A 115,343-nucleotide genomic window follows, 5' to 3' on the forward strand; every position below is an offset into this window, starting at 1 on the left:
GATGGCAGCGGTGTATCAAAGGTATGTACGAGACTACGGAAACGTCAGCGGCACCACACGGGTCAGCGGCGCGACATGTAGATGTCGAGCGCCTTGTGCAGCAGCTTGTTCAGCGGGAAGTCCCACTCGCCGACGTACTCGACGGCCTCGCCGCCGGTGCCCACCTTGAACTGGATGAGCCCGAAGAGGTGGTCGGTCTCGTCGAGCGAGTCCGAGATGCCGCGCAGGTCGTAGACCGTCGCGCCCATCGCGTAGGCGTCGCGCAGCATCCGCCACTGCATCGCGTTCGAGGGCCGGACCTCGCGGCCGATGTTGTCGGAGGCGCCGTAGGAGTACCAGACGTGGCCGCCGACGACGAGCATCGTGGCCGCGGAGAGGTTCACACCGTCGTGACGCGCGAAGTAGAGCCGCATGCGGTTGGGGTCCTCGGTGTTGAGGACGGTCCACATGCGCTGGAAGTACGAGAGCGGGCGCGGCCGGAAGTGGTCACGGACGGCCGTGATCTCGTACAGCCGCTGCCACTCGGCCAGGTCCTCGTAGCCGCCCTGGACGACCTCGACGCCGGCCTTCTCGGCCTTCTTGATGTTGCGGCGCCACAGCTGGTTGAAGCCCTTGAGGACGTCGTCGAGCGAGCGGTTCGCGAGCGGGACCTGGAAGACGTAGCGGGGCTGCACGTCACCGAAGCCGGCGCCGCCGTCCTCGCCCTGCTGCCAGCCCATCTTCCGCAGCCGGTCCGCCACTTCGAAGGCACGCGGCTCGACGTGGGTGGCCTGGACGTCCTTGAGGCGCTTGACGTCGGGGTCCTGGATGCCGGACTTGATGGCGGCCGAGTCCCAGCGGCGGATGACGACCGGCGGGCCCATCTTCACCGAGAAGGCGCCCTGCTGCTTGAGGTGCGCCAGCATCGGCTGGAGCCACTCGTCGAGGTTGGGCGCGTACCAGTTGATGACCGGGCCCTCGGGCAGATAGGCGAGGTAGCGCTTGATCTTCGGCAGCTGGCGGTAGAGCACCAGGCCCGCGCCGACGAGCTGGCCGTCCTTGTCGAACCAGCCGAGGTTCTCCGAGCGCCATTCTGTCTTCACATCAGCCCACGCCGGGACCTGGCAGTGGCTCGCCGAAGGCTGGCTCTGGATGAATGCCAGATGCTGCTCACGGCTGATGGTCCTCAGGGTCAGGCTCATGCGGGGCGCTCCTCGGCAGGTGTGTCCCCATCGGTCAGGGGCTCCGGCTCTCGCGCCGAAGCCTACTGTGACCGGGGAGCGCCCCGGATGGGCATGTGGGCCCTGACGTGCCGCCGGTCAGCCCGCGACGCCGCCGAAGAGGCCGCCCTGGGCCATGCCGAGGTAGAAGCCGAGCCCCGACGCGCCGAGTCCGACGATCAGTGCGAAGCGCTCGCGCGTCGTCACGGAGATGAACTGGCCGTAGGCGCCGGTCAGGATGCCGATCAGGCCCGCCCAGGAGCTCAGCAGGTGCAGGTCGTGGAACTGCGCGGTGACGAAGGAGAGGATGCCCAGGACCAGGGTCACTCCGACCAGGGTGTCCTGGAGCGGATGGGGTTTGCCGTCGGTGGCGAAGAGGGAGTGGCCCGGGTCGGGTCGCATTGCCTGTGCCATGGAGCACCTCCTGGCGTGCCTGCCGGACGGCGGCGCATCGTAGCGCCGCCGACATCCGATGTGTACAGATTGCGGCCCCTCACCAGTGAATTTCAACCGGAGGGCGATGTCCGGGTACGCTGTACGGTCTGCACCGGTGTCTGCCCTGGTCCGTCTGGATCCCGACCGTGTCCCTCGTTCGCCGAGGGGGACTGTCAGAGGTGGCGGATACCGTTGTTCACGCATCACGACCCTCCTGCCACGGAACGACCGTGGCCGCTGAGTCCAAAGGAGGTGGGTTCCACATGCGTCACTACGAGGTGATGGTCATCCTCGACCCCGATCTCGAGGAGCGCGCTGTCTCCCCGCTGATCGAGAACTTCCTCTCCGTCGTCCGTGAGGGCAACGGAAAGGTCGAGAAGGTCGACACCTGGGGCCGTCGTCGTCTCGCCTACGAGATCAAGAAGAAGCCCGAGGGCATCTACTCGGTCATCGACCTGCAGGCCGAGCCTGCGGTCGTCAAGGAGCTCGACCGACAGCTCAACCTGAACGAGTCGGTCCTCCGGACCAAGGTCCTCCGTCCCGAGACCCACTGAGCTTCTAGCTCAGTGGTCATCGGGTCCGAGTAGCAGCAAAGCAGCCAGAAGCAATCCCGCCGAGAGGTTCCCCCATGGCAGGCGAGACCGTCATCACGGTCGTCGGCAATCTTGTCGACGACCCCGAGCTGCGCTTCACCCCGTCCGGTGCGGCGGTCGCGAAGTTCCGTATCGCGTCCACCCCCCGCACCTTCGACCGTCAGACCAACGAGTGGAAGGACGGCGAAAGCCTCTTCCTCACCTGCTCGGTCTGGCGTCAGGCGGCGGAGAACGTCGCCGAGTCGCTTCAGCGAGGCATGCGCGTCGTCGTGCAGGGCCGGCTGAAGCAGCGGTCCTACGACGACCGTGAGGGCGTCAAGCGCACGGTCTACGAGCTGGATGTCGAGGAAGTCGGCCCCAGCCTCAAGAACGCCACGGCCAAGGTCACCAAGACCACCGGTCGAGGCGGCCAGGGCGGTTACGGCGGCGGTGGCGGCCAGCAGGGCGGCGGAGGCAGCTGGGGTGGGAACTCCGGCGGTGGCCAGCAGGGTGGTGGCGGTGCTCCCGCCGACGACCCGTGGGCGACCGGCGGTCCCTCCACTTCCGGCTCTTCCGGCGGCCAGCAGGGCGGCGGAGGCGGCTGGGGTGGAAACTCCGGCGGCGGCTACTCGGACGAGCCTCCCTTCTAGGGCACGCCCTGGAAGCAGCTCGTACCCCCACTTCTTGATCACACAGGAGAAACACCATGGCGAAGCCGCCTGTGCGCAAGCCTAAGAAGAAGGTCTGCGCGTTCTGCAAGGACAAGACCGCGTACGTGGACTACAAGGACACGAACATGCTGCGGAAGTTCATTTCCGACCGCGGCAAGATCCGTGCCCGCCGCGTGACCGGCAACTGCACGCAGCACCAGCGTGACGTCGCCACGGCCGTCAAGAACAGCCGTGAGATGGCGCTGCTGCCCTACACGTCCACCGCGCGATAAGGGAAGGGTGACCGAAAAATGAAGATCATCCTCACCCACGAGGTGTCTGGCCTCGGTGCCGCCGGCGACGTCGTCGACGTCAAGGACGGTTACGCTCGCAACTACCTGGTCCCGCGCGGTTTCGCGATCCGCTGGACCAAGGGTGGCGAGAAGGACGTGGCGCAGATCCGCCGCGCCCGCAAGATCCACGAGATCGCGACCATCGAGCAGGCCAACGAGATCAAGGCCAAGCTCGAGGGCACGAAGGTGCGCCTGGCCGTTCGCTCCGGCGACGCCGGCCGCCTCTTCGGCTCCGTGACCCCGGCCGACATCGCCTCGGCGATCAAGTCCGCGGGTGGCCCCGACGTCGACAAGCGTCGCGTCGAGCTCGGCTCGCCGATCAAGACCCTGGGCTCGCACCAGGTGTCCGTGCGTCTGCACCCCGAGGTTGCCGCGAAGCTCGGCGTCGAGGTCGTCGCCGCGTAACGCTGCCCTTGGCAGTCTGCGCTCAGCAGTGAGGAAGGGCCGCACCCCTCGGGGTGCGGCCCTTCCGCTGTTTCACGTGAAACACGACGGTTCGCGTCGAACGGTCATCGGGTGGCGCCGGTGACGATCCAACGACCGGAGCGGGACCGCAGCCAGAGCGTCGCCATTCGCACCGACATCATCAGCGTCATCGCCCACCAGAGCGCCGTCAGCCCGCCGCCGAGCGTCGGGATCATCAGGGCGACCGGGGCGAAGACGGCCAGGGTCAGCAGCATGGCCCAGGCCAGATAGGGTCCGTCCCCCGCACCCATCAGGACGCCGTCGAGGACGAAGACGACTCCGGAGATCGGCTGGGAGATCGCGACCACGAGCAGCGCGGGAAGCAGGGTGTCCTGCACCGCGGTGTCACTGGTGAACAGCGGGATGAACAACGGGCGGGCGACGATGATGAGAGCACCGAGCACCACACCGGAGACCACGCCCCACTGGATCATGCGGCGGCAGACCTGACGGGCGCCCTCGGCGTCGTTTGCCCCGAGATAGCGACCGATGATGGCCTGGCCCGCGATGGCGATCGCGTCGAGGGCGAAGGCCGTCAGGCTCCACAGGGAGAGGATGATCTGGTGGGCGGCGACTTCCGCGTCGCCGAGCCGGGCGGCGACGGCTGTGGCGATCAGCAGGACCGCACGCAGCGACAGCGTGCGGACGAGAAGCGGGAGGCCGGCCTGAGCGGAGGCGCGGATGCCGGCCGCGTCGGGCCGGAGGGAGGCACCATGACGGCGGGCACCGCGGACGACCACGACGAGGTAGACGGCGGCCATGCCGCACTGGGCGATTACCGTGCCCCAGGCGGAGCCCGCGATACCGAGATCGGCCCCGTAGACCAGGGTGACGTTGAGCACGGCGTTCGCCGTGAAACCGCCGATGGCCACGTAGAGCGGTGTACGGGTGTCCTGGAGGCCGCGCAGGACGCCGGTGGCGGCCAGGACCACCAGCATCGCGGGGATCCCGAGGCTGGAGATCCGGAGGTACGTGATGGCGTAGGGGGCCGCGGTGTCGGAGGCCCCGAAGAGGTCGATGAGCCACGGTGCGGCGGGCACGGTCACCGCGACGACGGCGGCGCCGAGGAGGAGGGCGAGCCAGATGCCGTCCATGCCCTGGCGGATGGCGGCCTGAAGCTCTCCGGCTCCGACCCGGCGGGCGACGGCCGCGGTGGTGGCATAGGCGAGGAACACGAAGACGCTGACGGCGGTGGTCAGCAGCGCCGCGGCGATCGCGAGACCCGCGAGTTGCGGTGTGCCGAGGTGGCCGACGACGGCGCTGTCGACCATGAGGAAGAGTGGCTCGGCGACCAGAGCACCGAAGGCCGGCAGGGCGAGGGAGACGATCTCGCGGTCATGCTGTCGGCGGATGGCCTTGGAGGTCGCGGGGGCCTGGGTCATGGGCTCAATCTAATCTTCCACAGGTAAGAGATGCAATGGCTTAGTAATCCTTACTTGCAGAGCCGGAGAGGCTTCGGGTGTGGGTCGTTTGTTCTGATCTTGGTCCGGTGGGAAAAGTTTTTCTCCCCCACAGCCCGTGGATCAGGAAAGGCCAGGTCAGATGGGTGAGCTTGGGTGTCCTATGAGTTTGTCCACATGGCTGTCCCCCGCTGCGTGCACAGGTTCCGGGGAGTTCTCCACAGCATCTGGGCCTTCACCCACAGGGCCTGTGGATAACCAGATTGGCTGACGCCTCTCCCGGGCCTACCGTGGACCGGCGCCCGACGCGCCAGAAGCGGTCGCGAAGCCACTCTTTGATCAAGGCCGTGGCGTAGGAAAGAGTGGCGAGGCGAGGTCCGCGGAGCGGACGGGAGGAGGTGGCTTGGTGAGCGTTACCGAGCCCTTGGACGACCCCTGGGCCGACAGCGGACCGAGCGACCGGCTGCCCGCCCGTCAGCGCGGTGAAGGACGTGGCCGCGGCAGAGGGCGCGACGACCAGCACGAGCGGGGTGGCGACGGTCCCTGGGACGGTGGCCTCTCCGGCTTCGAGCGCGTTCCCCCGCAGGACCTCGACGCCGAGCAGTCGGTCCTCGGCGGCATGCTGCTCTCCAAGGACGCCATCGCGGACGTCGTGGAGATCATCAAGGGCAACGACTTCTACAAGCCCGCCCACGAGACCGTCTACGCCGCGATTCTCGACCTCTACGCGAAGGGCGAGCCGGCCGACCCCATCACGGTCGGCGCCGAGCTCACCAAGCGCGGCGAGATCACCCGAGTCGGCGGCGCCTCCTATCTGCACACCCTGGTCCAGTCCGTCCCGACCGCGGCCAACGCCTCGTACTACGCCGAGATCGTCCACGAGCGCGCCGTCCTGCGCCGCCTCGTGGAGGCCGGCACCAAGATCACGCAGATGGGATACGCGGCCGACGGAGACGTCGACGAGATCGTGAACTCGGCGCAGGCCGAGATCTACGCGGTCACCGAGCAGCGCACCACCGAGGACTATCTGCCGCTCGGCGACATCATGGAGGGGGCGCTCGACGAGATCGAGGCGATCGGCTCCCGCAGCGGCGAGATGACCGGCGTGCCCACCGGCTTCAGCGACCTCGACTCGCTCACCAACGGCCTGCACCCCGGCCAGATGATCATCATCGCCGCCCGTCCCGCCATGGGTAAGTCGACGCTCGCCCTGGACTTCGCCCGGGCCGCGTCCATCAAGCACAACCTGCCCAGTGTCATCTTCTCGCTCGAAATGGGACGCAACGAGATCGCGATGCGTCTGCTCTCGGCCGAGGCCCGGGTCGCGCTGCACCACATGCGCTCCGGCACGATGACCGACGAGGACTGGACCCGCCTCGCGCGCCGGATGCCGGACGTCTCGCAGGCCCCGCTCTACATCGACGACTCCCCGAACCTGTCGATGATGGAGATCAGGGCGAAGTGCCGCCGGCTGAAGCAGCGGAACGGCCTCAAGCTCGTCATCATCGACTATCTGCAGCTCATGCAGTCGGGTGGCTCGAAGCGGCAGGAGAGCCGTCAGCAAGAGGTCTCCGACATGTCGCGAAACCTGAAGCTCCTCGCCAAGGAGCTCGAGCTGCCCGTGATCGCGCTCTCCCAGCTGAACCGTGGTCCCGAACAGCGCACCGACAAGAAGCCGATGGTCTCCGACCTGCGTGAGTCCGGCTCGATCGAGCAGGACGCCGACATGGTGATCCTGCTCCACCGCGAGGACGCGTACGAGAAGGAGTCCCCCCGCGCGGGCGAGGCCGACATCATCGTGGGCAAGCACCGTAACGGCCCGACGGCCACCATCACCGTGGCCTTCCAGGGCCACTACTCCCGCTTCGTGGACATGGCCCAGACCTGACGCCTCGCCGCGCGAAACCGGGGAGCGTCGTGCGGGGTGATCGCGTTGGATGGGCCCATGACGACATCTTTCGAAGCTTTGTTGCCCGGTACCGAGCGGGCTCTGTCGCATCGGGTCGCGGTCGCCCAGTCCGAGGGACGGGCGCCGTCCTTCGTGGGGGCGGTGGTGCGGGACGGAGCGCTGGTCTGGAGCGGTTCACGCAGCTGCGTGGACGGGCACGCGCCGGACGACGACACGCAGTTCAGGATCGGCTCCCTCACCAAGGTGTTCACCGCTGTGCTGGTGATGCGGCTGAGGGATGAGGGGCTCCTCGGTCTTGACGATCCGCTGGAGCGACACCTCAAGGGCACCGGCGCCGGTGAGGTGACGATCGCTCAACTCCTGGGGCACAGCGGTGGGCTCGCCGCCGAGACGCCCGGTCCGTGGTGGGAGCGTTCGCCCGCCGCGCTGCGGCCGGAGCTCTCGGACGTCCTGGGGGAGCGGCCGTTCCTCCAGTCCCCTGGGCGGCGCCACCACTACTCCAACCCCGGCTACACGCTGCTCGGCTCGCTGGTCGAGGCGGTGCGGGGGGTGTCCTGGGAGGAGGCGCTGCGGCGCGAGATCCTGGAGCCGCTGGGGATGGGTCGTACGACCGTCGAGCCGGTCGCCCCGCACGCGGGCGGCTGGGCGGTGCACCCCTGGGCCGATGTGATGCTGCCGGAGCCGACCGAGTCCCTGGGGCTGATGGCGCCGGCGGGGGTGCTCTGGTCGACGGCGGCGGACCTCGCCCGGTTCGCCGCGTTCCTGGCGGCGGGTGACGAGCGGGTGCTCGCGTCGACCTCTGTGGAGGAGATGAGGGCGCCGGCTGCTCCGGCCGGTGAGGGGGACTGGGAGGGGAGCTACGGACTGGGACTCCAGCTGCTGCGCAAGGACGGCCGGACCCTGATCGGGCACACCGGTTCCCTCCCCGGCTTCGTCGCCGCCCTGTGGGTGAGCGTGGAGGACGGGCTCGCGGCGATCGCCCTCGCCAATGTCACCTCAGGGCCGCCGGCGGCCCTTGTGGCCGCCGATCTCGTGCGGATCGTGGCGGAGGCGGAGCCGCGGTTCCCGGAGCCGTGGCGCCCGCTTCCGGAGGCCGAGGTCGACGAGGAACTCCTCGCCCTGACGGGGCCCTGGTACTGGGGGACGTACGCCTACGGGCTCCGGCTCGGCCCCGAGCGGGGAGTGGTGCTCGAACCCCTGCGGGGAGCCGGGCGGCGGGCCCGCTTCCGGGCGCTCCCCGACGGCGGGTGGGTCGGGCTGAACGGTTATTACGCGGGGGAGACGCTTCGGGCGGTCAGGCGTGCCGACGGCAGCGTCAGTCACCTCGATCTGGGCTCCTTCGTCTTCACCCGGGAGCCGTACGCGCCGGAGGACGTCGTGCCCGGTGGGGTGGACGAGGCAGGGTGGCGCGGCCTCTGAGCCGTCTGCGGTGTTTCACGTGAAACGGCGCGCCGGGACCTGTGTCCTGGCGCGCAGCCGTCCCGCTCCGCCTCAGAGGCTCTTCTTGAAGCCCACGTGGGAGGCCTCGAAGCCGAGGCGCTCGTAGAAACGGTGGGCGTCGGTGCGCGTGACGTCGGAGGTCAGCTGGACGAGCCGGCAGCCCTGGCGTCCGGACTCCTCGACGGCCCACTCGATGAGCTGTGTGCCCAGGCCGCCGCCCCGCTCATCGGCGTGGACGCGGACGCCCTCGATGATCGAGCGAGTGGCCCCCCGGCGGGAGAGCCCGGGGATGACCGTCAGCTGGAGGGTGCCGACGACCTTGCCCGCGCGGACGGCCACGACGAGGTGCTGGTGAGGGTCGCCCGCCAGGCGCTCGTAGGCGGTGAGGTACGGGCCGAGGTCGTCCGGGGACTCGCGCTGGGCGCCCAGGGGGTCGTCCGCGAGCATCGCGACGATGGCTTCGAGGTCCGCCGCTGTGGCGGCGCGTATCTCAAGATCGCTCATGGCCCGCAGCGTACGCGGACCGCTCGCGGATCCGCTCACGCCTCCCGGCCCCGCGTCACGCGGGAACGCCCACGCCCTCGACGACCTGGACCAGCGGGGCCAGCTCCGGGTTCTTCGCCGCCTCGTCCAGGGCCTCACGCAGCGCGCTGTCGTTGGTGGGACGGGCCTCTTCGAGGAGCTTCAGACCGTCCTCGGTGACATCGGTGTAGATGCCGCGCCGGTCGGTGGCGCAGAGGTACCGGGTGAGCAGCCCGCGGTCCTCGAGCCGGGTGACGAGCCGGGTGGTGGCGCTCTGGCTGAGCACGACCGCGTCGGCGACCTGCTTCATCTGGAGGTGACCGCCGGGGCCGCTGTGCTGGCGGCTGAGGACGTCGAGGAGCGAGTACTCCCGCACGCTCAGACCGTGACGGCTCTCCAGGGCGCGCTCGATGTGGGCCTCGATCCTGCCGTGCAGCAGGGAGAGCGCGCACCAGCGCTGGGAGAGTGCGGTGAGTGCGGGGTCCGTCGCGGTCATGGTCGGTCTCTCCTCGGTCTCTCCTGCACCGGAGTGGCTCTCGCCCCAGGGTAGACGATGCGACGCAATAATGCGCGTGTGCAAGTAATTCCGCTGGGTGGGGCTATCCGGCGGCCACGGTCAGGGGAGCGAAGCGGCGGCGCCAGTCACCCGGGAGGTCGGGGAGGGAGCGGACCATCACCGCGTTGGAGGTGATCGGGTGGACGCCGTTCTCCTTGAACCAGCTCAGCAGGGCCGTGTGGCGAACGTCGATGTCCGTGCGCAGCGGCCGGTCGGTGGCGGCCGCCAGGGAGGCGATCAGCGCCTGGGCCGTGGCGGTGTCCCGGGCGATGAGCGGCCCGACGACATGGGTGTCCATGTTGGGCCAGGCCGCGGCGAAGCCCGTGATCTCTCCGTCCTCCTCCGCGACCCGCAGGAGGTCGGCGAACGCGGGGAGTCGCGTGATGATGTGGGTGCGGTCGAGGCCGAAGACCTCGTGGTCCAGGCGCAGGATCGCCTGGAGGTCCTCCGCCGTCGCCGGGCGCACCGGCACGGCCGGGGCCGGCGTGGTGAAGGTGAACTGTCCGAGCACCATCTCCGCCCGGCTCGTCTGGGTGAAGCCCAGCTGCTCGTACAGGGGCTGCCCGTTCGCCGTGGCGTGCAGGGTCAGCGGCGTCTCCCCGGCGTCCGCGACGACGTGTTCCATGAGCCGGCGCCCTACTCCTCGGCGGGCGTACCGCTCGGCGACGAGCACCATGCCGATCGCGGCGAGCTCCGGGCCGTACGGCGTGACCACCGAACAGGCGATCAGCCCGGCGCCGGAAGGGTCGTCGATGCCGTAGCCCGTACCGGCGGTGAGCAGCAGTCCCCACTTGTGTTCCTCGCGATGCCAGCCCCGGTTCTCGGCGAGGTCGGCACAGGCGGGGAGGTCGTCCGCGGTGAGGTGCCGGATGGGGAGCTGCGCGAGGGCGGAGGAGGAGATCGGCATGCTGTCAGGCTGTCCGAACCGGTGATCTTCCGTCCACCCCTTTACCGGATCCGGGTCGATGTGCGAGGGGGCGTTGCTTCCGCCCCGCGGCATGAGGACGATGTTTCACGTGAAACCCCGTAGACAGCGACTGCACCTCTTCGACCTCGACGGCACCTTGATCCGGGGGTCGGCCGCCGCGGTGGAGATCTCCCACCAGCTGGGGCTCGGCGAGGAGATCGCCGCGCTGGAGGAGGGCTTCCTGCGGGGGCTCACACCGGACGAGTTCGCCGTCAGGGCCCGCGACCTCTGGGCCGCCCTCACCGAGGAGCAGGTGGCGGCCGCCTTCGAAGGGGCTCCCTGGCTGGCGGGCATCCGTGAGGTCTGGGCCGACCTCCGCGCCCGGGGCGACCGCTGCGCGGTCATCTCCCTCTCCCCCGACTTCTTCGTCGAGCGGCTGCTCGACTGGGGTGCCGACGCCGCGCACGGTTCGCGCTGGCCCGCCGTCCCCTTCACCGAGCCGATCCACCGGCCCGACATCCTCGACGCACAGGCGAAGGTGCGCATCGCGGGGCGACTCTGCGCGGAGTTCGGGGTGGATCCGGCCGACTGCGTCGCCTACGGGGACTCCATGTCCGACGCGGCTCTGTTCGCGATCGTGCCGGAGACCGTGGCCGTGAACGCGGATCACCATCTCGCCGGGCTCGCGCGCCACAGCTATACGGGCGGCGATCTGCGCGAGGCCTACGCACTGGTCGAGAACAGCGCAGCCTAGCCAGAAACCCTGTCCTTTGGACCCAGAACACCGCTTTCCCTCCGCAACGCCGGAGCAAGGGGCATGCTGCGATCGAGGAAGCCGTCCAGCGTGAGGCGATGCAGATGATGGATGCTCCGACCACCACGAAGGCAGCGGAGGACGCGGACGAGCCCCGAATATCCACTGAGCCCTCCACCGACGCGGTGCTCGTGCGCCGCACCCTGGCGGAGATCGCCCCGGTGGCCGACCGGGTGACCTCGTACTTCTACTCCCTGCTCTTCATCCGCAACCCCGAGCTGCGCGAGATGTTCCCCGCGGCCATGGACACCCAGCGGGACCGGCTCCTGAAGGCCCTCCTCACCGCGGCGGAGCATCTGGACGACACCCCGACCCTCACCGCGTACCTGCAGAACCTCGGCCGAGGGCACCGCAAGTACGGCACCCGGTCCGCCCACTACCCGGCCGTGGGCGAGGCGCTCATCGGGGCGCTCGTGCAGTACGCGACGACGAGCTGGGACGAGGAGACCGAGGCGGCCTGGGTCCGTACGTACACGACGATCTCCCAGATCATGATCGACGCGGCGGCGGCGGACGAGGAGTCGGCGCCCGCCTGGTGGCATGCCGAGGTGGTCTCCCACGAGCTGCGCACGTCCGACATCGCCGTCGTCACGCTCCGGCCCGACCAGCCGTATCCCTTCCTCGCGGGGCAGTACACGACGCTGGAGACCCCGTGGTGGCCACGGATCTGGCGCCACTACTCCTTCGCGTCGGCGCCCCGCCCCGACGGGCTGCTCTCCCTCCACGTCAAGGCGGTCCCGGCCGGCTGGGTGTCCAACGCGCTGGTCCACAGGGCACGCCCCGGGGACGTGCTGCGGCTGGGCCCGCCGGCCGGCTCCATGACGGTCGACCACGCCACCGACACCGGCCTGCTCTGTGTGGGCGGCGGCACCGGGATCGCGCCGATCAAGGCCCTCGTGGAGGACGTGGCGGAACATGGCGACCGGCGGCCGGTCGACGTCTTCTACGGGGCGCGCAGCAATCACGACCTCTACGACATCGACACGATGATGCGGCTCCAGCGGACCTTTCCCTGGCTCTCCGTCCACCCGGTCACGGAGGAACAGGGGCGACTTCCGGAGGCCGTCTGCCGCTACGGCCCCTGGAGCGAGCGCGACGCCTATCTCTCGGGTCCGCTCGGCATGGTCCGTCGCGGGGTGGACGCGCTCCGGGGAGCGGGGATCCCCGTGGAGCGCATCCGTCATGACTTCCTCGCGGAGCTAGCTCCCGCGGAGGCTTCCGATCACCCGAGGTCGGGGGCGTGCATCGCGCGGACTCCCTCGATGTTGCCGTCGAGGTAGTGGCGCAGGGAGAGCGGTACCAGGTGCACGGCGGCGATGCCGACCCGGCTGAAGGGCACCCGGACGATCTCGTACTCGCCGAGCGGTTCCTCGATCTCGGGGCCGTGGCGCAGCGAGGGGTCCATGGAGTCGAGCCGGCACACGAAGAAGTGCTGGACCTTCACCCCGGAGACCCCGCCGTCCACGATGTGCTCGACGGTGTCGACGAAGCAGGGCACCACGTCGGTGATCTTGGCGCCGAGCTCCTCGTGGACCTCGCGGTGCAGGGCTTCGACGACGGTGGTGTCGGAGGGTTCCACGCCGCCGCCGGGCGTGACCCAGTAGGGATCCATCCCCGGCTTGGTGCGCTTGATGAGGATGAGGTCGTCCCCGTCGAGCAGGATGGCGCGTGCGGTGCGTTTGATCACGGGCCGTTCGTTCATGGGAAGAAAATGGCCCGTCCACGGTGTCCTGAAACTCACCAGGCCCCTGCGGCCCGCAGCAGTTCCTCGTGCGCCCGGGCGATCGGCGACAGGGCGAGCGTCCCCGTACGCACGACCAGGAAGTAGGTCCGCAGCGGAGGGACCGGCGGGTCGAGCAGCGCCACGAGCCGGCCCTGCTCCAGCGCTTCCTCACAGAGATAGCGGGGCAGGACGGCGAGCCCGGCGCCGGAGGCGGCGGAGTCCCGTACCGCGCGCAGATCGGGGGCGATCACAGTGGCGGCGACCGTCGGCTCGGAGTCGAAGACGCTCGCCCAGTAGCGGGCGACGAACGGAAGTGACTCGTGCACCTCGACCACGGGCAGCTGTTCGAGAACCTCCGCGCCCTTGCCGAGGAGCACCTCGGGGGAGAGCCGGTCCGCCCAGCGCGGCGCCGCGACCAGGACGTACTCCTCGTCGCAGAGGGGGGTGGAGACGAGCAGGCCGCCCCGGGGCCGGGCGGTGGCGACGGCCAGATCGTGATGGCCCGCGGCGAGGCCGTCGAGGATCTCCTCCGTGTTCCCGAGGAACGACGCCCGTACGGCGAGTCCCTGGCCGACGAGGGGGGTGAGGGCGGGCAGCACACGGAAGGCGGTGAACTCAGGGGGCCCCGCGACATGGAGGGTACGGACGCCGGACTCCTCGTCGAGTCCGGTCCCGGCGATCTCGACGAGGGCGTCCAGATGCGGGGCGGCCCGGTGCGCCAGTTCGTCGCCGATGGTCGTCGGGGTGACTCCGCGGGCCCGCCGGAGGAAGAGCGGCCGCCCGAGCTGTCGTTCGAGGGTACGGATCTGGCTGGTGACGGCCGGCTGGGAGAGGCCGAGCAGCGCGGCCGCGCGGGTGAAGGAGCCGGCCCGGTGGACCGTGACGAACGTGCGCAACAGGGCGAGGTCCATCTCCGTCCCCTCCCGGCCGTGCGGCCGTTCGACTCAGGCGGTCGGCTGACTACGCCTCAGGAACGTCCAACTATAAATAAGTCGATAGGTCTCTGTCGCTACCGTGATTGGACACTGACGCTCAGTCAACTAGCCTTGCTCAGGCGGTCTCCGCGCGTGGACCGAGGCGTTCCGAGCCACGAGGGGGGAGGCTCGGAGCGCCCGCTCCGCGTACCCGCGGCCGGTCTCAGCCGACGGCTCCGGCCTCGTCGAGGGCGCGCAGCACATCGGCGATCAGGTCCTCCGGATCCTCGGCGCCGACCGAGAACCGGATGAAGCCCTCCGCGACCGCGTCCCCGCCCCAGCGCCCGCGCCGCTCCGCCGTGGAGCGCACGCCGCCGAAGCTGGTGGCGTCGTCCACGAGCCGGAGCTCTTCGAGGAAGCGGTCGGCCCGCTTCTGGTCCGCGAGCTCGAAGGAGACCACGGACCCGAAGCGGCGCATCTGCTGGGCGGCGACCGCGTGCGAGGGATCCCCGGGCAGTCCCGGGTAGCGCAGCCCGGTCACGTCCGCGCGCTCGGCGAGCGTCCGGGCGAGCGCGAGGGCGGTGGCGCACTGGCGGTCGATCCGCAGGTGGAGCGTGGCGAGCGAACGGTGGGCGAGCCAGGCCTCCATGGGACCGGGGATGGCTCCGACGACCTTGCGCCAGCGCCGCACCTCCGCCGCCCGCTCGGGATCGCGACAGCTGACATGACCGAGCAGGATGTCGCCGTGCCCGGTCATGCCCTTGGTGTCGCTGGCGACCGAGAAGTCCGCGCCCAGTTCGAGGGGACGCTGGCCGAGCGGGGTGGCGAGGGTGTTGTCGACGGCCACGAGTGCCCCCGCGGCATGCGCCTCGCGCACCAGGCGGCGGATGTCGCAGACGTCGAGACCGGGGTTGGACGGGGTCTCGATCCAGAGGAGCCGGGCCCCGTCGAGCACGGCGAGCTGGCCGTCGCCGCCGGTCGGCGCGGTGCGGACCTCGATGCCGTACGCCCGCAGCTGCTCGTGCAGCAGGGGCAGGGCCTGGTAGCCGTCGGTGGGCAGCACCACCGCGTCGCCCGCCTTCAGCTGTGAGAGCAGGACGGCGGAGATCGCGGCCATGCCGGAGGCGAAGACCAGCGTCTCGACCCCCTCCTCCCCCGGGGCCTCCAGCTCGCCGATGGCCCGCTCCAGATGGGTCCAGGTGGGGTTCTCGTCGCGGCCGTAGGTGTACGGGCCGGTCGGCTCGCCGGGGAGATGGAAGTGCGCGGCGAAGACCGGCCCCGGCAGCGTCGGCTCGTACTTCACGGGTTCGGGAAGCCCCGCCCGCACGGCGCGCGTGCCGTCGCCGTATTCCTGGTCGGTCACGGTGTCCGCTCCTCGTGTTCAAGGCGTACAGCCGCGAGGGCTCTCTCGCTCGCGGCTTCCTGCGTCGTCATGGCCGTCGCTCAGTCGCTGTCGGGGAGGATGACGTTCAGCGCCCAGGAGACGACGGAGATGATCAGACCGCCCAGAACGGCGGTCCAGAAGCCCTCGACGTGGAAGCTGAGGTCGAACTGCTCGGCGAGCCAGGACGTGAGGAGCAGCATCAGGGCGTTGACCACGAGGGTGATCAGGCCGAGCGTGAGGATGAAGAGGGGGAGCGTCAGCAGGCTGACGACCGGCTTGACCAGGAAGTTCACCAGGCCGAAGACCAGGGCGACGAGAATGAGGGTCAGGGCCTTCTTGCCGGTGCTCTCACCGGTCAGGGTGATGTCCTGGAGCAGCCAGATGGCGACTCCCAGGGCGCCCGCGTTGGCGAGTGTCTTGACTACGAAATTCATCATGTGTCTGATCGTGGCAGACACGATCGGGCCGAGGGCAGGGGCGACGGGCGATGAAGGCATTCCGACTGGACGAACTGGAGGCGGAGCGTGCCGCGAACAAGGGCGCGTACCTCCAGTTCCTGCGGGAGCGGAACATGTCGGTGGGCCTGTACGCGCTGGACGCCGGGGAACTCGACCCCCAGCAGCCCCATCGTCAGGACGAGGTCTACTTCGTCGTGAGCGGCCGGGCGGCGATCACGGTCGGGACCGAGACGACCCAGGTGGCGCGCGGCAGCGTGGTCTACGTTCCGGCCGGGGTGGAGCACAAGTTCCACCACATCAGCGAGGACCTGCGGGTGATGGTGGTCTTCTCCCCGCCGGAGAGCTGAGGTCCGGAGAGCTGCGGTCCGAGCGCTGAGGTCCGGCAGGCCCGGGGCGACCGAGGGTCGGGAGCCCTGAGCCCCTAGGGGGCGGATCAGGGGAGAGCGGGGGCCGCAGCGTCCCCGTGGGCCCCTCCCGGCCCCTAGCCTTGAGGGTGTTCGGCGCGGAGTGTGCGGAACGGGACTTCGGGAGCGAGGTAGGACCATGGCCGTGCAGCAGATTCTCGCGGGGATGCCCTGGTGGGTGAAGTGGATCGCCATACCGGCGCTCGCCCTGCTCGTCTTCGGCGGGCTGATCACCAGCGTCCTCGCCTTCGTGGTCGGACTGCTCTTCAAGGTGCTGCTCTTCGTGGCGCTCGTCGCCGGACTGATCTACGTCGTACGGAAGTTCAGCTCCTCCGGCCGCTCGCGTGAGGACTGGTAGCACGAGCTACTCATCGGTATGAGGGCGACGGAGGGTATTAGCCCGGCCGGGGGAACGCGCTGGTCGAACCGGGGCATCGGCCCGGGGGCTGCCACTAGAGTGGAATCTCTCCGCCGCGATGGGGACTACAGGCGTAGACCTCCGTGCTGACCAGCGGTTTCCCAGGCCCGGCGGGCGCGCGGGGGCGGCCCCCGCGGGCGGGTGCAGTGCATCCGTCGTCACGCCTGGGGGTGACCTTTGGCCACGGCTTCGCAGACGGCTGCGCCTACCCTGATCGGCTCGGTGCAGCGAGCGCTGAGACTTCTGGAGGCCGTTTCCTCCCACGAGGGCGGCGCGCCGGCCAAGCAACTCGCCCGTGAGACGGGCCTCCCGCTGCCCACCACGTACCACCTGCTCCGGACCCTGACGCACGAGGGCTATCTACGCCGTGAGAAGGGCGTGTTCGTGCTGGGTGACGCCGCCGTCCGACTGGCCGGCGGCGGAGCCGTGCAGAATCGTCGCATCAAGATCGAGGACTCCCTTGCCCGTTGGCGGGACGAGATCGGTGTGCCGGTGTACTTCGCCCTCTATCGGGAGGGGGAGATCGAACTCGTCGCCGTCGCCGACACCCCCGCCGCTCCCGCCGTGGAGGAATGGGCCGACTTTCGTCAGACCGCTCACGCCCATGCGATCGGTCAGTGTCTGCTGAGTCAACTCGATCCGAAATCCCGTCAAGACCACCTCGACCGACATCCGGTGGAAGCCATCACTCCGTTCACGGTGCGTAACCACCGTGTCCTTTTGGAGCGTTTGGACGGTTTGGGGCGAATGGAGCCCCTGGTGGAGCGTCAGGAATATGCGCTCGGCACGATCTGTGCCGCGATCCCCATCACTGCGGGCTCCGCAGCTGCCGCAATGGCCATTTCTCTCCCCCTTCACCAGGAAGAACGGTTGCTCCCAGCAGTCGAGCGACTACGCACGGAGATCGGAAGGCTCTTCAGCTCCCTCGCGTTCTCTATCAGTATCTGAAAAATCACTCCTTGTGATCTGCTAGCGCTTACAGCACGATTGCGTCAAGAGGGCCACGGGGGATCATTCCTGGCCGTTTCGGTCACAGCTTTCAGCAGCGGTGTTCACACAACTGCTTCATCTACTGCGGGGTACACGATGCGAGAGTCCGTTCAGGCCGAAGTCCTGATGAGCTTCCTCGTCTCCGAGGAGCTCTCCTTCAGGATCCCGGTCGAACTGCGATATGAGACCCGGGATCCCTACGCGGTGCGGATGACCTTCCACCTTCCCGGAGACGCCCCCGTGACCTGGGCGTTCGGCAGAGAACTGCTGCTCGACGGGATCAACCGGCCGAGCGGGGACGGCGATGTGCACATCGCCCCGACGGAGCCCGAGGGGCTCTCGGACGTCTCCATCCGACTCCAGGTCGGCGGCGACCGCGCCCTGTTCCGGGCGAGCGCCCCGCCGCTGGTCGCCTTCCTCGACCGCACGGACAAGCTGGTCCCGCTCGGTCAGGAACGGACACTCGGCGACTTCGAGGACAACCTGGAGGCCGCGCTCGGCCGGATCCTGGCCGAGGAGAGCGCGGGACCGGCCGCCTGAACCGGCACCCGTCCCCGCGTAGGCCTCACCCGGCACGGCTGATACGCCTCACTTGGCCCGGCGGCGTCGTCCGCCCCGTACCGCCGCCGCGGGCCGCGGCGCACCCGAGGCCGGCCGGTCCGCCGACACCACCAGGGCCGCGAGCGCCGTGGTGAGCGGCACGGAGGCGACCAGGCCGATCGATCCCACCAGGGTCCGCACGATCTCCTCGGCGACCAGCTCGCTGTTGGCGACCGTCCCCATGCTGCTCTGCGCGATCGAGAAGAGCAGCAGCAGCGGGAGGGCCGCGCCCGCGTAGGCGAGCACCAGCGTGTTCACGACCGAGGCGATGTGGTCGCGGCCGATCCGGATGGCGGCCCGGTACAGCGCGCGCGGACCCATGTTCGGATCGGCCTGGCGCAGCTCCCAGACCGCCGAGGTCTGCGTGACCGTCACGTCGTCGAGGACACCGAGCGAACCGATGATGATCCCGGCCAGGAGCAGGCCGGACATGTCGATGTTCGGATACAGGCCGTGGATCAGGCCGGTGTTGTCGTCGGTGTTGCCGCTCAGCGAGGCCCAGCCGATGAACAGCGAGCCGAGCAGTCCGATCAGCAGCAGGGAGATCAGCGTCCCGAGCACGGCGACCGAGGTGCGGGCCGAGACGCCGTGGCACATGTAGAGCGCGATCAGCATGATCGCGCTCGACCCGACCACCGCCACGACCAGCGGGTTCGACCCCTGCAGGATCGCCGGCAGGATGAAGAACGTCAGGACGAGGAAGCTCGCGACAAGGGCGATGAGCGCCATCACCCCCCGCATCCGCCCGACGAGCACGACCGCGAGGGCGAAGATCCCGGCGAGCACCGCGAGCGGGACCTTCCGGTTCACATCGGTCACCGAGTACTGCAGGTCGCGCGGGGCGTCCGGGGCGTACGCCACCACCACGCCCTGCCCCTGGTGCAGTTGGCGGGGCGCGTCCGGCTGCACGATCTCCGTGAACGTGCGCCCCTTCTCCGGGCCGCTGGTCACCTCGATGGTCGCCTTCTCGCACTGCCCCTGCTGGGCCTCCACGGCCTCGCGCCCCTCCGGGGTGGAGGTGTCGCCGGTCGGCGGGACCTGGGCGGCGTTCACGTCGCTGCAGTTCACCTGCTCGACGGCGACGACCCTCCCCTGCTCGGTCTGCCGGTCGAAGCCGACCCCGGTGCGCTCGTGCGCCGGCGTTCCGCCTGGCCACAGCCACACGAGCCCCACCACGACGGCGGTGGCGAAGGGGATCAGAACGGCGGCGATGACCTTGCGCAAGTGCCGGGACACCGGGGCGGCGGGGCCGTGGCTGTGGCTGTGGCCGTGCCCCTGGCCGTGCCCGTGGGAGGGGCCGGGACCGTGGTCGTGGCCGTGCGGCTCGGGAGTCTGCTCGGGGGAAGTCACCGACCGATCATCGCAAGAACGGCGGGGGCCCACTGTTCAGCACGCCAGGATTGACGCTAGCGTGGTGGCACCTTTGCACACGCGGGAGCTCGGAGCACCGGGCTGAGAGGGCGCTGATCACCGTACGCGCGTACGGGAAGAGGCTGCGCCGACCGCCGAACCTGTTACCGGGTAATGCCGGCGTAGGGAGATCGGTCTCATGACCATTCAGGACGCACGCACGCCTGCCTCCGACCAGGACGGCACCTCTGTCGACGGCGAGCGCACGCCGGGCTGGCACAAGGGGTACGTCCAGGGCTCGCGCCCCGACCTCCGGGTGCCGGTCCGTCAGGTACACCTCACCAACGGCAAGGACGTCACGCTGTACGACACGTCCGGCCCGTACACCGACCCCACCGTCGACACCGACGTACGACGGGGCCTCCCGCCGCTGCGCGAGAACTGGATCATCGGGCGTGGCGACACCGAGGAGTACGCGGGCCGCCCGGTCCGCCCCGAGGACGACGGCATCAAGCACACCTCGCCGCGCGGGGGCGGGCTCAAGAACCTGGACGCCGTCTTCCCCGGCCGTCCGAGGCTGCCGCGCCGGGGCCGCGACGGCCAGGCCGTGACGCAGCTCGCGTACGCCCGACGGGGCGAGGTCACCCCGGAGATGGAGTACGTGGCGATCCGGGAGAACGTCTCCCCTGAGGTCGTCCGGGAGGAGATCGCCGCAGGTCGCGCGGTGCTCCCGGCGAACGTCAACCACCCGGAGATCGAGCCGATGATCATCGGCAAGCGGTTCCTGGTGAAGGTCAACGCCAACATCGGCAACTCCGCCGTCACCTCCTCCATCGAGGAGGAGGTGGAGAAGATGACCTGGGCGACCAAGTGGGGCGCCGACACGGTCATGGACCTGTCCACCGGCCGCAACATCCACACCACCCGTGAATGGGTGCTGCGCAACTCCCCCGTGCCGATCGGCACCGTGCCGCTCTACCAGGCCCTGGAGAAGGTCGACGGCCGGGCCGAGGACCTGACCTGGGAGATCTACAAGGACACGGTCATCGAGCAGGCCGAGCAGGGCGTGGACTACATGACCGTGCACGCCGGCGTGCTCCTGCCGTACGTGCCGCTCACCGCGCGCCGCAAGACCGGCATCGTCTCGCGCGGCGGCTCGATCATGGCCGCCTGGTGTCTCGCGCACCACAAGGAGAACTTCCTCTACACGAACTTCGAGGAGCTCTGCGAGATCCTGGCGGCGTACGACGTCACGTACTCGCTCGGCGACGGACTGCGCCCCGGATCGATCGCCGACGCCAACGACGAGGCGCAGTTCGCGGAGCTGCGGACGCTCGGCGAGCTGAACACGATCGCCAAGCGGCACAACGTGCAGACGATGATCGAGGGCCCCGGGCACGTCCCGATGCACAAGATCAAGGAGAACATCGACCTCCAGCAGGAGATCTGCGAGGAGGCGCCGTTCTACACGCTCGGCCCGCTGACGACGGACGTGGCGCCCGCCTACGACCACATCACCTCCGGCATCGGTGCGGCGATGATCGCCTGGTGGGGCACGGCGATGCTCTGCTACGTGACGCCCAAGGAGCACCTGGGCCTGCCGAACAGGGACGACGTGAAGACGGGTGTCATCACGTACAAGATCGCGGCCCACGCGGCGGACCTCGCGAAGGGGCACCCGGGCGCGCAGGAGTGGGACGACGCGCTCTCGGACGCGCGGTTCGAGTTCCGCTGGGAGGACCAGTTCAACCTGGCGCTCGACCCGGTCACCGCGCGGGAGTTCCACGACGAGACGCTGCCGGCGGAGCCCGCGAAGACCGCGCACTTCTGCTCGATGTGCGGTCCGAAGTTCTGCTCGATGAAGATCTCGCAGGACATCCGCCGTGAGCACGGCGGTACGCAGCAGGAGATCGAGGCCGGCATGGCGGAGAAGTCCAAGGAGTTCGCCGCGAGCGGTAACCGCGTGTACCTGCCGCTGGCGGACTGACCGCCCGCGGCACACGCACCGGCCCGCGACCCCGGGGGAGTCGCGGGCCGGTGGCGCGTCAGGGGTGCGGCGGTCCCTGCGGGCCGACGGGTGGACCGAGGGGTGGCTCGGTGGGTGCTGGGCCGGGTGGCCCGCCGGGTGGTGGGGCGGTGGCGGCGAGGACGTCGCGGAGGAACGGGAGGATGCCGCGTTCGAGAAGGGCGCGGCGCCAGGCCTCCCGGGCGCGGGACAGTTCGTCGTCCGGTGCGGCGCCCGTGCTCACCGGGCTGTTGCGCAGCGCCGTCATCAGGAGCCCGGCGCCCGCGCAGAGCAGTCCGGCGGCGGCCAGGACGCCGAAGACCAGGCCCGCCGTCAGCAGCGTCGCCCCGAACACCAGGGTGGGGGCGAGGGCCTTGAGGACCGCGCCGACCAGCAGGAAGATGACGGCGGCCGACCCGGCGAGGACGGGCACCAGGACGGTGAAGATCGCGACGACCCCCGCGCCGGGGCCGGGACGGTCGGCGGGGACGGGTGCGCGGGCCCCGAGGGCGGCGCGGTGTTCCTCGCGGACCTTCACGAAGTGGTCGTACTCGCTCGCCGCCGCGCTGGTGACCAGCGCCGTCGCGTTCAGCGTCAGGGCGCGCAGCTGGGCGAGCGTGAGCCGGGTCCCGGCTCCGGTGAGGTCCGGGCGTGCGTGGGCGGTGCTCAGTGCGTCGTCGAGGATCCGCTCGTACTCGGCGCGGTCCTCGGTCAGCAGGTGCGGAGCCACGTTCATGTGCATCCCCCGATGCTCCGTAGGCCCGGATCAGCCGTGGGACACGGTGGGTCGGGCGGAAACGGAGGAGAGCCTGCTACGGATGGACCCGATGGTATTGCGGGGGTGCCACGCGCTGACAGGGTGTTTCCGGAAATCGCCTTCCCCGGATGCGCAGGGTTATGCCTCAGCGGTCCAGGGGGAGTTGGACGACCAGCAGCTTTCCGGCCATGGTCACTCCGCCGTCCATGGCGATGGCCAGACCGTCCGCGTACACGTGCGGACCGTCGACGACCGGGCCGGCGTCGCTCTCGCCGTCCTCCGCGCCGACCTGGCCGAGGAGGTACGGGATCGGGCTGTGGCCGTGGACGATCCGGCGGCCGCCGTAGGTGGAGAGCAGCTCCTGGACGGCCTGCGGGCCGCCTTCGTCGCGGAAGGCGAAGCGCTTGGTGAACTTGCGGAAGACGTCCCAGACCTCGTCGGCGTCGTTGCGGTTGATGATCTCGTGGACCGTGTCGTTGACGTCCTCGATGGTCTCGCCGTATTCGAGGTACGCGGTGGTGTCGGAGTGCAGGAGGAGGTGGTCGTCCTCGCGCACCACGGCGTCGAGCCGGGACATCCACTGGAGGTGGACGTCCTGGAGCCGGTCCATGTCGTGCTTCTGGCCGCCGTTGAGCAGCCAGGCGGCCTGGAAGGTGGCCGTGCCGGCCCCGGAGTTCACCGGCGTGTCGCCGAAGCGCTTGGCGCCGATGAGCAGCAGCTCGTGGTTGCCCATGAGGGCCTTGCAGTAGCCGCCGGCGGCGGCGGCCTCGGCGGAGAGCCGCATGACGAGGTCGATGACGCCGATGCCGTCGGGGCCGCGGTCGGTGAAGTCGCCGAGGAACCACAGACGGGCGTTGCCCGCGGCCCAGCCGCCGTTCTCGTCGATGAGGCCCTGGGCGCGCAGGGCGGCGACGAGTTCGTCGAGGTAGCCGTGGACGTCACCGACGACGAAGAGCGGGCCGGGTCCCTCGCCGTTCGCGAGGACGGGCTCGCCGGCGGGGGCGGACTCGGGGGCGACCGGGACCTGGACGGTGTCGCCGCGGTTGATGACCGGGAGGTCGCGCTCGGTCGGCGTGTAGCCCTCGGGCATCGCCTCGTCGGGGAAGGCGTTGCCGGGGTGGCCGGTGGCGACGGAGACGATGGAGGAACCGGCCGGGGCCTCGTACGCCGGGGCGGGACGGCGTCCCAGATGGAGGGTCGGCTCGGCGGGCATGGGCGCGGGAGGGGCCGTCGGCGGCGCGGGCGCTGTCGTCGGGGCGGCGGGCGGGCTCGCCGGGCGGACGGCCTCGGTCGACGCGGGCGCGGCGGGGGGCGGCGGCGGTGCGGGCGCGCTGCCGGTCGGCGCGGGTGCCTGCTGCGGCTCCGCGGATGTCGGATCGGTGGCGTGGCCCTGTACGGGCACCCGGGCGTACGGCGGTACGCGGAAGTCACGCAATGTCGCCGTGCGCACCACGGGCTCCTGCCCGGCCCCCTGAGTCATGGACCCCTCCACCACCGTCGCGATGCCCTGCACATCGCGGACCGGCCTGGTCGGGGTGGTCCGCGGTGTCGTGCGCCCATCATAGGAATGAGGGTCCTCCTGTGTGACGCACCAGGGGTGGTGAATCCGGGTCCACTCCGGGTTCACCGGTTGTTTCGCCCGAATTGAGTGGGTCGAGTCCAGGGTTGAGGCCGGTGGGGTGGCCGGTTTCGCCGCCCCTGCCCACGGGCAGGGGCGGGGACGGCGGATCCGAGGGCGGGAAATTCAGTCTTTCGCGGGTGAGCGCGGATGGCTGACCGTCGTGCGGGGTGAACGGCGCTGCGAGGAGGTCCGGACGATGAGTTCGGTCGGTATCACCTGCTCGACCGGGCCGTCGGCGTCGGTCCCCTCGATGGCGTCGATGAGGAGTTGGACGACGGCCGTGCCGATGCGGCGCGGCTTGAGCGAGAGGGTCGTGATGGGCGGTTCGGTGGTGGCGTAGACGGTCGACTCGCTGCAGCAGACCAGCAGCAGGTCGTCCGGGACGCGCAGTCCGTAGCGGCGCGCGGCCGCGAGGAGGTCGGTTCCGTTGGGGTCGAAGAGGCCGTAGACGGCGTCGGGCCGGTCCGGTCGGGCGAGCAGCCGGTCGGCCGCGACGGCGCCCGCGCACGGGTCGTGCGCCGGATAGGCCTCGTAGACGGGGTCCTGGCCCACCCGCTCGCACCAGTTGAGGTAGGCGGTGGTGGACAGGCGGGTGTAGGTGTCGGTGGTCGTTCCGGTGAGGAGGCCGATGCGGCGGGCGCCTGCGTCGGCGAGGTGGTCGAGGAGGTCGAGGACGGCGGCTTCGTGGTCGTTGTCGACCCAGGCGGTGACCGGAAGGGTGCCGGCGGGGCGTCCGTCGGAGACGACGGGCAGGCCCTGGCGGACCAGTTCGGTGACGACCGGGTCGTGGTCGGAGGGGTCGATGACGACGGTGCCGTCGAGGGCGACGTTCGACCAGACGTCATGGCGGGAGGTGGCGGGGAGGATGACCAGGGCGTAGCCCCGGGCGAGCGCGGCCGATGTGGCTGCCCTGGCCATCTCCGCGAAGTACGCGAATTCGGTGAAGGTGAAAGGTTCATCCCCGTACGTGGTCACGGTCAGGCCGATGAGTCCCGACTTCCCGGTGCGGAGCGTGCGGGCCGCCGCGGACGGGCGGTAGCCCAGCCGGTCGGCGACCTCGCGCACGTGCCGGCGGGTGGCGTCGGGGAGTCGGCCCTTGCCGTTGAGCGCGTCGGAGACTGTCGTGATGGAGACCCCGGCGGCGGCGGCCACGTCCCGGATGCCCGCCCGGCCCTGCCGGCTTCCCCGGGTCTGTGCCCGGCTCACCTGGTGCTTCCCTGCTGCTGTCATGGCGAGCCGATAGTAGGGCGACGAGGGGCGGTGGAGTCGGTCGCATATGCAGGCGTTGACAGGCACGTTTCTGCATGGTCGATATGGGTCAACTGGCTTGGAATGCAAGGTAGTTGAGGTCTTTTCCATGGGACCTGTGGTTGTCGAACGGCGTAGGCCTGGCGTGGTGGCGAGGTCTCGAAGAGGTCTCAACTCACCTCTACGGGGGATGCGCGCCACGGCGCTCGCCACCAGCGCGCGCCACCCCGGTGCGCGCTCCCCCCTCTCCGGGCCGCACCGGGAGCCGTGTCCCTCCTGTTGTCCGCAGCCCATTCGCAGCGGAGGCGAATCCTCTTAAGGTGAGAAGCATTGGCGGTACGGACGGTCGAGGAGGCCACACAGTGAGCGAGACCAGCGGGACGAGTACGGGCGGCCCGAAGCTGCGCGCCGAGCTGGACGGCGTCCCCACCTACAAGCCGGGCAGGCCGGCGGCCGCGGGCGGCCCCGTCGCCTTCAAGCTGTCCTCCAACGAGAACCCGTACCCGCCGCTGCCGGGGGTCATGGAGAGCACGCTGGCCGCGGCCTCGAACTTCAACCGCTACCCCGACATGGCCTGCACGGGGCTGACGGAGGAGCTGGCCGACCGTTTCGGCGTGCCGGTCTCGCACCTGGCCACGGGCACCGGCTCGGTCGGCGTCGCCCAGTCGCTGCTCCAGGCGACCTCGGGCCCCGGCGACGAGGTCATCTACGCCTGGCGCTCCTTCGAGGCGTACCCGATCATCACGCAGATCAGCGGGGCCACCTCGGTGCAGGTGCCGCTGACCGAGGGCGAGGTGCACGACCTGGACGCGATGGCCGGGGCGATCACCGACCGGACGCGGCTGATCTTCGTCTGCAACCCGAACAACCCCACGGGCACGGCGGTGCGCCGGGCCGAGCTGGAGCGCTTCCTCGACCGGGTGCCCTCCGACGTCCTCGTGGTGATCGACGAGGCGTACCGCGAGTTCGTGCGTGACACCGAGATCCCCGACGGCATCGAGCTGTACCGCGACCGCCCGAACGTGGCCGTGCTGAGGACGTTCTCCAAGGCGTACGGCCTGGCGGGGCTGCGGGTCGGTTTCGCGGTCGCCCATGAGCCGGTGGCGGCGGCGCTGCGCAAGACGGCGGTGCCGTTCGGGGTGAGCCAGCTGGCGCAGGACGCCGCGGTGGCCTCGCTGCGGGCCGAGGACGAGCTGCTCGGCCGGGTCGGCTCGCTGGTGGCCGAGCGCGAGCGGGTCCACGCGGGGCTCGTGGCCCAGGGCTGGACCGTGCCGGACACCCAGGCGAACTTCGTCTGGCTGCGGCTCGGCGAGCGGACGACGGACTTCGCGGCGGAGTGCGAGCGGCACGGCGTGATGGTCCGGCCGTTCGCGGGCGAGGGCGTGCGCGTCACGATCGGTGAGACCGAGGCGAACGACCTCTTCCTGAAGGCGGCGGAGGGCTTCCGTCAGGGCAGCTGACCTCCTCTCCGTCCGGCCCCCGTGAGCGCTGCGCTCGCGGGGGCTTTCGCGTGGGTACGTCCCGATCTTCACGGTGGCCGGATCCTGAGGGACCCCGGTTGACGATACGGATTTCGTATGAGCCATAATAGCTTGTGAATGTGAACGCGTTCACAAGCGTCTCCGGTTCCTCCCGTTATGGGTGGGATCAACGGGGCGAACTGCCGATGTGATCGCGGCGATGTAAGGAGAGAACGACGTGGACCTCGCTCTGGCGCCAGAGACGTTGGCGCGCTGGCAGTTCGGCATCACCACCGTCTACCACTTCCTCTTCGTCCCCCTGACGATCTCCCTCGCCGCGCTCACCGCCGGGCTGCAGACGGCCTGGGTGCGGACCGAGAACGAGAAGTACCTCAAGGCGACGAAGTTCTGGGGCAAGCTCTTCCTGATCAACATCGCCATGGGTGTCGTCACCGGCATCGTGCAGGAGTTCCAGTTCGGCATGAACTGGTCCGACTACTCCCGGTTCGTCGGGGACATCTTCGGCGCACCGCTCGCCTTCGAGGCGCTCATCGCCTTCTTCTTCGAGTCGACCTTCATCGGTCTGTGGATCTTCGGCTGGGACAAGCTGCCGAAGCGCATCCACCTCGCCTGCATATGGATGGTGTCCATCGGCACCATCCTCTCCGCGTACTTCATCCTCGCGGCCAACTCCTGGATGCAGCACCCGGTCGGCTACCGCATCAACGAGGAGCGCGGCCGGGCGGAGCTCACCGACTTCTGGCAGGTGCTCACCCAGAACACCGCCCTCACCCAGTTCTTCCACACCATGACGGCGGCCTTCCTGGTCGGCGGCGCGTTCATGGTCGGCATCTCCGCCTTCCACCTGGCGCGCAAGAAGCACATCACGGTGATGCGGACCTCGCTGCGGGTCGGCCTGATCACTCTGATCATCGCCGGACTCGGCACCGCCATCAGCGGCGACCTGCTCGGCAAGGTCATGTTCAAGCAGCAGCCCATGAAGATGGCCGCCGCCGAGGCGCTCTGGGACGGCGAGGCGCCCGCGCCCTTCTCGATCTTCGCCTACGGCGACGTCGACAAGGGCCACAACAAGGTCGCCATCGAGGTCCCCGGCCTGCTGTCCTTCCTGGCGAACGACGACTTCAGCTCGTACGTCCCGGGCATCAACGACATCAACAAGGCCGAGCAGGAGAAGTTCGGCCCCGGCGACTACCGGCCCAACATCCCCGTCGCCTACTGGGGCTTCCGCTGGATGATCGGCTTCGGGATGGCCTCCCTGACCATCGGGATGCTCGGTCTCTGGCTGACCAGGAAGAAGTTCCTGCTGGCGCCGGGCCTGAGGACCGGTGAGGACGAGGTGCCGAACCTGGTCCTGTTCAAGCGGAAGGCACTCAGCCCCCGCCTGACCACGTGGTACTGGATCATCGCCCTCTGGACCATGGCCTTCCCGCTCATCGCCAACTCCTGGGGCTGGATCTTCACCGAGATGGGCCGTCAGCCCTGGGTCGTCTACGGCGTGCTGCGCACCCGGGACGCGGTCTCGCCCGGCACGACGACGGGCGAGGTGCTCACCTCGATGATCGTCTTCACGGCTCTCTACGCCGTCCTCGCCGTCATCGAGGTCAAGCTCCTCGTGAAGTACATCAAGGCGGGACCGCCGGAGCTGACCGAGGACGACCTCAACCCGCCCACCAAGATCGGCGGGGACTCGCGAGACCCCGACCGCCCCATGGCCTTCTCGTACTGAGGCTGAGGAGATCGAGGCATGGAACTCCACGACGTCTGGTTCGTACTCATCGCCGTCCTCTGGATCGGCTACTTCTTCCTCGAAGGCTTCGACTTCGGGGTCGGCGTCCTGACCAAGCTGCTCGCCCGTGACCGGGCCGAGAAGCGGGTCCTCATCAACACCATCGGCCCCGTCTGGGACGGCAACGAGGTGTGGCTGCTCACCGCCGGCGGCGCGACCTTCGCCGCGTTCCCCGAGTGGTATGCCACGCTCTTCTCCGGCTTCTACCTGCCGCTGCTGATCATCCTGGTCTGTCTGATCATCCGGGGCGTCGCCTTCGAGTACCGCGTGAAGCGGCCCGAGGAGAACTGGCAGCGCAACTGGGAACGGGCCATCTTCTGGACGTCGCTGATCCCCGCGTTCCTCTGGGGCGTGGCCTTCGGCAACATCGTCAGGGGCGTGAAGATCGACGCGGACATGGAGTACGTCGGCGGCTTCTTCGAGCTGCTCAACCCGTACGCACTTCTCGGCGGCCTGGTCACACTGACCCTCTTCACCTTCCACGGCGCGGTCTTCGTCTCGCTCAAGACGGTCGGTGACATCCGGGTCCGGGCACGGGCGCTCGCGCTCAAGCTGGGCCTGGTCACGGCGGTGCTCGCGCTGGGCTTCCTGATCTGGACCCAGATCCACACCGGGGACAGCTGGAGCCTCGCGGCGATGCTGGTCGCCGTCGTGGCCCTGGTCGGCGCGATCGGCGCGATCAAGGCGGGCCGCGAGGGCTGGTCGTTCGCGCTCTCGGGCGTGACCATCGCCGCCGCCGTGGCGATGCTCTTCCTCGCGCTCTTCCCGGACGTCATGCCGTCCTCGCTCGACCCCGCGTGGAGCCTTACCGTGACGAACGCGTCGTCGAGCCCGTACACGCTCAAGATCATGACCTGGTGCGCGGCGATCGCGACCCCGCTGGTGCTGCTCTACCAGAGCTGGACCTACTGGGTGTTCCGCAAGCGGATCGGTACGCAGCACATCGCCGACGCCCACTAGTCAGGCCCACGAGCCGGCCCTTCCCAGGGGAGCATGTTTCACGTGAAACCGATCGATCCGCGCCTGCTCCGGTACGCCAGGGCCACCCGAGTCTTCCTGATCGCGGTGGTGGTCCTCGGCCTGGTCGGGGCGGTGCTGGTCATCGCCCAGGCCATGCTCATCGCCGAGATCGTGGTGGGGGCCTTCCAGAAGGGGCAGTCGGTCTCCGAGCTGACCGGCGCCCTGCTGCTGCTCGTGGGGGTCGCGGCGGCACGGGCCCTGGTCTCCTGGCTGACCGAACTCGCCGCCCACCGGGCGAGCGCGGCGGTTAAGTCCGAACTCCGTGGCCGGCTCCTCGTCCGGGCGGCCGCGCTCGGGCCGGGCTGGCTGAGCGGGCAGAAGGCCGGTTCGCTGATCGCCCTCGCGACGCGGGGCGTGGACGCCCTCGACGACTACTTCGCCCGCTATCTGCCGCAGCTGGGCCTCGCGGTGGTCGTGCCGGTGGCGGTCCTGGCCCGGATCGTCACCGAGGACTGGGTCTCGGCGGCGATCATCGTCGTCACCCTGCCGCTCATCCCGGTCTTCATGATCCTCATCGGCTGGTACACCCAGGCCCGGATGGACCGGCAGTGGAAGCTGCTCTCCCGGCTCTCCGGTCATTTCCTGGACGTGGTGGCCGGGCTTCCGACCCTCAAGATCTTCGGCCGGGCCAAGGCGCAGGCCGAGTCGATCCGCGCGATCACCTCGGAGTACCGGCAGGCGACGATGCGGACGCTGCGGATCGCGTTCCTCTCCTCCTTCGCCCTGGAACTCCTCGCGACCCTGTCGGTCGCGCTCGTCGCCGTGACCATCGGCATGCGGCTCGTCCACGGCGAACTCGATCTGTACGTCGGGCTCGTCATCCTGATCCTGGCACCCGAGGCGTATCTGCCGCTGCGGCAGGTGGGGGCGCAGTTCCACGCGGCGGCGGAGGGGCTCGCCGCGGCGGAGGAGATCTTCGAGGTGCTGGAGCAGCCGGTACGGGGGGCCGGTGGGGGTGGCGCGTCCGGCGCCGGTGGCGTCGCCGGTGCGGGGGGTGGCGTGCCGGGCTCCGTCCGGTTGGAGCTGGACCGGGTGACGGTGCGTCACGCCGGGCGGGCCGAGCCCTCGCTCGACGCGGCGACGCTGACGGTCGAGCCCGGCGAGACGGTGGCCCTGGTCGGCCCGAGCGGGGTCGGGAAGTCGACGCTGCTCGATGTCGTGCTGGGGTTCGCCGTGCCCGAGGAGGGCGGCTCCGTGCGGGTCGGCGGCGAGGACCTCGCGGCGCTCGACCTGGAGGAGTGGCGGTCGCGGATCGCCTGGGTGCCGCAGCGGCCGTACCTCTTCGCGGGGACGGTCGCCGAGAACGTCCGTCTGGCGCGCCCGGACGCCTCCGACGAGGCGGTACGGGAGGCGCTGCGGGACGCCGGTGCGGACGGGTTCGTCGCGGGGCTCCCGCGGGGGCTCGACACGGTGCTCGGGGAGGACGGAGCAGGGCTCTCGGCGGGGCAGCGGCAGCGGCTCGCGCTGGCACGGGCGTTCCTGGCGGACCGGCCGCTGCTGCTGCTCGACGAGCCGACGGCGGCGCTGGACGGGGCGACGGAGGCGGGTGTGGTGGACGCGGTTCGGCGCCTCGCGGCGGGGCGGACCGTGCTGTTGGTCGTGCACCGGCCTGCGCTGTTGGCTGTCGCGGACCGGGTGGTGGCGCTGTCGCCGGCCGCCGGCGGGGCGCAGGGCGTGGGCGAGGTCCTGCCGGGTGACGGTGCCGGTGTGGTGGACCCGGCTGGGGTGGGCCGGGGTGCGGTGGGCGTCGGGTTCGACGCCGGTGCGGGGTTGTGCCCACCCGTTCCGCCCTTTGCGGAACAGATGCCCACAACCGAGGTGGATGGGGGTGCGGGGGCCGGGGGGTCCGGCGCGACCGGGGCAGTGGAGCTGGGGGCGGGGGGGCCCGCACGCGGGGCCGGCGCCGGGGTGGAGGTGCCCGCACGCGGGGTGCCTGTGGCTGAGGGGCTTCGGCGGGTTCGGGGGATGGTGGGGGAGTTCAGGGGGCGGATGGGGCTCGCCCTGTTGTTGGGGAGTCTGGCGCTCGGGTCGGCCGTGGGGCTCATGGCCGTCTCCGGGTGGCTCATCTCGCGGGCCTCCGAACAGCCGCCCGTGCTCCATCTCATGGTGGCCGTCACCGCCACGCGCGCCTTCGGGATCGGGCGGGCCGTCTTCCGGTACGCCGAGCGGCTCGTCTCGCACGACGCCGTGCTCCGGATGCTCGCCGAACTCCGGGTCTCCGTCTACCGGCGCCTGGAGCGGATCGCCCCGGCCGGGCTGCGCCGCACCCGCCGCGGGGACCTGCTCGCCCGGCTCGTCCAGGACGTCGACGCGCTCCAGGACTACTGGCTCCGCTGGCTGCTCCCCGCGGGCGCCGCGCTCGTCGTGGGGGTCGCGTCCGCCGGGTTCACCGCCTGGCTGCTGCCCGAGGCCGGTGCCGTCCTCGCCGTGGGCCTCCTGGTCGCGGGCGTCCTCGTCCCGATGGCCGGCGGGGCCCTCGCCCGCCGGGCCGAACGGCGGCTCGCCCCCGCGCGCGGCGCCCTCGCGACCGCCGTGGCCGACCTGCTCCGCGGCTGCGCCGAACTGACGGTGGCCGGAGCCCTGCGGAGCCGTATCGAGCGGGCGCGGGCCGCCGACCGCACCCTCACCGACATCGCCTCCCGGCAGGCCGCCGCCACGGCGCTCGGGGCCGGGCTCTCCGCCCTGGTCTGCGGGCTCACCGTCGTGGCCGCCGCGCTCGTCGGCGTCCAGGCCGTACGCGACGGGCGCCTCGACGGAGTGGCCCTCGCCGTGGTCGTGCTGACCCCGCTCGCCGCCTTCGAGGCCGTCACCGGGCTGCCGCTCGCCGTGCAGTACCGCCAGCGCGTCCGGCACAGTGCCGAGCGGGTCTTCGAGGTGCTCGACGCTCCCGTACCCGTACACGAGCCGGTTCAGCCCCGTACTCCCCCGGCGGGCCCGTTCCCGCTGGAGCTGGGCGGTCTTTCCGCCCGGTACCCGGGCCAGGAGCGGGCGGCGCTCGCGGACTTCCGGCTCACCCTGGAGGCCGGACGCCGGGTCGCCGTCGTCGGCACCTCCGGCTCCGGCAAGACCACGCTCGCCCAGGTGCTGCTGCGGTTCCTGGACGTGGAGGACGGCACGTACCTGCTCGGCGGGGTGCCTGCCGGCGAACTCGACGGGGACGCGGTCCGGCGGCTCGTCGGCCTCTGCGCCCAGGACGCCCACCTCTTCGACAGCTCCGTCCGGGAGAACCTGCGGCTCGCCCGCACCGGGGCGGGCGACGACGAGCTGCGCGAGGCGCTGCGCAGGGCGCGGCTGCTCGACTGGGTGGACGAGCTGCCGGACGGTCTCGACACCCTCGTCGGCGAGCACGGCTCCCAGCTCTCCGGCGGCCAGCGGCAGCGCCTGGCACTCGCCCGGGCCCTGCTCGCCGACTTCCCCGTCCTCGTCCTCGACGAGCCGGCCGAGCACCTGGACCTGGCCACCGCCGACGCGCTCACCGACGATCTGCTGCGGGCCACCGAGGGACGGACCACCGTCCTCATCACCCATCGGCTGCACGGGCTCGACGCGGTCGACGAGGTCCTGGTCCTGGAGGAGGGCCGGACCGTGCAGCGCGGACCGTACGCGGAGCTCGCCGAAGCGGACGGGCCGCTGCGCCGGATGCTGGCGCGGGAGCGGGCGACCGACCTGCTCGCCGTCGGAGGGGGACGCCGGCCGGCACCTCCGGGCGGCCGACTTTTCTCGGCAAATAGGACTTACTAGGCTCAAGCCCATGACCGCCGCAGCGTCCGACGCCTCGGACCCCCTGGAAGCCGCCACGCAGGCCACCCGCAGCCTCCAGGGGCTGTCCACCGAGCTCACCGCCCGCGTACCGCAGCTCCTGGAGGCCATGCGTTCGGTCGGCACCGGGCTCGAACTCCACTCCACGCTGGACCGCATCTGCGAGACCGCCGCCGAACTCGCCGACGCGCGCTACGCCGCGATCGGCGTCGTCGACGAGGAGGGCAAGGGCCTGTCCGAGTTCGTCACCTTCGGCGTCGGCGAGGACGTGGCCCGCCGGATCGGGCGCCGTCCCGACGGCCACGCGGGGCTGCTCGGCGCGCTGATCCGGGACCCCCGGACGATCCGTCTCACCGATCTGTCCACCGATCCGCGCTCGGCGGGGTTCCCGGCCGGGCATCCCCCGATGGCCAGCTTCCTCGGCGTCCCCATCCGGGTCCAGGGCGAGATCTTCGGCAATCTGTACCTCGCGGAGAAGCGCGGCGGCGGCGCGTTCAACGACTACGACGAGCACATGGTCCGGGTCCTCGCCACCGAGGCCGGCATCGCCATCGGCAACGCCCGCCTGTACGAGGCGGCCCGGCAGCGGGAGCGGTGGATCGACGGCTCGGTCGCGGTCACCACCGCGCTGCTCTCCGGCGGGGACGCGGACGACGCCCTCACGGTCGTCGCCGAGCAGGCCCGCCGCCTCGCCGCCGCGGACGCGGGGATCGTGCTGCTGCCCGCCGAGGACGGCGGTCTCGAGATCGTCGCCGTCTCCTCGCCCCGGTCCACGAAGTCGCTCGGCGTGGTGATCCCGCCCGAGAGCGCCGTGGTGCGGCGGCTCCTGGCGGGCGAGGCGGTCTTCGTGGCGGACGCGTCGGCGGACCCGCGCATGATCAGCCGGCTGACCTCCTCGTACGGGCCGAGCATGATGCTGCCGCTGCAGAGCGGCGGCCGGGTGCTCGGCGCGCTCGTCACGCCCCGGCTGCGGGGGGCCCGACCGTTCACGGAGACGGAGCGGACGCTCGCCACCCAGTTCGCCTCGCAGGCGGCGCTCGCCCTGATGATGGCCGAGGCGCAGCGGGACCGGGAACGCCTCGCTGTGTACGAGGACCGCGACCGGATCGCCCGTGACCTGCACGATCTGGTGATCCAGCGGCTCTTCGCCACCGGCATGATGCTGGAGAGCGCCCAGCGCGGGTCGGTCGTGCCGGCCGTGCGGGACGGTGTCGGCAAGGCGGTGGACGAGCTCGACGTGACCATCCAGGAGATCCGTACGGCGATCTTCGCGCTCCAGCAGGGACCCACCGAGGCCCCGTCGGGGCTGCGGACCCGTGTCCTGCGGGAGATCAACATGGCCGCGGTGCCGCTCGGCTTCAAGCCCGCGCACCGCTTCCTCGGCGCGATCGACTCGACGGTCGGCGAGCTCACCGGCAAGAACCTCATCGCCGCCCTGCGAGAGGCGCTCTCCAACGCGTTCCGGCACGCGGAGGCGAGCCGGATCGAGGTGGTCGTCGACGCCGGCGTCACCCTGCCCGACGGCTCCGCCGGAGTACGGCTCTCGGTCGCGGACGACGGCATCGGCCTCCCGGCGGGCGGCCGCCGCAGCGGTCTGCGCAACCTGGCGCGGCGGGCCGAGTCGCTGGGCGGCGCGAGCTGGTGCGGACCGGGTGTCGGGGAGGACGGCGGCGGTACGACGGTGGTCTGGGAGGCCCCCCTCTAGGGCCTGCCAGGCGCTCTCGGCCTAGGACGTGGCCTGTTCCACCTCGGTGATCAGGCGCTCGATGACGACGGCGACGCCGTCCTCGTTGTTGCCGGCGGTACGGCCGGAGGCGGCGCTGATCACGTCCGGGTGGGCGTTGCCCATCGCGTACGAGCGGCCGGCCCAGCTCAGCATCTCGATGTCGTTCGGCATGTCGCCGAAGGCGACCACCTCGTCGGCCGTGATGCCGCGTTCCGCGCAGCACAGGGCCAGGGTGGAGGCCTTGGAGACGCCGAGCGCGCTGATCTCGATGAGGGCGGTGGGGCTCGACCGGGTGAACGAGGCCCGCTCCCCCGCGGCCGCGCGGGCCGTCGCGAGGAACACGTCGGGGTCGAGCTCCGGGTGCTGGGCGAGCAGCTTGAGCACCGGGGCCGCGGCGCCGGGCGTCTCCTCGTAGAGGAGCTTCTCCGCGGTGGCCACGGTCGCCCCCGGGTCGAGGAAGAACGGCGGGTACAGCGGCTCGTAGTGGATGCCGGTGGTGAGCTCGACCGCGAAGGAGGTCCCGGGCGCGGCGGCGCGCAGGGCCCGGACGACGTCGAGGGCGATCGGCCGCTCCAGCGGGTGCACGTCGAGGAAGGTGCCCCCCGCGTGGAGGTCGACGACGGCGGCGCCGTTGGCGCAGATCGCGAGGCCGTGGCCGTGGACGTGGTCGCGGACGACATCCATCCAGCGGGCCGGGCGGCCGGTGACGAAGAAGACCTCGATCCCGGCCCGCTCGGCCGCGGCGAGGGCGGCGACCGTGCGCTCGGATACGGACTTGTCGTCGCGCAGCAGCGTGCCGTCGAGGTCGGTGGCGATCAGCCGGGGCGCCGGGGCGGGAGTGCGCGGGGCACGAGGAGAGGTCACCGCACCATTCTTCCGTACCGGGCGCACGGGCGTGCGGGGAGCCGCACATATGAGTGGCCCGAGGTCGTCGACCCTGCGGCCGGGGAGCCGGGGCCCCGCGTCTACGGTTACGGCCCGACATGGCCGTAAACATCCGTTCGTTTTATGTGCTGCGGGGGAATGTCCCTGGGAGCTGATGGCGTCTCAGGGGGGCGGAACATGGGCTCGGGTCGGCGAAGCGACGCGTGTGACTCCTGCGTTGCGCCGTACGGGAGGTGGGTGCCGCGTCTCGGCATAACCCTCTGCCCGGGGTGCGAGGAGGCCGGGGCGGCGCATGGCACCCGGGACCCGGTCCTCGTGGGTGACGTCCTGGCCGGTCTGGTCGACGCCGCCGCGTTCGCGGTCGATCCCGGCGACGCCGTACCGGAAGCGCGCTCCGGGGCGTTCGTGTCCGTGGCCCGCTCCCTGGGGCACGTACCGGAGCCGCGTGCCGGGGGGCTCCTGCCGGACACGGCCGGTGCCGGACACGGGGCCTGCGAGCGGTGCGGGGCACGGGTCGAGTGGCGTCGTACGGCGTGGGGGCACCGGGTCATGATCGAGCCCGGCGCGCTGAGGGCCGGTGTCGTCCCCGCGGGCGCCCGCTGGCGCGTCGCCGGGGACGGGACCGTCGTCGATCCGGGTTCCGTCCCGCCGTCCGAGGCCTGCCGGGTCGGTCACGTCGAGGTCTGCGCGGCGCGGCCGGAGCCGGTCGGCTTCCCCGTCCTGTCGGCCCTGTGGCGGGGGCACGCGCGCCGGGTCGCCGTGGGCGCCGAGCCGCGCGGCTGAAAAGCGGAGACGGCACCGAGGACCGGTGTCCTCGATGCCGTGCTCGTTCTGGAAGGGTGCTCCGGGCACCCTCGTCCCGCGTCTCCGGGTGACGCCGTCTCGCCGAGCGTCGTGTCGTCGAGTGCTGTGTCGTCGAGTGCTGTGGCGTCGAGGTGGGTGTCAGCCCCAGATCATGTCGTCCGTGCCGGGAGCGCTGACGACGACGGACTCCGTGGAGTCGCCGGCCAGGGCGATCGCCGGGGTCAGGAGCGCGAGGGCCGTGAGGAGAACCGCGGCCCAGCGGTGGGCGGGACGAAAGCGCAGCAACGGATGAATCCCTTCCGAAGTCGGTGAGTCGTTCTTTCTGTGAGACAGAGCTTCGCCAGACAGAAAGACCTTCGGAAGAGGAATCCGGTGGACGGAACGGGCCCTGGACCGAAGCGGTCAGCGGGCCGCGTCTCAGGGTTCAGGGCTCAGCCACAGCCCGTCGAGCCCGTACGGGGCGAGCAAGGGCGCCTCGGAGCGCCCGACCCGCCATCCCGGCAGCGGACCGATCGCGTCCACCGCGCGTCCGCACAGTCTCGCCGCCGTCTCCTCCGCGTCCTTGAGGCGCTCGGTCAGCAGGTAGACGCCCACCGTCACCCCCTGCCCGGGACGGGGGTGGATGACCACATGTTCCACGCGGTCGTCGGGATGCGCCAGCGCGCGAAGGAGATCCGCGAGGTTCTGAGGGATACACAAGTCCACCTTCCTGTTGAGGAGTTCGGTGTGAACGAGATACACGCTCGCATTTTCCCAAAAGGGCGAACACGGGAGAAGAGCACCAGAAGTCCCATTCCGGCAATGGCCGGTACAGTCCACCTCCCCACCTGTAGAAATCCAGCCACACGTGTGATGATGGAGCGTCTTTACGACAGCTCCGGGGGGGGAGACGTTCCGTGCTGAAGTCGCTTGGCCTCGATGCCATTGCCGAGGCCGTCTACCGGGGCCTTCTCGCACAGCCGCGTGACGGTGTGGCGGACCTCGCCGAGCGCCTGGGGCTCACGACCGAGCAGGTGCGCGGCGCCCTCGACACCCTGAGCGAACTGGCGCTGCTGAGACCCTCGTACGACCGTGAGGGCGAACTGTGGCCCGTGTCGCCCGAGGTCGGCCTCCAGATGCTGATGGCACGCCAGCAAGCGGAACTCGCGGCGCATCAGAAACAGTTGGAGGACTCACGGGCCGCCGCGGCCCGGTTGATCGCGGAGTTCGCGGAGGCGCGGCCGGCCGACACCCGCTCGCACAGCGAGCGTCTGACCGGGATCGACCAGATCCGCGACCGGCTGGCGGCACTCACCCGGGAGACCCGGGAGGAGGTGATGACCTTCGCCCCCGACGGGCCCCAGCGGCCCGAGCACATCGAGGCCGCGAAGCCGCTCAACAAGGAGCTCCTGGAGCGCGGCGTCCGGATGCGGACGGTCTACCTCAACAGCGCGAGCAACAGCCCGCACACCCTCCAGTACGTGAGCTGGCTGTCCAAGCTGGGCGGGGAGGTGCGCACCGTGCCGACGCTGCCGACCCGGATGATCGTCGTCGACCGCAAGGCCGCCGTCATCCCCGTGAACAGCGACAACAGCTCCGAGGGCGCCCTCGTGCTGACCGGGCACGGCACGCTGACCGCGCTGTGCGCGCTGTTCGACAGCGTCTGGAGCGGGGCCCGGCCGCTGAACGAGGAGAGCAAGGCCGACGACCAGGGGCTGACCGACCAGCAGGCCATGGTGGTGGTCCTGCTGGCCGAAGGCCACACCGACGAGACCATCGCCAAGCGGCTCGGGGTGTCGCCGCGCACCGCGCGACGACTGGCCTCGGAGCTGATGACCCGGCTCGGGGCGCGGAGCCGGTTCGAGGCGGGCGTCCGCGCCGTGCAGAACGGCTGGCTCTCCGAGCAGCGCTGACCGCGCCCCACCAGGCCGTCCGGCACGGCCGGTTCTCCGAACAGTGCTGTCCCTCGTCCTTCAGGCCGTCCCGTAGCGGGGCGGTCTTCTCGGCGTACCCCGGCGTCGCCGCCGTGAGCCCTGCTCCCCGATGTCCCCTTCTGTCCAGGACCCCAATGGGCCACCGGACTGGTCTTCCGTCCCGTCCTCCGATCCAGAAGATTGGCCCCGGACAGCCGGTTCGGACCGGAACAGAGCGGACGGGGAGTCGACATGGTGCGTGCCGGGATCTTCGTCCGGAACCAGCTCGCCCTGCTGGGCACCCGCCATCTGCTCGACGCGGAGGACGACATCCAGGTCGCGTTCGCGACGGGCACGCCCTTCGCGGTGGCGGCCGGCACGGTCGACTGCCTCGTCCTCGACCTGGGCCTGCTCGACGAGCTGCCCGAGCCGCCGCGAGGCACGGCCGGGTTGCCCGCCGCCCGTACGGTCCTGCTGACCGCCGACGGCCGGGACGCGGTCCCGGACCGGGTGGGTGAGACGCACCCGTACGACGGCGCGCCCCTGCTGCTCGTGGACGCCGTCCGGCGGGTGGCCGGGCCCGGACCGGCTCCGGCCGGCGCCGGGACCGTCGCCCGGCAGGGGGTCGCCACCCTCTCCCCGCGGGAGCGGGAGGTGCTCCGGCATCTCGTCGAGGGCTGCACCCACGACCAGGCGGCCCGGCGGATCGGCATCAGCCAGCACACGGTCGACACGTACGTGAAGCGCATCCGCTCCAAGCTCGGCGCGCACAACAAGGCGCAGCTGGTCCGCGCCGCGCTGACCGCCCCGCGCGCTCCGTACGTACACACCTGAGACCCGTGAATCCCGTGAATCCCGTGAATCCCGAGTCGTCCGTGAATCCCGAGTCCCCGTTACTCACGGCGCATTCCGCGCCCATCGATTTCCCGAGCTCATCGCACGTACCGAGCATTCCGACAACGACAGCAGGTGAAGACATGACGTCCGAGGAAAACGGCACCCATCTCGTGGTCCGCAATCACGAACTGCGGTACTCGCTGTGGCCCGCCGACCGTGAGCTGCCGGCCGGCTGGGAGCCGGACGGGTTCCGCGGTGACCGGCAGCAGTGCCTCGACCACATCGAGCAGGTGTGGACGGACATGCGGCCGCTCAGCGCCCGGTCCCCGGAGCCCGCGGGGGCCCCGGGCTGAAGCCCGCGTCCGACGGGTGGCTCCGGGTGTGGGCGGTGAAGGTCAGCGGCCCGCCGCCGATCACGGCCACCGCGGCCGCCCGGCCCGCACCCGCGTCCAGGTCGGCCAGGACGAAGTCCTCGGCCGGCCGGGCGGCGGGACCCCCCAGGAACAGCACCCTCGGGTCCTCCTCAGGGGCCGAGACCCCGATCTCCGACAGCGGTACCCGCAGTCCCAGACCCGTCGCCTTGAGCACGGCCTCCTTCCGGGTCCACATCCGGTGGAAGCCGCTCGTGGTGGCGTGGGCGGGGGTGCGGGGCTCCGCCGGTCCGATGACGTGGGGGAGCAGTTCCGCGGGGGACACCGACGTGCTGATCTCCTCCACGTCGATGCCGACCGCACCGGCCCGGGTGACGGCGACCGCCACCCGGTCGCCCGAGTGCGAGACCGACACCTGGAGCCCGGTGCCCGGCAGTTCGGGCTTGCCGTGGTTCCGGTCGCAGTCGGGGCAGTGGGCGACCACGTCGACGCGTCGTGGCGGCAGGCCGAGATAGCCGGCCGCGACGGTGCGCAGCAGGGCCCGGCCCGCGATGAACCGCCCGCGGTCCTCCGCCCTGCGCAGCAGCGGGACCCGCTCCTGCTCGGCCGCGTCGAGCAGGGTCAGGCAGTCGTCGGTGACCGTGGCCGGATCGGTCCACCAGATGTGGCAGTCGGCCGGACCGAGCACCGGGACGGCCGGGGGCGCGTCAAGCAGCACGGGCTCTCCCCGAGGTCGAGGGCAGGGCCCGGGTGATGCGCTCCACCATGGAGCCGAACGAGGCGTCGACCGCCAGGTCGCTGCTGCTCAACTCGACCCCGAAGGCGTCGGCCGCCCTCGCGGTGACCTGCACCGCCAGGAGGGAGCGGCCGCCGACGGCGAAGAAGTCCGTGGCGTCCTCGACGCGGTCCATGGCGAGCGCCCCGCACCAGATGTCCGCGAGGCGGCCCCGTACGGCGTCGGGCCCGAGGTCGTCTCTCACCGCTGCGCCTTCCACATGGCCGCCTTCCACTGTGTCCTCCACTGCCGGGACGGAGGAATACCCCGCCTACCGGTCGGCCTCCCATGGTCACGGCAGGACGGCCTGAACACACGCCCCCGAAAGCCGTGACACCTGTTCGGGGGACAGCGCGGTGTCCATCCCGTGGACGGAATTGCACGGCCCCGGCATTGACCGGATCCGTCCAGGCCGACGTTATTGCCCGACCTCTCCGAGCCCCTCTAACGTCACGGTCGAGATCGAATGTCAGGGCCTCTCCTCACTAGGAATTCTCATGGCTATAACCCCCTTCAAGACCTGTCCCCTTTCCGATCACCACGGTCTGGTGATCGAGAGCGCTGACCTCCCCCTCGCCGAACTCCCGCACGCCGAGATAGCCGAACTCTTCAAGGAGCACGGCACGCTGATGTTCCGCGGATTCGGGGCCGGCGCCGACGATTTCCGCGCTCTCGTCCAGAAGTTCTCGTCGAAGCTCTTCTTCCACCAGAACCCCAACCGCGAGACGATTTCCGACGACGGCGCCGTGCTGCTCGTCGACGCGCACCGGAATCCCATTCCGGCGCACTCCGAGATGAGCTACTGCCCCCTGCACCCGGGCCTCCAGTGGTTCTACTGCGTGCGGCCGGCCGACGAGGACGGCGAGACGACGGTCTACGACGGCGTCGAGGCGTACAAGCGGCTCGCCCCGGAGACCCGCGACCTGTTCGACAAGCTCCGGCTGACCTGGCGCCTGCCGTTCCCGACCGCCCCCGAGCACCAGGAGCGCGTGTTCGGCACCGCCGACCGTGCCGAACTCGAAGCGCTCTTCGCCACGTTCGACGACTTCGAGTACGACTTCGACGACGCCGGGAACCTCAACTGGAAGTGGACCGTCTCCGCGGTCCCGCAGGCGCCCTACGTCGACGCGCCCACCCTCTGCAACAGCTACCTGGGCTCCGGCGCGCTCGTGTCCTTCGAGGACGGGTCGACCATCCCGCAGCACGTCCGCTGGGACGCGCTCGACGCCACCGAGCAGGTGCGGGTCGACCTCCAGTGGGAGGCCGGAGACATCGTCATGATCGACAACAAGCGCGTGATGCACGGCCGGCGCGGCTTCGAGGACCCCGACCGCAAGGTCGCGGCGATGCTCTCGACGCCCAACTTCTGACCCCGCCCCGCTGCCCGTCGACCGCCGCCACCGTCGACCTCCCCCCGTCGCCCGTCGACCGCCGCCCTCGCCGCCCGTCGACCTCCCCCCGTCGCCCGTCGACCGCCGCTCCCGGCCGCCCGTCGACCTCTCCCTCGTCGACCGCCGCTCCCGTCGCCCGTCGACCGCCGCCCTCACAGTTTGGATGCGACTCCATGACCCACGCCGTCGGCCTGCCCGCGCTCAGCGCTCCGACCGCTCCGCTGTCGTCCTTCTACGAGAACGCCCTGCACGCCATGGAGCTCGGCGACCCGGCCCTCTACGGGCTCATGGACGACGAGCTCCGCCGGCAGCACGAGACCCTCGCCCTGGTCGCCTCGTGCAGCCCGGTGACGCCCGCGGCGCTGCTCGCCGAGGGCAGCTTCTTCGCCAACGTCACGGCCGAGGGCTACCCGGGCCGCAGGTTCCACGCCGGCTGCGTGAACGTCGACAAGGTCGAGCGGCTCGCGGTCGAGCGCGCCAAGCAGGCCTTCGGCGCCCGTTACGCCAACGTCCAGCCCCACTCGGCGAGCACCGCCAACCAGGTCGTGATGAACGCGCTCCTGAAGCCCGGCGACCCGATCCTGGGCCTCGACCTGGACGCGGGCGGCCACCTCAGCCACGGCGCCTCGGTCAACATCTCGGGCCGCATCTTCGACGCGCACAGCTACGGCCTCGGCCCCGACGGCCTCATCGACTACGCGGAGGTCAGGGCCCAGGCGCTGCGGCACCGGCCGCGCCTCATCGTGGCGGGCACCACCGCCTACCCCCGTACGCTCGACTGGGCCGCGTTCCGCGCCATCGCCGACGAGGTGGGCGCGTACCTGCTCGCCGACATCACCCACATCGCCGGTCTCGTGGTGGCCGGGCTGCACCCGTCGCCGCTGGCCCACGCCCATGTGGTGACCACCTGCACGCACAAGCAGCTCTACGGCCCGCGCGGCGGCCTGATCCTGCTCGGCGACTCCGCCGAGACCGTGCTGCCCACCGGCCGTACGCTCCGGCAGACCCTGCAGAGCGGCCTCTTCCCGCTGATCCAGGGCGCGCCGGTGGTGAACAGCATCGCCGCCAAGGCCTACGCCCTGGGAGCGGCGACCACCCCGGAGTTCACCGCCAGGATCCACCGGGTGCGCGACCTCGCGGCCGCGCTCGCCGAGCAGCTCGTGGGCCGCGGTGTGCGGGTCATCTCCGGCGGCACCGACAACCACATCGTCGTGGCCGACGTCCTCACGTCGTACGGCGTCACGGGCGTCAACGCCGAGAAGGCCCTCGAACAGTGCGGCATCCTCGTCAACAAGAACCGGATCGTCGGCGACGCCCACTCCGCCATGGTGACGTCCGGCGTGCGGTTCGGCAGCAACAGCATGGCGGCGCGCGGCTTCGAGCTCGCCGACGTCGCGGAGGTCGCGGACCTCGTCCACGAGGTGCTGACCGCCACGGAGAACACCGCGAACACCACGTACGCGCTCGACCCCGCCCTGCAGGCACGTGTCCAGGAGCGGATCCGCTCCATCTGCCACCGCCGGCCCGTCGCCGGCTACTGACCGCGACGTCCTCGCGGGCCGGCGCCCCCATGACGCCGGCCCGCCCCGCGGTACGCCCCCACCCGTCCGGGCTCCAGAACTCCACGCCGATGCGAGAACGGTCTATGTACGCACACACCACTGTCGTTGATGTCATCCGCCGCAATGTCTCCGAGCGCGGCGCCGCCCTGAGCTACGAGTTCCTCGCCGACGCCGGCGGCGTCGACACCGAGCTCAGCATGCTCGAGATCGACAGGCGTGCGCGGGCCATAGCCGTCACGCTCCTGGAGCGTGCCAAACCGGGTGCGCGGGTCATGCTGCTGTATCCGCCGGGCGAGCACTTCGTCGTGGGATTCGTGGCCACGCTGTACGCCGGCATGGTCGCCGTCCCCGTGTACCCGCCGGACCCGATGCGGATCGCCCGTACGCTGCCCCGGCTGCGCGCGGTCGTCGCCGGTTCCCGGGCCGAGATCGTGCTCTCGGACAGCCTCGTGCAGGCCTTCACCCACGAGCTGTTCGAGCAGCAGGCGCCCGAGGTGGCGCGGCTGCCGTGGGTGATCACCGAGGACGCGATGCGGGAGGGCGCCGACGAGTGGCGCCGCCCCGACCTGCGGCCGGACTCGATCGCCCTGCTCCAGTACACGTCCGGCTCCACCGGCACCCCGCGCGGTGTCGTGGTGACGCACGGGAACCTGCTGTCCAACGGTTCCGCGATCGCCGCCGGCTTCGGCATCACCGAGGGCGACGTCGTCGCCTCGTGGCTGCCCTTCTACCACGACATGGGTCTGCTGGGCGGCGTGCTGCAGCCGATGCTCTCCGGCCTCTCCAACGTCCTGATGTCCCCGCTGGAGTTCATGCGCCGGCCCATGCGCTGGCTGGAGGCCATCTCCTCCCGTGGCGCGACCGTCAGCGGCGGCCCGAACTTCGCCTTCGACCTCTGCGTCAACAAGTCCACCCCCGCCGAGCGGGAGGCCCTCGACCTGTCGTCGTGGCGGGTCGCGTTCTGCGGCGCCGAGCCGGTGCGCCACCGCACCCTGGAGCGCTTCGCCGAGGCGTTCGCCCCCAGCGGCTTCGACAGGTCCGCGCTGCTGCCCTGCTACGGCCTCGCCGAGGCCACCCTGTTCGTGGCCGGCAGCGGCCGCGGCAACGGCGCCCACACCACCCGTCTCGACCGCGCGGCCCTGGAGCAGGGCCGCGCCGAACCGCGTGCCGACGGTGACCTCCTGGTCTCCTCCGGCGTCGTGGCGGAGAACCATGAACTCGCCGTCGTCGACCCGGAGACCGGCGCGCGCGTCGCTCCCGGCGCGGTGGGCGAGCTCTGGGTGCGGGGCACCTCCGTCGCCGCCGGCTACTGGGAGGACGAGGCCGCGACCGAAGCGGCCTTCGGCGCCCGGCTCGCCGACGACGAGCGGCCCTACCTGCGCACCGGCGACCTCGGTTTCGTCCTGGACGGCCAGATCCACGTCACCGGCCGCCTCAAGGAGATGATGGTCGTCCGCGGCCGCAACCTCTACGCGCACGACCTGGAGGAGACCGCCGTCGCGGCGTCCCCGTGGGCCCGGCCGGGCTGCGGCGCGGCGTTCTCGGTGGAGACCGAGGACGGCGAGGAGTGCGTCGTCCTCCACGAGGTCGCGGTCGACACCCCCGAGGACGAACTGCCCCGGATCGCCGACGCGATCGCCGCGGCCGTCCAGCACGAGCACGGCATCGCCCTGGCCGACGTGGTCCTGCTCGCCGCCCGCAGCCTCGCGAAGACCTCCAGCGGCAAGATCCAGCGTCTCGCCGGCCGGACGGCGTACACCGCCGGTCAGGTCGAGGGCGAGTTGTACCGCCGCTCCGCGTCCGCCCCGGCACGCGGCGAGAAGCGGCAGCTCGTCCTGCCGACGCGCGCCGAACTCCTCGCGCTCCCCCGTGCGGAGCGCGTCGACGTCATCGAGCGCGCCCTGAGCATGGTCGGCCGGGGTGAGGGCGACGCGCCCGCCACCATGGTCGCCGAGCTCGACCTCGACTCCCTCGCCGCGGTCGACCTCGCCTTCCGGATCGAGGAGCAGCTCGGGGTCGTCACCGACCCGGGCCTGCTGCTCCAGCCGACGACCCTGCGCGAGGTGGCCACGGCCGTCGAGGAGCGGGCGCACACCGCCCCCGAGGAGCAGGTGCGGCAGGAGCCCGACCGACGCGGCGGCGCCGTGCCGCTGTCGGCCGGGCAGCAGTCGCTGCTGTTCATGCGGGACCTCGAAGGCCCGGACTGCCTGCAGAACGTGTCGGTCGCCGTCCGGCTGCACGAGCCGGTCGACACCGAGGTGCTGGCCGCGGCCGTCCGCCACATCGGCGCCCGCCACCCCGTCCTGACCGCTCGCTTCGGCACCGACGGCAGCCGGCGGACGCAGCTGATCGACCCCGCCGTCCCGTTCGAGCTGGACGTCGTCGACCTGTCGGGCGAGGCGGAGCCGGTGCTCCGGGCCCGGGTCGACGCGTGCGCCCTCGCCCCCTTCGCCGTCGAGGACGGCGACGTCGCCCGCGCGAAGCTGTTCACCGGCTGCGGCGCGCCGGTCCTGGTCCTCGCGCAGCACCACGCCATCACGGACTTCTGGTCGGTGGTGGTCCTGCTCGACGAACTGACCTCCGTCTACGGCGACCTGCTGCACGAGCGCGCCCCCGAACTCCCGGCGGCCGTCGGCTACGAGGAGTTCGTACGCTGGCAGCAGGACTACGAGCGCTCCCCGCAGTGGCAGGCCGACGAGCGGTACTGGCTCGACCTGCTGTCCGGTGACGTCCAGGCGCCGACGCTTCCGGTGCGGGAGCGCCCGCGGCCGGAGAAGGGCATCGCGAGCCACCGGGTGACCGTGGACGCCGAACTGCTCGCCGAGCTGGAGCGGGTCGCGGGCGACAGCGGCACGACGGTGTTCTCCGTCCTGATGGCGGCGTTCGAGGTCCTCGTCGCCGCGCACAGCGGCGCCCGGGACTTCGTCGTCGGCGCCACCACGGCCGGCCGCCCGCAGGCGCGTTTCCGCAACACCCTCGGCTACTTCGTCAACACCATCCCGGTACGCGCAGAGCCCGGCGCCCACCGGAGCGTCACGGAGCTGATCCGCAGCACCGGAGAGCAGCTGCGGCAGTCCCTCGGCCACCAGCACTTCCCGGTCAGCCGGCTCGTCGAGCTGCTGCGCGCCCGGGGCAACACCTCGGCCGCCATCAACACGGCGGTCGTCTTCGAGCGGCCGCACAACGCGATCGCCGACGACGTCACCTCGGTCCTCTTCGGCGCGGGCCGCGACAGCGCGGTCCTCGGCGACCTCACCCTCGCCCCGTTCCCGGCCGGTGAACTGGCCACCCAGTTCGACATCACCCTGCACGCCGTGCCCGCCGACGGCGGCCTCCTCGCGCACATGCTGGTCCGCGCGGACCGCTTCGACGAGTCCCTCGCCACCTCGCTGGGCGAGCAGTTCCTGGAGCTGCTCGGGCAGATCGTCACCCACGGCGACTCCCCGGTCTCGGCGCTGCGCCTCGCCGGTGCGACCGAGTCCCTCACCCGCGCCGACGTCCCCGCCCGCACCCTGCCCGGCGTCACCTCCGTGCACGAGCTGTTCGAGGCGACGGCCGACCGCACCCCGGACGCCGTCGCCCTCACGGCCGGCTCCGTCGAGCTGACGTACGCCCAGGTGGAACGCGCGGCGAACCGCCTCGCGCACCGGCTGCGGCAGGACGGGCTCGGACCCGAGGACACCGTCGGTCTCTGCCTGGAGCGCTCCTCCGAGCTGATCGTCGCGATGCTCGCGGTGATGAAGTCCGGGGCCGCGTTCGTGCCCCTGGACCCGACGCTGCCGCAGAGCCGTCTCGCCGACATGGTCGGCGACGCGCGCTGCGCGCGGATCCTCTGCCACGGCGCGACCGCGGACCTCGCGGGCTCCCTGGGCACCGCGATCCGCGTCGACGAGGAGCCCGGCGCGGACCTCCCCGAGGACCGTCCCGCGCTCGCCGTCGGCGGCGACAACCTGGCGTACGTCATCTTCACCTCCGGCTCGACCGGACGCCCCAAGGGCGTGCAGATCGAGCACCGGTCGCTGGTGAGCTACCTGCTGTCCTTCCTCGACGCCTTCGACGTCGTGGAGGGCGACCGGGTGCTGCAGTTCGCGCCGCTCACCTTCGACCCCTGCCTGGAGGAGATCTTCTCCGCCTGGACCCGGGGCGCGAGCCTGGTGCTGCGCGACGAGTCGGTGCTCGGCTCCCCGGAGCGCTTCTGGGCCTGGTGCGAGGAGCAGCGGCTCACGCTGGTCGACATCCCCACGGCCTTCTTCCACGTGCTCGTCACCGCCCTGGAGGCCGGGGCGCGGGTGCCGTCGGCGCTGCGCTCGATCCTCATCGGCGGCGAGGCGGCGCACCCCGACAAGCTCGCCCAGTGGTTCGCTGCCGACCGCGGCCACGTCGAGCTGTACAACCGCTGGGGCACCACCGAGACCACGGTGTGCTCGACCGTCGCCCACCTCGGCCCGGAGTCGGGCCAGGTCTCCCGCGCCCGGGACGTGTCCATCGGCGCCGACATGACCGACGCGGTCATCCACGTCCTCGACGCCGAGCTGCGGCCCGTCGCGGACGGCGTCGTGGGGGAGGCGTACATCGGTGGCGTGGGCGTCGGACGCGGCTACGCGTCGGCGCCCCGCAAGACCGCCGAGCGGTTCGTCCCCGACCCGTTCGCGACCGAGCCGGGCCGGCGCCTGTACGCCACCGGCGACCTGGTGCGCCGGTCCGCCGACGGCGAGCTGCGCTACGTCGGCCGCGCCGACCAGCAGGTGAAGGTACGCGGCTACCGCATCGAACTCGGTGAGGTCGACGTGGCGCTGCGGCGCCACCCGGAGGTCGCCGAGGCGGCGGTGGTCGCCACCCGGGGCACGGGCGAGACGGAGCTGATCGCCGCCGTCACCGGCGAGGGCGTCGGCGTCGACGGTCTGCGCGACTGGCTGAACCGCGAGCTGCCCAGCTACATGGTCCCCAGCCGTCTGCTGGTCCTGGACGCGATCCCGCTCACCTCGAACGGCAAGGTGGACGCGCACGCGCTGCGCGAGCTCGCCCTCGACGCGTCCCGCTCGGCCGGGGCGGCGGACATGTCGCCCCTGGAGAGCAGGCTCGCGGCGATCTGGTGCGAGGTGCTCGAAGTCGCCGGGGTCGGTCCCGACGAGGACTTCTTCGCGCTCGGCGGGCACTCGCTGCGCGCCGCCGACCTCAACACCCGGGTCCGCAGGGAGTTCGGCGTCCGGCCGCCGCTGCGGATGTTCTTCGAGTCGGTGACCGTCCGCGCCCAGGCGGCGCGGATCGCGGAACTCGCGGAGACGGCCGCCGAGGAGACGAACGCCGGAGAGACGGCGGTCGAGGAGACGAACGCCGGAGAGACGGCCGTCGAGAAGACGTACGCCGGAGAGACGGGCGCCGGAGAGACGGGCGCCGCCCCGGAGTCCGCCGCGGCCGCCGTCGGCGGGCCGGCCCTGTCGCTGGGACAGCGCCGCCTCTGGTTCCTGGAGAAGTTCGCCCCCGGCTCCCGCGCCTACGTCGTGCCCGGCGTGCTGCGGCTGTACGGGGAGCTGGACCCGGCCGTCCTGCGCGGCGCGCTCGACGCGATCGTCGAGCGGCACCCCGCGCTGCGCACCGGCTTCACCGACGAGGGCGGCCGTCCCGTGCCCTTCGTGCACACCGGTCTCCCCTGCCCCTTCGAGGTCATCGACCGGACCGCCGTCCCGGCCGCGCAGCGCGAGGCGGAGCTCGCCGCCCTCGTCGGCGACCACGTCCGGCAGCTCTTCCGGCTGGACGAGCCGCCGCTGATGCGCGCCGCCCTGGTGGAGTTCGGGCCCGACGAGCACGCCCTGCTCCTGGCCTTCCACCACATCGTCTCCGACGGCCGTTCCATGGAGATCATCGCCGGGGAGCTGGCCGAGCTGTACGCCCACGGCACGGGCGCCGGTCACGGCGAACCGCCCGCCGTCGTGCACGAGTACGCCCGCTGGGCGGCCGACGAGACGGCCCGGCTGGAGTCGGCCGAGGGCCGGCGCGGCCTGGAGTTCTGGACCGGGCACCTCGGTGGAGCGCCGCTCGCCCTCGACCTTCCCTTCGACCGGCCCCGGCCGGCCGTGCAGACCTTCGACGGCTCGCGGGTGCCGCTGACGCTGAGCCAGGCCGACTCGGACCTGCTGCGCTCCCTCGCCCGGGAGCAGGGTGCGACCGTCTTCATGACGCTCGCCGCGTGCATGTCCTCCACCCTGTCCCGGCTGACCGGGCAGGAGCGGGTGGTGGTCGGCGTGCCCGACGCCAACCGCACGGGCGACGGCACCTACGACGACGTCGTCGGCTTCTTCGTGAACACCGTCCCGCTCTGCTTCGAGGTGCCGGCCGGCGCCACCGGCCGCGACCTCGTCGACCGTGCCAGGGCCACCACCCTGGAGACGATGCCGTACCAGTGGGTCCCGTTCTCCGCGATCGTGGAGGCGACCGGCCAGGACCGCGACCCGAGCCGCAGCCCGCTCTTCCAGGCCATCCTCGACGTCCGCAACGGCGCGCTGCCCACGCCGGCCCTGCCCGGTCTGCGGGTCGAGACGGCTCCGCTGTACACCGGCACCGCCAAGACCGACCTGACCTTCGAGATCACCGACGACGGCGGCCCGCTGACGGGCTGGCTGGAGTTCAACACCGACCTGTTCCGGCCCGGGACCGCGCAGCTCATCGCCCGCCTGTTCGGCGAGACGGCCCGCGCGATGGCGCAGCGGCCGGACGAGCGGGTCGCGACCCCCGCGGCGGTCGCGTCCCTGGACCGCTGGCCGGCCGAGCCGGGTGACGGGCAGCAGCCCGACACCTTCTGGGCGCAGTTCGAGCGGATCGCGGACAGCCGCGCCGACGCGGTCGCCCTCGAAGGCCCCGACAGCGCGCTGACCTACGGCGAGCTGCGGACCCGGGTGGACCGGGTCGCCGGGGTGATCGCGCGGCGGTTCGCCGTGCGCCCCGGGGACGTCGTCGCCGTGTCGGTCGAGCCGTCCGTCGAGGCCGTCGTCGCCGTCCTGGCGGCGCAGCGCTGCGGAGCGGCGTACCTGCCGATCGACCCCGCCTACCCGGCCGAGCGCAAGGAGTTCATGCTGGCCGACTCGGGGGCGCGCGGTCTGGTGACCCGCGACCTCGTCGAGGAGGCGCTGAGCGATGCCCTGACCGAGGGGTCCGCCGAGGAGGCCCTGACCGGGGCCCTGGCCGACGCGCCCGCCGAGGCCGTGGCCCTGCCGGAGGCCGACCCGGACGCGCCCGCCTACCTGCTGTACACCTCGGGCTCCACCGGCCGCCCCAAGGGCGTGCTCGTCTCCCATCGCGCGCTCGCCAACCTCACGGCGTACCAGGCGCGTGTCTTCGGGATCGACGCCGACGCCCGCATGCTGCAGTTCGCGAGCCTGAGCTTCGACGCCTCCGTCTGGGAGATCTTCTCCACGCTCGCCGCGGGCGGCACCCTGGTCGTCGCCGGCCGTGAGCACGCCCTGGTCGGCGAGGCGCTCGCCGACGTCCTCGCCGAGCGCGCCGTCAGCGTGTGCCTGCTGCCGCCGTCGGTCATCGCGTCCCTGCCCGTCCGTGAACTGCCGCGGCTCACGACCCTGGTGTCGGGCGGCGAGGCCTGCCGCGCCGAGCTGGTCGAGCGGTGGCAGCCGGGCCGGCGCTTCGTCAACGCGTACGGCCCCACCGAGTGCACCGTCGTCATCACCGCGGCCGCCTGCGAGCCGGGACGCCCCGCGTCGCTGGGCGCGGTGCTGCCGGGCGGGACGGCGTACGTCCTGGACGCGGAGCTGCGGCCGGTGGTCACCGGCGCGGTCGGCGAGCTGTACGTCGGCGGCGCGGGCCTGGCCCTCGGCTACCACGGCCGGCCCGGGCTGACCGCCGGGCACTTCCTGCCCGACCCGTTCTCCGCCGTCCCCGGCGCCCGGATGTACCGCACCGGTGACCTCGTACGGCTGCGGGCCGACGGGACCCTGGACTACTGCGGCCGGCACGACAGCCAGATCAAGCTGCGCGGCTACCGCATCGAGCCGGCCGAGGTCGAGTCGGTGCTGCTGGCCCTGACCGGTGTGACGCAGGCCGTCGTGCGGGGCGTCGACGGGGTGCTCGTCGCCCATGTCGAGGCCACCGACCCGGAGCTGACCCCGCGGGCGCTGGCGAAGCTGTGCGCGGCCGAGCTGCCGCCGCACCTGGTCCCGGCCGCGTTCGTGGTCCGCGGTGAACTGCCGCGGCTGCCCGGCGGCAAGATCGACCCGGCCCGCCTCGGGCGCCCCGGCCGCGCCGACTTCGCGCTCGCCGAGTTCGCCGCCCTGGAGACGGAGACCGAGCGGACCGTCGGCCGGGTCTGGGCCCAGGTCCTCGACGTCGACATGGTCGGCGCGGGCGACGACTTCTTCACCATCGGCGGCCACTCCCTCCTCGCGACCGTGATCACCTCGCAGGTGAGCGAGGAACTCGGCCGCGAGGTCCCGCTGCGGGCCCTGTTCGAGGCGCCCGTGCTCCGGGACTACGCCGCCCTGTGCGACGCGGCGGCCGTCCGGGACACCTCCGGCGGGATCGCCGCCCACGCCGCCGGCGGGAGCGACGCCCCGCTGTCGGTGATGCAGGAACGCCTCTGGCTCCTTGAGGAGATCGAGAACGGCTCCGGCGAGAACACCTCCACCGGGCGCTACCACCTGGCCGGCGCGATCCGGCTCACCGGCGAGCTCGACGAGGCCGCCCTCCAGCGGGCCGTCACCCGACTGGTGGACCGCCACACCACGCTCCGCACGGTCGTCGCCCACCGGGACGGCGAGCTGACGCAGGCCGTCCTGGACAGCGCCGACGTCGTCCTGACGCGCACCGAACTGGCCGGCGCGACCGCAGAGGAGCGCGCCTCCGAGGCCCGCGCCCTGGTGGCACGCGAGGCGGCGGAGCCGATGGACCTGGCCGGCGGCCCGCTGCTGCGGGTCCGGCTGCTCCAGCTCGGGCACGACGACGCGGTGCTCGTCCTGACCCTCCACCACATCGTGGGCGACGGCTGGTCGATGGAGATCCTCAAGCGGGACCTGACGCACTTCTACGCCGAGGAGACCGGCCACGAGCCGAGCTCCCCGCTGCCCCCGCTCGCGGTCACCTACGAGCAGTTCTCCCGCTGGCAGCGCCACCAGCTCGACTCGGGCGCCCTCGACGCGTCCGTCGCGTACTGGTGCGAGCAGCTCGACGCCCTGCCCTCGCTCAGCCTGCCGGTCACCCGCGGCGGCGCCGAGCCCGCGGCCGACCGGGGCCACCGGACCACGGCGACCGTCACGCCGGAGCTGCGCGAGGCGATGGAGCGGCTCGCCGTCCAGTCCGGGGCGACCCTGTTCATGGTGCTCGCGGCGACCCTCCAGATCACCCTGGGACGGCTGGCCGGGCAGCGCGACTTCGCGATCGGCGTGCCCATCGCGGGCCGCCGGCACCGCGAGGTCGAGGACCTCATCGGTTTCTTCATCAACTCGCTGGTGCTGCGCGCCGACCTCTCGGGCGACCCCACCTTCGACGAGCTGCTCCAGCGGGTCCGCAGCCGCACGCTCGACGCGTACGAGCACCAGGACGTGCCGTTCGAGACGCTCGTCGGCAAGCTCGCCCCCGAGCGCGACCTGAACACCACCCCGCTGTTCCAGGTCTATCTGAACCTGCTCAACATCCCGCCGCGCCAGGGCGACCTGCCGGGCCTCGCCGTCGACACCTTCGCCGTTCCCGACCTGGGCGCGAAGTTCGACCTGACCTTCTACGTCGACCCCGCGCAGCCGGGTCTCTCGCTCGACCTGATGTACGCCGCCGACCGCTTCGACCGGGCGACGGTGGACGAGCTGCTCGCCCAGTGGATCCGGGTCATCGAGCAGGCGGTCACCGACAGCGGCAGCCCCATCGACTCGCTGCGCCTCGACACGCCGCTGGCGCGCCGTGCGCTGCCCAACCCGGCCGCCCCGCTGGACACCACCTGGTACGGGTCGGTGGTCGAGCAGTTCGAGCGGCGGGCCGCCCGTGAACCGCACCGGATCGCCCTCACCGAGCCCGGCCAGGAGCTCACCTACGGCGAGCTGGCCTGGGCGACGGCGGCCATGTCGGGCCTGCTGAACCAGCAGGGCATCGCCAAGGGCGACGTGGTCGCCATCTACGGCGAGCGCAGTGCCTCGCTGGTCTGGGCGATCCTGTCCGTGCTGCGCGCCGGCGCCTCGTTCGCCATCCTCGATCCGAGCTACCCGGCGGACCGCATCGCCGACTGCCTCGCGGTGGCCCGCCCGAGCGCCTTCCTCCAGCTGGAGGGCGCCGGCGCCGTGCCGCTCGCCGTGGACACCGCGCTCCAGGGAGCGTCGCTGCGCTGCCGCTTCGAACTGCCGTCGACCCTGGCGGACGCCCGGCACCTGGTGCCGCGGGGGGCGGAGCCGGCCGAGGCCGTCCCGGTGGGCCCGGAGGACTGCGCGTACATCGCGTTCACCTCGGGCTCCACCGGCAAGCCGAAGGGCATCAGGGGCGCGCACGGGTCCCTCACCCACTTCGTGCCCTGGATGGTGGAGACCTTCGGGCTCCGGGAGACCGACCGCTACAGCCTGCTCTCCGGCATCAGCCACGACCCGCTGCACCGCGAGGTGTTCACGCCGCTGGTCACGGGCGCCACGATCTGCGTGCCCGACCGGCTCGACGTCGAGACCCCGGGCCGGCTCGCGCAGTGGTTCCGCACCGCGCAGGTGTCCGTCAGCCACATGACGCCTCCGATGGCGCGGCTCTTCGACCAGCTGTCGGTCGCTCCGGGCACCCTGCCGCTCCTGGAGCGGGTGTTCTTCCTCGGCGACACGCTGACCAGCCGTGACGTGCGGGCCATCACCCGCATGGCGGGCTCGGCGACCTGCGTCAACCTGTACGGCTCGACCGAGACGCAGCGCGCGGTCGGCTACCACGTGGTGCCCGCGGCCCACGGTGTCGCCGACACCGACCCGGGTGTCACGTACCCGCTCGGCCGGGGCATGAAGGACGTCCAGCTCCTCGTCCTCAACGAGGCGGGGCACCAGGCCGGCGTCGGGGAGCCCGGCGAGATCGTCATCCGCTCCCCGCACATCTCGCTCGGCTACGCCCACGACGAGGCGCTCACCGCGGCCAGGTTCGTGCGCAGCCCGTTCGGGGACACCGACGGCGACCGCATGTACCGCACCGGCGACCTCGGCCGCCATCTGCCCGACGGCTGTGTCGTCCCGCTCGGCCGCGCCGACACCCAGGTCAAGATCCGCGGCTACCGCGTCGAGACCGACGAGGTGCAGCACGTGATCTGCGCCGCGCCGGACGTCCAGGACGCCCTGGTCATGGCCCGCGCCGACGCGAGCGGAGAGAACGCGCTGGTCGCGTACGTGGTGTCGAGGCCCGGCACCAGGGCCGTCGGCAACGACGTGAAGGCCTTCGTCCGCAAGCGGCTGCCGGACTACATGGTCCCGGCGTTCGTCGTCGCCCTCGACGCCTTCCCGCTGACCCCCAACCGCAAGATCGACCGCGCCGCGCTGCCCGAGCCGTCCTCGGTGACCGGCGGCCACGAGGAAGGACCGCGCACGCCGCTGACCCCCACCGAGGAACTGGTGGCCGGCCTGTGGCAGGACGTGCTCGGCGCGCCCCGGGTGGGCCCCGAGGACAACTTCTTCAACCTCGGCGGACACTCCCTGATGGCCACCCAGGTCGTGTCGCGGATCCGCCGGGTGTTCGGCTGCGAGATCGCGCTGCGCACGCTGTTCGAGAAGCAGACCGTACGGGACCTCGCCGCGCACATCGACGGCGTCGCCCACGGCGCCAGCGAGACCGCGCCGGTCGTCCCCCTGCCCCGCACCGGCCCGCTGCCCGCCTCCTACGGTCAGGAACGCCTCTGGTTCCTCGACCAGCTGGAGGGCGACACCGGCGCCTACAACAGCTCCACGGTCGTGCGCATGCGCGGCCCGCTGGACACCGAGGCCCTGGCGGTGACGCTCGACGAGCTGGTCGCCCGGCACGAGGTGCTCCGCACCCGCCTGGTCATGGACGACGGCCGGGTCAGCCAGATCGTCGAACCGGCCGGCACGGTCACCATGCCGCTCACCGTCGTCGACCTGAGCGGCGAACCGGAGGAGACCGCCGAGCAGCGCTGGCTGCAGCTCGTCGACGAGGCCGCGCGCCACCGCTTCGACCTGGCCGAGGCGCCGCTGGAGCAGGCCACCCTGATCCGGCTCTCCGACGAGGACCACGTCTTCGTCCTGGCCGTGCACCACGTCGTCGCCGACGGCTGGGGCCTCCAGATCGTGGTCCGCGACTTCGCGGCCCTCTACCAGGCGCACCGCCAGGGCACGGCCTCCTCGCTGCCCGAGCTCGACGTGCAGTACGCCGACTGGTCGAGCTGGCAGCGCGAGCGCGTCGAGGGCGGCGACCACCAGGCGCAGCTCGACTTCTGGTGCGAGACGCTGGCGAAGCCGGCGCCGCTCCTGGAGTTCCCGTCGCAGCGGCCGAGGCCCGCGGCCATGACCAACCGGGGCCTGACGATCCGCCGGGTCCTCGACCCCGAACTGGTCGGCGGCGTACGGCAGGTGGGCCGCGAGCACAACGCGACCCTGTTCATGACGCTGCTCGCCGCGTTCAACTGCCAGCTGCACCGTTACAGCGGCGCCGCGGACATCGCGGTCGCCACCCCCGTGGGCACCCGCTCGGTCGAGATCGAGGACGTGGTCGGGTTCTTCGTGAACACGATCGTCTTCCGCAACACGCTCGCGGCGGAGGAGTCCTTCACCGAGCTGCTCGAACGCGTCCGGTCCACGACGCTGGCCGCCTACGCCAACCAGGACGTGCCCTTCGACCGGGTCGTGGACGCGCTCCAGCCGAGCCGGGACCTGAGCACCAGCCCGCTGTTCCAGGTCATGTTCACCCTGCACAACGCGCCCTACTCGGAGATCGACCTCGGCGACCTCAGGCTGGAGCGGCTGCACGCCCCGACCGGCACCGCCAAGTTCGACCTCAGCCTGGACCTGGCCGAGGAGAAGGACGGCCTGCACGCCACCCTCGAACTCAACGCCGACCTGTTCGACGAGGAGACCGGCCGGACGCTCCTGGACCACTTCGAGGCCCTGCTCGGCAGCATCGCCGCCGCCCCGGAGCGCCCCGTGGCCGACCTGGAGCTGCGCCCGGCCGCCGAGGCCGCCGCCCAGGACGCGCTGAGCGCGGGCCCGGAGGCCTTCACGCCGATGACCACGACCGAGTCCCTCGCCCACTGGGCGCGGCTCACCCCGGACGCCCCCGCCGTCATCGACGGCGACACCGTCTGGACGTACCGCGAACTGCGGGACCGGGTCGCGGCCCTCGCCGGGCGGCTGTCCACGGCCGCCTCGGGCCCCGAGCCCGCCGTGGTGGTGTGCGCCGGGCGCTCGGCCCGGCACATCGCCGCCGCCCTCGCCTGCGACGCGGCCGGCGCCACGTACGTGCCGGTCAGCCCGGCCGTACCGGACCGGCGGATCGCCTCCGTGCTCGACCGGCTCGGCGAGGTCGTCGCGCTCACCGACGACGAGCAGGCGGAGCGTGTCGCCGCCCTGCTCGGCGAGGACCGCGGCACCCACCTCGTCCTGGACGACTCCGTCTCGGACCGTCCGCTCGACGTGCGCGGGACGCACCCGGCGCGGCGCTCCTACGTCATCTTCACCTCCGGCACGACCGGTGAGCCCAAGGGCGTGGAGATCGAACAGGCCGGTCTGCTCAACCACCTGGAGCTGATGGCCCACGACCTGGAGCTGACCTCGGGCGACGTCATCGCCCAGACCGCCTCGCAGTCGTTCGACATCTCCGTCTGGCAGATGCTCGTCGCGGTGACGCGCGGCGCGGCCACCGTCGTCAGCGACGACGCCACCAGCCGCGACGCGGAGGCACTGCTCGCCCTCGTCCGGAGGCGCCGGGTCAGCATGCTCCAGCTGGTGCCCGGCATGATCAGGGCGCTCCTCGACCACGCCGAGGACGCCGACCTGGCGAGCCTGCGCCACCTGATCGCCACCGGGGAGGCGCTGCCGCCGGACCTCGCGGCGGACTGGCTGCGCCGGTTCCCCCGTATCCCGATGGTCAACGCCTACGGCCCGGCGGAGTGCTCGGACGACACGCACCTCGCGGTCCTCACCACACCGCCGCCGACCGACCGGGCGGTCACGCTCGGCAGCCCCGTCGCCGGTGTGACCTCCTACGTCCTCGACGCGCAGGGACGGCGCCTGCCGTTCGGCGTGCCGGGCGAGCTGGCCATCGGCGGACCGGTGGTCGGCCGCGGCTACCTCGGTGACCCGAAGGCCACCGCGGAACGGTTCGTCCCCGACCCGTACGGGGCGGAGCCCGGTGCCCGGCTGTACCGCACCGGCGACCGGGTGAGGCTGGGCACCGACGGCCGGCTGGAGTTCCTCGGCCGGCTCGACGACCAGCTGAAGATCCGCGGCTTCCGCATCGAGGCCGGTGAGGTCGAGACGGCCCTGTGCGAGCTGCCGGCCGTACGGGAGGCGGCGGTCGTCCTGCGCGACTGCGACGGCGAGCCCACCCTGGTCGCCTGCGTCGTCGGCACCGAGCACGACCCGGCCGTCCTGGCCGCCGCGGTCGGCACCCGACTGCCGCGCTACATGGTCCCCACCGGCTACGTCTTCGCCGACCGGCTGCCGCGCACCCCGAACGGCAAGGTCGACCGGGCCGCGCTCCAGCGGGACGACGTGACCGTCGAGCGGGTCCGCCGGCGCTTCGAGGAGCTGTCGGGACCGACCGAGCGGCTCGTGGCCTCGGTGTTCGAGGAACTGCTCGGCACCCCCGCGGTCGGCGCGCTCGACGACTTCTTCACCCTGGGCGGCCATTCGCTGCTCGCCACCCGTCTGGTGGCCGAACTGGCCGCGCAGACGGACATCGAACTGCCGTTGCGCGCGGTCTTCGAGCAGCCCACCGTGCGCGGCGTCGCCCAGGCCCTGGAGGCGCTCCAGCTGGCCGGACTGAGCGAGGCCGAGCTCCTCGAACTCGAGGTGCTGCTCGACGGAGTGACCGACGACCAGGCCCGCGAGCTGCTCGCGGCCGGCGAGGAGAGGGACGCATGATCCGGGAAGCCGTCACCGAACGGGAGAGCATCGAGAGCCTGTCCGCGGCCAAGCGGGAGCTGATGGCCTCGCTGCTGCTGGCCCGCGGCAGGCAGCGCGCCGCGGCGCGCACCATCCGCCGCCGCGACCCCGCGAAGCCCGGCCCGCTGTCCCGGGGCCAGGAGCAGCTGTGGGTCGCCGAGTCCCTCGCGGACGGCCGGCCGCTGTACAACGTGCCCTACGGCGTGCGGCTGCGCGGCGCGCTCGACGTGACCGCGCTGCGGGCCGCGCTTGACGGGCTCGTCGACCGGCACTCCGTCCTGCGCACCGTCTACCGGCAGCTGCCGGACGGCGGCCTCGCCCAGGTCGTCCTGCCGGCCGGTCCGGTGGAGCTGCCGGTCGAGGAGGCCGCCGACGAGGCGGCCGCCGTGGCCGCCGCGCAGCGCGAGGCGGCCCGGCCGATCGACCTGACGGACGGTCCGGTGATCCAGGGACGGCTGTTCCGGATCGCCGCCGACGATCACCTCCTCGCCCTGGTCGTGCACCACATCGCGACCGACGCCTGGTCGGTGGGCGTCCTCCTGGAGGACCTCGCGGAGCTGTACGACGCGGCCCGTGAGGGCCGCTCGCCCCGGCTGCCCGCGCTCGGCATCGACTACGCCGACGCGGCCGCCCACGAGCGGGCCCAGGAGCCCGAGGACTACAACTGGCTGGTCGCGCAGTGGCGCGAGCAGCTGGCCTGGGCCCAGCCGCTCGGCCTCTCGCCCAACGGCGACCGGGGCACGGCCCGTGCCGGCCGGCGCATCCGCTGCCAGTGGGACGGGCAGTTCGGCCGCGACCTCCAGCGCACCGCGGAGGCGCAGCGCACGACCGTCTTCAACGTGATGCTCACCGCGTTCGCGGTGCTGCTCAACCGGTACACGGGCACCTCCCGGTTCGCCGTCGGCACCGTCATGGCCAACCGGAACCGGCAGACCGAGCGCCTGGTCGGCTACTTCGCGAACACCGTCCCCGTGGTGGCCGACCTGTCCGCCGGCGGCGGCAGCCTCGGCGACGTCCTCGCCGGGATCACCCGCGAGTCGCTGTGGGCGCAGGAGCACCAGATCCCCTTCGACGTGCTCGTCGACAAGGTCGCGCCGCAGCGCACGCTGGCCGAGAGCCCGCTGTTCGAGGCCATGTTCGTCTTCAACAACGGCCCGGCCCACGAGATGCGGCTGCGCGACCTGTCCCTGACCCCCACCCATCTGCATTCCGGCACGGCCAAGTTCCCCCTCGACCTGTCCTGCGCGGTGACGGACGACGAGGTCATGGTGTCGCTGGAGTTCGACGAGTCGGTGCTGGACACCGCCGCCGCCGAACGCCTCCTCGGCCACTACCGGCGGCTCCTCACCGGCCTGTGCGAGACCCCGGACGTCCACGTCGACAACGCGGACCTGCTCACCCCGGCCGAGCGGGAGCTCGTCGTCGACGAGTGGAACCGGACGGGCGAGGAGTACCCCGCGCACGCCACCGCCCACGGCCTGTTCGAGCAGTGGGCGGACCTGGAGCCCGACGCCGTCGCCGTGACCTGCGGCGACGAGGCCGTGAGCTACGCCGAGCTCGACGCGCGCGCCAACCGGCTCGCCCATCTGCTCCTCGCCCGGGGCTGCGGCCGCCACGCACGCGTCGGTGTCTGCCTGGAGCGGGGCATCGACCTGGTCGTCGCCCAGCTGGCCGTCGCCAAGACGGGCGCGGGCTATGTGCCGCTCGATCCGGGTTACCCGGCCGAGCGCCTCCAGTGGATGCTGGCGGACTCCGGCGCCCGGCTGGTCGTCACCCGGGACGAGCGGCTCGCCGGCGACGGCGTCACGACGGTGGACCCCGCGTCCGCCGCGTCCCAGCCCGCGACCCGCCCCGGGCGCGAGGTCCGCCCGGACGACCTGCTGTACCTGATCTACACCTCGGGCTCGACCGGTCTGCCCAAGGGCGTGCTGCTCGACCACCGGGGCCGCGTCAACAACTTCACCGACTTCAACCGGCGTTTCCTCGTCGGCCCCGGCGACAAGGTCTTCGGCGTCTCGGCGCTGGCCTTCGACATGAGCGCGTACGACGTGTTCGGCACGCTCATGGCCGGTGCGACCGTGGTGTTCCCGGCCCCGGAGGACGAGCGCTCGCCGCACCGCTGGATCGAGACGATCGAGCGCGAGGCCGTCACCGTGTGGCACTCGGTCCCGGCGCTGTTCGGGCTCCTCGTCGAGGAGTGCGAGGTACGCGGCGGGGAGCGGCTGCCGATCCGGCTGGTGCTGCTCGGCGGCGACTGGATCCCGCTGGCGCTCCCGCAGCGGGGCGCGGCGCAGCTGATCCCTTCGGCGCAGCTGGTCTCCATGGGCGGCGCCACCGAGGTCTCCATGGACTCGACGATCCATGTGATCGGTGAGGTCCTGCCGGAGCAGCGCAGCATCCCGTACGGCGTCCCGATGGCCAACCAGACGGCGTACGTCCTCGACGCGGGCCTGTCGCCGCTGCCCGTCGGCGTGCCCGGCGAGCTGTACCTCGGCGGTGTCGGCGTCGGCTGGGGCTACCACAACCGGGCCCGGCTGACCGGCGAGCGCTTCGTGCCCGACCCGTTCAGCACGGACCCCGGGGCCCGGCTCTACCGCACCGGCGACCGCGCCCGCTGGATGCCGGACGGCAACCTCGAACTGCTCGGCCGCATCGACTTCCAGATCAAGATCAACGGCTACCGGGTGGAGACCGGTGAGATCGAGGCGGCCCTGCGCGAGGTGATCGGCGGCGGTTCCTGCCTGGTCGCGGCGCACGGCCCGCGCGACGGCGCGAAGACGCTGGTGGCCTATCTGGTGGCGCCTCCGGGCGGAGAGGTCCCCGAGGACGCCGAGCTCAAGCGGCAGCTGTCGGCGCGCCTTCCCCAGCACATGGTGCCCGCCTCCTTCGTCCGCATGGAGTCCTTCCCGCTGACCCACAACGGCAAGGTCAACCGGCGCGAGCTGCCGGCGCCCACGGCCGCCGCCCTCACGGGGCGCGCCGCGAGCACCGCGACCGAGCGGGCCCTGGTGGCGCTGTGGCGCGAGGCCCTGGGCCGCGACGACGTCCCCGTGGACATCGGCTTCTTCACCCTCGGCGGCAACTCCATCGCGGTCATCCGGATGGTGAGCGCGGCCCGCCGCGCGGGCGTCGAGATGACCCCGCGCATGGTGTTCGCCCACCAGACGATCGAGGCCCTCGCGAAGGCGATCGACGAGCGCGAGGCCTCCGGGCCGGAAGCCTCCTCCCCGGCGGTGGCCAGGACCCGTTCCGACCGGCCCACCGTGACGCCCGGCCAGCAGCACATGCTCGACGTCCTCGACAGCGCCTGGGTCCCCGGCCTGTACCAGATGCAGTCCACGACGGAGCTGCCCTTCGAGATCGACCCCGACCGCTTCCGGACCGCCTGGCAGCAGCTCCACGCCCGGCACGCCGTACTGCGCACGGGCTTCCGGCGCGACGACAGCGCCTGTGACGGCGACAACGCCCACGACGGCGACGGCGACAACGCCCGCGACAACGCCCACGGCGGCGCCTGGACCCCCGTCGTCGCCGACCGGCTCGACCCGGTCATCGAGGTGCTCGACTGGAGCGACCACGAGCCGGACGCGGTCGCCGACGAGCTGATCGCCCTCCTGGAGGCCGAGCGCGCCACGCCCTTCGACGTGTCCCGCCCGCCGCTGTGGCGGGTGTGGCTGGTGCGCGGCCCGTCCACCTGGTGGCTCGGCCAGATCCAGAGCTACCTCGTGGCCGACGGCTGGTCGAACCTGGTGCTGCTCGACGAACTCCTCGCGCTGTACCTCGCCGCCCTCGAAGACCGCGACGCCGACCTCCCGCCGGTGCCCGCGCTGGACGCCGAGGACGCCGACCCCGAGGCCGACCGCGCCTTCTGGCGGAGCCGGCTGGCCGGGGCGCTCCCCTCGCGCCTCGCCGCGGAGCCGGGCCGCCTGGGTCCGTCCCGCTTCAGCCGTACGGCGGGCCGGCTGGACCCGGCGGTCGCCGAGACGCTGCGCGAGCGGGCCGCCGAGCACGGGCACACCTTCTCGACCGTGGCCTGCGCGGGCTGGGCCCTGCTCGCCGCCTCGCGCCTGGAGCGCGCCGACGTCACCGTCGGCGTGGTCTCCGCGGGCCGCGACCGCGCCGTCGAGGGCCTGGAGCGCGCGGTCGGCCTGTTCATCGCCGCCCTGCCGGTCCGGGTCGAGGTGGACCGCGACGCCACCCTGACCTCCCTGTTCGACCGCTTCCAGCTGGCCCGCGTCGAGGGCGCCGAGCACACCTCGGTCCCCACCGGCACGCTCCAGCGGATGGGCTCCGGCGAAGGACCGCTCTTCGACTCGGTCGTCGTCGTCGCCAACTACCCGGTGTCCTCCGGCCTTCGCGCCCAGCAGTCCGCGAGCGTCCAGCGCGGCACCGAGAGCGACGGCACGCGCAACCAGACCGAGTACGCGCTCCGCCTGGACATCACGGACGACGCCGAACCCCGTATCGCCCTCTCGTACTACGGCGACCGCGTCGCCGACACCGAAGCCCGGCGGCTGCTCGACGACTACCTCGCGCTGCTCGCCGCCGTCGCCCGTACACCTGCCGCCACCGTCGGCCAGGTACTCCCGCTCTCCCCCCTCCCGATTGGAGACTCCCGATGACGGTCCTGGCAGATCTGACCACGTCCACCGAGGTGTTCGAGGCGACCACCGACGTGCCGGACAGCCCGTCCGCCGCCGCGTTCCGGGACACGTCCACCCAGGTGTTCGAGCACCGCGAGTCCGCCGTCCGCTCCTACTGCAGGGCGTTCCCCGTCCTCCTCAGCTCTGCCCACGGCACCACCCTGGTCGCCGAGGACGGCACCGAGTACGTCGACTTCTTCTCCGGCGCCGGCGCCCTCAACTACGGCCACAACCACGCCCACATCAAGCGCCAGGTCGTCGCACACCTGGAGGGCGACGGACTGCTCCACGCGCTCGACTTCCACACGGCGGCCAAGCGCGAGTTCCTGGAGCGCTTCGGCCGGGAGATCCTGGAGCCGCGCGGACTGCACCACCGCGTCCAGTTCTGCGGCAGCACCGGCACCGACGCCGTCGAGGCGGCGCTGAAGCTGGCCCGCAAGCACACCGGCCGGTCCCAGGTCATCGCCTTCTCCGGCGCCTACCACGGCGTCAGCCGCGGCAGCCTCGCCGCGACCGCCGACCTGTCGCTGCGCAAGGTGGCCGGGACGGCCCTCGGCGAGGTCACCCACCTGCCGTTCCCGGTCGGCCCGCGCGGCACGTTCCCGACCATGGACCTGCTCGAGCAGTACCTCACCGACGACCTGTCCGGCGTCGACGTGCCCGCGGCGGTGATCCTCGAGGTCGTCCAGATGGAGGGCGGTGTCTACCGCATCCCCGACGCGGACCTGCGGCGGCTGCGCGAGCTCTGCGACCGGTACGGCATCGTGCTGATCGCCGACGAGATCCAGGCCGGCTGCGGCCGGACCGGCGGCTTCTTCTCCTTCGAGCAGGCCGGGGTCGTCCCGGACCTCATCACCGTCTCCAAGTCCATCGGCGGCCTGGGCCTGCCGATGTCGATCCTCCTCATCCGCGAGGGCCTCGACTCGTGGGCGGCCGGTGACCACCCGGGCACCTTCCGCGGCAACCAGCTGGCGTTCGTCGCCGCCTGCGGTGCCCTCGACCTCTGGCAGAGCCAGGCCTTCCTCGACCAGGCCCGCGACGGCGCCGCACTGCTGCGCGACTTCTGGGAGAGCCACCCGCTGCCCGGCGTCGAGGTGCGCTGCGAGGGCCACGCCATCGGCATCGACCTGACCCACGCGGGCGGCCGCCGGGCCGCGGACGACGTCGTGGCCTGGTGCTTCGAGCGCGGCCTGATCGTGGAGTCGACCGGCCGCGACAAGGCCGTCCTCAAGCTGCTGCCCGCGCTGACCATGGAACTCGACGTGCTCCGCCACGGCTGCGAGCTGATCCACGAGGCCCTGCGCACGGCGCTGTCCCGCTGACCGCGCCCCCACCCGACATCCCCACCCCACAGGACCCAGGAAAAGGAACAGGACCCACGATGACCATCGAATCGACCGAGAAGGACGAGACCGTCGCCGGCACGATCTTCCCCGAGGCCACGGTGAAGACCGACGCTATCGACCGGATCCACGCGCCCTCCCGCGAGGAGTTCACGCGCGAGTACGTCTACAAGCGCAAGCCCGCCATCATCACCGGCCTGATGGACTCCTGGCCGGCCATGGAGCGCTGGAGCCTGGACTACTTCCGCGAGCACTTCGGCGACCTGGACATCCACGCCAACCTCCAGCGCCTCGACAACGAGCTGATCCTGGGCAACGTCGGCGGCTTCCGCGGGATGAAGCTGTCCGCCCTGCTCGACGAGATCGAGAAGAACACGGACGACAACCGCGCCTACTATCTGCGCGCCTACCCCGTCCACCGGATGGTCGAGCACTTCCCCGGGCTCGCCGACGACTACGACCTGCCCGACCTGGCGCCGAACTGGGCCGACATCCGCTTCAAGGCGAACTGGCGGACCGGCACGGTCAACCCCGCCAAGCTCCTCGGGCTCTACCTCGCCAAGACCTTCCTCAACCGGGGCGGCGGCAAGGGCGCCCCGCGCGAGACCGTGTCCTCCCGCGTCGCGGCCGTGATGTTCGTCGGCAGCAAGGGCACCGTCACCCCGTTCCACAGCGACGGCATGCAGACGGCGGCCTACCTGAGCCAGGTCGTCGGCCGCAAGCGCTGCTACTTCGTCTCGCCCGACCAGCACGAGAAGCTGTACCCGCGCCCGTTCCGCCGCCAGTTCGGCATGGCGCAGGTCGACTACCGCCGCCCCGACCTGACGCGCCACCCGCGCTTCAAGGACGTGGTCGTGGAGGAGACCGTCCTGCACCCGGGCGAGACACTGTACGTCCCCAGCGGCTACTGGCACGCCATCGAGGCCATGGACACCTCGATCTCGTACAGCCACCAGATCGTCGGCGAGGACAACGCCCTCGGCTGGCTGACCTGCATCCCCGAGCGCTACCTGGCCCAGATGTACTTCAAGTCCCAGGGCGGTCTGCGCAACGTGACCGGCGCCAAGGACTGGGACGACTGGGCCTGACGGTGAGCACACCAGCGAGCACGGCCGCCCCCGCCGGCCGGAACCTGCTGCGGGACCGCGACTTCCTCCTGTTCGCGGGCGGCCAGGGCGCCTCGGCACTCGGCGACGCGCTGAGCAAGACCGCCCTGCCGCTGCTGGTCCTGGCCCTCACCGGCTCCGGACTGCACATGGGCCTCATCGCCATGCTGACGGCGCTGCCCATGATGCTGTTCGGCGTCCCCGCGGGCGCCTGGGCCGACCGCTTCGACCGGCGGCGGATGATGCTCTGGTCGGACGTCGGGCGGGCCGTGCTGGTCGCCGCGGTGCCGGTGGCCGCGCTGCTCGACCTGCCGATGCTGCCGGTGCTCTACGCGATCGCCGTGCCGGTCGGTGTGCTGTACGCCGTCTTCGAGGCGGCCTGTCTGTCCTGTGTGCCGTCGCTGGTCGGCCGCGACCGGATCGGCGAGGCCAACTCGCTGCTCTCGATCGGGAACGCGCTCGGCTACATCGCCGGACCCGCGCTCGCCGGTGTCCTGGTGACGGGCATCGGCGGGGCCGGCACCCTGGGCGTCGACGCGGTCACGTTCGCGGTGTCGGCGGTCTCCCTGATGCTGATCCGCCGACCGCTCCAGACCGCCCGGGACCACCCGCCGGCCCCGATGCGCCGACAGGTCCTCGAAGGCTTCCGGTTCGTCGCCGGGCACCGGCTGCTGCGGGCGGCGCTGCTCTACTGGGCGGCGATCACCTTCTTCACCGCGCCGATCATCATCTGCGCCACGTACTTCATCCGCGAGGACCTCGGCTGGTCGCCCGGCGTGCTCGGGTCGATCATCGCGGTCTACGCCGTCGGGGCGATCGCCGGCGCCGTGCTCGCCTCGCGGATCAAGGAGGCGTCCGTCGCGGTCATGTGCGCCGGCACGGTCCTCGGCAGCGTCGGACTGCTCGTCCTGAGCGGCACCGCGTCGCTGCCGCTGGCGCTCGGCGTCGTGCTGCTCGCGGGCGGCGGGGAGTCGCTCTCCGCGATCCTCTACAGCACGCTGCGGGCCCGGCTCACCCCGGACGAACTCCTCGGCCGGGTGACGACGAGCGCGCAGGTCGCCGCGTTCAGCCTGAAGCCCCTGTCCGTCCTGGTGGCCGGCATCGCCCTCGAAGCGACCTCCGGCGCCCTGACCCTGACCGTGATCGCGATCTCCTGCATCACGATCAGCGTCGCCTTCGGCGTCTACAGCCGCCGGCTCCCGACGGCGGCCCCCGAACTCATCCTCCCCCCGACCCTGACACCCCAAGAGGTAGTGCGATGACTGTCATGACCACCGTGGAACCCGAGTACGTCGTCGTCGTCAACGACGAGGAGCAGTACTCGATCTGGCGGAGCGACCGGGAGCTGCCGGACGGCTGGACGGCCGACGGGCCGACCGGCACCAAGGACGAGTGCCTCGACCACATCGAGACGGTGTGGACCGACATGCGTCCGCGCTGCGTGCGGGGCTGATCGGCCGTCATGACGCTGCTCAGAAGGCTCAGCGCCGGTGACGGGACCAGCCGGATCGTCTGCCTCCCCTACGCGGGCGGCAACGGGACGGTCTACGAGAGCTGGACCGCGTGGCTCCCCTCCGAGGTGGAGCTGTGGGCCCCGGACCTGCCCGCGCGCGAACAGCGGATGCTCGAAGCGCCCGTGGAGGACATGGACCTGCTCGTCGCCACCCTGGCCGACGAACTCGCCGCGGACGGACGGCCGACGAGCCTGTTCGGGCACAGCTTCGGCTCCCTCGTGGCGTTCGAGGTGGCCCGCCGGCTCCAGCGGCGGTCGCTGCCGGTGAACTGCCTGGTCGTCTCCGGCATGGCGGCGCCCCAGGTGCTGCCCGACCGGCACGCGCCCACGGACGCCGAGATCCTCGCCAACCTCCGCTCGCACGGGGTGGCACCGCCGGAGTTCTTCCAGCAGCCGGATCTGCTGGAGCTCGTCATGCCCGGTCTGCGCTCCGACTACCGGATGGCGATGGGCTACCGGTACCGGGACGGCGAGAAGCTCTCGGCCCGCGTCTGCGCCCTGGGCGGCACCGAGGACACCGGTGTGCCCGCAGAGGGCCTCGCGGCCTGGGCGGAGCAGTCCGGGACCGGCTCCGCGACACGGATGTGGCCGGGCGGACACATGTATCTGCTGAGTCATGCCGAAGAAGTCGCCGCATACGTGATCGGCTGCCATATGCGGTCGATCGGCCGCCCTCTGCAGTCACTGGAAGGATGAACATGGAAACGCGCACGATCACGGTCCCCGGCGGCTCGCTCCAGACCGTCAGCAGCGGCGCCCCGGCCGCTCCCGCCACCGTCCTGGTCCACTCCGGCATCGCCCACGGGGAGATGTGGTCCCCGCTGCTGCGGGCCCTGGGCGACGAGGTGTTCGGCGTCGCCTACGACTGCCGCTGCTTCGGCCGGTCCACGACGACGCTCGACGGCGAGTTCTCCGACCTCGACGACCTCGGACACGTCCTCGACGCCTACGGACTGGAGTCCGCCGTCCTGGTCGGGGAGTCGCGCGGCGCGCGGCTCGCGATCGACTTCGCGCTCGCCCACCCGAAGCGGGTCCGCGGCCTGTTCCTGCTCGCCCCCGACGTCTCGGGCTTCGACGGGCCGGTCGCGGACGACGAGCGCCCGCTGCTCGACGCGGTCGGGGCGGCCGAGGAGGCCTGGGACACCGCCGAGGCGGCGGACACCGCCCGGGCGGTCGAGGAGCTGATCACGCACGAGGTACGGCTCTTCGTCGACGGACCCGGCCGCGAGCCGGCGCCCGAGCGGGCCGCCGTGCGGGAGCAGGTCGCCGAGATGCTGCGGCTCAACTACACGCAGCAGAAGGACACCCCGGACTTCGTGAAGGTGGAGCCCGCGGCCGGTCGTCTCGCGGAGCTGAGGTGCCCGGTCCGGGTGCTCGTCGGGGACGCGGACATCGCCGGCATGCGGGCCACGGCCGAGGAGGTCGCGAGCGCCGTCCCGCAGGCCTCTCTCGTACGGGTCCCCGACGCGGCGCACGCCCTCACGCTTGAGCACCCGGAGACGGTCGAGCGGGAACTGCGCGCGTGGCTGCGGGAGATGCGGGGCACCGGGTCATGACCGAGGCAGAGGACCGCGAGGCCGGCCCGCTGAAGTCCCGCCCGCGCGAGGCGGCAGGCCCGGAGGCCGACGAGGCGTCGTCGGTACGGGGCGGGGCGGACACGGCGGTACGGGCTGGGGCCGGTGCGGCGACGTCGGTACGCGGCGGGTCCGACGGCGCCGGCCGTGACGACGTTTCACGTGAAACATCGCGCCCCGTGGGTGTCGCGGGCCGGCCCGGTGCGGGGCGGTTCGCCGTCACCTGGGCGGTCCTCGGCCTGCTCCTGGCCGTCGCCTTCGGCCTCGCCCACTGGGCGACCCGTCCGGCGCCCGACGGCGAGGCCGGCCGTGCCGCCCTCGCCACCACCCAGCGCCTGGAGGACCTGGGGCCGCACGTCGCGGGGAGCCCCCAGGTCGCCGAGGCGCTGGACATCGTCGCCGGTGAACTGGCGACGGTCCCGGGCCTGGAGGTGGAACGGCAGCGTGCCTCGGGCTCGTACCGCTTCCACGACCGGGCCGTCGACTACCGCGTCGAGAACGTGATCGCCCGCCAGCCCGGCGACTCCACCGACGCCCTGCTCGTGAACGTCCATGTCGACTCCGCGATGGAGGGGCCCGGCGCGGCCGACGACGGCGTCAACGTCGGCGCGCTGATCGAGGCCGCGCGACAGCTGGCCGGTCAGGACCACCACCGCACGGTCATCTATCTGTTCAACGGCGGTGAGGAGGTCGGCCTCACCGGGGCGGACGCGTTCACCCGGCACCCGTGGGCGGCGGACGTCCGCTGGTTCCTGAACCTGGAGGCCGTCGGCTCCGGCGGACTGCCCATCCTGTTCCAGGCGGGCGAGGACGACGGCCGGCTCGTCGAGCTGGCGGGGAACACCGAACGGCCCTACGGCTCCGTCCTCGGCCAGTGGCTGTTCCAGGCGGGCCTCATCAACTCCGACACCGACGCCCGGGTGTGGCGGGCCCAGGGCTGGTCCGGTCTCGACTACGCCCTCTTCGAGGACGGCTACCGGTACCACACGCCGAACGACCGGGTCGTCGGGATCGGCTCCGGATCGGCGCAGGCGGTCACCGACCTGACCGTCCGGTTCGCCTCCGACGTAGCCGGGTCAGCCGACCTCGGCGACCCGAAGCCGGCCCCCTACTACTTCGACGTGCTCTCGCGCGGCTGGGTCACGCTCGACCCGCTGCGGACGCGGATCGGCACGCTCGCACTGCTGCTCGTCCTGGCCGCGCTGACCTGGCGGGCCTGCCGGCTCTGGGACCTGCGGCCCGGCCGGGTCGCCGCCACGGCGGGCGCCGCGCTTCTCGCCCTCCCGGCGGCCGTGCTCACGGGCGTCGTCCTCGGCGCGGCCCAGTCCCTGGTCGGCGCGCACTCCTGGTTCGCGCACCCGTGGCTCGTCCACGCGGTGACGCTGCCCCTCGTCGTCCTCGGCGCGCTCGCTCCCCAGCTGCTCCTGGAGCGCAGGCGCCGCCGCCGCGCCCCGGACGGCACGCGGCGGCCGGCGGCCCGTACCGCCCTCCTCGGCAACGCGTGGGCGGTCGGACTGCTCGGGGCGCTCACCGCCTGGCTCGGCATCGGACCCGGCTACCTGCTGTGGATCGCCTCCGCGCTGCTCGTGGTGTCGATCGGCGGATTCCTGGTGCTGCCGGGCCGCTGGCGGGCGGTGCCGCTGCTCGTGAGCGCGTTCGTGTCGTTCGTGCTGATCGCCCAGTTCACCCGGAACCTGTTCGAGCTCGCGGTCCCGATGATGGGCCGGCTGCCCACCGCCATCCCCATGGACGCGGCCCTCGCCGTGGCGTCCGTCCTGGTCGCCGTACCGCTGGCGCTGGTCCTGGCCCCGTTCGCCGTGTACGCGGGACGGCCGCCGCGCCGGTCCGGGCTCGCCCTGGCGGCGTACACCGTCTGTGGGCTCCTCGTCGTGGGCCTGACCTCGCCGTACGACAGCGCGCACCCCAAGCTGGTGGAGCTCTTCCAGGAGCAGACCGACGGAAAGGACGCGCGGATCGTCCTGGAGGGCCGCGACTACCTCACGCCCCAGAAACTGGGCGTCGTCGAGCAGGTCGCCCGCGACACCGGGCTCACGGCCCGCGACGGCACGCTCACCGCCCGCAAGGTGTCCGTTCCGGAGGGGACCGTCTCCTTCGCCACCGCCGGTACCACCGCGCCCGTCCGGATCACCCTCGGCGCGAACCGCGCGGAGCTGATCAGGATCACGGTGAAGGGCCCCGGCCTCTCCGTCGGCGGCAAGACCTTCGACGGGGGTGAGGCGGTCGTCGACGTCGTCGGCCGCTTCGACGGGCACACGGTGACCGTCGCCCGCTCGGGTCCCGTCGAGATCCAGGTCGACCAGGTGTTCCTGAAGACCGGGGAGGACGCGCAGCGAGCCCTGGCGGCCCTGCCGGACTGGACGGTCGGCCACGCGCAGACGGTCGTCCAGCGCACCTGGGCGGACGGCCGCCCCTGAACGGCCGGGCACACGACGGGGCGCCGCTCCAGAGCGGTCCCGCATACGCCGAGGCGCCGGCGGCGGTGGTACGACCACCGCCGCCGGCGCCTCGGCTTCGCCGTCGGTCAGGCTCCGCCGGTCCACTCGGCCGGAAGCCGGTAGGTCAGGTCGGCCTCGACGGTCGCGACGTCCATCTGGGCCTTCTGCAGCGAACCGGAGAAGTCCCAGTTCATCGACTGCCAGCGGGTGAACTGGTCGAGCACCCACACTCCGGACTGCCGGCTGCCGTTGCCGGACTTGCCGTTGCCGCCGAACGGAAGGTGGGCCTCCGCGCCGGAGGTGGAGTTGTTGACGCTGATCATCCCGGCGCCGACGCCCTGCCGGAAGCGGAACGCGGTGGCCGGGTCGCTGGTCCAGACGGCCGCGGAGAGCCCGTAGCCCGGGGTGTTGGCGAGCTCGACCGCCTCGTCGAGCGTCCGGTAGGTGGTCACCCCGACGATCGGCCCGAAGGTCTCCTCCAGGAAGATCCGGTCCGTGGGACGGACCCCGTCCACGAGGACCGGGTGGTAGTACAGGCCGTCCGACGGGTCGCCGACGAAGCCCTCCCGGGGCGACTCGGCCGTGATCCGGCCGACCGCGGTCGAGCCGAGGACCGTGTGGTGGTCGTCGATCCAGCTCAGCGCGGTCTCGTAGGTCCGCGCGAACTTCTCGTCGAGCAGCGGGCCGTAGACCACGCCCTCGGACGGCTCGCCCACCGGCGCGGTCCGCACCGCCTCGGCGAACCGGCGCACGAACTCGTCGTGCACCTCCTCGTGCGCGATCACGGTGCCCAGCGAGGTGCAGCGCTGGCCCGCCGTGCCGTAGCCGGAGAACAGGGCGGCCTGCACGGCCAGGTCGAGGTCCGCGTCGGGCGCGATGACCATCGGGTTCTTGCCGCCGAGCTCCAGGCACGGCGTCTGCAGGTGGCGGCCGCAGAGCTCGCCGATCCGCCGGCCGACGAGCGTCGAGCCCGTGAAGCCGACCTTGTCCACCAGACCGCGTCCCAGCGCGGCGTCCAGACCCTCGAACGTCGTCTCGCCGTCGGCGAAGACCAGGTTGAGGACTCCGGCCGGCACCCCCGCCCGCCAGGCGAGTTCGGCCAGGGCGCGCGCGGTCGCCGCCGCGTACTCGGCCGGCTTCCACACCACCGCGTTGCCGCACAGCAGCGCCGGGGCCAGGTACCACGAGGGCACCGCCACCGGGAAGTTGCCCGCCGTCACGATGACCGCCACGCCGACGGGCATCCGGAAGGTGAAGAGCTGCTTGTCGGGCATCTCCGACGGGACCGTGTGCCCGTACAGCCGCCTGCCCTCACCGAGGAAGAACTCGCAGGTGTCGATGATCTCCTGGACCTCGCCCAGCGCCTCCGCGTACGTCTTGCCCACCTCGCGGGTGACCAGCCGGGCGAGGGCCTCCTTGTTCTCCTGCACCAGGCGCCCGAAGGCCCCCACGACCTGGCCGCGCACCGGGGCCGGCACCCGCGCCCACGCGGTCTGGGCCTCGCGCGCCGCCGCGCAGGCGTCCTGGAACGTCTCCGCGTCGGCCAGCCGGACCTCGGTGACGACGTCGCTCAGGAGCGCCGGGTTCCGGGAGGTGTAGGTGACGCCGTCTCCGGCGATCTCCTTGCCGTCGATCACCGAGTTCAGCACAGTCGGACCCGCCACCTGGATTTCCTCTCACCATGTCGAATGCGGCCGCGAGTATAGCTCTCGGCCTGCTCCGTGCCGGTCCTCCGCGAACAGCTCCCCACCGGAGGGCTCCGGAAGGCCGAGCAGGCGCCGCATCGACTCCGCGGCGCGGACGGCGGCGTCACCGCAGCAGTTGTTGAACAGGACGTGGACCTCCCGCGCCCGCTCGGCCATCTCCCGCACGCGCGGGACCCACTCCGCCAGCTCCGCGGGCGTGTAGGCGTGGCGGAACCTCTCCTCCTTGCTGCCGGTCCCCCAGGCGCTGTTGCGGCCGTGGAAGCGCACCAGGGCGAGGTCCGGGGAGGTGACCCGAACGACCGGCGGTACGGAGGTGGGGAGCGTCTGCGTCATGTCCACGGCGACGGCGGTCGTCTCCAGCTCCGTCAGCAGAGCGGTCGTCGCGTCGGCCTGCTCCTCGCGCCACCAGCCGGGGTGCCGGAACTCCACGGCCATCGGCCATCCCGCCGCGCGCTCTCGGCACCGGCGCAGGAACTCCACCGCCGCCCTCCCCGGTGCGAGCCGGTGCGGGAACTGGAACACCAGCGTCCCGAGGCGTCCGGCCTCACGCAGCGGGGCGAGGGCCGCGGCATACCGCGCCCACACCTCGTCGAGCAGTCCGGGATCGGTGCCCGTCCGCTCCCGCCGCTGCCGGACGACGGCGGGCCGGAGGTCGGCGGGCAGCGCCTCCGGTCGGGTCGGATGCCCGGTGAACAGTGAGAACGCCTTCACGTCGAACCGGAACCCCGCGGGGGTGCGCTCGGCCCACAGATGGCTGTTGCGGGTGCTGGGCAGCCCGTAGTACGTGGAGTCCACCTCCGCCACCGGGAACCGCGAGGCGTAGTGCCGCAGTCTGCCCTCGGCGTCGCGGTGGCCCGCCGGGTACCAGCCGCTGGACACCAGCGCCTTGTCCGTCCACGAACAGGTTCCGACTCGGATCTCTCCCATCGGACCCGTCTGCCCCGGGCCCGCCGTCGGGATTCCTTCAGGACGGCAGGCGGAGGAACTCCGGCGGGACGGTGTCGGTCAGCCAGACCCCGTTGGCACTGACGTGGAAGACGTGTCCGGCCCGGTGCATGGCCCCCGCGTCGACGCTGAGCACGACCGGGCGACCGCGACGCGCGCCGACCCGGGTCGCGGTCTCCCGGTCGGGGGAGAGGTGCACATGGTGGCGGGCCATGGGGCGCAGCCCTTCCGCCCGGATCGCGGGGAGCCGGTCCGCGACCGTACCGTGGTAGAGGTACGCGGGCGGCTCGGCGGCCGGCAGGTCCAGGTTCACCTCGACGGTGTGGCCCTGGCTGGCGCGGATGCGGGTGCCCTCGATCGCGAAGCGCTTCTTGTCGTTGGTGGCGACGACGTGGTCGAGTTCCTCGCGGGTGATCGGGAAGCCGTTGCGCGCGGTGGCGTCGAGCAGGGTGTCGATCTCGGTCCAGCCGTGGGCGTCGAGAACGAGGCCGATGCGCTCGGGCTGGTGGCGCAGATGCTTGGAGAGGTACTTCGATACCTTCACCGTGCGACGCTCGTCCGGCGGTTGTCGGTGTGTCATTCCCTCAGGATGCCGAAGCGCGGATCGTCCGACCATCGAATTGTGGACCGCAGGTTTGATCCACAACCAAAGTGAGTTATCCACAGGAGAGTTGAGATTTCTGTGGACAACACACTCGCGTGCACAGCCTGTTTGGCCAACTTAGTCACTTATCGGTCGACTTGAGGTGAGGGCGTCCATCGTCCGCTTGTGCACCTCTCGTTCGGTGGCGGCGGCGACGAAAGCCGAGACGCCCTCCGGGCCCACCATCGCCTGAACGGCCCTGACCGTGGCGGCCGGAAGCGTCACCGGGCGCGGTTCGTCGTCCGCCGCCTTCGGCGCGTCCGGTGACAGATGGAGCTGGAGGTGCCGAGTGGCCAAGCGCTGCATGGCCCGGGCGAGTTCGGCGTCCACGGTCTGCTGTGCGAGCGGCCGGAGCCGCCGCACCATCGTCGCCGCTTCGGCCGCGTCCGCGTCCGTCGGCGGCCGGTGCTCCAGATAGCGGGCGAAGACGTGCTCGGTCGTGAACTCCAGGAAACGGGAGGCGATGTGCTCCACCTGCCCGCGAAGTTCCCTCAGGTGCCCGGTGATCGCCGCGAGCGGCACCCCCGCCGCGTACAACTCCGCCGCCACGGCCAGCTCCTGGGGGCTGGGCACGAGGTACTCCTCGGTCTCCCGGTCCGGCAGCCGCTCCAGTACGCCGAGCTCGACGGCCTCCCGGATGGCCTCCTCGTCCGGCGTGCCGCCGAACCGGGCGTCCAGCTCGGCGCGCGAGATCCGGGCCGCCTCCTCGTCCGTCCACGGCCCCTGGACCTCGGCGACCAGGCCGAGCACCCCGCCGAGCCCGCGGCCGGTGTCCCAGGCGTCGAGCAGCTCCTTGATCGAGGCCAGGGTGTAGCCCCGGTCGAGGAGATCGGCGATCTGCCGGAGCCGCGCGAGGTGCGCGTCCCCGTACACGTTCGACCTGCCCCGCCGCTCCGGGCGGGGCAGCAGCCCTCGGTCCTGGTAGGCGCGGATCGTCCGGACCGTGGCCCCGCTCCGATGGGCGAGGTCCTCGATCCGGTACTCCGGCTGTGCTGACTGCTCGGACAAAACCGCTCCCACCGACCGCTCGCTCCACCCCGCCGCGGGGCCCCTCAAGGTACGGATCGTACGACCGCCGCCCCGCCCCGGCTAAGCCCGGCGGCGGGCCGCCCGGCCGGGGATCCGTACACCTGCCGCTCCCGGCGGGCGCGGCCCCGACGCGCGCACCGGCCCGACCGGGACCTACGTCGGCGGCTGCCAGCGGGCGAAGGTCCGCAGCGCTCCCGGGCTCAGCCGGGACAGGACGTGGAGGCCCCGGGCCTCGGGTGTCACCGGCACCACGGCCCGGTCGTGCAGGACCGCGCCCAGGATCGCGTCCGCGACCTTCTCCGGCGGATAGTTCCGCAGCCCGTACAGCCGGGACGCCTTCTTCTGCCGCCGCTTCTCCTCCGCCTCGTCCGTGACCCCCGCGAACCGCGCCGTCGCCGTGATGTTGGTGTTGACGATGCCGGGGCATATCGCGGACACCCCGATGCCCTGGTCGGCCAGCTCGGCGCGCAGGCACTCGCTGAGCATCAGCACCGCCGCCTTCGACGTGCTGTACGCGGGCAGGGTCCGGGAGGGCTGGAACGCCGCCGCGGACGCGGTGTTCACGATGTGGCCGCCCTGACCTCGCGCGGTCATCTGCGCCCCGAAGACCCGGCACCCGTGGATCACGCCCCACAGATTGACGTCGAGGACCCGCTTCCACTCCTCGGCGGTCGTGTCGAAGAAGGAGCCCGTGAGTCCGATGCCCGCGTTGTTGACGAGGACGTCGACGATCCCGTACTCGCTCGCCACCTTGGCGGCCAGCTTCTCCATCGCCTGCTCGTCGGCGACGTCCACGGTCTCGCCCCAGGCCTCCGGCGCGCCGATCAGCCGGGCCATCTCGGCCGTGCGGACCGCGCCCTCCGCGTCCCGGTCCACCGCCACGACCCGCGCGCCGGCCTCGGCGAAGGCGAAGGCGGTGGCCCGGCCGATGCCGCTGGCGGCGCCGGTCACCAGGACCAGCTGGCCGCCGAACCGCTCCGCGTACTCCGGCCTCACCCGGCTCTCGGCCGCCGAGGCTGCGGGCCGGCGGGGACCCGGCGCCGCCGGTTCCTCGTGGGTCCGGACGAACGAGCCGATCCACGCGGCCAGCTGGTCCGGCCGGGTGCGCGGCACCCAGTGCTTCGCGGGCAGGGTGCGCCGGGTCAGGTCCGGCACCCAGGTCCCGAGGTCGTCGTAGAGCCGCTCGGAGAGGAAGGCGTCACCGGTCGGCGTGATCAGCTGCACGGGCGCGTGCGCGTAGGCGTCGGGGCGAGGCCTGCCGAGCCGGGCGCGGACGTTGTCCCGGTAGAGCCAGGCGCCGTGTGCCGCGTCGCTCGGCAGCGAGGGCGTCGGGTAGTCGCCGGCCGGTACCTTCTCGATCCGCTCCAGGATCTTCGGCCAGCGCTTGCCGAGCGGCCCGCGCCAGGCGAGCTCGGGCAGCACGGGGGTGTGCAGCAGGTACACGTACCAGGACTTGGCGCCCTGGCCGAGGAGCTGGCCGACCCGGCGCGGGGTGGGACGGGCCATCCGCTGCTTGATCCAGTGCCCGAAGTGGTCGAGGGAGGGTCCCGACATCGAGGTGAAGGAGGCGATCCGGCCCTCGGTGCGGGAGACGGTCACGAATTCCCAGGACTGCACCGAGCCCCAGTCGTGGCCGACCAGGTGCACCGGCCGGTCCGGGCTGACGGCGTCGGCGACCGCGAGGAAGTCGTCCGTCAGCTTCTCCAGGGTGAAGCCGCCGCGCAGCGGGGCCGGCGCCGTGGAGCGGCCGTGGCCCCGGACGTCGTACAGCACGACGTGGAACTCCTCGGCGAGCCGGGCCGCGACCTCCGACCACACCTCCTTGGAGTCCGGGTAGCCGTGGACGAGGAGGACGGTGGGCCGGTCCGGGTCGCCGAGCTCGGCGACGCACAGTTCGATCCCGCCCGTACGGACCCAGCGCTCCCGCGCTCCCGCGAGCCCCGTCGTCGTTCCGTCGCGCCCTGTCATCGGACAGCCCCCTCTTTCCAGCGCCGCACGTGCGGCAGATCGTCGTCCAGCCAGAACGCGCTCTGCTCGGGGTCCCGGGAGTCGGTGACGACCAGGATCTCCTCGAACTTCGCGCCCGTCCCCCGGAATCCGAGGTGCGGCTCGACCGCCCACAGGCCGGGCTTCGGCGGGTGGTCGGAGAACGTGTACGGCGACCAGAGCGGCGACCAGCCGTCCCGGTGGCCGTGCAGGGCGTCGCTCGCGAGGCCCTTGAGCGCCTGGGTGCCGAAGCCGAAGAGCGTCGGGGACCAGCGGCGCTCCTTCACCCGGTCGATCTTGTGGGCGATGACGCCGAAGGGATAGGCCCGGTGCCGGTTGGCGTACCCCTGGCGGACCATGAGGCGGTCCACGTCCTCGTATATCTCGCGGAGCGTGCGGCGCTCGCGGACCTCGCGGAGGATCAGCTCGCGGTGGTCCTCGAGGTCGGCGAGCAGCTTGTCGTGCAGGGGGTCGAGGCCCAGGCAGCCGCTGTAGCCGATGTCGGCGGTGTACCCCTTGTACACGGGGGCCATGTCGAGGATGAACGGCATGCCCGCCTCGAGCCGCCGGTTCGTGGGGAAGAACTGCAGCGGGATCCTGAAGTCCACGAACGCCGTGCGGTCCCCGAACCAGGCGAACGGCCGGTGGAACCAGTCCCGTACTCCCCGGTCGTACAACCACTCGCGCTGCATCCGGGCGGCCTCGCGCTCGGTCACGCCCGGCTTGAGCTGGGCCGCGACCGCCTCGGCGCACTCGTAGGAGAGGCGCTGTACTTCCCTGAACCCCCGCAGCTCCGCGGAGAGTTCCCGTGTCCCTGAGGCCATGCCACCCGCCGTCCTGTGTGAGCGCCCGATCGCACTACGCGTTCGTAACGTGACATCGATGAATGTGACAATGCCCGGAGGCTACGTCAAGGGGTCGGACCCGGAGGCTGTGGAAAAGTCCGACCGTCGCCCTGTGGAAGAAGACTTTCGTCTCGACCCCCCTACTGGCTTTGTACTCCTCTGGTCGGACAAGGATCGAGCCGTTGGGCTGACGACCGCTGTGGTGCACACCACTACCGTCGAAGCGTGACTGTGATCGCGACCGAAAGCCTCAGCAAGCGGTTCCCCCGGGTGACCGCTCTTGACCGGCTCTCCCTGGACATCGGGCCCGGTGTGACCGGACTCGTGGGTGCCAACGGAGCCGGCAAGTCCACCATGATCAAGATCCTGCTCGGACTCTCCCCGGCCACGGAGGGCCGCGCCGAGGTCCTGGGCCTGGACGTCCGGACCGCCGGCGGCCAGATCCGTGAGCGCGTGGGATACATGCCGGAGCACGACTGTCTCCCGCCCGACGTCTCGGCCACCGAGTTCGTCGTCCACATGGCGCGCATGTCCGGGCTGCCCCCGACCGCGGCCCGCGAGCGGACCGCCGACACCCTGCGCCACGTCGGTCTGTACGAGGAGCGGTACCGCCCCATGGGCGGCTACTCGACCGGCATGAAGCAGCGGGTCAAGCTCGCCCAGGCCCTGGTCCACGACCCGAAGCTGGTCCTCCTCGACGAGCCGACCAACGGCCTCGACCCGGTCGGCCGGGACGAGATGCTGGGACTGATCCGCCGGGTCTGGACCGACTTCGGCATCTCGGTCCTCGTCACCTCGCACCTCCTGGGCGAACTGGAGCGCACCTGCGACCACGTCGTCGTCATCGACGGCGGGAAGCTGCTCCGGTCCAGCTCCACCAGCGACTTCACCCGGACCACCACGACCCTCGCGGTCGAGGTCACCGACTCCGACACCCACCCCGACGGCACGTCGGCGCTCCGCGCGGCCCTCGCCGCCGCGGGCGTCACGATCCACGCGGGCGTGGAGGAGGGCCTGCCCGGCGCCGGCCACATCCTGCTCCTGGAGGCGCCCGGCGAGGAGACGTACGACCTCGTCCGGGACACCGTCGCCGACCTCGGCCTCGGTCTCGTCCGCATGGAGCAGCGCCGCCACCACATCGCCGAGGTCTTCCGGCCCGAGGCGTCCCCGCAGCACGAGGAGGTGCCGGCCCGATGAGCATCCAGTCCCCCCAGCCCTCCCAGGCCGCTCCCGACACGACGCAGATCCACAACATCGGCTACCGGTCGTACGACGGCCCGCGCCTCGGCCGGGCGTACGCCCGCAGGTCGCTGTTCTCGCAGTCGCTGCGCGGCGCGTACGGCCTGGGCCGCAGCGCCAAGTCCAAGGTGCTGCCGATGCTGCTCTACGCGGTGATGTGCATCCCGGCGCTGATCATCGTCGCGGTAGCGGTCGTCACCAAGCAGTCCAAGCTCTCCATCGAGTACACGCAGTACGCGCTCTACCTCCAGGTCGTCATCAGCATCTACCTGGCCTCGCAGGCGCCGCAGTCGGTCTCCCGCGACCTCCGGTTCAGGACGGTCCCGCTGTACTTCTCCCGGCCGATCGAGCGCGCGGACTACGTGCTCGCCAAGTTCGGGGCGATGGCTTCGGCGCTCTTCGTCCTCACCGCCTCCCCGCTGCTGATCCTGTGGATCGGCTCGCTGCTCGCCAAGATGGACTTCGCCGAGCAGACCAAGATGTTCGGCCAGGGGCTCGTCTCCGTGGCGCTGCTGTCGCTGCTCTTCGGCGGCATCGGCCTGGTCATGGCGGCCCTCACCCCGCGCCGGGGCTTCGGCGTCGCCGCCGTGATCGCCGTCCTGACGATCTCGTACGGGGCGGTCTCCACCCTCATGGGCATCGCCTTCGCGACCGAGAACCAGGGCGCCATCCAGTGGCTCGGCCTCTTCTCTCCGATGACCCTCATCGACGGCGTGCAGAGCACCTTCCTGGGTGCCCCTCCCGGCTTCCCCGAGCTCGGAGGCCCGAGCACCGGTGTCGGCGTGATCTACGTGCTGGTCGTCCTCGCGCTCATCGCCGGCTCGTACGGCATCCTGATGCGCCGCTACCGAAAGGTCGGGCTGTGACAACGCTCCACATCGACCACGTCTCCCGCTGGTTCGGAAACGTCGTGGCCGTGAACGACGTCACGATGACGGTGGGCCCGGGTGTCACCGGCCTCCTCGGCCCCAACGGCGCCGGGAAGTCCACCCTGATCAACATGATGGGCGGATTCCTCGACCCCTCCACCGGCTCCGTCACCCTGGACGGGCAGACGATCTGGGGGAACGAGTCGGTCTACCGCGAGATCGGTGTCGTGCCCGAGCGGGAGGCCATGTACGACTTCCTCACGGGCCGCGAGTTCGTCCTGGCCAACGCGGAGCTGCAGGGCCTCGGCGCCGCGGAGGCCCAGCGGGCCCTCGGCACGGTCGAGATGGAGTACGCCCAGGACCGCAAGATCTCCACGTACAGCAAGGGCATGCGGCAGCGCGTGAAGATGGCCTCGGCCCTCGTCCACGAGCCGTCCGTGCTCCTGCTCGACGAGCCGTTCAACGGCATGGACCCGCGCCAGCGCATGCAGCTGATGGACCTCCTGCGGCGGATGGGCGCGGACGGCCGCACGGTCCTGTTCTCCTCGCACATCCTGGAGGAGGTCGAGCAGCTCGCCTCCCACATCGAGGTCATCGTGGCCGGGCGCCACGCGGCCTCCGGTGACTTCCGCAAGATCCGCCGCCTGATGACGGACCGGCCGCACCGCTACCTCGTCCGCTCCAGCGACGACCGGTCGCTCGCCGCGGCGCTCATCGCCGACCCGTCCACGGCCGGCATCGAGGTCGACCACGGTGAGGGCGGTCTGCGGGTGCAGGCGGTGGACTTCGGACGGTTCACGGAGCTGCTGCCGAAGGTCGCGCGCGAGCGGGGGATCCGTCTCCTGACGGTCTCGCCCTCGGACGAGTCCCTCGAATCGGTCTTCTCATACCTCGTCGCGGCCTGAAAGGAGCCTGACCGATGTACAACCCCACAGTCGCCCGGCTCACCTACCGGGCCCTCCTCGGCCGCCGCAGGGCCATGATCCTCTTCCTGCTGCCCGGCATGCTGCTGCTCATCTCGGCCGCGGTGCGCGCCTTCAACGGCATGGACGACCAGGTCGCGGCCGACGTCCTCGGCGGTTTCGCGCTCGCCACCATGGTGCCGCTGATCGGTGTGATCGCCGGGACGGGAGCGATCGGCCCGGAGATCGACGACGGCTCGATCGTCTATCTGCTGTCCAAGCCGGTGAAGCGGTCCTCGATCATCTTCACGAAGCTGATCGTGGCGATCGCGGTCACCATGGTCTTCTCCGCGGTGCCGACGCTGATCGCCGGCTTCATCCTCAACGGCAACGGCCAGCAGGTGGCCGTCGCCTACACGGTGGCGGCGCTCGTGGCCTCCATCGCGTACAGCGCGCTGTTCCTGCTGCTCGGCACGATCAGCCGGCACGCCGTGGTCATCGGCCTGGTCTACGCCCTGGTCTGGGAGACCCTCTTCGGCTCCCTGATCGCCGGCGCGCGGACACTGAGCGTCCAGCAGTGGGCGCTGGCGCTCGCACAGAAGGTCACCGGCGACGGCCTGGTCACCTCCGACGTCGCGCTGCCCACGGCGGTGGCGCTCCTCGCGGGCGTCACGATCGTGGCCACCTGGTTCGCCGCCCACAAGCTCAGCAGACTGACGCTGGCCGGCGAGGAGTAGGAGCGCGCGGCCCCACCGGCGCGCCCCGTCTCAGACCGTCCGGTCCCGGGCCGCGAGCAGTCCCACGGTGAAGGCCGCCGCGCAGACGGCGAGGACCCCGCAGATCGGCGGGGTCCAGGAGCCGGTGGCCTGGTGGAGGACACCGGCCGCCAGCGGCCCCACCGCGGCGAGCAGATAGCCGACCGTCTGCGCCATCCCGGACAGCCGGGCCGCGGTCACCGCGTCCCCGGCGCGCAGGACGATCAGGGTCAGGGCGAGGCCGACGGCACCGCCCTGACCGACGCCGAGCACGGCCGACCAGAGCCAGGCACCCTCGACGGGCGCCACCATCAGACCGGCGTACCCGGCCGCGACCAGCGTGGTGACGAGCACGATCAGCGGGCGCTGGGTCCGCATCCGGCCGGCGAGCAGCGGCACCACGAAGGCGCCCGCGACCTGGATCAGGTTGTTGAAGGCGAAGACGACACCGGCCGTGGAGCGGCTCATCCCGTGGTCGGTGAAGATCGTCGGCATCCAGGCGATCAGCACGTACGACCACAGCGACTGCAGGCCCATGAACAGCGTGACCTGCCAGGCGAGCGCCGAGCGCCAGACGCTCACGGGGCGGGCGCCGGCGGCCGGGACGGCCCGTACCTCGTGGCCCGTACGGCCTCGGGCGATCAGCACCTGGGGCAGCCAGGCGAGGGCGGCGACCGCCGCGAGCAGCGACCAGAAGCCGAGCGAGCCCTGCCAGCCGCCGCCCAGCGCCTTCTCCAGGGGCACCGCGGCCGCCGCCGCGAGCGTCGCTCCGGCGATCATCGCGCCCGTGTAGACCGAGGTCATCGCCGCGGCCCGGCCCGGGAAGTCACGCTTGATCAGGCCGGGCATGAGCACGTTCAGCAGGGCGATCGAGGTGCCGACCAGGACGCCGCCGCCGTACAGCGCGTACACGGACGGCAGTACGCGCGCGAGGATGCCGACGCCGAGGAGGAGCAGCGCCGCGAACAGGACGCGCTCGACGCCGAACCGGCGCCCCAGCGGCGGCGCGACCAGCGCGCCCACGCCGAGGAACAGCACGGGCACCGACGTGACGAGGGAGCCGGCCGTCGCGGAGAGTCCGAAGGCGTCGGATATCTCGCCGACCAGCGGCGCCACGCTCGCGAGGGCCACCCGCATGTTCAGCGAGGCGAGCACGATCCCGGTCAGGAGCAGGACCGGGTGGGCGAGCAGCGCCCGGCGGGCCGAGGCCCCCGCGACCGAGGTCAGGACGCCCGCCTCGGCGTCGACGAGCACGGGCGTCCTCGCCCCCGCGTCGACGTGCCCCGGCGTCCTCGCCCCGGCGTCGACGTGCCCCGGCGTCCTCGTCCCGGCGTCCGCCTTTCGGGTCCCGGCGCCCATCAGGAGCGCTCCGTCAGCGCGGTGACCGTCTCCATGGGCACCCGCAGCAGTTCGCGGGCCTGTCGCTCCGCCGCGTCCGGGTCGGCCGTCTCGATCGCGGCCACCAGTGCCTCGTGGGCGTCGATGTCGACCGGCGGCATCTCCCGGTCGCCGAGGGCCTCCACGAGCACCTCGTGGACCTGCGCCGAGAAGAACCGGTACACCTCGACGAAGGCCGCGTTGTGCGTGGCGCCGACGACGGCCAGGTGGAAGGCGAGGTCCGCGTCGGCGTCCCGGTCGCCCTCCTCACGCAGGGTGGTGAGGGCGGCCCGCAGCCGCAGCAGGTCGTGGGTGTCCCTGCGGGCCGCCGCGAGCCGGGCGGCCTCGGCCTCCAGGGCGACCCGCAGTTCGAGGACGTCGGCCGCGCCGGCGTGCCGGACCCCGCGCAGGACGGCCGCCGGATCCGCGGTCGACCTGACGAAGGTGCCGTTGCCCTGACGCGACTCCAGGAGCCCGGCGTGGACCAGGACCCGGACCGCCTCGCGGACGGTGTTGCGGCCCACGCCGAGCTGCTGGGCGAGGTCGTGCTCGGTGGGGATACGGTCGCCGACCGCCCACTCGCCGTCCGCGAGCTGCGCCCGCAGCTGATCCACCACGGAGTCCACCAGCGAGGTCCGTCCCGCCGCCCTGAGTGCCATGCCGTTCCGACCTCTCCATATGCCCGGTTGCCCAGTCATCCTACAACTGACCGCGTAGGGGACACCGGACTACTGTGGGGCCGTACGCGGACCGAACACCCTCACCACCCTCGGGAGTCAGTCATGTCAGACCGCTTCGACGTCGTCGTACTCGGAGCTGGCCCCGGCGGCTACGTCGCCGCCATCCGCGCCGCCCAGCTGGGCAAGCGGGTCGCGGTCGTGGAGGAGAAGTACTGGGGCGGTGTCTGCCTGAACGTCGGCTGCATCCCGACCAAGGCCCTGCTGCGCAACGCCGAACTCGCGCACATCTTCAACCACGAGGCGAAGACCTTCGGCATCAAGGTCGACGGCACCGTCACCTTCGACTACGGCGACGCCTACCGCCGCAGCCGCTCGGTCGCGGACGGCCGCGTCAAGGGCGTCCACTTCCTGATGAAGAAGAACGGCATCACCGAGTTCCAGGGCCGGGGCACCTTCCTCGACGCGAACACCCTCCAGGTCGCCACGTCCGACGGCGCCTCGCAGACGATCACCTTCGACAACTGCATCATCGCGACCGGCGCCACCCCGCGCCTGCTCCCGGGCACCGCCCGCAGCGAGCGCGTCGTGTCGTACGAGGAGCAGATCCTCGCCGAGGACGCCCCGAAGTCGATCGTCATCGCCGGCGCCGGAGCCATCGGCATCGAGTTCGCGTACGTCCTCAACAACTACGGCACCAAGGTGACGATCGTCGAGTTCCTCGACCGGATCGCCCCCCTGGAGGACGAGGAGGTGTCCAAGGAGCTGGCGAAGCAGTACCGCAAGCTCGGCATCGACGTCCTCACCTCCACCCGCGTCGAGAGCATCGACGAGTCCGGCCCGCAGGTCCGCGTCACCGTCACCGGCAAGGACGGCGCGAGCAAGGTCCTGGAGGCCGACAAGGTCCTCCAGGCCATCGGCTTCGCCCCGAACGTCACCGGCTACGGCCTGGAGGCGACCGGCGTCGCCCTCACCGAGCGCGGCGCGATCGACGTCGACGGCCACTGCCGCACCTCCGTGCCGCACATCTACGCCATCGGCGACGTCACCGCGAAGCTGATGCTGGCGCACACCGCCGAGGCCATGGGCGTCATCGCCGCCGAGACCATCGGGGACGCCGAGACCATGGAGCTCGACTACCCCATGATCCCGCGCGCCACCTACTGCCAGCCGCAGATCGCCAGCTTCGGCTGGACCGAGGCGCAGGCCCGCGAGAAGGGCTTCGACGTCAAGGTCGCCAAGTTCCCCTTCGTGGCGAACGGCAAGGCGCACGGCCTCGGAGACGCCACCGGCTTCGTCAAGATCATCGCCGACGGGACGCACGGCGAGATCATCGGCGCCCACCTGATCGGCCCCGACGTCACCGAGCTGCTGCCCGAGCTGACCCTGGCCCAGCAGTGGGACCTCACCGTCCACGAGGTCGCGCGGAACGTCCACGCGCACCCGACGCTCGGCGAGGCCGTGAAGGAAGCGATCCACGGCCTCGCGGGACACATGATCAATTTCTGAGGTCTCTCCCAGGTCCAGGTGATAGGCACTGAGAGGTGCCGAGCGAAATCCTCCCGGGTGGCGAACCGTCCCGACCGATCAGGTCGTGGGTGCGTTCGTCACCCGGTACGCATCTCTGGCTGGCGGTCATCGCGATCACCAGCCTCGTCATCGCGCTGTCCCCCGAGGGCTTCGACACCTATCTCCTGCACCGCAACAGCAGCAATCTCCACCAGCTCGCGCACCACCCCCTGCGGGCTCTGCTCGGCAGCGCGTTCTGGATCGAGGACCCCGCCGACCTGCTGCTGTACGCGCTCCTCTTCGAGCTGCTCCACGCCCCGGTCGAACGCTGGCTCGGCACGCCGAGATGGCTCTTCACCGTCGCCACGGCCCACATCGCGGCGACCCTGATCACCCAGCAGGCGGTGCTACTGGCCATCCGGCACCACGAGGTGCCGCGCAGCATGGCGCACGTCGTCGACATCGGCGTCAGCTACGGCCTCGCTGCTTCCGCCGGCATCCTCACCTACCGGCTGGCCCGGCCCTGGCGCTGGATCTACCTCGCGGGAGCGGTCGCCTTCTTCCTCGTACCGCTCGCCGCCGACCGTACGTACACCGACCTCGGGCACGCGATCTCCCTGGCGATCGGCCTCGCCTGCTACCCGCTGACCCGCTCCCCCCGCGAAAAACCGGTCGCTCCCGAACGGGGGCCCGGCGCACACTAGTTGTACGGGGGACACGGGGGATCTCCCGGAGGCGGCCGCTTCGAGCGCGCGGACCTGAGTCCGCGCGGGCCGCGACCCGCGAAGGCCCGCTCCCCTCGGGGGAGCGGGCCTTCGTGCGTGTCTTCGCCGTGCTCAGGCGGCCAGCAGGCGCTCCAGGACGAGCGCGATGCCGTCCTCCTCGTTGGAGGTGGTCACCTCGTCGGCGACCGCGCGCAGCTCCGCGTGCGCGTTGCCCATGGCCACGCCGTGGGCCGCCCAGCCGAACATCGGGATGTCGTTCGGCATGTCGCCGAAGGCGATCGTCTCCGCGGCCTTCACTCCCAGGCGGCGCGCCGCCAGGGAGAGGCCCGTGGCCTTGCTGAGGCCGAGCGGGAGGATCTCCACGATGCCCGGTCCCGCCATGACGACGTCCACCAGCCCGCCGACCGTCTCCCGGGCGGCCCGGGTCAGCTCGTCGTCCGTCAGCGTGGGGTGCTGGAGGTAGAGCTTGGTCAGCGGCGCCGCCCACAGCTCGGCCGGGTCGTCGTACGGCACGTAGGGCAGCGGCCCCTCGTGGGCCCGGTAGCCGGGGCCCATCAGGACCTCGCCCTCCAGACCGTCGCGGCTCGCGGCCAGCGCCAGCGGGCCCACCTCCGCCTCGATCTTGGAGAGCGCGAGCCCCGCGAGCTGCCGGTCCAGGGTCAGCGAGGTGAGCAGCCGGTGCTCACCCGCGTGGTAGACCTGCGCGCCCTGTCCGCAGACCGCGATCCCGTCGTAGCCGAGGTCGTCCAGGATGTGCCGCGTCCAGGGCACCGCCCGGCCGGTGACGACGATGTGGGCGGCGCCCGCCGCCGTCGCGGCGGCGAGCGCGTCCCGCGTGCGGTCCGAGATGGACTCGTCGGCCCGCAGCAGCGTGCCGTCGAGGTCCGTCGCGACCAGGCGGTAGGGGAAGGAGCTCACTTGGCGATCGGCTCCAGGACCTCGCGGCCGCCGAGGTAGGGCCGCAGCACCGCGGGCACCCGCACCGAACCGTCGGCGAGCTGGTGGTTCTCCAGGATCGCCACGATCGTGCGCGGTACGGCGCACAGCGTGCCGTTCAGGGTGGCCAGCGGCTGCACCGTCTTCTTGCCGCCCTGCTCGTCGCGCATCCGGACGGAGAGGCGGCGGGCCTGGAAGCTGTCGCAGTTCGAGGCCGAGGTCAGCTCGCGGTACTTGCCCTGGGTCGGGATCCACGCCTCGCAGTCGAACTTCCGGGAGGCGGAGGCACCGAGGTCGCCGGTGGCGACGTCGATCACCTGGAACGGCAGCTCAAGACCGGTCAGCCACTGCTTCTCCCACTCCAGGAGCCGCTTGTGCTCGGCCTCGGCGTCCTCCGGCGCGACGTACGAGAACATCTCGACCTTGTCGAACTGGTGGACGCGGAAGATGCCCCGGGTGTCCTTGCCGTACGTGCCGGCCTCGCGGCGGAAGCAGGGCGAGAAGCCCGCGTACCGCAGCGGCAGCTTGTCGGCGTCGATGATCTCGTCCATGTGGTACGCGGCGAGGGGGACCTCGGACGTGCCGACGAGGTAGTAGTCGTCCTTCTCCAGGTGGTACACGTTCTCCGCGGCCTGGCCGAGGAAGCCGGTGCCCTCCATGGCGCGAGGACGGACGAGCGCGGGGGTCAGCATGGGGATGAAGCCGGCCTCGGTGGCCTGGGCGATCGCCGCGTTGACCAGGGCGAGCTCCAGGAGGGCGCCGACGCCGGTCAGGTAGTAGAAGCGCGAGCCGGAGACCTTGGCGCCCCGCTCCACGTCGATGGCGCCGAGCGCCTCGCCGAGCTCCAGGTGGTCCTTGGGCTCGAAGCCCTCGGCCGCGAAGTCGCGGATGGTGCCGTGCGTCTCCAGGACGACGAAGTCCTCCTCGCCGCCCACGGGCACGTCCGTGTGGACGATGTTCCCGAGCTGGAGCAGGAGTCCCTTGGCCGTCTCGTCGGCCTCGTTCTGCTCGGCTTCGGCGGCCTTGACGTCGGTCTTCAGCTGCTCGGCCTTCTGGAGGAGCTCGGCGCGCTCCTCGGGGGTGGCCCTGGGGATCAGCTTGCCGAGCGCCTTCTGCTCGGATCGGAGCTCGTCGAAGCGGACGCCGGACGACCTGCGCCGCTCATCGGCGGAGAGCAGGGCGTCGACGAGCGCGACGTCCTCTCCACGGGCGCGCTGGGAGGCGCGAACACGGTCGGGGTCCTCACGGAGCAGGCGAAGGTCAATCACCCCACCAGGCTACCGGTGCGCGTTCGCCCGCCCCCACCGGATAACGTCACGCGTGTTGTCACGCGTACCGTTTCGCCCGAATTGGCACCTGAGGAATAGTGCGGATCGAGGGCTCCGCATTCAGTTATCCACAGGCTGTGCGGAAGATCTGTGGACCACGGGAAAGATCGCGCGGATTTCCTCTCCCCGGCCTGGCAATTCCGTGATCAAACACCATTCGGGCACTCATTTGGGTGGGAATTGCTCGCCCTCGGGGTGGGTCGAGCGGGGAGTGCTGACGGCGGCGCCCTCTCTCCGCTGTGGACAGGGGGGACGGCACGGGGAGTTGCTAGGGCGATTTGTCGACCTTGTCGGCGCGCGCTGTCGACTTGTCCCCAGGTTGCTGACGGGTCCTGTGGATAACTCCTGTGGGGAACTAAAAATATGCAGGTAGGACTAGTGGATCGCGCCTGTGGACGAACGCCCCCGGCCAAGGGAGCGTTCCGTCACCATCGGGTCAGGCCCGACCGTCCTGGGCCCTCGCCAGCCAGTCGGAGGCCGCCATGAACTCCCCGTCCGAGGTACCGCGCCGCAGCGCCCGCACGTCCTCGACCGCGACACCGGCCCTCGGGTACGAGCCGAGGAACCGCACCTTGGGACAGATCCGCTTGAGGCCCATCAGCGCCTCGCCCACCCGCCGGTCCGAGATATGGCCCTCGGCGTCCACGGCGAAGCAGTAGTTCCCGATCCCCGCTCCCGTGGGCCGGGACTGGATCAGCATCAGGTTCACCCCGCGCACCGCGAATTCCTGGAGCAGTTCGAGGAGGGCACCCGGATGATCGTCACCCAGCCACAGCACCACCGAGGTCTTGTCCGCGCCCGTCGGGGCCGCCGGGCGGGCCGGCCGGCCCACGAGCACGAACCGCGTCTCCGCGTTCTCCGCGTCGTGGATCTCCGTGACCAGGGCTTCGAGGCCGTACGTCACCGCCGCGAACTCCCCGGCGAAGGCGGCGTCGAAGCGGCCCTCCTGCACCAGCCGGGCCCCGTCGGCGTTGGAGGCGGCCGACTCCCACACCGCCTCGGGCAGGTTCGCCCGCATCCAGTTCCGGACCTGCGGCTGGGCCACCGGGTGCCCCGTCACCGTCTTGATCTCCGACAGCTTGGTCCCGGGCCGCACGAGCAGCGCGAACGCGATCGGAAGGAGCACCTCGCGGTAGATCATCAGCGGCTCGCCGGAGGCCAGCTCGTCCAGGGTCGCGGTCACCCCGCCCTCGACCGAGTTCTCGATCGGCACGAGGGCGGCGGCGGCCTCCCCGTTCCGCACGGCGTCGAGTGCGGCCGGCACCGAGACCATCGGGACGAGTTCCCTCGTCGCGGCCTCGGGCAGCGTACGCAGCGCGGCCTCCGTGAAGGTGCCCTCGGGGCCGAGATACGTGTACCGGGTGGCGGACATACCGTCACCCTAATGGGCGCCGGGGGCGCGGGACGCCCGCCCGGGGCGTCAGGACTCCAGGAGCCGCTGCCCCACGTACTCACCCTCGGCGGGACCACCCGGGACCGCGAAGAGGCCGCTCGCCTCGTGGCGGATGAACACGGACAGCGCGTCGCCCCGGTCGAGCTTGCGCTGCACCGGGACGAAGCCCCGCAGCGGGTCCGCCTGCCAGCAGATGAAGAGGAGACCGGCGTCCGGCGTGCCGTCCGGACCGATGCCGTCGTGGAAGGAGAACGGCCTGCGCAGCATCGCCGCACCGCCGTTCTGTTCGGGGGCGGAGATCCGGGAGTGCGCGTTGTCCGGGATGACCGTCGAGCCGTCCGGGCCGCGCTTGTCCAGGTCCAGCTCCGTGGTCTCCGTACCGCCGGTCAGCGGGGCCCCGTCGGACTTCCGGCGCCCGATCACCTTCTCCTGCCGGTCGAGCGGGAGCTTCTCCCAGTCGTCGAGCAGCATCCGGATCCGGCGCACCACCGCGTACGAGCCGCCGGCCATCCACTCCTCCGCGCCGGTGGCCCCCGCCGGGACGAAGATCCGCCGGTCGAAGTCGGGGTCGGTCACCTTCGGATTGCCCGTGCCGTCGACCTGACCCATCAGGTTGCGCGCGGTCATCGGCTTCGCGGTGGCACCGGCCGACCGGTTGAAGCCGTTCATCTGCCAGCGCACCCGAGCCGCGTCGCCCGCGTCCTTCTGCAGCGCCCGCAGCGCGTGGAAGGCGACGAGCGCGTCGTCGGCACCGATCTGCACCCACAGGTCGCCCTCCGAGCGCCGGGGGTCCAGGGCGTCGGCGGAGAACGCGGGCAGCGGGTCGAGCCCGGCGGGGCGGCGCGCCACGAGCCCGGTGCGGTCGAAGAACGTACGGCCGAAGCCGAAGGTCACGGTGAGGGAGGAGGGTCCCGCGTCGAGCGCGATCCCGGTGTCCCCGGCCGGGGCGCTGCCCGACATCACCGCCTTCGCCGTCGCCGACCAGCGGCGCAGCAGGGCGACGGCCTCCTTGCGGCCGGCGCCCGGCGCGAGGTCGAAGGCGACCAGATGGCCCCGGGACTGGAGCGGGGTGGTGATACCGGCCTGATGTTTCCCGTGAAACATCACCTCGGTCGCCCCGACCGTGGTCAGCGCCGGGGCGCCGCCGGCTCCGGCCGTGGCGGCGGTGTCCCCGCCGGACACGGCCGTGGTGACCCCGGCGCCGCCGGCCGCACCGATGACGAGTCCGGCCGCGCCCGCCGCGCCGACGGTGCCCAGCAGACGTCGCCGGGAGATCTCAGGATGGTCGTTCTCGGTCACGGGTCAGCCGATCTTCACGTTCTTGTCGATGGTGGTCTGGTCGATCTCGGAGGTACGGACGGTCACCTGGATCCGCCACTCCCCGGGCATCGGGATCTGGACGCCGCTCGCGCTCCAGTGTCCGGTCTGGATCCGGTCGGGGGCGACGGGCAGCGGGCCGACGTCCTTGGCCTCCAGGGTGAAGGCGACCTTGATCTCGGGGACGTCCAGCGGCTTGCCGTTGGGTCGCTCGACGTAGAGGTGCAGCGCGTTGGCGCCGGTGCGGCCGGGGTCGAGGCTCAGCCGGACGACGCCCTTGCCGTCGACGCCGCCGGTGTCGAAGGGCAGCCGGATGTCGACGGGCCGGTCGGGCACGGCGGCCGGGCCGGCGGCGGCTCCGCTCCGCGCGGTCTCCTCCTCGGTGCGGCCGGGCTCGGTCGAGGTGAGGACGGTGGTCACGGCGAGGAGCACGACGGCCACCGCGGCCTCGGTCAGCACCGAGCGCCGCAGACCGGACCGCTCGGGGTCGGCGTCCCGCTCCCGCTTGCGCCGCGCGGTGGCGACGGCGGCCCGCTGTCGGGCGAGCTGCGCGGCCCGCTCCGGGTCGGGAGATCCCTCCGGATCGGCGGCCCGCTCCGGATCGGCGGCTCGGTCGGCCTCGTCGGCCGCAGCGGCCTCCTGGGCCTCGTCGGCTGGGGAGTCGTCCTGGGTCTCGTCGGCCTCCTGGGCCTCTTCGGCCTCTTCCGCTCCCTCAGCCCCTTCGGCCCCTTCGGCCCCTTCGGCCCCTTCGGCCCCCGAGATCCCCTCCGTCTCCTCGTCCTCCCCGGCCGTCTCCTTCGGCGTCGGGTCGGCGAGCCGCTGGATCCAGCGGCGGGAGACCCACGCGATGCCGAGGAGCACGCACATCAGGCCGATCTTGACCAGGAGCAGCTGCCCGTAGCGCGTCCCGGTCAGCGCCGACCAGGAGCCGACCTGGCGCCAGGACTGGTAGAGCCCGGTGGCGGCGAGGACGGCCACGGAGCCGAAGGCGACCTTGGAGAAGCGCTCGACTGCCGCGCGTTCGACGGACGGGGCCCGGTAGAGGGCCACGAGCAGCACCGTGAGACCGCCGAGCCAGGCGGCGACGGCGAGGAGGTGCAGGATGTCGACGGGCATGGCGATGCCGGGCTGGAGACCGGTCGAGGCGTGCTCGGCCAGGGCCCAGGTACCGGCGATTCCGGCGGCGACGACGGTGCCGCCGAGGCCGAGTCCGAAGGCGAGGTCCTTCTTCTCCTTCGGGTCGGTGCGCCGGGCGTAGGCACCGAAGAGGACGGCCACGAAGAGCGCGGCCGCGCCGAGCAGCAGCAGCCGGGAGGTGAGCGCCGCACCCGTCTTCGTCTCCAGGACGGCCTTGAGGCCCGCCAGGTCGAAGGCGTCGGCGAGTTCACCGGAGCCGGTGTACGGATTGCGCAGGAGCAGCATGACGAGCGTGGCGCCGGTGAGGGTCAGCCAGCCCCGGACGACGGTCTGCTGCACGGGCCGGACGCTCGCGCCGCGAGGCCAGCAGGCCAGGACGAAGGCGCCGCCGCCGACGAGGACGGCGAAACCGGCGTACGAGAGGTAGCGCGCGATGCCGTAGAGGGCGCCGACGATCCCGCCGCCCGCCGTCCGGTCGGGCAGGGAGACGGACGTGCTGGACGGGGCGCCGATGGAGAAGGTGAAGGCGCCGGCGATGGGGTGGCTGTCGGCCGAGACGGTCTGCCACGCCACCGTGTACGTGCCGTCGGGCAGTCCGGCGCGCAACCCCACTCCGTAGCGGACGACGGAGCCGCTGCACAGGTCGCGTATCTCGCCGGTGTCGGCCCGCCTGCCCGCCGGGTCGAGGACCCGGATGGAGTCGGCGCTCATGGCGACCTGTTCGGAGAAGGTGAGGTTGACCTCCTTGGGAGCGGTGGCGACCACCGCCCCGTCCTTCGGATCGCTGCCGGTCAGCGCCGCGTGCGCGGACGCGGGGGCGGCACCGGCGAGCAGCGTGCCGAGCAGCGCGGCCGCCAGGATCAGCAGCCGGGCCAGGGCGGAACCGAGGCGCGGGGCGGTGGTTGTCATCTGTGGGTCACTCCGTCAGTTCTGTCGGAACTCCGTCAACCCGCTCAGTGCTGCTGCGGGTTGTGGGTGGCGGCCTCGACGGGAAGCTCGACCTTGATGGGGTCGGACTTCTCGAAGTGGAGCTCGATGCTGACCTTCTCGCCCTGCTTGGGCTTCTTCTTCAGCTCCATGAACATGATGTGGTTGCCACCGCGTTCCAGGGAGAGGGTGCCGTTGGCAGGGATGTCGAAGGACTCGACCTCCTGCATCTTCTGGTTCTTCGTCTCGTGGATGGTGACGTCGTCCGAGATCGGGCTGGTGACGGAGGTGAGCTTGTCCGCCGTGTCACCGTCGTTGGTGATGGTGAGGAAACCACCGGCCATGTCCATCACCGGCTGCGGCATGAACGCCCCGCTGACCTTCAGCTCGGGCGCGTCCCCGCCGGACGAGGACGACGAGGACGAACACCCGGTCAGTGCGAGCGCGGCGGCGAGCGCCACGGCGGCGGACAGGGTGGTGGTGCGGCGGTTCACGGGTTCTCCCCCTTGATGAGCTTCGGCAGGTCCTTGGCGTAGTCGTCGATGGTCGCGTCCTCGCCGTACAGGACGTAGCCCTGGTCGGTCGTGGGCGAGAAGGCGATCACCTGTGCTCCGTGCATGGAGACGACCTTGCCGTCCTTCTCCTTCTTCGGCGGGTCGATGCCGATGCCGATCTGCCGGGCCCCCGCCTGGATGGTGGAGAACGCGCCGGTGAGGCCGGTGAAGGTGGGGTCACCGGCGGCGGGCAGCCACTTGGCGAGCTCGGCGGCGGTGTCCCGCTCGGGGTCGGTGGTGACGAAGACGACCTGGAGCTTGTCCTGGTCGGCCTTGGGGAGCTGCTTCTTGGCGATGGCGATGTTGCTCATCGTCAGGGGGCACACGTCGGGGCAGTGGGTGTAGCCGAAGTAGATGAGCGTCGGCTTGCCCTTGGTGCGCTCCCGCAGGTCGTACTTCTGGCCCTTGGTGTCGGTGAGGACGAGCGCGGGCTTGGTGAACGGCCGGTCGAGGACGGTGGCGGCCTTGGTGGAGTCGCTGCCACCGGAGACCTCCGCGACCGCGCTCGTGTTCTGGCCGGAGGCCTTGCCGTCGTCGCCGCCGAGGGCGACGGCCGCGGTGATGCCGAGCGCGGCCACGATGGCGACCGCGGCGACGATCAGCGGGGTGCGAGGGCTCGGAGAGGATGTCTTCTCTGCGGACATGCTGTGTCTTTCCGCTTCTTCCTGGAGTGTCAGGGGTGAGGTGCGGCCGGCGGTCAGAGCGAGCGGCGGCGGCCGGCGAGGACACCGAAGGCGACACCGGCGACACCGATGAGGATGCCGAGGACACCGAGGATCCGGGCGGTGGTGTCGGAGGAGTCGGCGGCGGCCGTCTCCTTGTGCGACGCGGTCTCGTCCTCGTGCCCGGCCTTGTCGTCCGCGGAGGCGGAGGCGGAGGCGGACGGGGCGGCGGCACCGCCGTGGTGGTCGTCGGAGGCGGCCGAGAGCTTCAGTACGGGGGCGGGGAACTGCGGTTCCTCCGCGCCCTCCTTCTGCTCCTCGATCCAGCGCACGACGTCCTTGTTGTCGTACGTCTGGATCGCCTTGATCACCAGCTCGTCGGCGTCCTCGGGCAGCCGGCCGAGGGAGAGCGGGAACTGCTGGAACTGGCCGGGGCCGATCTTCGAACCGTCGGCGGTCCAGGTGACCTTGGAGACGGCCTCGTTGATCTTCTTGCCGTGCAGCTCCAGGGGCTTGCTGAGCTTGCTCCGGGTCACCTCGGCCTTCCAGCCCGGGACGGGCTGCGGCATGACGGAGGCCAGCGGGTGGTCGAGCGGGAAGTTGACCTCGACCTTCACGGTGGAGGCGTTGTCGCGCTCGTTGGGGACCTTGATGTTGACGGTCGCGTAACCGCCCTTGGCGGCCTCGCCCTGCGGCTGCACGCTCACGTGCGCGAAGGCCGTGCCGGACAGCAGCACGACGGAGGAGAGGGCGATGCCGCCGGCGAGGGCGACGCGGGAGGCGGAGAGGCGGGAGGAGGACGGACGGGAAACGGTCATGGCAGAAGACACTCCAGCTCGAAGAACGACGGTGGGGTCCGGCGCGCCGATGCGGGGGACCCCCGCGGGCGTGCGGACGGGCGCGGCTCCCGCTCCTGCTGAGCGGGGCACGTCGGACTGCGTCGGACTCGCCGGCCTGTGCGCAGGCCGTCCCGGCCCGGACCGTCAGCCTGGATCAGGCCGCTCGGGCTCGGGTCAAGCCGCACGGGACCGGACCGCTCGGACCGGTCGGACCGGCCCGGTCGGCCCGGGTCAGCCCGGGTCAGGCCGGAGTCAGGCGCGGGTCAGGCCGGTCGGCCTCGGTCAGCGCGGATCGGCCTCGGTCAGGCGGTCGGTCGCGGTGGGCGGTCGGCCTGGGTCAGGCCGCGAGGACGCAGTCGGCGGCCGGCGGGCCGCGCCTGATCACCGTGTCCTCGAGCGCCTCGGCCATCCGGGGCGGTGAGGAGCCGAAGGCCGTACGGACCGCCCGTCGCGGCCCGGTGCGCGGAGCCGTCGACAGCCCGGTGAGCAGCGCCCGTACGAGACGGAGCGCGGCCCGCAGCGAGCGGACGAGGGCGCATTCGGCGAGCTCCGTCGCACCCTGCTCGGAGAGTTCGACGAGGCGGCTGAGGGCGTGGTCCCCGCGGCGCAGCAGCCAGCCCGCGGCGAGGGCGGCGAGCAGGTGGCCGAGGACCATGGGAAGGCCGGGCAGCAGCGCACCGGCGGGCGCGGTCGCCGTGGTGGTCGCGTGGCCGGCGTGGGCGTGGACGGCCGTCGAGGCGGCGGCCGCCGGGTCGAGACCGGCGTCGCGGAGGATCCTGGCGGCGTCGGCGGAGTTCAGGGACGCGGTCCCCGCCCCGCAGACCAACCGGGCCGCCATCCGGACGAGGGCGTCGTCCGCCTCGGCGCCCAGGGTCAGTCGCTGCCGGCCGAGGCCGAACAGGATGTGCAGACCGAGCTGTCCGCCGGCGAGGGCGCCGACGACGAAGCCGAGGGAGCGCTCCCGTCCGGTGAAGAGGACGGTGACGCCGAAGACGCCGAGGAACCCGGCCAGGAGGGTCCACAGGGCGATCCCCGCGCAGGCGGCGAGAGCGTGCCCGAGCGCGGACAGCACGACGCAGACCGCGGCGAACACCGCGGCCCTCAGCAGCCGTGGAGCGAGCGCGGGGGCATTCATGGCGGGCCCATCATCGCACCAGGGATCCCAGCGGCATGCGGCAGGTCCATAAGGTCGTTCTTGGGGGCCTTCGGGGTGACATACACCGGTGCACGGGCCGGTTGTATCCGCCGAACGAGCGCTCTTGTCGCCCCCGGGGGCTTAGGGGGCGTGCCGTCCGGCAATACGTATCGGTATGTCGAGCCGCTGCCGGGAGGCTGGAGCATGAGCATCTGGTGGTCACTCCATCTGCGGCGTGAGGCGGCGAGCGTGCCGCTCGCCCGGCGGCTTCTGATGGGGACGATGGAGACGGCGGGCGTCGATCCCGACGTGTCCTACGAGCTGTCGGTCGCCCTGACCGAGGCGTGTGCGAACGCGGTGGAGCACGGCGGCGGCGCCGGCCGGGGCCGCCCGCAGGGGGCGTACCGGGTGACGGCGTACCTGGACGGCGAGACCTGTCGGATCGAGGTGGCCGACTCCGGTCCGGGGTTCCCCGGCGCCGAGGTGCCTGCGGCCGCGCCGGACGCCGAGAACGGCCGGGGGATGCGGCTGATCGAGGAGCTCGCGGACCACGTGCACTTCGGCAACCGGTCGGGCCGGGGCGGCGCGGTGGTCAGCTTCGACAAGATCCTGAAGTGGAAGGACACCCCTTCCCTTCTCATGGCCTGACCTTCCCCCCTTCTCCCGGCGTGAGCGCCCGCGCGGCCCGGGAGCATGAGGACGGGGAAGGGCCCCCGCCGGTCGGTCGGCGAGGGCCCTTCGGTTCCAACGTACGCCGGGATCAGCCCTTCAGCGCGGCCATCCACGCCTCGACCTCGTCGGCCCGGCGCGGCAGTCCCTCCGACAGGTTCCGGTTGCCGTCCTCGGTGACGAGGATGTCGTCCTCGATCCGGACGCCGATGCCGCGGTACTCCTCCGGCACGGTCAGGTCGTCGGCCTGGAAGTACAGGCCCGGCTCGACGGTCAGGCACATGCCCGGCGCGAGGGTCGTGTCGACATAGGCCTCGGTGCGCGCGGCGGCGCAGTCGTGGACGTCCATGCCGAGCATGTGGCCGGTGCCGTGCAGGGTCCAGCGGCGCTGGAGCCCGAGCTCCAGGACGCGCTCGACCGGGCCCTCGACGAGACCCCACTCGACGAGCTTCTCGGCGAGGACGCGCTGGGCGGCGTCGTGGAAGTCACGGTAGGCGGCGCCGGGCTTCACCGCGGCGATGCCGGCCTCCTGCGCCTCGTACACGGCGTCGTAGATCTTGCGCTGGAGCTCGGTGTACCGGCCGTTGATCGGCAGGGTGCGGGTGATGTCGGCGGTGTAGAGCTCGGTGGTCTCCACGCCGGCGTCGAGCAGCAGCAGGTCGCCGGAGCGCACGTCGCCGTCGTTGCGCACCCAGTGCAGGGTGGTGGCGTGCGGGCCCGCGGCGCAGATGGAGCCGTAGCCGATGTCGTTGCCCTCGACGCGGGCGCGCAGGAAGAAGGTTCCCTCGATGTAGCGCTCGCTGGTGGCCTCGGCCTTGTCGAGGACCTTGACGACGTCCTCGAAGCCGCGGGCGGTGGAGGCGCAGGCCTTCTCCAGCTCGGCGATCTCGAAGGAGTCCTTGATGAGGCGGGCCTCGGAGAGGTAGACGCGCAGTTCCTCGTCGCGCTCGGCGGTGACCTTGTCGGTCAGCGCGGCCTCGATGCCGGCGTCGTGGCCGCGGACGGCGCGGACGGGGCCGGTGGCCTCGCGGAGCGCGTCGGCGAGCTCGCGGACGTCCTTCGCGGGGATGCCGAGGAGCTGCTCGGCCTCGGTGAGGGAGTGGCGGCGGCCGACCCACAGCTCGCCCTGGCCGTCGAGCCAGAACTCGCCGTTCCCGCGGTCGGAGCGCGGCAGCAGGTAGATCGTGGCCTCGTGGCCGTCGGCCGTGGGCTCCAGGACGAGGACGCCGTCCTGCGTCTGGTCGCCGGTGAGGTACGCGTACTCCGTGGAGGCGCGGAAGCTGTACTCGGTGTCGTTCGACCGGGTCTTCAGCTTGCCGGCGGGGATCACCAGGCGCTCGCCGGGGAAGCGGGCGGACAGCGCGGCGCGGCGCGCGGCGGTCTTGTCGGCCTGGGCGATCGGCTTCAGGCCGTGCAGCTCGGTGTCGGCCCAGCCGGACTTCATGTTCTCGGCCAGCTCGTCGGACACGCCCGGGTACAGGCCGTTCTTCCGCTGCTTGATCGCCTGCTCTTCGGTCTCTTCCGGGGTCTCCGGCGTGAGCTCCTCGGCCACGGGTCTGCCTCCTCTTGGTACGACACTGAACCCCCACCATCGTACGGTCGTACGGAAGGGGGCCCAGGGCCGGAAGACCCTTACCGGAATGTCACCGTCCGCTTACCGGGGCTCACCGGCGCGGTCACTCGAAGCGGGCGGCGAGCAGGACCACGTCCTCCCCGTCCACGGCGGTGCCGAGGCCCTCGGGCAGCAGGGTCCGCAGGACGTGGTCCGCGACGGCTCCCGGGTCGCTCCGGTCCGCCTTCGGCACGCTCGCGGCCGCCGCGTGGAGCCGGGCGAAGGCGCGGTCCATGGCGTCGCCGGTACGGCGCAGCAGCCCGTCCGTGTAGAGAAGCACCGTTTCTCCGGGCGCCGGGGACAGCTCCACGCTCGGCGCCTCCCAGCAGGAGAGCATCCCGAGCGGGGCGGAGAGCGAGGTCTCGACGAACTCGGTGCGCCGTTCGCCCACGACCAGCGGCGGGGCGTGCCCGGCTCCGGCGAGGACGATCCGGCGCCGGGCCGGCTCGGCGTAGGCGAAGAGCGCGGTCGCCGAGCGTGCGGGCTCGGTGAGCCGGAGCAGGAGTTCCAGGTCGGACAGGACGGCGACGGGGTCCTCGCCCTCCATCACCGCGTACGCCCGGAGGGAGGCGCGCAGCCGGCCCATGGCGGCGAGGGCGCTGGGCCCGGTCCCGGAGACGGAGCCGACGGCGAGCCCGAGGGCGCCCTCGGGCAGCGGCAGCGCGTCGTACCAGTCGCCGCCGCCCCGGGGGCCGGTGTGGTGGCGGGCGGCGAGCTGGACGCCGGGGACGCGGGGGAGGCGGCTGGGTAGCAGCTCCTCGGTGATGGTGGAGACCTGGACGCGGGCGCGCTCGACCTGGAGGAGGCGGGCGAGGTGCTCGGTGGCGAAGCGGCCGTACAGCCCGATGAGGTGGCGCTGGCGGTCGTTGGGTTCGGCGGGCTCGTCGTAGAGCCAGACGGCCGCGCCGAGCCCGCCGGCGTCCTCGGTGGCGAGGGGGAGGGCGTAGCTGGCGGCGTAGCCGAGCCGGGCGGCGACCTCGCGGTGGCGCGGGTCGAGGCCTTCCTCGGTGCGGACGTCGCGGATGGCGATCGGATCGGGGACACGCTCGGGATGGCCGGGCTCGGGGAGGCCGTCGAGGAGGCGCCCGTAGCTGCTGGTGCCGCGCGGGACGGTCTCGATGGTGCCGAGGTCGGAGTGGGCGAGGCCGAGACCGATGGTGGCGGCGGGGCCGAGGCCGTCGGCCGGTTCGAGGACGGCCATGCCGCGACGGGCCCCGACGAGGGCGGCGCCGGCGCCGAGCACCTCGCGCAGGGCCTCGTCGAGGGAGGAGGTCCTGATGAGGCGCTCGGTGAGTTCGTGGAGGGTGGTGAGGTCGGAGACCCAGGAGGCGAGCCTGTCCTGGATCAGCGCCCCGGGAGGAAGGGCCGTGTCGGAGGGTGTCGCCGCCGCGGGCACCCCGGGGAGGGGCGCCGTAGTGTGCGGTGGCCCGGGAACTGCTGAATCGATTCCAGCCACTTTCGGCAGGTGTGGGGCGCTCATGTCAGTCGGCTTTTCGACCGGTGCGTTTGACGCCATAGCATCGCAAACCCCCATGTCATTCTGCGCCGCTCAGTGCATCCACATGTACACGCACCAGAGGAGCGATGTCCAGCATTGTCCCCATGGGACTTGTGGTGTCCGTGGGGTTGTTCGGGAGATGGTGCGCAAGGGTTGAACTGCGCGGCAAGTTGGCCGAAAATTGTCCCCGGTGTGCACCTTTTGCGGTCGACTGGCGTCGTTTGAAGGCGCGTCATTCCGAGCGTGCTGGGTACGTAATCGGTGACAGGCGGGGGCAGTTGTGACTGCCCCGGAACGGGACGCGGATCCCCGGCGTCTCTCATGCCACAGGCCGCAGCCCGTCACCGAGTGGCGGGGAACGTGTTCTGACCGCCCTGGTTCCGACCCGGTTCCCTCTCGTTCTGACCTGGCTCCACCTGGTCGGCCGTCATTCCGCCGACCCGGGTACGCGCGCTGATACGCACGGTGAAAAGTCCTGCACATGGTGTGATGTGGATTCGGCGTTCAACGGAAAGGAACGAGCGCACATGCGCGAGATCCTCGGAAGGCGACGCAAGCTCCGGCTCTGGCGCAAGGCAGCAGCGAGGACCGCCCGGCTCGACGCCGCGGTCGCCTTCGCCGTCGAATGGAACTGGCCCGTCCTGCCGGGGGCCGGCCTGAGAGCGACGACCCGTACGGCCGCGGGGGCCGTCTGTTCCTGTCCCGACCCCGACTGCGTGGTGCCCGGCGCCCACCCCTTCGACCCGGGGCTGCTCGCGGCCACCACCGACGAGCGGATGATCCGCTGGTGGTGGGCCCGGCGCCCGGACGCGCCGGTCGTCCTCGCCACGGGCGGCGGCGCCCCCTGCGCGGTCAGCCTGCCGGCGGTGGCGGGAGCGCGGGCGCTCGCCGCGCTCGACGCGGCGGGCATGCGGCTCGGCCCGGTGGTGGCCACCCCGACCCGGTGGTCGATCCTCGTCGCCCCGTACGACCTCGAACGGCTCGGCGAGCTGCTGTACGCGAAGGACGGCGTGCCGAGTTCGCTGCGGTTCCACGGAGAGGGCGGCTATCTGCTGCTGCCGCCCTCGGTCGCGGGGACGGGGCAGGTGCGGTGGGAACGCGCACCGCTCGCGGGCTCCGCCCGGCCCTGGCTGCCGGATGTGGAGGCGGTGGTCGACGCCTTGGTGGAGGCGAGCACGAGCACGCCGGGCGGCGGAAGCCGGCTCGCGTACTGACGGGGAGGCCTCCGGGGCTCCCCTGCGAGGCCTCCGGGACTTCCCCGTGCGGCCCCCGGAACCTCCCCCGAGGGCTTCGGGACTGGCCCGTGCGGCCTCCGGAATCTCCCCCGAGGGCTTCGGGGTGGCCCGTGAGGGCTTGGGCGTTCACCCCGGGGCTTCCCCGTGAGGGCTTCGGCCGTTCACCCGAACGGGTGTGTCAGGGGCCGACTTCTCCGGGAAACGCGCGTGCGGCCGGCCGGAGGGGCGTCGGCCGCCGCTATGTTCACCCCACCGTTCGAGATCTCCAGCCGAGCAGGAGCAGGTGGGACGCATGAGTCCGGTGAACCTCCGCGTGATCGGACTCGGGGCGGCCGTCACGGTCGCCGTCCTGCTGCCGCTCGTCGCGACGGCGGGACCGACGGGCGATCCCGTACGCCCCGCCGAGCGGGCGGACGCGAAGGCCGGCGACCTGCTGCCGGGGCTCGGCCTCGGCCCCCGTACCCCGTCGTCGCCCCCGGCCGCCACCGCCCCGGCGGCTCCGCCTCCCGAGGCTCCGGCTGCCGCTTCCCCCGCTCCGGACGCCGCCGCCCGGGTCACCCGCGCCCCGGTGTCGCCGGAACGGCTCTCCCGGTGTGGGCCGGAACTCGCCTCTCCCGACGGGGTCGAGGCGCAGACCTGCGTACTGGCGGAGGGACGCGACACCTGGGCGCGTACGTATTACCGGAACGCCACCGGCCGGGAACTCGACGCGTTTCTTACCCTCATGGCCCCCGGCGGACGGACCGTACAGGTCCGTTGCCGGGTCCCCGCGCAGGACGAACCGGGGACGTGTGAAACGCCGGGGGAGCGCGGTCGGGGCGTGGCCACGGCGTATACGGCGGTCGCGGAATTCGCGGGCACGGGCGAAGGGGACAGTACTCCGCTGCTGCTGCGGGCAGGCAGCAACACGGCGGATCGGGAAGGAAGTTGAACGTCGACGCCCCGGAGCCTGCCGGAAGCGGACATGGAAAGGCCCGATCGCTGGCGACGGGGGATGCACCAGCGACCGGGCTTCCAGAACGGTAACAAGAGATCTGCTGTTCGCAAATTCGATCTCGGTTATTCGGACAGGGATTTACCCGGCCACCGACCGTGTTGTGGTGGAAGTCACCGACCGGTCGGTCTGTCGGTCACCGATACCACGTGGGGTATCAGCTGAGAGTCACCTGACGGTTCGTGAGGCCGCCGCGCGCCCGCCGCTCCTCCGCGGTGAGCGGGGCGTCCGAGGCGAGCGCCCCGGCCAGCCGCTCGGCGAACTCGGCGGCAGGCTTCTCGCACTCCTCGGCGGTCATCGCGGTCGGCAGGTCCCAGACCGGCACCATCAGTCCGTGGGCGCGGAACGAGCCGACGAGCCGGGTGTCCGCGCCGAGGGAGGTGCCGTCACCTGCCTGGAGGCGGGCGAGCGCGTCGAGGAGCTTCTCCTCCGGGTACGGCATGACCCAGCGCAGGTGGTTCTTGTCCGGGGTCTCGCACCAGTACGCGGAGTCGACGCTCGTCAGCTTGACGGTCGGGATCGCGGCCGCGTTGGCCCGCTCCAGGGAGGCGGCGACCTCCGGGTCGGCGCCGTCCGTGGACTGCGGGATCCAGAACTCGAAGCCCGAGTGGACCTCGGGCGCGAACGCGGCGTCCGCGTCCAGGAGGTCCTGGAGGCGCGGGCCCTCGGCCGGCACACGGCGCGGGGGTACGGGGTTGCCCGGCTCGGTCTCCAGGGCGCGCTGGAGCGTGTCGGCGAGGTCGCGGGCGAGGTCGCCGGAGGTGGAGTCGTTCTGCAGGGCGAGCAGGACCGAGCCGTCGTCGCGGCGCAGCGCCGGCCACGCCATCGGCAGCACGGTCGCGAGCGTCACGGACGGAACGCCCTCCGGGAGCCCGCCCTTCAGGGTGAGCGGCACGGTGGCGGCGGGCACCAGCTCGCGCAGCGCGACCCAGTCGCACTCACCGGGCAGGCCCTCGAAGGGGCGCTGGACGAGCTCGGTCACGGCGTGCGCGGCGGCCCGGCCGTGACACGCCTTGTAGCGGCGGCCCGAACCGCACGGGCACGGCTCGCGGGCGCCGACGACCGGGATCTCCCCGCTCGTGACCTGTGCCTGGCCGGTCTTGCCGGCCTTCGTCTGGGGGCGCTTCTTGGCCATGGTGTGGCTTTCTCCCGATCGCGGCGGTGCGGTGCTTGTTCCGGGCGCGAGCCTAGCCGCACCGGGCACCGACACCCCTCAGGCGGGGCGCGCTGCCCCGCCGGGGAACGCGGCGACAGCCGTACGTGCGCCACCGCCGTCCGCGCACCGCGCGCGTCAGTCGAGATCGTCGTACGCGTCCAGGATGTCGAAGCGTGAGCCGCCGCCGACGCGGGCCGCGAAGTCCTCGCGCCGGTGTCCCTCGGTGACCACCACCCAGACGGTGACCTCGCCGGTCGCGCTGTCCCGTACACCCCAGTCCTGGGCCAGCGCGCTGATGATGTTCAGCCCGCGCCCTCCTCGTGCGGTGACCGAGGGTGTCGACGGAACGGGCCGTGTAGGGCCACCACCGTCCGTCACCTCCACCCGCAGGCCGCCCGCGGAGTCCACCCGCCAGGCCGCTCGTACGTCCCCGTCGCCCCGATCCGCCCGTCCCAGCGGCCTGCCGTACCGACAGGCATTGCTGAGCAGCTCCGAAAGGATCAGTACCGCGTCGTCGACGACCGAATCGGACACCCCGCTGCGGTACAGCTCGTCCCGCATCCGGTGTCGCGCCTCACCCACGCCCGCAGGGCCATGGGGTACGGCCATGCTCGACGACGTGGGCACCTCCTGTGCCACCACCAACGCCACCCCCGAGACCTCCTTTGCCCCACGCCACCGTGTGGATGCCCCGCTGGCCTGGGCCGGAAACCGGCCAATCCGCGTTCGATGAGGCACTCGTGACGATCGCGTAGGTACCGAACGCGCCGGTGCACGCCCTGTCGGCCCCGTAAACCCTTGTGACGTAAGGGAAAAGGGAGGCTGGAGGGGCGGTAAAGGCAGCGGTAGAGGCGGCGATATCGGAGTCGGCGGAGACGGCGACAGAGGCGGCGACAGGCCGGGATGGAGGCGCCGTGAGGATCAGTCGCGGCCCAGCTGGGTCAGCACCTGCTTGGGGCGGTTCGTGATGATCGCGTCCACCCCGAGGCGCTCGCAGAGCTCGACGTCCTCGGCCTCGTCCACGGTCCAGACGTGCACCTGGTGTCCGGCGTTCCGGAGCCGGAGGATCACGGCCGGGTGGTGGCGGACGATCCGGATCGAAGGGCCGGCGATGCGCGCGCCCGCGGGAAGCCGGCCGTCCCGCATCCGCGGTGAGACGAACTGCGCGAGGGAGACGGTGGGGAGCGTCGGCGCGGCCGCGGCGATCCGCTGGAGGGAACGGGCCGAGAAGCTCATGACGCGTACGGGGGAGTCGGTGGGGGACGCGGGCGCGTGGAGGTCGAAACGCTTGAGGAGCTGGAGCAGCCGCTCCTCGACCTGGCCGGCCCAGCGGGTGGGGTGCTTGGTCTCGATGGCCAGCTCGACCCGGCGCCCCGCGTCGGATACCAGCTCGAGGAGGCGCTCCAGGGTGAGGACGGAGGTGTAGCCGGGGTCCCGCCAGTCGGGGCTCTCGCCGGAGTCGTCGCGGCCCTTCCAGGTGCCGAAGTCGAGGGCGGTGAGATCGGCGAGTTCGAGGGCGGAGACGGCACCGCGGCCGTTCGACGTGCGGTCGACGCGCCGGTCGTGGACGCAGACGAGATGGCCGTCGGCGGTCAGCCGGACGTCGCACTCCAGGGCGTCGGCGCCGTCCTCGATGGCCTTCACATACGCGGCCAGGGTGTGTTCCGGTGCGTCCTCGGAGGCTCCACGGTGGGCGACGACCTGGAGGGGGACGCGGTTCGGGTGCTGCCGTGCGTGAGTCACGGCGTCATGGTGCCATTGGCGGGGCGGAGCGGGCACACCGGAAGGCGTCCGTTCTGTCCGTATATAAAGGAAGAGGTGCGAACGCACAGCTCCGCCTTACAGTGCTCTGACGCCCGGTGGGAAAAGCTGGTGCGGCACCCTGGATCCCATAGGTGACCCCGTAGGAACCACCACCCCGCAGGCACCACCACCCCGCGCAGTCAACGAGGAGAGCGAGCTGTGAGCACCGAGAACGAGGGCACGGCGGTTCCGGCGGACCCGGCTGCCCCGTCCGCCCCGCCGACACCTCCCTCGACGACGCCGGACCAGCCGACGGCACGGACCCCGGTCCCGCCGCCGCCCCCGGCACCCGCCCCGACCACCCATGCCCAGGAAGCGGCCCCGGCCACCCCTGACCCGGCCGTCCCCCACACCCCTGCCGCCGCCACTACCGCCCCTGCTCCCACTCCTCCTCCCGCCCCCGCTCCCGCTCCCGCCGCGGCGGGCGGCTGGCCGCCGCCTCCGCCGGCCGTGCCGGCCTGGGGCGCCCCGCCCCCGCCGGCCTCCCCCGCTCCCGGATCGCCGCGCAAGCGGACCGGCGGACTCGTGGCGGCCGTCCTGGCGGCGGCGCTCGTCGCGGGCGGCATCGGCGGTGGCATCGGCTACTGGGCCGCCGAGCGCGGCGACGACGGCGTCGGCTCGACGACGGTCTCCTCGGGCGAGGCCCCGGCGGCCTTCAAGCGGGAACCGGGCACGGTCGCCGCGGTCGCCGCCCAGGCACTGCCGAGCGTGGTCACGATCCAGGCGAAGTCCGGCGCCTCCCAGGGCGGCGAGGCCGAGGGCGGTACGGGCACGGGCTTCGTGTACGACCAGGAGGGCCACATCGTCACCAACAACCACGTGGTGGCGTCGGCGGCGGAGGGCGGCACGCTCTCCGTGACCTTCCCGGACGGCAAGTCGTACGACGCGGAGGTCGTCGGCCGGGCCGAGGGCTACGACGTGGCCGTACTGAAGCTCACGAAGGCGCCGAAGGGGCTCAAGCCGCTGCCGCTCGGCGACTCCGACAAGGTGGCGGTCGGCGACTCGACCATCGCGATCGGCGCGCCCTTCGGTCTGTCCAACACCGTGACGACGGGCATCATCAGCGCGAAGAACCGCCCGGTGGCCTCGGGTGACGGTTCCGGCGGCGGCAACTCGTACATGAGCGCCCTGCAGACGGACGCGTCGATCAACCCCGGCAACTCCGGCGGCCCGCTGATCGACGCGAGCGGTGCGGTGATCGGCATCAACTCGGCCATCCAGTCCACGGGCAACGGCTTCGGCCAGACCCAGGCGGGCTCGATCGGCCTGGGCTTCGCCATCCCGGTGAACCAGGCGAAGACCGTGGCCCAGCAGCTGATCAAGACGGGCAAGCCGGTCTACGCGGTGATCGGTGCGACGGTGAACATGACCGACCGCGGCGAGGGCGCCACGATCGCCGCCCAGGGCGCGGGCGGCACCCCCTCGGTCGTCCCCGACGGCCCCGCGGCGAAGGCGGGTCTGAAGGCCGGCGACGTGATCACGGGCTTCGGCGACCGCCAGATCGACAGCGGCCCGACCCTGATCAGCGAGATCTGGACCCACCAGCCGGGCGACTCCGTCAAGATCACCTACGAACGCGACGGCAAGACCTCCACGGCCACCGTCACCCTCGGCGAACGCACCGGGGACAACTGACCGGCTAGGCTGTCCCCCGCGCCGTCCGTGGACACACCGGCGGCGCGGGGTGGGTTGCCCGAGCGGCCTAAGGGAACGGTCTTGAAAACCGTCGTGGCAGCGATGTCACCGTGGGTTCAAATCCCACACCCACCGCCAGGTGAGAAGGCCCCCGACCAGGTATCCGGTCGGGGGCCTTCCGCGTGTCTGTTCGCCTGCTCCCTGCCTGCGGGTTCCGGGCCGGGAACGCTCAGCGGATGCGGGACCGGCGTGGGGCCGCGATGCTGGAGGGGCTGGAACATTGGCTAGGAGGGCCGTATGTCTGTGTTCGACAAGCTCAAGGGGATGCTGAAGGGCCACGAGGATCAGGCCTCCAAGGGCGTCGACAAGGCCGGTGACTACGTCGACGGCCGGACCCAGGGCAAGTACAGCCGTCAGGTCGACACCGCCCAGGAGAAGCTCAGGCAGCAGATGGGCGGGACCACGGGTCAGGGACCGGACAACCCGCCGCCCAACTCCCCGCCCCCGCCTCAGCAGTAGCGCGGAGGCGCACATCGCCCGTCAGGGGCGCCCCGGAGTCGTATACGGGGCGCCCCTTCGGGGTGTGATCGGGTTTCATGGACCCGTCGGGAGGGTGAGCGGAGAAGGGGTGCCGTCGTGGTGCGGATCGTGCTCGTGCAGGGGGACATCACCGCCGAGCCGGCGGACGCGATCGTCAACGCCGCGAACTCCTCGCTGCTGGGCGGTGGGGGAGTCGACGGCGCCATCCACCGGAAGGGCGGGCCCGAGATCCTCGCCGCCTGCCAGGACCTGCGCCGCTCGCACTACGGCAAGGGTCTGCCGACCGGAGGGGCCGTGGCGACCACGGCGGGGCGGCTGCCCGCCCGGCACGTGATCCACACGGTCGGGCCCGTCTGGTCGCGGGAGGAGGACCGCTCGGACTCGCTGGCCTCCTGCTACCGGGAATCGCTGCGGGTGGCCGACGAACTGGGAGACCGCACGGTCGCGTTCCCCGCCATCTCCACCGGGATCTACGGCTGGCCGATGGAGGACGGCGCCCGGATCGCCGTCGAGACGGTACGGGCGACCCGTACCGAGGTGGAGGAAGTGCGCTTCGTGCTCTTCGACGCGCACGCGTACGCGGCCTTCGAGGCGGCTGTAGGGCAGGAGATCCCGTAGGGGCAGAAGAGACCGTAGGGGCAGGAGTGCCCACAGGACGTCCGTGTGATCGAACTGTCTTTCCCTTCTGTTTCCCCGTTCGAGTGCCGTGTCGGGGCGACTCGCCGTCGCGTTCGTCAGAGGGAGAGATTGGCGGAAAATCTGCCGGAACGCTTCCTCCCTTGGGCTGCGCGGGCCGCGCCTGTGCTGAACCGCCCCCGCCCGGGTGCGCTGGGCCTTTCCTCGCGTTGACGGGGTTTATCTGCTTGTCCTCACGCTTGAGGGGGAATTGGCTGCTCCGGGGTGGTTCGCCGGGGATTCGGTGGGCAACTCTGGACTCGCGACGTCGAGCACGAACGACCGGGGCGGTCGGCCAACCGCCCTGTGAACGGCCGTGGTTCAGCTGATCCCAGAGCACCTCAGAGCACCCGTTTTCAGTTCCCGGAGGAACACATATGGCAAGCATCCGTACCGCCCGTATCCTCGCCGCTGCCGCAGCCCTGCCCCTCGCCGCCGCGCTCTTCGCGGGGGTGGCCCAGGCCGACAACGGAGGATTCGCGGACGACGGATCGAACACCAGCGTCGCCGCGATCACGGGCAGCGGTGTGGGCGGGGAGAACGACGGCAACTCGACCACGACGCAGCAGGTGGCGACCGGTTCCGGCGCCTCCAACCAGAACAACACGGCCAGTGTGAACGGCTCCGCCTTCACGAACATCGCGCAGAACACCACGGTGGTCGCCTTCGCCCCGTGGTGGTGACCGCAGCACGGCGACCGGCCCGACGGGGGGCGTGAGAGCGGAGTGAACGACGGCTCGCACGCCGGTACTTCGGTATCGGCGTGCGAGCCGTCGCGCGTGCGCGCGGGTCGGTCGCCGACCTTGACAGAGACGCTGAATCTGACGGACAGTCAGAAATCTCAGTCGTCCCCCGGGAGGCCGTCGCCGTGCACCTCGCCCCGACCGAGCGGCAGCTACGGCTGCGCGCCGAACTCCGCGCGTACTTCCGGGACGTGATGCCCGACGGTCCGCCGCCCGCCACCGACTGCGCGGCCCAGCGCAGGCTGCTGCGCCGGATCGGCGCCGACGGACTCCTCGGCCTCGGATGGCCCGAGGAGTACGGCGGCCAGGGCCGGGGCGCCGACGAGCAGTTCGTCTTCTTCGACGAGGCGTACCGCGCGGGCGCCCCCGTCTCGATGGTCACCCTCAACACCGTCGGACCCACCCTCATGGCCCACGGGACCGAGGAGCAGAAGGCCTTCTTCCTGCCCCGGATCCTGCGCGGCGAGGCCGTCTTCGCCATCGGGTACAGCGAGCCCGACGCCGGCACCGACCTCGCCTCCCTCCGGACCCGGGCGGTCCGCGACGGGGACTCCTGGCGGATCGACGGCCAGAAGATCTTCACCTCCAACGCCCAGAACGCCGACTGGATCTGGCTCGCCTGCCGCACCGACCCCGACGCACCCCCGCACCGGGGCATCTCGATCGTCCTCGTCCCCACGGACGCCGCGGGCTTCTCCTGGACCCCGATCACGACCGTGGGCGGACTGACCACGACGGCCACCTACTACGACGGGATACGGGTGCCGGCCGGCCACCTCGTCGGACCCGAGCACGGCGGCTGGGGGCTCATCACCGAGCAGCTCAACCACGAACGGGTCGCGCTCGCCGCGATCGGCATGCAGGCGGAGGACTTCTTCGCGGCGGTGCTCCACCGCGCCCGCACCCCCGATCCGGTGACGGGCAGGCGCCGCGTCGACGAGCCGTGGGTCCGGATCCGGGCCGCCGAGGCGCACGCCCGCCTGGCGGCGACCCGCCTGCTCAGCTGGCGTCTGGTGGGCGACGTGGGGGCCGGCCGGCTGGCCCCGGGCGACGCGAGCGGCGTGAAGTTCATGGGAACCGAATCGGCGGTGGAGGTGTATCGAATATGTCAGGAGATCGCGGGCGGGGCGGGGACGGTGCGAGCGGGATCACCGGGGGAGTTCGACGGCGGTGAGCTGGAGCGCATGAACCGGGCCGCGCAGATCAACACCTTCGGGGGAGGGGTGAGCGAGGTGCAGCGCGAGATCGTCGCGAGGATGCGGCTGGGCATGAGGGCGAGGGGTCGGCGATGACCCTCGTGGAGCGGGACGGCGGGGCGGCCCGGCCCGAGGGGGCCGGGTCGAGGGACCGGACCCACCGGGTGTCCGGTGCGCCCGACGGGCTGGACGAGCGGCTGCGGGAGTTCGCCGGGCGGCCCGCCGTCACCGGCGGGCTCGGCAAGGATCCGGTGAACCTGCCGATGATCCGGCACTGGTGCGAGGCGATGGGGGACGCCCACCCGGCCTACCGGGGGCCGGAGGCCGTCGCACCGCCGACGATGCTCCAGGCCTGGACGATGGGCGGTCTCTCGGGGCACACGGACCGTTCCTCCGCCCACGAGGAGCTCTTCGCCCTCCTCGACGGCGCCGGATACACCTCCGTGGTCGCGACCGACTGCGAGCAGGAGTACCTGCGGCCGCTGCGGCCCGGCGACGAGATCACCTTCGACACCGTCATCGAGTCCGTGTCGGCCCGCAAGACCACCGCACTCGGGGCGGGCCGGTTCGTCACCACCCGGACGGACGTCCGCGCCGACGGCGACCTCGCCGGCACCCACCGCTTCCGCATCCTCAAGTACGCGCCCGCCGTCCGGCCCCCGAAGGCCGCCGCCCCGGCCGCCAGGAGGCCCCGGCCCGTGATCAACCGGGACAACGCCGGATTCTGGGACGGGGTGGCCGCGCACCGGCTGCTCATCCAGCGCTGCGGCGACTGCGCGGCCCTCCGCTTCCCCTGGCTGCCGGGGTGCGCCGACTGCGGCTCGCGGGAGTGGGACACGGTCGAGGCGAGCGGTGCCGGGACGGTCTTCTCGTACGTGGTGATGCACCATCCGCCCTTCCCGGCCTTCACCCCGCCGTACGCGGTCGGTCTGATCGAGCTCGCCGAGGGCGTGCGGATGATCAGCGACGTGGTGGGGGTGCCGCACGACGAGGTGCGGATCGGGATGCCGGTGCGGCTGGAGTTCCTGCGCGTCGACGAGGAGCTGGAGCTTCCCGTCTTCCGCGCCGGAGGGGAGGACTGACATGGACTTCACCCCCACCGAGGAGCAGGAGGCCGCCCGGGAGCTGGGCGGCCGGATCCTCGCCGATCTCGCCACCCACGAGCGGCTCAGGGCGGCCGGTACGGGCACGGACGCCGAGCTCTGGAAGGCGCTCTGCGCCGCCGGTCTCCCCGGCGCCGTCGAGGAGACGGGGCTGCTCGGCCTGGTGCTCCTCCTGGAGGAGCAGGGGCGCGTGACGGCCCAGGTGCCCCTCGCGGCGAGCTGTGTGTACGGGATCCTCGCCGTCGCCCGGCACGGTACGGAGGAGCAGCGGGCCCGGCTCCTGCCGGGCCTCCGCGACGGTACGACGGTGGTGGTGGGGGCGTTCCCGGCGCCCGGCACGGTCACCGCGCGCGGCGGCCGGCTCGACGGGGCCGTGGACTGGGTGCCGTGGCTGAGGGACGCCACCCATGTCCTCGTACCCGACGGGGACCGGGCCCTGTGGCTGGTCCGCGCCGAGGACGCGGCCCGCGTCGATCCCGTCGAGCTCACCGCGCCCTGGTCAGCCGCCCGGCTCGTCCTCGACGGGGCGGAGGCGGAGCGGCTCGGCGAGCGCGGCGCCTACGAGGACGTGCTGGCCGCCGCCCGGATCGCGTTCGCCGGGATGCAGGCGGGGGTCTGCGCCGGGTCCCTGGCCAGGGCCGTGGAGCACACCTCCGTACGGGAGCAGTTCGGCCGCCCGCTCTCCACCCACCAGGCCGTGCAGCTGCGGGCCGCCGACGCCCATATGGACACCGAGGCCATCCGGGTCACCGTCTACGAGGCGGCCTGGCGATTCGACGAGGGCCTCGACGCCGCCGGAGCCGCCCTCACGGCCGGCTGGTGGGCCTCCGAGGCGGGGAAGCGGGTCGTGCACGCCGGGCAGCATCTGCACGGAGGCACGGGGGCGGACCTCGACCACCCCGTCCACCGGCACTTCCTGTGGGGCCGGCAGCTCGACGCCTACCTCGGCTGCGGCACCGAACTCCTCGCCGAACTGGGCGACTTCCTGGCGGAAGGAGACCTGTCATGAAACCCGGTCGAGTGCGCGCGGAAGGAGGCCTGTCATGAACCCTGGTCAAGTGCGCGCGGAAGGAGACCTGTCATGAAACCCGGGGACGAGCTGCCGCCGCTGACCGTCCCGGTCACCCGCACCCTGATCGTCGCCGGGGCCGTCGCCTCCCGCGACTACCAGGACGTGCACCACGACGCCGAGCTGGCCCGGGAGAAGGGCGCCCCGGACATCTTCATGAACATCCTCACCACCAACGGCCTCGTCGGCCGGTACATCACCGACCACTTCGGCCCCCGCGCGGTCCTCCACAAGGTCGCCATCCGGCTCGGCGCCCCCAACCACCCCGGCGACACCATGGTCCTGACCGGTACGGTCACCGAGGTGGACGGCGACACGGCCCAGGTCCGGGTCGTCGGCGCCAACGGGCTCGGGCATCACGTCACCGGGACGGTCACCGTGGAGGTGCCGCGATGAGCCTCAGCAGGCGGGACGGCCTCGGCGGCCGGGCTGCCGTCGTGGGCATCGGGGCGACCGAGTTCTCCAAGGACTCGGGCCGCAGCGAACTGTCCCTCGCCGTCGAGGCGGTGCGGGCGGCCCTCGACGACGCCGGGCTCGCCCCCGCCGACGTCGACGGCCTGGTCACCTTCACCATGGACACCAACCCGGAGATCACCGTCGCCCAGGCCTCCGGCATCGGCGAGCTGTCGTTCTTCTCCCGGGTGCACTACGGCGGCGGCGCGGCCTGCGCGACCGTGCAGCAGGCCGCGCTCGCCGTCGCCGCCGGAGTCGCCGAGGTCGTCGTCTGCTACCGGGCGTTCAACGAGCGCTCCGGCCGCCGCTTCGGCTCCGGCGTCCAGCGGCGCGAGCCGTCCGCCGAGGGAGCCGCCCTCGGCTGGCAGCTGCCCTTCGGGCTGCTCACCCCGGCGTCCTGGGTGGCGATGGCCGCCCAGCGCTATCTGCACACCTACGGCCTGACCCCGGACGTCTTCGGGCACGTCGCCGTCACCGACCGGCGGCACGCGGCGCGCAACCCCGCCGCGTACTTCCACGGGAAGCCGATCACCCTCGCCGACCACGCCGCCTCCCGCTGGATCGTCGAACCGCTCCGGCTCCTCGACTGCTGCCAGGAGACCGACGGCGGCCAGGCGATCGTCGTCACCTCCGCCGAGCGCGCCCGCGACCTGCCGAACCGGCCGGCCGTGATCCTGGCGGCGGCGCAGGGCGCCGGACGGAAGCAGGAGGCCATGACCAGCTTCTACCGGGACGGGCTGACCGGGCTTCCGGAGATGGGCGTGGTGGCCCGGCAGCTCTGGCGGACGGCCGGTCTCGCCCCGTCCGACATCGACGTGGGCATCCTCTACGACCACTTCACGCCGTTCGTGCTCATGCAGCTGGAGGAGTTCGGCTTCTGCGGGCCGGGGGAGGCGGCCGACTTCGTCGCGGCCGACGCGCTCCCGCTGAACACCCACGGCGGGCAGCTCGGAGAGGCCTATCTGCACGGTATGAACGGCATAGCGGAGGCGGTCCGGCAGATCCGCGGCACCTCGGTGAACCAGATACCCGGCGCCGAGCGGACCCTGGTCACGGCGGGCACGGGAGTCCCCACGTCCGGTCTGATCCTGGGCACGGACGGCTAGCCGAACGGCGGAAGCGGAGCCCCACGGCCGGTGCCGTCCCCCTCGCCCCGACCCTGAGGCGGCCCCGGGAGGTCTCCACCCAGAGGAGGTGGAGCGGTCCCCACCCCTACAACCTGAGGCGGATCGCGGGTCGGGACCTGGGGCCGATCCCCCGGGTACCCCTCCCCTCCTAGCGTGGAGCCATGACTCCGCCACCTTCTGGCCCCGTCTGCGCCGGTGCCTCGCAGTACGCGTCGTACGCGTCGTACCCGACCTTCTCCTCGTACGTACGGGCGCGTGGGCCCGTACTCCTGCGCACCGCGCGTTCCCTGACCGCCAACCCCTGCGACGCCGAGGACCTGCTGCAGACCGCCCTCGCCAAGACCTTCGTCGCCTGGGAGCGCATCGAGGACCACCGCGCCCTGGACGGTTACGTCCGCCGCGCGCTGCTGAACACCCGCACGTCGCAGTGGCGCAAGCGCAAGGTCGACGAGTTCGCCTGCGAGGAGCTGCCCGAGCCCGTGGGCCTCCCGGTGCCGGACCCCGCCGAGCGGCAGGTGCTGCACGACGCCATGTGGCGCGCGGTGATGAAGCTGCCGGAGCGGCAACGCCAGATGGTGGTCCTGAGGTACTACGAGGACCTCAGCGAGGCCCAGACGGCCGAGGTGCTCGGGGTGTCCGTCGGCACCGTGAAGAGCGCGGTGTCCAGGGCGCTCGGCAAGCTCCGTGAGGACCCCGAGCTGACCCCCGTACGCTAGCGATCGGCGCCACCGTGCGGCTCCCGCCAGTAATCACTGGCAATTTTCGTACTCCCGGGTAGTGACATACCGCTCGGTATGTGCGCAGAATCTCCCCACCCTTTCTGCCACGTAGCGCCCACCGGGAGGACGCCCCGTGTACAGCACCATGCAGGACGTACAGCTGACCGTGAGCCGCATCCTCAAGCACGGGATGACGATCCACGGGAAGTCCACCATCACCACCTGGACGGGCGAGCCCGAGCCGCAGCGCCGCACGTTCGCGGAGGCCGGGGCGCGCGCGCACCAGCTGGCCAACGCCCTGCGCGACGAACTCGGGGTCACCGGCGACCAGCGGATCGCCACCCTCATGTGGAACAACTCGGAGCACGTCGAGGCGTACTTCGCGATTCCCTCCATGGGCGCGGTCCTGCACACCCTCAACCTCCGCCTGCCCCCCGAGCAGCTGGTGTGGATCGTCAACCACGCCGCCGACCGGGTCGTCCTCGTGAACGGCTCGCTGCTCCCGCTCCTCGCCCCGCTGCTCCCGCACCTGCCGACGATCGAGCACATCGTGGTCGCGGGCCCCGGGGACCGCTCCGTCCTGGACGGCGTGGCGCCGCGC

At 71.9% G+C, this 115,343-nt stretch carries 94 protein-coding genes and 1 tRNA gene (1 of these 95 cut by a window edge); 54 read left to right on the plus strand and 41 right to left on the minus strand.

Features of this window, described 5'->3' with window-relative positions; translation table 11 throughout:
- Positions 1 to 62 precede the first annotated feature (62 nt).
- On the minus strand, positions 63 to 1,181 hold the full coding sequence (locus AMK29_RS12235) for a lipid II:glycine glycyltransferase FemX (protein WP_073811704.1): 1,119 nt from the start codon (positions 1,179 to 1,181) through the stop codon (positions 63 to 65).
- A gap of 117 nt (positions 1,182 to 1,298) precedes the next feature.
- Positions 1,299 to 1,613: a hypothetical protein gene (locus AMK29_RS12240; protein ID WP_073811707.1), complete on the minus strand. Its 315-nt coding sequence runs from the start codon at positions 1,611 to 1,613 to the stop codon at positions 1,299 to 1,301.
- A gap of 284 nt (positions 1,614 to 1,897) precedes the next feature.
- Here AMK29_RS12240 and rpsF point away from each other — a divergent pair, with 284 nt between their 5' ends.
- From rpsF to rplI, 4 genes are all read left to right on the plus strand, one after another.
- Complete coding sequence (gene rpsF, locus AMK29_RS12245) at positions 1,898 to 2,188, plus strand: 30S ribosomal protein S6 (protein ID WP_015034882.1); 291 nt, start codon at positions 1,898 to 1,900, stop codon at positions 2,186 to 2,188.
- A gap of 74 nt (positions 2,189 to 2,262) precedes the next feature.
- The gene (locus AMK29_RS12250) at positions 2,263 to 2,856 is read left to right on the plus strand and encodes a single-stranded DNA-binding protein (protein WP_073811710.1); all 594 of its coding nucleotides are present in this window, start codon (positions 2,263 to 2,265) and stop codon (positions 2,854 to 2,856) included.
- Positions 2,857 to 2,912: 56 nt separating this feature from the next.
- Entirely contained in the window at positions 2,913 to 3,149 is a 237-nt protein-coding gene (gene rpsR, locus AMK29_RS12255) for a 30S ribosomal protein S18 (protein ID WP_005315025.1), read from the plus strand.
- Between the two features lie 18 nt (positions 3,150 to 3,167).
- The gene (gene rplI / locus AMK29_RS12260) at positions 3,168 to 3,614 is read left to right on the plus strand and encodes a 50S ribosomal protein L9 (RefSeq protein WP_073811712.1); all 447 of its coding nucleotides are present in this window, start codon (positions 3,168 to 3,170) and stop codon (positions 3,612 to 3,614) included.
- A 104-nt stretch (positions 3,615 to 3,718) separates the two neighbouring features.
- On the opposite strand, the gene AMK29_RS12265 is transcribed toward rplI, so the two are convergent.
- Positions 3,719 to 5,056 carry an MATE family efflux transporter gene (locus tag AMK29_RS12265; RefSeq protein WP_073811715.1) on the minus strand — a complete coding sequence of 446 codons (1,338 nt, stop codon included), beginning with the start codon at positions 5,054 to 5,056 and terminating at the stop codon, positions 3,719 to 3,721.
- A gap of 424 nt (positions 5,057 to 5,480) precedes the next feature.
- On the opposite strand from AMK29_RS12265, the gene dnaB reads away from it, so the two are divergent.
- The gene (dnaB, locus tag AMK29_RS12275; RefSeq protein ID WP_073811717.1) at positions 5,481 to 6,962 is read left to right on the plus strand and encodes a replicative DNA helicase; all 1,482 of its coding nucleotides are present in this window, start codon (positions 5,481 to 5,483) and stop codon (positions 6,960 to 6,962) included.
- 57 nt (positions 6,963 to 7,019) lie between these two features.
- Positions 7,020 to 8,402 carry a serine hydrolase domain-containing protein gene (locus AMK29_RS12280; RefSeq protein ID WP_073812173.1) on the plus strand — a complete coding sequence of 461 codons (1,383 nt, stop codon included), beginning with the start codon at positions 7,020 to 7,022 and terminating at the stop codon, positions 8,400 to 8,402.
- Between the two features lie 72 nt (positions 8,403 to 8,474).
- Here AMK29_RS12280 and AMK29_RS12285 read toward each other — a convergent pair whose 3' ends face one another.
- The 3 genes from AMK29_RS12285 to AMK29_RS12295 form a co-directional block, all read right to left on the minus strand.
- Positions 8,475 to 8,927, minus strand: coding sequence for a GNAT family N-acetyltransferase (locus AMK29_RS12285; protein ID WP_073811718.1), 453 nt, complete (start codon positions 8,925 to 8,927; stop codon positions 8,475 to 8,477).
- Between the two features lie 55 nt (positions 8,928 to 8,982).
- Positions 8,983 to 9,441: a MarR family winged helix-turn-helix transcriptional regulator gene (locus AMK29_RS12290; protein WP_073811720.1), complete on the minus strand. Its 459-nt coding sequence runs from the start codon at positions 9,439 to 9,441 to the stop codon at positions 8,983 to 8,985.
- Between the two features lie 103 nt (positions 9,442 to 9,544).
- On the minus strand, positions 9,545 to 10,408 hold the full coding sequence (locus AMK29_RS12295) for a GNAT family N-acetyltransferase (protein ID WP_073811722.1): 864 nt from the start codon (positions 10,406 to 10,408) through the stop codon (positions 9,545 to 9,547).
- A gap of 100 nt (positions 10,409 to 10,508) precedes the next feature.
- On the opposite strand from AMK29_RS12295, the gene AMK29_RS12300 reads away from it, so the two are divergent.
- Both AMK29_RS12300 and AMK29_RS12305 read left to right on the plus strand, forming a co-directional pair.
- Positions 10,509 to 11,162 carry an HAD family hydrolase gene (locus tag AMK29_RS12300; protein ID WP_073811723.1) on the plus strand — a complete coding sequence of 218 codons (654 nt, stop codon included), beginning with the start codon at positions 10,509 to 10,511 and terminating at the stop codon, positions 11,160 to 11,162.
- Between the two features lie 107 nt (positions 11,163 to 11,269).
- Positions 11,270 to 12,502, plus strand: a complete 1,233-nt coding sequence (locus AMK29_RS12305) for a globin domain-containing protein (RefSeq protein ID WP_073812175.1) — start codon at positions 11,270 to 11,272, stop codon at positions 12,500 to 12,502.
- Here AMK29_RS12305 and AMK29_RS12310 read toward each other — a convergent pair.
- The 4 genes from AMK29_RS12310 to AMK29_RS12325 all read right to left on the minus strand — a co-directional run bounded on the left by AMK29_RS12310 (position 12,445) and on the right by AMK29_RS12325 (position 15,680).
- A complete protein-coding gene (locus AMK29_RS12310; protein ID WP_073811725.1) occupies positions 12,445 to 12,924 on the minus strand; it encodes an NUDIX domain-containing protein in 480 nt (159 codons plus the stop codon). The genes AMK29_RS12305 and AMK29_RS12310 overlap by 58 nt on opposite strands.
- A gap of 35 nt (positions 12,925 to 12,959) precedes the next feature.
- On the minus strand, positions 12,960 to 13,856 hold the full coding sequence (locus AMK29_RS12315; RefSeq protein ID WP_073811727.1) for a LysR family transcriptional regulator: 897 nt from the start codon (positions 13,854 to 13,856) through the stop codon (positions 12,960 to 12,962).
- A gap of 226 nt (positions 13,857 to 14,082) precedes the next feature.
- Positions 14,083 to 15,222, minus strand: coding sequence for a cystathionine gamma-lyase (locus AMK29_RS12320; protein WP_073811729.1), 1,140 nt, complete (start codon positions 15,220 to 15,222; stop codon positions 14,083 to 14,085).
- A gap of 80 nt (positions 15,223 to 15,302) precedes the next feature.
- Positions 15,303 to 15,680, minus strand: a complete 378-nt coding sequence (locus AMK29_RS12325) for a phage holin family protein (protein WP_073811730.1) — start codon at positions 15,678 to 15,680, stop codon at positions 15,303 to 15,305.
- 50 nt (positions 15,681 to 15,730) lie between these two features.
- Here AMK29_RS12325 and AMK29_RS12330 point away from each other — a divergent pair, with 50 nt between their 5' ends.
- From AMK29_RS12330 to AMK29_RS12345, 4 genes are all read left to right on the plus strand, one after another.
- Positions 15,731 to 16,048 carry a cupin domain-containing protein gene (locus AMK29_RS12330; protein WP_030204915.1) on the plus strand — a complete coding sequence of 106 codons (318 nt, stop codon included), beginning with the start codon at positions 15,731 to 15,733 and terminating at the stop codon, positions 16,046 to 16,048.
- Positions 16,049 to 16,250: 202 nt separating this feature from the next.
- Entirely contained in the window at positions 16,251 to 16,463 is a 213-nt protein-coding gene (locus tag AMK29_RS12335) for a DUF5326 family protein (protein WP_073812178.1), read from the plus strand.
- 237 nt (positions 16,464 to 16,700) lie between these two features.
- Positions 16,701 to 17,471 carry an IclR family transcriptional regulator gene (locus tag AMK29_RS12340; RefSeq protein ID WP_311775883.1) on the plus strand — a complete coding sequence of 257 codons (771 nt, stop codon included), beginning with the start codon at positions 16,701 to 16,703 and terminating at the stop codon, positions 17,469 to 17,471.
- Between the two features lie 138 nt (positions 17,472 to 17,609).
- Positions 17,610 to 18,053 carry an SsgA family sporulation/cell division regulator gene (locus AMK29_RS12345; RefSeq protein WP_073811732.1) on the plus strand — a complete coding sequence of 148 codons (444 nt, stop codon included), beginning with the start codon at positions 17,610 to 17,612 and terminating at the stop codon, positions 18,051 to 18,053.
- 48 nt (positions 18,054 to 18,101) lie between these two features.
- Here AMK29_RS12345 and AMK29_RS12350 read toward each other — a convergent pair whose 3' ends face one another.
- The gene (locus AMK29_RS12350; protein ID WP_382620131.1) at positions 18,102 to 19,463 is read right to left on the minus strand and encodes a YibE/F family protein; all 1,362 of its coding nucleotides are present in this window, start codon (positions 19,461 to 19,463) and stop codon (positions 18,102 to 18,104) included.
- A 199-nt stretch (positions 19,464 to 19,662) separates the two neighbouring features.
- Between AMK29_RS12350 and thiC the strand changes: the two genes are divergently transcribed.
- Complete coding sequence (gene thiC, locus AMK29_RS12355) at positions 19,663 to 21,450, plus strand: phosphomethylpyrimidine synthase ThiC (RefSeq protein ID WP_073811735.1); 1,788 nt, start codon at positions 19,663 to 19,665, stop codon at positions 21,448 to 21,450.
- A 58-nt stretch (positions 21,451 to 21,508) separates the two neighbouring features.
- Here thiC and AMK29_RS12360 read toward each other — a convergent pair whose 3' ends face one another.
- The 3 genes from AMK29_RS12360 to AMK29_RS12370 all read right to left on the minus strand — a co-directional run bounded on the left by AMK29_RS12360 (position 21,509) and on the right by AMK29_RS12370 (position 25,076).
- On the minus strand, positions 21,509 to 22,210 hold the full coding sequence (locus AMK29_RS12360) for a hypothetical protein (protein ID WP_241845307.1): 702 nt from the start codon (positions 22,208 to 22,210) through the stop codon (positions 21,509 to 21,511).
- A 160-nt stretch (positions 22,211 to 22,370) separates the two neighbouring features.
- The gene (locus tag AMK29_RS12365) at positions 22,371 to 23,720 is read right to left on the minus strand and encodes a metallophosphoesterase (RefSeq protein ID WP_274535635.1); all 1,350 of its coding nucleotides are present in this window, start codon (positions 23,718 to 23,720) and stop codon (positions 22,371 to 22,373) included.
- 249 nt (positions 23,721 to 23,969) lie between these two features.
- Positions 23,970 to 25,076: a LacI family DNA-binding transcriptional regulator gene (locus tag AMK29_RS12370; protein ID WP_073811739.1), complete on the minus strand. Its 1,107-nt coding sequence runs from the start codon at positions 25,074 to 25,076 to the stop codon at positions 23,970 to 23,972.
- A 380-nt stretch (positions 25,077 to 25,456) separates the two neighbouring features.
- On the opposite strand from AMK29_RS12370, the gene hisC reads away from it, so the two are divergent.
- From hisC to AMK29_RS12395, 5 genes are all read left to right on the plus strand, one after another.
- Complete coding sequence (gene hisC, locus AMK29_RS12375; RefSeq protein ID WP_073811740.1) at positions 25,457 to 26,554, plus strand: histidinol-phosphate transaminase; 1,098 nt, start codon at positions 25,457 to 25,459, stop codon at positions 26,552 to 26,554.
- Positions 26,555 to 26,792: 238 nt separating this feature from the next.
- Positions 26,793 to 28,301 carry a cytochrome ubiquinol oxidase subunit I gene (locus AMK29_RS12380; RefSeq protein WP_073811742.1) on the plus strand — a complete coding sequence of 503 codons (1,509 nt, stop codon included), beginning with the start codon at positions 26,793 to 26,795 and terminating at the stop codon, positions 28,299 to 28,301.
- An 18-nt stretch (positions 28,302 to 28,319) separates the two neighbouring features.
- Positions 28,320 to 29,321, plus strand: coding sequence for a cytochrome d ubiquinol oxidase subunit II (cydB, locus tag AMK29_RS12385; RefSeq protein ID WP_073811743.1), 1,002 nt, complete (start codon positions 28,320 to 28,322; stop codon positions 29,319 to 29,321).
- A gap of 42 nt (positions 29,322 to 29,363) precedes the next feature.
- Positions 29,364 to 33,122, plus strand: a complete 3,759-nt coding sequence (gene cydD / locus AMK29_RS12390; protein ID WP_073811745.1) for a thiol reductant ABC exporter subunit CydD — start codon at positions 29,364 to 29,366, stop codon at positions 33,120 to 33,122.
- Positions 33,123 to 33,132: 10 nt separating this feature from the next.
- On the plus strand, positions 33,133 to 34,845 hold the full coding sequence (locus AMK29_RS12395) for a GAF domain-containing sensor histidine kinase (protein ID WP_073811747.1): 1,713 nt from the start codon (positions 33,133 to 33,135) through the stop codon (positions 34,843 to 34,845).
- A gap of 21 nt (positions 34,846 to 34,866) precedes the next feature.
- On the opposite strand, the gene AMK29_RS12400 is transcribed toward AMK29_RS12395, so the two are convergent.
- Positions 34,867 to 35,730, minus strand: coding sequence for a Cof-type HAD-IIB family hydrolase (locus AMK29_RS12400; RefSeq protein WP_073811749.1), 864 nt, complete (start codon positions 35,728 to 35,730; stop codon positions 34,867 to 34,869).
- A gap of 336 nt (positions 35,731 to 36,066) precedes the next feature.
- On the opposite strand from AMK29_RS12400, the gene AMK29_RS12405 reads away from it, so the two are divergent.
- Positions 36,067 to 36,534: a DUF6083 domain-containing protein gene (locus AMK29_RS12405; RefSeq protein WP_073811751.1), complete on the plus strand. Its 468-nt coding sequence runs from the start codon at positions 36,067 to 36,069 to the stop codon at positions 36,532 to 36,534.
- 159 nt (positions 36,535 to 36,693) lie between these two features.
- On the opposite strand, the gene AMK29_RS36365 is transcribed toward AMK29_RS12405, so the two are convergent.
- Together AMK29_RS36365 and AMK29_RS12410 are read right to left on the minus strand one after the other, a co-directional pair.
- On the minus strand, positions 36,694 to 36,840 hold the full coding sequence (locus AMK29_RS36365; protein WP_158071311.1) for a hypothetical protein: 147 nt from the start codon (positions 36,838 to 36,840) through the stop codon (positions 36,694 to 36,696).
- Positions 36,841 to 36,972: 132 nt separating this feature from the next.
- Positions 36,973 to 37,296, minus strand: a complete 324-nt coding sequence (locus tag AMK29_RS12410) for a hypothetical protein (protein WP_079196846.1) — start codon at positions 37,294 to 37,296, stop codon at positions 36,973 to 36,975.
- Positions 37,297 to 37,451: 155 nt separating this feature from the next.
- Between AMK29_RS12410 and AMK29_RS12415 the strand changes: the two genes are divergently transcribed.
- The 3 genes from AMK29_RS12415 (at position 37,452) to AMK29_RS12425 (ending at position 39,637) form a co-directional block, all read left to right on the plus strand.
- Entirely contained in the window at positions 37,452 to 38,447 is a 996-nt protein-coding gene (locus AMK29_RS12415) for a helix-turn-helix transcriptional regulator (protein WP_073811752.1), read from the plus strand.
- Between the two features lie 252 nt (positions 38,448 to 38,699).
- A complete protein-coding gene (locus tag AMK29_RS35025; RefSeq protein WP_079196847.1) occupies positions 38,700 to 39,281 on the plus strand; it encodes a LuxR C-terminal-related transcriptional regulator in 582 nt (193 codons plus the stop codon).
- A 143-nt stretch (positions 39,282 to 39,424) separates the two neighbouring features.
- A complete protein-coding gene (locus tag AMK29_RS12425; protein ID WP_073811755.1) occupies positions 39,425 to 39,637 on the plus strand; it encodes an MbtH family protein in 213 nt (70 codons plus the stop codon).
- On the opposite strand, the gene AMK29_RS12430 is transcribed toward AMK29_RS12425, so the two are convergent.
- Positions 39,597 to 40,373 carry a 4'-phosphopantetheinyl transferase family protein gene (locus AMK29_RS12430; RefSeq protein WP_079196848.1) on the minus strand — a complete coding sequence of 259 codons (777 nt, stop codon included), beginning with the start codon at positions 40,371 to 40,373 and terminating at the stop codon, positions 39,597 to 39,599. The genes AMK29_RS12425 and AMK29_RS12430 overlap by 41 nt on opposite strands.
- The gene (locus tag AMK29_RS12435; RefSeq protein WP_073811757.1) at positions 40,363 to 40,635 is read right to left on the minus strand and encodes a phosphopantetheine-binding protein; all 273 of its coding nucleotides are present in this window, start codon (positions 40,633 to 40,635) and stop codon (positions 40,363 to 40,365) included. Before AMK29_RS12435 ends, AMK29_RS12430 begins: the two co-directional genes overlap by 11 nt.
- Before the next feature lie 343 nt (positions 40,636 to 40,978).
- Between AMK29_RS12435 and AMK29_RS12440 the strand changes: the two genes are divergently transcribed.
- The 11 genes from AMK29_RS12440 to AMK29_RS12490 all read left to right on the plus strand — a co-directional run bounded on the left by AMK29_RS12440 (position 40,979) and on the right by AMK29_RS12490 (position 71,059).
- The gene (locus AMK29_RS12440; RefSeq protein WP_073811759.1) at positions 40,979 to 41,800 is read left to right on the plus strand and encodes a TauD/TfdA family dioxygenase; all 822 of its coding nucleotides are present in this window, start codon (positions 40,979 to 40,981) and stop codon (positions 41,798 to 41,800) included.
- A gap of 194 nt (positions 41,801 to 41,994) precedes the next feature.
- Complete coding sequence (gene glyA / locus AMK29_RS12445; protein WP_073811760.1) at positions 41,995 to 43,362, plus strand: serine hydroxymethyltransferase; 1,368 nt, start codon at positions 41,995 to 41,997, stop codon at positions 43,360 to 43,362.
- Positions 43,363 to 43,466: 104 nt separating this feature from the next.
- Positions 43,467 to 58,424 carry a non-ribosomal peptide synthetase gene (locus AMK29_RS12450; protein ID WP_073811762.1) on the plus strand — a complete coding sequence of 4,986 codons (14,958 nt, stop codon included), beginning with the start codon at positions 43,467 to 43,469 and terminating at the stop codon, positions 58,422 to 58,424.
- The gene (locus tag AMK29_RS12455) at positions 58,421 to 63,067 is read left to right on the plus strand and encodes a non-ribosomal peptide synthetase (RefSeq protein WP_073811764.1); all 4,647 of its coding nucleotides are present in this window, start codon (positions 58,421 to 58,423) and stop codon (positions 63,065 to 63,067) included. Before AMK29_RS12450 ends, AMK29_RS12455 begins: the two co-directional genes overlap by 4 nt.
- A complete protein-coding gene (locus tag AMK29_RS12460; protein WP_079196851.1) occupies positions 63,064 to 64,410 on the plus strand; it encodes a diaminobutyrate--2-oxoglutarate transaminase in 1,347 nt (448 codons plus the stop codon). Before AMK29_RS12455 ends, AMK29_RS12460 begins: the two co-directional genes overlap by 4 nt.
- 59 nt (positions 64,411 to 64,469) lie before the next feature.
- Positions 64,470 to 65,519, plus strand: a complete 1,050-nt coding sequence (locus AMK29_RS12465) for a cupin-like domain-containing protein (RefSeq protein ID WP_073811765.1) — start codon at positions 64,470 to 64,472, stop codon at positions 65,517 to 65,519.
- 2 nt (positions 65,520 to 65,521) lie between these two features.
- On the plus strand, positions 65,522 to 66,799 hold the full coding sequence (locus AMK29_RS12470) for an MFS transporter (protein WP_073811766.1): 1,278 nt from the start codon (positions 65,522 to 65,524) through the stop codon (positions 66,797 to 66,799).
- 5 nt (positions 66,800 to 66,804) lie between these two features.
- On the plus strand, positions 66,805 to 66,990 hold the full coding sequence (locus AMK29_RS12475) for an MbtH family protein (RefSeq protein WP_107422571.1): 186 nt from the start codon (positions 66,805 to 66,807) through the stop codon (positions 66,988 to 66,990).
- A gap of 9 nt (positions 66,991 to 66,999) precedes the next feature.
- Positions 67,000 to 67,746 (plus strand): thioesterase II family protein, encoded by a 747-nt coding sequence (locus AMK29_RS12480; RefSeq protein WP_073811769.1) that lies wholly within the window; start codon positions 67,000 to 67,002, stop codon positions 67,744 to 67,746.
- A 2-nt stretch (positions 67,747 to 67,748) separates the two neighbouring features.
- Positions 67,749 to 68,606: an alpha/beta fold hydrolase gene (locus AMK29_RS12485; RefSeq protein WP_198942226.1), complete on the plus strand. Its 858-nt coding sequence runs from the start codon at positions 67,749 to 67,751 to the stop codon at positions 68,604 to 68,606.
- Entirely contained in the window at positions 68,603 to 71,059 is a 2,457-nt protein-coding gene (locus tag AMK29_RS12490; protein ID WP_073811772.1) for a M28 family peptidase, read from the plus strand. The genes AMK29_RS12485 and AMK29_RS12490 overlap by 4 nt, the downstream gene beginning before the upstream one ends.
- 107 nt (positions 71,060 to 71,166) lie before the next feature.
- Here AMK29_RS12490 and AMK29_RS12495 read toward each other — a convergent pair whose 3' ends face one another.
- The 6 genes from AMK29_RS12495 to AMK29_RS12520 all read right to left on the minus strand — a co-directional run bounded on the left by AMK29_RS12495 (position 71,167) and on the right by AMK29_RS12520 (position 78,213).
- The gene (locus AMK29_RS12495) at positions 71,167 to 72,744 is read right to left on the minus strand and encodes an aldehyde dehydrogenase family protein (RefSeq protein WP_241845309.1); all 1,578 of its coding nucleotides are present in this window, start codon (positions 72,742 to 72,744) and stop codon (positions 71,167 to 71,169) included.
- A gap of 12 nt (positions 72,745 to 72,756) precedes the next feature.
- A complete protein-coding gene (locus AMK29_RS12500; protein ID WP_073811776.1) occupies positions 72,757 to 73,713 on the minus strand; it encodes a DUF72 domain-containing protein in 957 nt (318 codons plus the stop codon).
- 37 nt (positions 73,714 to 73,750) lie between these two features.
- Positions 73,751 to 74,311, minus strand: coding sequence for an RNA 2'-phosphotransferase (locus AMK29_RS12505; RefSeq protein WP_073811779.1), 561 nt, complete (start codon positions 74,309 to 74,311; stop codon positions 73,751 to 73,753).
- A gap of 141 nt (positions 74,312 to 74,452) precedes the next feature.
- Positions 74,453 to 75,382 (minus strand): MerR family transcriptional regulator, encoded by a 930-nt coding sequence (locus tag AMK29_RS12510; RefSeq protein WP_073811781.1) that lies wholly within the window; start codon positions 75,380 to 75,382, stop codon positions 74,453 to 74,455.
- A 174-nt stretch (positions 75,383 to 75,556) separates the two neighbouring features.
- On the minus strand, positions 75,557 to 77,371 hold the full coding sequence (locus AMK29_RS12515) for an SDR family oxidoreductase (protein ID WP_073811783.1): 1,815 nt from the start codon (positions 77,369 to 77,371) through the stop codon (positions 75,557 to 75,559).
- A complete protein-coding gene (locus tag AMK29_RS12520) occupies positions 77,368 to 78,213 on the minus strand; it encodes a M24 family metallopeptidase (protein WP_073811786.1) in 846 nt (281 codons plus the stop codon). Before AMK29_RS12520 ends, AMK29_RS12515 begins: the two co-directional genes overlap by 4 nt.
- Before the next feature lie 252 nt (positions 78,214 to 78,465).
- Here AMK29_RS12520 and AMK29_RS12525 point away from each other — a divergent pair, with 252 nt between their 5' ends.
- Genes AMK29_RS12525 through AMK29_RS12540 form a run of 4 tightly spaced genes read left to right on the plus strand, consistent with a single transcriptional unit; the run spans position 78,466 to position 81,981 of the window.
- Positions 78,466 to 79,431: an ABC transporter ATP-binding protein gene (locus tag AMK29_RS12525; protein WP_073811788.1), complete on the plus strand. Its 966-nt coding sequence runs from the start codon at positions 78,466 to 78,468 to the stop codon at positions 79,429 to 79,431.
- Complete coding sequence (locus tag AMK29_RS12530; RefSeq protein WP_073811791.1) at positions 79,428 to 80,339, plus strand: ABC transporter permease; 912 nt, start codon at positions 79,428 to 79,430, stop codon at positions 80,337 to 80,339. The genes AMK29_RS12525 and AMK29_RS12530 overlap by 4 nt, the downstream gene beginning before the upstream one ends.
- Positions 80,336 to 81,247 carry an ABC transporter ATP-binding protein gene (locus tag AMK29_RS12535; protein ID WP_073811793.1) on the plus strand — a complete coding sequence of 304 codons (912 nt, stop codon included), beginning with the start codon at positions 80,336 to 80,338 and terminating at the stop codon, positions 81,245 to 81,247. The genes AMK29_RS12530 and AMK29_RS12535 overlap by 4 nt, the downstream gene beginning before the upstream one ends.
- 14 nt (positions 81,248 to 81,261) lie before the next feature.
- Entirely contained in the window at positions 81,262 to 81,981 is a 720-nt protein-coding gene (locus tag AMK29_RS12540; protein ID WP_073811796.1) for an ABC transporter permease, read from the plus strand.
- 30 nt (positions 81,982 to 82,011) lie between these two features.
- Here AMK29_RS12540 and AMK29_RS12545 read toward each other — a convergent pair whose 3' ends face one another.
- Both AMK29_RS12545 and AMK29_RS12550 read right to left on the minus strand, forming a co-directional pair.
- On the minus strand, positions 82,012 to 83,358 hold the full coding sequence (locus AMK29_RS12545) for a CynX/NimT family MFS transporter (protein ID WP_107422572.1): 1,347 nt from the start codon (positions 83,356 to 83,358) through the stop codon (positions 82,012 to 82,014).
- Complete coding sequence (locus AMK29_RS12550; protein WP_073811799.1) at positions 83,358 to 84,035, minus strand: FadR/GntR family transcriptional regulator; 678 nt, start codon at positions 84,033 to 84,035, stop codon at positions 83,358 to 83,360. The genes AMK29_RS12545 and AMK29_RS12550 overlap by 1 nt, the downstream gene beginning before the upstream one ends.
- A gap of 123 nt (positions 84,036 to 84,158) precedes the next feature.
- Between AMK29_RS12550 and lpdA the strand changes: the two genes are divergently transcribed.
- Together lpdA and AMK29_RS12560 are read left to right on the plus strand one after the other, a co-directional pair.
- A complete protein-coding gene (lpdA, locus tag AMK29_RS12555) occupies positions 84,159 to 85,562 on the plus strand; it encodes a dihydrolipoyl dehydrogenase (RefSeq protein WP_073811802.1) in 1,404 nt (467 codons plus the stop codon).
- Between the two features lie 89 nt (positions 85,563 to 85,651).
- Positions 85,652 to 86,266 (plus strand): rhomboid-like protein, encoded by a 615-nt coding sequence (locus tag AMK29_RS12560; RefSeq protein WP_311775882.1) that lies wholly within the window; start codon positions 85,652 to 85,654, stop codon positions 86,264 to 86,266.
- A 132-nt stretch (positions 86,267 to 86,398) separates the two neighbouring features.
- Here the strand turns inward: AMK29_RS12560 and AMK29_RS12565 are convergent, their stop codons facing one another.
- The 9 genes from AMK29_RS12565 to AMK29_RS12605 form a co-directional block, all read right to left on the minus strand.
- The gene (locus AMK29_RS12565; RefSeq protein ID WP_073811805.1) at positions 86,399 to 87,205 is read right to left on the minus strand and encodes an HAD family hydrolase; all 807 of its coding nucleotides are present in this window, start codon (positions 87,203 to 87,205) and stop codon (positions 86,399 to 86,401) included.
- A complete protein-coding gene (serS, locus tag AMK29_RS12570; RefSeq protein WP_073811808.1) occupies positions 87,202 to 88,491 on the minus strand; it encodes a serine--tRNA ligase in 1,290 nt (429 codons plus the stop codon). Before serS ends, AMK29_RS12565 begins: the two co-directional genes overlap by 4 nt.
- Before the next feature lie 496 nt (positions 88,492 to 88,987).
- The gene (gene pheA, locus AMK29_RS12575) at positions 88,988 to 89,923 is read right to left on the minus strand and encodes a prephenate dehydratase (protein WP_073811810.1); all 936 of its coding nucleotides are present in this window, start codon (positions 89,921 to 89,923) and stop codon (positions 88,988 to 88,990) included.
- Between the two features lie 48 nt (positions 89,924 to 89,971).
- The gene (gene efeB / locus AMK29_RS12580; RefSeq protein WP_073811813.1) at positions 89,972 to 91,243 is read right to left on the minus strand and encodes an iron uptake transporter deferrochelatase/peroxidase subunit; all 1,272 of its coding nucleotides are present in this window, start codon (positions 91,241 to 91,243) and stop codon (positions 89,972 to 89,974) included.
- Between the two features lie 3 nt (positions 91,244 to 91,246).
- Positions 91,247 to 93,307, minus strand: a complete 2,061-nt coding sequence (locus AMK29_RS12585; protein ID WP_073811816.1) for a copper resistance protein CopC — start codon at positions 93,305 to 93,307, stop codon at positions 91,247 to 91,249.
- Positions 93,308 to 93,351: 44 nt separating this feature from the next.
- The gene (locus tag AMK29_RS12590; RefSeq protein WP_073811819.1) at positions 93,352 to 93,819 is read right to left on the minus strand and encodes a copper chaperone PCu(A)C; all 468 of its coding nucleotides are present in this window, start codon (positions 93,817 to 93,819) and stop codon (positions 93,352 to 93,354) included.
- On the minus strand, positions 93,816 to 94,523 hold the full coding sequence (locus tag AMK29_RS12595) for an SCO family protein (RefSeq protein WP_073811822.1): 708 nt from the start codon (positions 94,521 to 94,523) through the stop codon (positions 93,816 to 93,818). The genes AMK29_RS12590 and AMK29_RS12595 overlap by 4 nt, the downstream gene beginning before the upstream one ends.
- Before the next feature lie 53 nt (positions 94,524 to 94,576).
- Positions 94,577 to 95,359, minus strand: coding sequence for a YcnI family copper-binding membrane protein (locus tag AMK29_RS12600; RefSeq protein WP_073811825.1), 783 nt, complete (start codon positions 95,357 to 95,359; stop codon positions 94,577 to 94,579).
- A gap of 358 nt (positions 95,360 to 95,717) precedes the next feature.
- Positions 95,718 to 96,515, minus strand: a complete 798-nt coding sequence (locus AMK29_RS12605; RefSeq protein ID WP_073811828.1) for a hypothetical protein — start codon at positions 96,513 to 96,515, stop codon at positions 95,718 to 95,720.
- A gap of 204 nt (positions 96,516 to 96,719) precedes the next feature.
- Here AMK29_RS12605 and AMK29_RS12610 point away from each other — a divergent pair, with 204 nt between their 5' ends.
- A complete protein-coding gene (locus tag AMK29_RS12610; RefSeq protein WP_073811831.1) occupies positions 96,720 to 97,163 on the plus strand; it encodes an ATP-binding protein in 444 nt (147 codons plus the stop codon).
- Positions 97,164 to 97,275: 112 nt separating this feature from the next.
- Here the strand turns inward: AMK29_RS12610 and AMK29_RS12615 are convergent, their stop codons facing one another.
- Positions 97,276 to 98,736: an aminopeptidase P family protein gene (locus AMK29_RS12615; RefSeq protein WP_073811836.1), complete on the minus strand. Its 1,461-nt coding sequence runs from the start codon at positions 98,734 to 98,736 to the stop codon at positions 97,276 to 97,278.
- Positions 98,737 to 98,860: 124 nt separating this feature from the next.
- Positions 98,861 to 100,312, minus strand: a complete 1,452-nt coding sequence (locus AMK29_RS12620) for a PP2C family protein-serine/threonine phosphatase (RefSeq protein ID WP_079196855.1) — start codon at positions 100,310 to 100,312, stop codon at positions 98,861 to 98,863.
- Between the two features lie 509 nt (positions 100,313 to 100,821).
- Here AMK29_RS12620 and AMK29_RS12625 point away from each other — a divergent pair.
- Positions 100,822 to 101,508 (plus strand): bifunctional DNA primase/polymerase, encoded by a 687-nt coding sequence (locus AMK29_RS12625; protein WP_073811839.1) that lies wholly within the window; start codon positions 100,822 to 100,824, stop codon positions 101,506 to 101,508.
- A 313-nt stretch (positions 101,509 to 101,821) separates the two neighbouring features.
- The gene (locus AMK29_RS12630) at positions 101,822 to 102,460 is read left to right on the plus strand and encodes a hypothetical protein (protein ID WP_073811841.1); all 639 of its coding nucleotides are present in this window, start codon (positions 101,822 to 101,824) and stop codon (positions 102,458 to 102,460) included.
- Positions 102,461 to 102,680: 220 nt separating this feature from the next.
- On the opposite strand, the gene AMK29_RS12635 is transcribed toward AMK29_RS12630, so the two are convergent.
- The 3 genes from AMK29_RS12635 to AMK29_RS12645 all read right to left on the minus strand — a co-directional run bounded on the left by AMK29_RS12635 (position 102,681) and on the right by AMK29_RS12645 (position 105,422).
- Positions 102,681 to 103,658 carry a DUF5926 family protein gene (locus AMK29_RS12635; protein ID WP_073811844.1) on the minus strand — a complete coding sequence of 326 codons (978 nt, stop codon included), beginning with the start codon at positions 103,656 to 103,658 and terminating at the stop codon, positions 102,681 to 102,683.
- Positions 103,659 to 103,814: 156 nt separating this feature from the next.
- A complete protein-coding gene (locus AMK29_RS12640; protein ID WP_073811846.1) occupies positions 103,815 to 104,417 on the minus strand; it encodes an ATP-binding protein in 603 nt (200 codons plus the stop codon).
- A 183-nt stretch (positions 104,418 to 104,600) separates the two neighbouring features.
- On the minus strand, positions 104,601 to 105,422 hold the full coding sequence (locus tag AMK29_RS12645; RefSeq protein WP_073811849.1) for a glycerophosphodiester phosphodiesterase: 822 nt from the start codon (positions 105,420 to 105,422) through the stop codon (positions 104,601 to 104,603).
- A 219-nt stretch (positions 105,423 to 105,641) separates the two neighbouring features.
- Here AMK29_RS12645 and AMK29_RS12650 point away from each other — a divergent pair, with 219 nt between their 5' ends.
- From AMK29_RS12650 to AMK29_RS12705, 12 genes are all read left to right on the plus strand, one after another.
- The gene (locus tag AMK29_RS12650; RefSeq protein ID WP_073811851.1) at positions 105,642 to 107,117 is read left to right on the plus strand and encodes a S1C family serine protease; all 1,476 of its coding nucleotides are present in this window, start codon (positions 105,642 to 105,644) and stop codon (positions 107,115 to 107,117) included.
- A gap of 48 nt (positions 107,118 to 107,165) precedes the next feature.
- Positions 107,166 to 107,255, plus strand: a tRNA-Ser gene (locus AMK29_RS12655).
- Positions 107,256 to 107,414: 159 nt separating this feature from the next.
- The gene (locus AMK29_RS12660) at positions 107,415 to 107,636 is read left to right on the plus strand and encodes an antitoxin (protein ID WP_073811854.1); all 222 of its coding nucleotides are present in this window, start codon (positions 107,415 to 107,417) and stop codon (positions 107,634 to 107,636) included.
- A 117-nt stretch (positions 107,637 to 107,753) separates the two neighbouring features.
- The gene (locus tag AMK29_RS12665) at positions 107,754 to 108,275 is read left to right on the plus strand and encodes an O-acetyl-ADP-ribose deacetylase (protein WP_073811857.1); all 522 of its coding nucleotides are present in this window, start codon (positions 107,754 to 107,756) and stop codon (positions 108,273 to 108,275) included.
- A gap of 434 nt (positions 108,276 to 108,709) precedes the next feature.
- Positions 108,710 to 109,015, plus strand: a complete 306-nt coding sequence (locus AMK29_RS12670) for a hypothetical protein (protein ID WP_073811860.1) — start codon at positions 108,710 to 108,712, stop codon at positions 109,013 to 109,015.
- A gap of 185 nt (positions 109,016 to 109,200) precedes the next feature.
- Positions 109,201 to 110,367, plus strand: a complete 1,167-nt coding sequence (locus AMK29_RS12675; RefSeq protein WP_073811862.1) for an acyl-CoA dehydrogenase family protein — start codon at positions 109,201 to 109,203, stop codon at positions 110,365 to 110,367.
- The gene (locus AMK29_RS12680; RefSeq protein WP_079196856.1) at positions 110,364 to 111,353 is read left to right on the plus strand and encodes a bifunctional MaoC family dehydratase N-terminal/OB-fold nucleic acid binding domain-containing protein; all 990 of its coding nucleotides are present in this window, start codon (positions 110,364 to 110,366) and stop codon (positions 111,351 to 111,353) included. Before AMK29_RS12675 ends, AMK29_RS12680 begins: the two co-directional genes overlap by 4 nt.
- 1 nt (position 111,354) lies before the next feature.
- The gene (locus AMK29_RS12685; protein WP_073811865.1) at positions 111,355 to 112,383 is read left to right on the plus strand and encodes an acyl-CoA dehydrogenase family protein; all 1,029 of its coding nucleotides are present in this window, start codon (positions 111,355 to 111,357) and stop codon (positions 112,381 to 112,383) included.
- 72 nt (positions 112,384 to 112,455) lie between these two features.
- The gene (locus AMK29_RS12690; RefSeq protein ID WP_073811867.1) at positions 112,456 to 112,839 is read left to right on the plus strand and encodes a MaoC family dehydratase; all 384 of its coding nucleotides are present in this window, start codon (positions 112,456 to 112,458) and stop codon (positions 112,837 to 112,839) included.
- Positions 112,836 to 114,002: a lipid-transfer protein gene (locus AMK29_RS12695; protein ID WP_073811870.1), complete on the plus strand. Its 1,167-nt coding sequence runs from the start codon at positions 112,836 to 112,838 to the stop codon at positions 114,000 to 114,002. Before AMK29_RS12690 ends, AMK29_RS12695 begins: the two co-directional genes overlap by 4 nt.
- Before the next feature lie 182 nt (positions 114,003 to 114,184).
- Positions 114,185 to 114,739, plus strand: coding sequence for a SigE family RNA polymerase sigma factor (locus AMK29_RS12700; protein ID WP_073811872.1), 555 nt, complete (start codon positions 114,185 to 114,187; stop codon positions 114,737 to 114,739).
- A 136-nt stretch (positions 114,740 to 114,875) separates the two neighbouring features.
- A protein-coding gene (locus AMK29_RS12705; RefSeq protein WP_073811875.1) for a long-chain fatty acid--CoA ligase crosses the window boundary here: on the plus strand, positions 114,876 to 115,343 show its beginning. 1,185 nt of this gene lie beyond the right edge of the window; only the first 468 of its 1,653 coding nucleotides appear in the window; its start codon is at positions 114,876 to 114,878; its stop codon lies off the right edge, out of view.

This window comes from Streptomyces sp. CB02261, assembly GCF_001905665.1.
Classification (GTDB): Bacteria; Actinomycetota; Actinomycetes; order Streptomycetales; family Streptomycetaceae; genus Streptomyces.

Bases quoted from the DNA above. Each gene is read 5' to 3' on its own strand.
- AMK29_RS12235 (WP_073811704.1), bottom strand. From the start codon at position 1,181: ATGAGCCTGACCCTGAGGACCATCAGCCGTGAGCAGCATCTGGCATTC.
- AMK29_RS12240 (WP_073811707.1), bottom strand. From the start codon at position 1,613: ATGGCACAGGCAATGCGACCCGACCCGGGCCACTCCCTCTTCGCCACC.
- rpsF (WP_015034882.1), top strand. From the start codon at position 1,898: ATGCGTCACTACGAGGTGATGGTCATCCTCGACCCCGATCTCGAGGAG.
- AMK29_RS12250 (WP_073811710.1), top strand. From the start codon at position 2,263: ATGGCAGGCGAGACCGTCATCACGGTCGTCGGCAATCTTGTCGACGAC.
- rpsR (WP_005315025.1), top strand. From the start codon at position 2,913: ATGGCGAAGCCGCCTGTGCGCAAGCCTAAGAAGAAGGTCTGCGCGTTC.
- rplI (WP_073811712.1), top strand. From the start codon at position 3,168: ATGAAGATCATCCTCACCCACGAGGTGTCTGGCCTCGGTGCCGCCGGC.
- AMK29_RS12265 (WP_073811715.1), bottom strand. From the start codon at position 5,056: ATGACCCAGGCCCCCGCGACCTCCAAGGCCATCCGCCGACAGCATGAC.
- AMK29_RS12280 (WP_073812173.1), top strand. From the start codon at position 7,020: ATGACGACATCTTTCGAAGCTTTGTTGCCCGGTACCGAGCGGGCTCTG.
- AMK29_RS12285 (WP_073811718.1), bottom strand. From the start codon at position 8,927: ATGAGCGATCTTGAGATACGCGCCGCCACAGCGGCGGACCTCGAAGCC.
- AMK29_RS12290 (WP_073811720.1), bottom strand. From the start codon at position 9,441: ATGACCGCGACGGACCCCGCACTCACCGCACTCTCCCAGCGCTGGTGC.
- AMK29_RS12295 (WP_073811722.1), bottom strand. From the start codon at position 10,408: ATGCCGATCTCCTCCTCCGCCCTCGCGCAGCTCCCCATCCGGCACCTC.
- AMK29_RS12300 (WP_073811723.1), top strand. From the start codon at position 10,509: ATGTTTCACGTGAAACCCCGTAGACAGCGACTGCACCTCTTCGACCTC.
- AMK29_RS12305 (WP_073812175.1), top strand. From the start codon at position 11,270: ATGGATGCTCCGACCACCACGAAGGCAGCGGAGGACGCGGACGAGCCC.
- AMK29_RS12310 (WP_073811725.1), bottom strand. From the start codon at position 12,924: ATGAACGAACGGCCCGTGATCAAACGCACCGCACGCGCCATCCTGCTC.
- AMK29_RS12315 (WP_073811727.1), bottom strand. From the start codon at position 13,856: ATGGACCTCGCCCTGTTGCGCACGTTCGTCACGGTCCACCGGGCCGGC.
- AMK29_RS12325 (WP_073811730.1), bottom strand. From the start codon at position 15,680: ATGATGAATTTCGTAGTCAAGACACTCGCCAACGCGGGCGCCCTGGGA.
- AMK29_RS12330 (WP_030204915.1), top strand. From the start codon at position 15,731: ATGAAGGCATTCCGACTGGACGAACTGGAGGCGGAGCGTGCCGCGAAC.
- AMK29_RS12345 (WP_073811732.1), top strand. From the start codon at position 17,610: ATGCGAGAGTCCGTTCAGGCCGAAGTCCTGATGAGCTTCCTCGTCTCC.
- thiC (WP_073811735.1), top strand. From the start codon at position 19,663: ATGACCATTCAGGACGCACGCACGCCTGCCTCCGACCAGGACGGCACC.
- AMK29_RS12360 (WP_241845307.1), bottom strand. From the start codon at position 22,210: ATGCACATGAACGTGGCTCCGCACCTGCTGACCGAGGACCGCGCCGAG.
- AMK29_RS12370 (WP_073811739.1), bottom strand. From the start codon at position 25,076: ATGACAGCAGCAGGGAAGCACCAGGTGAGCCGGGCACAGACCCGGGGA.
- cydB (WP_073811743.1), top strand. From the start codon at position 28,320: ATGGAACTCCACGACGTCTGGTTCGTACTCATCGCCGTCCTCTGGATC.
- AMK29_RS12395 (WP_073811747.1), top strand. From the start codon at position 33,133: ATGACCGCCGCAGCGTCCGACGCCTCGGACCCCCTGGAAGCCGCCACG.
- AMK29_RS35025 (WP_079196847.1), top strand. From the start codon at position 38,700: ATGGTGCGTGCCGGGATCTTCGTCCGGAACCAGCTCGCCCTGCTGGGC.
- AMK29_RS12425 (WP_073811755.1), top strand. From the start codon at position 39,425: ATGACGTCCGAGGAAAACGGCACCCATCTCGTGGTCCGCAATCACGAA.
- glyA (WP_073811760.1), top strand. From the start codon at position 41,995: ATGACCCACGCCGTCGGCCTGCCCGCGCTCAGCGCTCCGACCGCTCCG.
- AMK29_RS12450 (WP_073811762.1), top strand. From the start codon at position 43,467: ATGTACGCACACACCACTGTCGTTGATGTCATCCGCCGCAATGTCTCC.
- AMK29_RS12455 (WP_073811764.1), top strand. From the start codon at position 58,421: ATGATCCGGGAAGCCGTCACCGAACGGGAGAGCATCGAGAGCCTGTCC.
- AMK29_RS12460 (WP_079196851.1), top strand. From the start codon at position 63,064: ATGACGGTCCTGGCAGATCTGACCACGTCCACCGAGGTGTTCGAGGCG.
- AMK29_RS12465 (WP_073811765.1), top strand. From the start codon at position 64,470: ATGACCATCGAATCGACCGAGAAGGACGAGACCGTCGCCGGCACGATC.
- AMK29_RS12475 (WP_107422571.1), top strand. From the start codon at position 66,805: ATGACCACCGTGGAACCCGAGTACGTCGTCGTCGTCAACGACGAGGAG.
- AMK29_RS12480 (WP_073811769.1), top strand. From the start codon at position 67,000: ATGACGCTGCTCAGAAGGCTCAGCGCCGGTGACGGGACCAGCCGGATC.
- AMK29_RS12485 (WP_198942226.1), top strand. From the start codon at position 67,749: ATGGAAACGCGCACGATCACGGTCCCCGGCGGCTCGCTCCAGACCGTC.
- AMK29_RS12490 (WP_073811772.1), top strand. From the start codon at position 68,603: ATGACCGAGGCAGAGGACCGCGAGGCCGGCCCGCTGAAGTCCCGCCCG.
- AMK29_RS12500 (WP_073811776.1), bottom strand. From the start codon at position 73,713: ATGGGAGAGATCCGAGTCGGAACCTGTTCGTGGACGGACAAGGCGCTG.
- AMK29_RS12505 (WP_073811779.1), bottom strand. From the start codon at position 74,311: ATGACACACCGACAACCGCCGGACGAGCGTCGCACGGTGAAGGTATCG.
- AMK29_RS12515 (WP_073811783.1), bottom strand. From the start codon at position 77,371: ATGACAGGGCGCGACGGAACGACGACGGGGCTCGCGGGAGCGCGGGAG.
- AMK29_RS12520 (WP_073811786.1), bottom strand. From the start codon at position 78,213: ATGGCCTCAGGGACACGGGAACTCTCCGCGGAGCTGCGGGGGTTCAGG.
- AMK29_RS12530 (WP_073811791.1), top strand. From the start codon at position 79,428: ATGAGCATCCAGTCCCCCCAGCCCTCCCAGGCCGCTCCCGACACGACG.
- AMK29_RS12540 (WP_073811796.1), top strand. From the start codon at position 81,262: ATGTACAACCCCACAGTCGCCCGGCTCACCTACCGGGCCCTCCTCGGC.
- AMK29_RS12545 (WP_107422572.1), bottom strand. From the start codon at position 83,358: ATGGGCGCCGGGACCCGAAAGGCGGACGCCGGGACGAGGACGCCGGGG.
- AMK29_RS12550 (WP_073811799.1), bottom strand. From the start codon at position 84,035: ATGGCACTCAGGGCGGCGGGACGGACCTCGCTGGTGGACTCCGTGGTG.
- lpdA (WP_073811802.1), top strand. From the start codon at position 84,159: ATGTCAGACCGCTTCGACGTCGTCGTACTCGGAGCTGGCCCCGGCGGC.
- pheA (WP_073811810.1), bottom strand. From the start codon at position 89,923: ATGTCCGCCACCCGGTACACGTATCTCGGCCCCGAGGGCACCTTCACG.
- AMK29_RS12585 (WP_073811816.1), bottom strand. From the start codon at position 93,307: ATGACAACCACCGCCCCGCGCCTCGGTTCCGCCCTGGCCCGGCTGCTG.
- AMK29_RS12595 (WP_073811822.1), bottom strand. From the start codon at position 94,523: ATGTCCGCAGAGAAGACATCCTCTCCGAGCCCTCGCACCCCGCTGATC.
- AMK29_RS12600 (WP_073811825.1), bottom strand. From the start codon at position 95,359: ATGACCGTTTCCCGTCCGTCCTCCTCCCGCCTCTCCGCCTCCCGCGTC.
- AMK29_RS12605 (WP_073811828.1), bottom strand. From the start codon at position 96,515: ATGAATGCCCCCGCGCTCGCTCCACGGCTGCTGAGGGCCGCGGTGTTC.
- AMK29_RS12610 (WP_073811831.1), top strand. From the start codon at position 96,720: ATGAGCATCTGGTGGTCACTCCATCTGCGGCGTGAGGCGGCGAGCGTG.
- AMK29_RS12620 (WP_079196855.1), bottom strand. From the start codon at position 100,312: ATGGCGTCAAACGCACCGGTCGAAAAGCCGACTGACATGAGCGCCCCA.
- AMK29_RS12625 (WP_073811839.1), top strand. From the start codon at position 100,822: ATGCGCGAGATCCTCGGAAGGCGACGCAAGCTCCGGCTCTGGCGCAAG.
- AMK29_RS12630 (WP_073811841.1), top strand. From the start codon at position 101,822: ATGAGTCCGGTGAACCTCCGCGTGATCGGACTCGGGGCGGCCGTCACG.
- AMK29_RS12635 (WP_073811844.1), bottom strand. From the start codon at position 103,658: ATGGCCAAGAAGCGCCCCCAGACGAAGGCCGGCAAGACCGGCCAGGCA.
- AMK29_RS12660 (WP_073811854.1), top strand. From the start codon at position 107,415: ATGTCTGTGTTCGACAAGCTCAAGGGGATGCTGAAGGGCCACGAGGAT.
- AMK29_RS12670 (WP_073811860.1), top strand. From the start codon at position 108,710: ATGGCAAGCATCCGTACCGCCCGTATCCTCGCCGCTGCCGCAGCCCTG.
- AMK29_RS12680 (WP_079196856.1), top strand. From the start codon at position 110,364: ATGACCCTCGTGGAGCGGGACGGCGGGGCGGCCCGGCCCGAGGGGGCC.
- AMK29_RS12685 (WP_073811865.1), top strand. From the start codon at position 111,355: ATGGACTTCACCCCCACCGAGGAGCAGGAGGCCGCCCGGGAGCTGGGC.
- AMK29_RS12690 (WP_073811867.1), top strand. From the start codon at position 112,456: ATGAAACCCGGGGACGAGCTGCCGCCGCTGACCGTCCCGGTCACCCGC.
- AMK29_RS12695 (WP_073811870.1), top strand. From the start codon at position 112,836: ATGAGCCTCAGCAGGCGGGACGGCCTCGGCGGCCGGGCTGCCGTCGTG.
- AMK29_RS12700 (WP_073811872.1), top strand. From the start codon at position 114,185: ATGACTCCGCCACCTTCTGGCCCCGTCTGCGCCGGTGCCTCGCAGTAC.